The 115,343-nt window shown below is 51.6% G+C and carries 107 protein-coding genes, 1 other RNA gene, 1 pseudogene and 1 other annotated feature (2 of these 110 cut by a window edge); of the genes and pseudogenes, 20 read left to right on the top strand and 89 right to left on the bottom strand.

Annotated elements, in window-relative coordinates:
* Positions 1 to 109 carry the start of an ammonium transporter gene (locus tag HH215_RS00820; RefSeq protein WP_174887660.1) on the bottom strand. 1,199 nt of this gene lie to the left of the window's left edge, so only the first 109 of its 1,308 coding nucleotides appear in the window; the start codon lies at positions 107 to 109; its stop codon lies beyond the left edge, outside the window.
* A gap of 438 nt (positions 110 to 547) precedes the next feature.
* Here HH215_RS00820 and HH215_RS00815 point away from each other — a divergent pair, with 438 nt between their 5' ends.
* On the top strand, positions 548 to 1,003 hold the full coding sequence (locus tag HH215_RS00815) for a MerR family transcriptional regulator (protein WP_169278168.1): 456 nt from the start codon (positions 548 to 550) through the stop codon (positions 1,001 to 1,003).
* A 40-nt stretch (positions 1,004 to 1,043) separates the two neighbouring features.
* Positions 1,044 to 1,730: a zinc metallopeptidase gene (locus HH215_RS00810; RefSeq protein ID WP_169278167.1), complete on the top strand. Its 687-nt coding sequence runs from the start codon at positions 1,044 to 1,046 to the stop codon at positions 1,728 to 1,730.
* 148 nt (positions 1,731 to 1,878) lie between these two features.
* On the opposite strand, the gene HH215_RS00805 is transcribed toward HH215_RS00810, so the two are convergent.
* The 3 genes from HH215_RS00805 to gltC form a co-directional block, all read right to left on the bottom strand.
* The gene (locus HH215_RS00805; RefSeq protein WP_169278166.1) at positions 1,879 to 2,442 is read right to left on the bottom strand and encodes a winged helix-turn-helix transcriptional regulator; all 564 of its coding nucleotides are present in this window, start codon (positions 2,440 to 2,442) and stop codon (positions 1,879 to 1,881) included.
* 3 nt (positions 2,443 to 2,445) lie between these two features.
* Positions 2,446 to 2,802, bottom strand: coding sequence for a VOC family protein (locus HH215_RS00800; protein ID WP_169278165.1), 357 nt, complete (start codon positions 2,800 to 2,802; stop codon positions 2,446 to 2,448).
* Positions 2,803 to 2,968: 166 nt separating this feature from the next.
* Positions 2,969 to 3,871, bottom strand: coding sequence for a glutamate biosynthesis transcriptional regulator GltC (gltC, locus tag HH215_RS00795; protein ID WP_169278164.1), 903 nt, complete (start codon positions 3,869 to 3,871; stop codon positions 2,969 to 2,971).
* A 110-nt stretch (positions 3,872 to 3,981) separates the two neighbouring features.
* Here gltC and tpx point away from each other — a divergent pair, with 110 nt between their 5' ends.
* Positions 3,982 to 4,494 carry a thiol peroxidase gene (gene tpx, locus HH215_RS00790; protein ID WP_169278163.1) on the top strand — a complete coding sequence of 171 codons (513 nt, stop codon included), beginning with the start codon at positions 3,982 to 3,984 and terminating at the stop codon, positions 4,492 to 4,494.
* A gap of 67 nt (positions 4,495 to 4,561) precedes the next feature.
* Here the strand turns inward: tpx and HH215_RS00785 are convergent, their stop codons facing one another.
* The 4 genes from HH215_RS00785 to cshA form a co-directional block, all read right to left on the bottom strand.
* Positions 4,562 to 4,942 carry a DUF1499 domain-containing protein gene (locus HH215_RS00785; protein ID WP_169278162.1) on the bottom strand — a complete coding sequence of 127 codons (381 nt, stop codon included), beginning with the start codon at positions 4,940 to 4,942 and terminating at the stop codon, positions 4,562 to 4,564.
* An 81-nt stretch (positions 4,943 to 5,023) separates the two neighbouring features.
* Positions 5,024 to 5,206: non-coding RNA, 6S RNA (gene ssrS / locus HH215_RS00780), on the bottom strand.
* A 37-nt stretch (positions 5,207 to 5,243) separates the two neighbouring features.
* On the bottom strand, positions 5,244 to 5,996 hold the full coding sequence (locus tag HH215_RS00775; protein WP_169278161.1) for a YesL family protein: 753 nt from the start codon (positions 5,994 to 5,996) through the stop codon (positions 5,244 to 5,246).
* Positions 5,997 to 6,037: 41 nt separating this feature from the next.
* Positions 6,038 to 7,678 (bottom strand): degradosome RNA helicase CshA, encoded by a 1,641-nt coding sequence (gene cshA / locus HH215_RS00770; RefSeq protein ID WP_169278160.1) that lies wholly within the window; start codon positions 7,676 to 7,678, stop codon positions 6,038 to 6,040.
* 197 nt (positions 7,679 to 7,875) lie between these two features.
* On the opposite strand from cshA, the gene HH215_RS00765 reads away from it, so the two are divergent.
* Positions 7,876 to 8,703 carry a YitT family protein gene (locus HH215_RS00765; RefSeq protein WP_169278159.1) on the top strand — a complete coding sequence of 276 codons (828 nt, stop codon included), beginning with the start codon at positions 7,876 to 7,878 and terminating at the stop codon, positions 8,701 to 8,703.
* Between the two features lie 112 nt (positions 8,704 to 8,815).
* Positions 8,816 to 9,988: a putative glycoside hydrolase gene (locus HH215_RS00760; protein ID WP_169278158.1), complete on the top strand. Its 1,173-nt coding sequence runs from the start codon at positions 8,816 to 8,818 to the stop codon at positions 9,986 to 9,988.
* A 150-nt stretch (positions 9,989 to 10,138) separates the two neighbouring features.
* Here the strand turns inward: HH215_RS00760 and HH215_RS00755 are convergent, their stop codons facing one another.
* The 12 genes from HH215_RS00755 to HH215_RS00700 all read right to left on the bottom strand — a co-directional run bounded on the left by HH215_RS00755 (position 10,139) and on the right by HH215_RS00700 (position 21,920).
* Positions 10,139 to 11,089 carry an ABC transporter permease gene (locus HH215_RS00755; protein ID WP_169278157.1) on the bottom strand — a complete coding sequence of 317 codons (951 nt, stop codon included), beginning with the start codon at positions 11,087 to 11,089 and terminating at the stop codon, positions 10,139 to 10,141.
* Between the two features lie 3 nt (positions 11,090 to 11,092).
* Positions 11,093 to 12,169 (bottom strand): ABC transporter permease, encoded by a 1,077-nt coding sequence (locus tag HH215_RS00750; protein WP_169278156.1) that lies wholly within the window; start codon positions 12,167 to 12,169, stop codon positions 11,093 to 11,095.
* Entirely contained in the window at positions 12,166 to 13,695 is a 1,530-nt protein-coding gene (locus tag HH215_RS00745) for an ABC transporter ATP-binding protein (protein WP_169278155.1), read from the bottom strand. Before HH215_RS00745 ends, HH215_RS00750 begins: the two co-directional genes overlap by 4 nt.
* A gap of 353 nt (positions 13,696 to 14,048) precedes the next feature.
* Positions 14,049 to 15,170 carry a BMP family lipoprotein gene (locus HH215_RS00740; RefSeq protein ID WP_169278154.1) on the bottom strand — a complete coding sequence of 374 codons (1,122 nt, stop codon included), beginning with the start codon at positions 15,168 to 15,170 and terminating at the stop codon, positions 14,049 to 14,051.
* 62 nt (positions 15,171 to 15,232) lie between these two features.
* Complete coding sequence (locus HH215_RS00735) at positions 15,233 to 16,054, bottom strand: purine-nucleoside phosphorylase (protein WP_169278153.1); 822 nt, start codon at positions 16,052 to 16,054, stop codon at positions 15,233 to 15,235.
* Positions 16,055 to 16,113: 59 nt separating this feature from the next.
* A complete protein-coding gene (locus tag HH215_RS00730) occupies positions 16,114 to 17,415 on the bottom strand; it encodes a pyrimidine-nucleoside phosphorylase (protein WP_169278152.1) in 1,302 nt (433 codons plus the stop codon).
* Positions 17,416 to 17,449: 34 nt separating this feature from the next.
* Positions 17,450 to 18,121 (bottom strand): deoxyribose-phosphate aldolase, encoded by a 672-nt coding sequence (gene deoC / locus HH215_RS00725; RefSeq protein WP_169278151.1) that lies wholly within the window; start codon positions 18,119 to 18,121, stop codon positions 17,450 to 17,452.
* Between the two features lie 4 nt (positions 18,122 to 18,125).
* Positions 18,126 to 19,082 carry a DNA-binding transcriptional repressor DeoR gene (gene deoR / locus HH215_RS00720; protein ID WP_169278150.1) on the bottom strand — a complete coding sequence of 319 codons (957 nt, stop codon included), beginning with the start codon at positions 19,080 to 19,082 and terminating at the stop codon, positions 18,126 to 18,128.
* 172 nt (positions 19,083 to 19,254) lie between these two features.
* Complete coding sequence (locus tag HH215_RS00715) at positions 19,255 to 19,455, bottom strand: DUF3906 family protein (RefSeq protein ID WP_169278149.1); 201 nt, start codon at positions 19,453 to 19,455, stop codon at positions 19,255 to 19,257.
* Between the two features lie 18 nt (positions 19,456 to 19,473).
* On the bottom strand, positions 19,474 to 20,442 hold the full coding sequence (pfkA, locus tag HH215_RS00710) for a 6-phosphofructokinase (RefSeq protein ID WP_169278148.1): 969 nt from the start codon (positions 20,440 to 20,442) through the stop codon (positions 19,474 to 19,476).
* Positions 20,443 to 20,473: 31 nt separating this feature from the next.
* Positions 20,474 to 21,553 carry a tetraprenyl-beta-curcumene synthase family protein gene (locus HH215_RS00705; protein ID WP_169278147.1) on the bottom strand — a complete coding sequence of 360 codons (1,080 nt, stop codon included), beginning with the start codon at positions 21,551 to 21,553 and terminating at the stop codon, positions 20,474 to 20,476.
* 22 nt (positions 21,554 to 21,575) lie between these two features.
* Complete coding sequence (locus HH215_RS00700) at positions 21,576 to 21,920, bottom strand: hypothetical protein (RefSeq protein ID WP_169278146.1); 345 nt, start codon at positions 21,918 to 21,920, stop codon at positions 21,576 to 21,578.
* Between the two features lie 181 nt (positions 21,921 to 22,101).
* Between HH215_RS00700 and HH215_RS00695 the strand changes: the two genes are divergently transcribed.
* Positions 22,102 to 23,400 (top strand): multi antimicrobial extrusion protein MatE, encoded by a 1,299-nt coding sequence (locus HH215_RS00695; RefSeq protein ID WP_169278145.1) that lies wholly within the window; start codon positions 22,102 to 22,104, stop codon positions 23,398 to 23,400.
* Positions 23,401 to 23,433: 33 nt separating this feature from the next.
* Complete coding sequence (locus HH215_RS00690) at positions 23,434 to 24,597, top strand: MFS transporter (protein WP_169278144.1); 1,164 nt, start codon at positions 23,434 to 23,436, stop codon at positions 24,595 to 24,597.
* Positions 24,598 to 24,816: 219 nt separating this feature from the next.
* Here HH215_RS00690 and HH215_RS00685 read toward each other — a convergent pair whose 3' ends face one another.
* The 5 genes from HH215_RS00685 to HH215_RS00665 all read right to left on the bottom strand — a co-directional run bounded on the left by HH215_RS00685 (position 24,817) and on the right by HH215_RS00665 (position 30,885).
* Positions 24,817 to 26,115 (bottom strand): hemolysin family protein, encoded by a 1,299-nt coding sequence (locus HH215_RS00685; protein WP_375140480.1) that lies wholly within the window; start codon positions 26,113 to 26,115, stop codon positions 24,817 to 24,819.
* 303 nt (positions 26,116 to 26,418) lie between these two features.
* Positions 26,419 to 27,972, bottom strand: a complete 1,554-nt coding sequence (locus HH215_RS00680; protein ID WP_254450649.1) for a sensor domain-containing diguanylate cyclase — start codon at positions 27,970 to 27,972, stop codon at positions 26,419 to 26,421.
* Positions 27,973 to 28,055: 83 nt separating this feature from the next.
* Positions 28,056 to 29,375 carry a replication-associated recombination protein A gene (locus HH215_RS00675; protein WP_169278141.1) on the bottom strand — a complete coding sequence of 440 codons (1,320 nt, stop codon included), beginning with the start codon at positions 29,373 to 29,375 and terminating at the stop codon, positions 28,056 to 28,058.
* A gap of 80 nt (positions 29,376 to 29,455) precedes the next feature.
* Positions 29,456 to 30,607: a CotH kinase family protein gene (locus HH215_RS00670; protein WP_254450323.1), complete on the bottom strand. Its 1,152-nt coding sequence runs from the start codon at positions 30,605 to 30,607 to the stop codon at positions 29,456 to 29,458.
* Positions 30,608 to 30,669: 62 nt separating this feature from the next.
* Positions 30,670 to 30,885: a hypothetical protein gene (locus tag HH215_RS00665; protein ID WP_169278140.1), complete on the bottom strand. Its 216-nt coding sequence runs from the start codon at positions 30,883 to 30,885 to the stop codon at positions 30,670 to 30,672.
* 385 nt (positions 30,886 to 31,270) lie between these two features.
* Here HH215_RS00665 and HH215_RS00660 point away from each other — a divergent pair, with 385 nt between their 5' ends.
* Together HH215_RS00660 and HH215_RS00655 are read left to right on the top strand one after the other, a co-directional pair.
* Complete coding sequence (locus tag HH215_RS00660; protein ID WP_169278139.1) at positions 31,271 to 32,047, top strand: hypothetical protein; 777 nt, start codon at positions 31,271 to 31,273, stop codon at positions 32,045 to 32,047.
* A complete protein-coding gene (locus HH215_RS00655) occupies positions 32,044 to 32,700 on the top strand; it encodes a YwrJ family protein (RefSeq protein WP_169278138.1) in 657 nt (218 codons plus the stop codon). Before HH215_RS00660 ends, HH215_RS00655 begins: the two co-directional genes overlap by 4 nt.
* 80 nt (positions 32,701 to 32,780) lie before the next feature.
* Here the strand turns inward: HH215_RS00655 and HH215_RS00650 are convergent, their stop codons facing one another.
* From HH215_RS00650 to HH215_RS00615, 8 genes are all read right to left on the bottom strand, one after another.
* On the bottom strand, positions 32,781 to 33,539 hold the full coding sequence (locus HH215_RS00650) for a tRNA threonylcarbamoyladenosine dehydratase (protein WP_169278137.1): 759 nt from the start codon (positions 33,537 to 33,539) through the stop codon (positions 32,781 to 32,783).
* A 28-nt stretch (positions 33,540 to 33,567) separates the two neighbouring features.
* Complete coding sequence (aspS, locus tag HH215_RS00645) at positions 33,568 to 35,406, bottom strand: aspartate--tRNA ligase (RefSeq protein WP_169278136.1); 1,839 nt, start codon at positions 35,404 to 35,406, stop codon at positions 33,568 to 33,570.
* Positions 35,403 to 36,686: a histidine--tRNA ligase gene (gene hisS / locus HH215_RS00640; RefSeq protein WP_169278135.1), complete on the bottom strand. Its 1,284-nt coding sequence runs from the start codon at positions 36,684 to 36,686 to the stop codon at positions 35,403 to 35,405. The genes aspS and hisS overlap by 4 nt, the downstream gene beginning before the upstream one ends.
* A 397-nt stretch (positions 36,687 to 37,083) precedes the next feature.
* Positions 37,084 to 37,758, bottom strand: a complete 675-nt coding sequence (locus tag HH215_RS00635) for a transglutaminase domain-containing protein (RefSeq protein ID WP_169278134.1) — start codon at positions 37,756 to 37,758, stop codon at positions 37,084 to 37,086.
* 251 nt (positions 37,759 to 38,009) lie between these two features.
* On the bottom strand, positions 38,010 to 38,195 hold the full coding sequence (locus HH215_RS00630) for a hypothetical protein (protein WP_169278133.1): 186 nt from the start codon (positions 38,193 to 38,195) through the stop codon (positions 38,010 to 38,012).
* 79 nt (positions 38,196 to 38,274) lie between these two features.
* Positions 38,275 to 38,721 (bottom strand): D-aminoacyl-tRNA deacylase, encoded by a 447-nt coding sequence (dtd, locus tag HH215_RS00625; RefSeq protein WP_169278132.1) that lies wholly within the window; start codon positions 38,719 to 38,721, stop codon positions 38,275 to 38,277.
* Between the two features lie 30 nt (positions 38,722 to 38,751).
* Positions 38,752 to 40,947, bottom strand: coding sequence for a RelA/SpoT family protein (locus HH215_RS00620; RefSeq protein WP_169278131.1), 2,196 nt, complete (start codon positions 40,945 to 40,947; stop codon positions 38,752 to 38,754).
* 413 nt (positions 40,948 to 41,360) lie between these two features.
* Positions 41,361 to 41,873, bottom strand: coding sequence for an adenine phosphoribosyltransferase (locus HH215_RS00615; protein ID WP_169278130.1), 513 nt, complete (start codon positions 41,871 to 41,873; stop codon positions 41,361 to 41,363).
* Between the two features lie 668 nt (positions 41,874 to 42,541).
* On the opposite strand from HH215_RS00615, the gene HH215_RS35985 reads away from it, so the two are divergent.
* Entirely contained in the window at positions 42,542 to 42,838 is a 297-nt protein-coding gene (locus HH215_RS35985) for a transposase (protein ID WP_169281813.1), read from the top strand.
* A gap of 8 nt (positions 42,839 to 42,846) precedes the next feature.
* Positions 42,847 to 43,713 (top strand): annotated as a pseudogene (locus HH215_RS00610) (IS3 family transposase); the annotation flags it as partial.
* A 546-nt stretch (positions 43,714 to 44,259) separates the two neighbouring features.
* On the opposite strand, the gene recJ reads toward HH215_RS00610, so the two are convergent.
* From recJ to HH215_RS00590, 5 genes are all read right to left on the bottom strand, one after another.
* A complete protein-coding gene (gene recJ / locus HH215_RS00605; protein ID WP_169278129.1) occupies positions 44,260 to 46,740 on the bottom strand; it encodes a single-stranded-DNA-specific exonuclease RecJ in 2,481 nt (826 codons plus the stop codon).
* A gap of 143 nt (positions 46,741 to 46,883) precedes the next feature.
* Positions 46,884 to 47,816 (bottom strand): cation diffusion facilitator family transporter, encoded by a 933-nt coding sequence (locus HH215_RS00600; RefSeq protein ID WP_254450648.1) that lies wholly within the window; start codon positions 47,814 to 47,816, stop codon positions 46,884 to 46,886.
* Positions 47,817 to 47,894: 78 nt separating this feature from the next.
* Entirely contained in the window at positions 47,895 to 48,803 is a 909-nt protein-coding gene (secF, locus tag HH215_RS36230) for a protein translocase subunit SecF (RefSeq protein WP_254450322.1), read from the bottom strand.
* Positions 48,793 to 50,067: a protein translocase subunit SecD gene (secD, locus tag HH215_RS36225; RefSeq protein ID WP_254450321.1), complete on the bottom strand. Its 1,275-nt coding sequence runs from the start codon at positions 50,065 to 50,067 to the stop codon at positions 48,793 to 48,795. The genes secF and secD overlap by 11 nt, the downstream gene beginning before the upstream one ends.
* Positions 50,068 to 50,189: 122 nt before the next feature.
* Positions 50,190 to 50,501, bottom strand: a complete 312-nt coding sequence (locus tag HH215_RS00590; protein WP_310735533.1) for a post-transcriptional regulator — start codon at positions 50,499 to 50,501, stop codon at positions 50,190 to 50,192.
* A gap of 151 nt (positions 50,502 to 50,652) precedes the next feature.
* Between HH215_RS00590 and spoVB the strand changes: the two genes are divergently transcribed.
* Complete coding sequence (spoVB, locus tag HH215_RS00585) at positions 50,653 to 52,251, top strand: stage V sporulation protein B (RefSeq protein WP_310735532.1); 1,599 nt, start codon at positions 50,653 to 50,655, stop codon at positions 52,249 to 52,251.
* 3 nt (positions 52,252 to 52,254) lie between these two features.
* Here the strand turns inward: spoVB and HH215_RS00580 are convergent, their stop codons facing one another.
* Entirely contained in the window at positions 52,255 to 52,977 is a 723-nt protein-coding gene (locus HH215_RS00580) for a YetF domain-containing protein (RefSeq protein ID WP_169278127.1), read from the bottom strand.
* 223 nt (positions 52,978 to 53,200) lie between these two features.
* Between HH215_RS00580 and HH215_RS00575 the strand changes: the two genes are divergently transcribed.
* Positions 53,201 to 53,599 (top strand): TIGR04086 family membrane protein, encoded by a 399-nt coding sequence (locus tag HH215_RS00575; RefSeq protein WP_169278126.1) that lies wholly within the window; start codon positions 53,201 to 53,203, stop codon positions 53,597 to 53,599.
* 96 nt (positions 53,600 to 53,695) lie between these two features.
* Positions 53,696 to 54,553: a phosphatase PAP2 family protein gene (locus HH215_RS00570; protein WP_169278125.1), complete on the top strand. Its 858-nt coding sequence runs from the start codon at positions 53,696 to 53,698 to the stop codon at positions 54,551 to 54,553.
* Between the two features lie 59 nt (positions 54,554 to 54,612).
* Here the strand turns inward: HH215_RS00570 and yajC are convergent, their stop codons facing one another.
* Together yajC and tgt are read right to left on the bottom strand one after the other, a co-directional pair.
* On the bottom strand, positions 54,613 to 54,930 hold the full coding sequence (gene yajC, locus HH215_RS00565; protein WP_169278124.1) for a preprotein translocase subunit YajC: 318 nt from the start codon (positions 54,928 to 54,930) through the stop codon (positions 54,613 to 54,615).
* A 17-nt stretch (positions 54,931 to 54,947) separates the two neighbouring features.
* Entirely contained in the window at positions 54,948 to 56,081 is a 1,134-nt protein-coding gene (gene tgt, locus HH215_RS00560) for a tRNA guanosine(34) transglycosylase Tgt (protein WP_169278123.1), read from the bottom strand.
* A gap of 76 nt (positions 56,082 to 56,157) precedes the next feature.
* On the opposite strand from tgt, the gene HH215_RS00555 reads away from it, so the two are divergent.
* Entirely contained in the window at positions 56,158 to 56,604 is a 447-nt protein-coding gene (locus HH215_RS00555; protein ID WP_169278122.1) for a hypothetical protein, read from the top strand.
* Here the strand turns inward: HH215_RS00555 and queA are convergent.
* From queA to HH215_RS00500, 11 genes are all read right to left on the bottom strand, one after another.
* The gene (gene queA / locus HH215_RS00550) at positions 56,538 to 57,644 is read right to left on the bottom strand and encodes a tRNA preQ1(34) S-adenosylmethionine ribosyltransferase-isomerase QueA (RefSeq protein ID WP_169278121.1); all 1,107 of its coding nucleotides are present in this window, start codon (positions 57,642 to 57,644) and stop codon (positions 56,538 to 56,540) included. The genes HH215_RS00555 and queA overlap by 67 nt on opposite strands.
* Before the next feature lie 3 nt (positions 57,645 to 57,647).
* Entirely contained in the window at positions 57,648 to 59,768 is a 2,121-nt protein-coding gene (locus HH215_RS00545; protein ID WP_169278120.1) for a SpoIID/LytB domain-containing protein, read from the bottom strand.
* 19 nt (positions 59,769 to 59,787) lie between these two features.
* Positions 59,788 to 60,801, bottom strand: a complete 1,014-nt coding sequence (gene ruvB, locus HH215_RS00540; RefSeq protein WP_375140479.1) for a Holliday junction branch migration DNA helicase RuvB — start codon at positions 60,799 to 60,801, stop codon at positions 59,788 to 59,790.
* A 24-nt stretch (positions 60,802 to 60,825) separates the two neighbouring features.
* Positions 60,826 to 61,446 carry a Holliday junction branch migration protein RuvA gene (gene ruvA / locus HH215_RS00535; protein WP_169278119.1) on the bottom strand — a complete coding sequence of 207 codons (621 nt, stop codon included), beginning with the start codon at positions 61,444 to 61,446 and terminating at the stop codon, positions 60,826 to 60,828.
* Positions 61,446 to 61,946 carry a crossover junction endodeoxyribonuclease RuvC gene (ruvC, locus tag HH215_RS00530; RefSeq protein WP_169278118.1) on the bottom strand — a complete coding sequence of 167 codons (501 nt, stop codon included), beginning with the start codon at positions 61,944 to 61,946 and terminating at the stop codon, positions 61,446 to 61,448. Before ruvC ends, ruvA begins: the two co-directional genes overlap by 1 nt.
* A 258-nt stretch (positions 61,947 to 62,204) precedes the next feature.
* The gene (locus tag HH215_RS00525) at positions 62,205 to 62,897 is read right to left on the bottom strand and encodes a BofC C-terminal domain-containing protein (protein ID WP_169278117.1); all 693 of its coding nucleotides are present in this window, start codon (positions 62,895 to 62,897) and stop codon (positions 62,205 to 62,207) included.
* Positions 62,898 to 62,961: 64 nt separating this feature from the next.
* Positions 62,962 to 64,707 (bottom strand): LysM peptidoglycan-binding domain-containing protein, encoded by a 1,746-nt coding sequence (locus HH215_RS36780; RefSeq protein WP_310735531.1) that lies wholly within the window; start codon positions 64,705 to 64,707, stop codon positions 62,962 to 62,964.
* A 144-nt stretch (positions 64,708 to 64,851) separates the two neighbouring features.
* A complete protein-coding gene (pheA, locus tag HH215_RS00515) occupies positions 64,852 to 65,730 on the bottom strand; it encodes a prephenate dehydratase (RefSeq protein WP_169278116.1) in 879 nt (292 codons plus the stop codon).
* Positions 65,727 to 66,740, bottom strand: a complete 1,014-nt coding sequence (thrB, locus tag HH215_RS00510) for a homoserine kinase (RefSeq protein WP_254450320.1) — start codon at positions 66,738 to 66,740, stop codon at positions 65,727 to 65,729. Before thrB ends, pheA begins: the two co-directional genes overlap by 4 nt.
* 43 nt (positions 66,741 to 66,783) lie before the next feature.
* Entirely contained in the window at positions 66,784 to 68,070 is a 1,287-nt protein-coding gene (locus HH215_RS00505) for a homoserine dehydrogenase (RefSeq protein ID WP_169284157.1), read from the bottom strand.
* A 49-nt stretch (positions 68,071 to 68,119) separates the two neighbouring features.
* Complete coding sequence (locus HH215_RS00500) at positions 68,120 to 68,557, bottom strand: ACT domain-containing protein (RefSeq protein WP_169278115.1); 438 nt, start codon at positions 68,555 to 68,557, stop codon at positions 68,120 to 68,122.
* A 147-nt stretch (positions 68,558 to 68,704) separates the two neighbouring features.
* Between HH215_RS00500 and HH215_RS00495 the strand changes: the two genes are divergently transcribed.
* Positions 68,705 to 69,727 (top strand): HD-GYP domain-containing protein, encoded by a 1,023-nt coding sequence (locus HH215_RS00495; RefSeq protein ID WP_169278114.1) that lies wholly within the window; start codon positions 68,705 to 68,707, stop codon positions 69,725 to 69,727.
* 89 nt (positions 69,728 to 69,816) lie between these two features.
* Here HH215_RS00495 and obgE read toward each other — a convergent pair whose 3' ends face one another.
* The 23 genes from obgE to hemL form a co-directional block, all read right to left on the bottom strand.
* Positions 69,817 to 71,154 (bottom strand): GTPase ObgE, encoded by a 1,338-nt coding sequence (gene obgE / locus HH215_RS00490; protein WP_169278113.1) that lies wholly within the window; start codon positions 71,152 to 71,154, stop codon positions 69,817 to 69,819.
* Between the two features lie 15 nt (positions 71,155 to 71,169).
* The gene (locus HH215_RS00485) at positions 71,170 to 71,928 is read right to left on the bottom strand and encodes a Spo0B domain-containing protein (RefSeq protein WP_169278112.1); all 759 of its coding nucleotides are present in this window, start codon (positions 71,926 to 71,928) and stop codon (positions 71,170 to 71,172) included.
* A 166-nt stretch (positions 71,929 to 72,094) separates the two neighbouring features.
* A complete protein-coding gene (rpmA, locus tag HH215_RS00480; protein WP_169278111.1) occupies positions 72,095 to 72,406 on the bottom strand; it encodes a 50S ribosomal protein L27 in 312 nt (103 codons plus the stop codon).
* Between the two features lie 4 nt (positions 72,407 to 72,410).
* Positions 72,411 to 72,755, bottom strand: a complete 345-nt coding sequence (locus tag HH215_RS00475; protein WP_169278110.1) for a ribosomal-processing cysteine protease Prp — start codon at positions 72,753 to 72,755, stop codon at positions 72,411 to 72,413.
* A 10-nt stretch (positions 72,756 to 72,765) separates the two neighbouring features.
* Entirely contained in the window at positions 72,766 to 73,077 is a 312-nt protein-coding gene (gene rplU / locus HH215_RS00470; protein ID WP_169278109.1) for a 50S ribosomal protein L21, read from the bottom strand.
* A 12-nt stretch (positions 73,078 to 73,089) separates the two neighbouring features.
* Positions 73,090 to 73,191 (bottom strand) — a sequence feature (ribosomal protein L21 leader region).
* 87 nt (positions 73,192 to 73,278) lie between these two features.
* A complete protein-coding gene (locus tag HH215_RS00465; protein WP_169278108.1) occupies positions 73,279 to 74,514 on the bottom strand; it encodes an Rne/Rng family ribonuclease in 1,236 nt (411 codons plus the stop codon).
* Between the two features lie 31 nt (positions 74,515 to 74,545).
* On the bottom strand, positions 74,546 to 75,412 hold the full coding sequence (locus HH215_RS00460) for a M50 family metallopeptidase (RefSeq protein WP_174887593.1): 867 nt from the start codon (positions 75,410 to 75,412) through the stop codon (positions 74,546 to 74,548).
* On the bottom strand, positions 75,413 to 76,477 hold the full coding sequence (locus HH215_RS00455; protein WP_169278107.1) for a M23 family metallopeptidase: 1,065 nt from the start codon (positions 76,475 to 76,477) through the stop codon (positions 75,413 to 75,415).
* Positions 76,478 to 76,701: 224 nt separating this feature from the next.
* On the bottom strand, positions 76,702 to 77,853 hold the full coding sequence (locus HH215_RS00450) for an FtsW/RodA/SpoVE family cell cycle protein (protein WP_169278106.1): 1,152 nt from the start codon (positions 77,851 to 77,853) through the stop codon (positions 76,702 to 76,704).
* Positions 77,854 to 77,859: 6 nt separating this feature from the next.
* Complete coding sequence (gene minD, locus HH215_RS00445; protein ID WP_169278105.1) at positions 77,860 to 78,654, bottom strand: septum site-determining protein MinD; 795 nt, start codon at positions 78,652 to 78,654, stop codon at positions 77,860 to 77,862.
* A 4-nt stretch (positions 78,655 to 78,658) separates the two neighbouring features.
* Complete coding sequence (locus HH215_RS00440; RefSeq protein WP_169278104.1) at positions 78,659 to 79,321, bottom strand: septum site-determining protein MinC; 663 nt, start codon at positions 79,319 to 79,321, stop codon at positions 78,659 to 78,661.
* Positions 79,322 to 79,397: 76 nt separating this feature from the next.
* Positions 79,398 to 79,922, bottom strand: a complete 525-nt coding sequence (mreD, locus tag HH215_RS00435) for a rod shape-determining protein MreD (RefSeq protein WP_254450647.1) — start codon at positions 79,920 to 79,922, stop codon at positions 79,398 to 79,400.
* Positions 79,923 to 79,924: 2 nt separating this feature from the next.
* The gene (gene mreC, locus HH215_RS00430; protein ID WP_169278102.1) at positions 79,925 to 80,794 is read right to left on the bottom strand and encodes a rod shape-determining protein MreC; all 870 of its coding nucleotides are present in this window, start codon (positions 80,792 to 80,794) and stop codon (positions 79,925 to 79,927) included.
* Between the two features lie 55 nt (positions 80,795 to 80,849).
* The gene (locus tag HH215_RS00425; protein ID WP_169278101.1) at positions 80,850 to 81,881 is read right to left on the bottom strand and encodes a rod shape-determining protein; all 1,032 of its coding nucleotides are present in this window, start codon (positions 81,879 to 81,881) and stop codon (positions 80,850 to 80,852) included.
* A gap of 85 nt (positions 81,882 to 81,966) precedes the next feature.
* Complete coding sequence (gene radC / locus HH215_RS00420; RefSeq protein WP_169278100.1) at positions 81,967 to 82,656, bottom strand: RadC family protein; 690 nt, start codon at positions 82,654 to 82,656, stop codon at positions 81,967 to 81,969.
* Positions 82,657 to 82,715: 59 nt separating this feature from the next.
* Positions 82,716 to 83,327: a Maf family protein gene (locus HH215_RS00415; RefSeq protein WP_169278099.1), complete on the bottom strand. Its 612-nt coding sequence runs from the start codon at positions 83,325 to 83,327 to the stop codon at positions 82,716 to 82,718.
* 20 nt (positions 83,328 to 83,347) lie between these two features.
* Entirely contained in the window at positions 83,348 to 83,590 is a 243-nt protein-coding gene (locus tag HH215_RS00410; protein WP_169278098.1) for a DUF4321 domain-containing protein, read from the bottom strand.
* Positions 83,591 to 83,740: 150 nt separating this feature from the next.
* The gene (locus HH215_RS00405; RefSeq protein ID WP_169278097.1) at positions 83,741 to 85,042 is read right to left on the bottom strand and encodes an SPOR domain-containing protein; all 1,302 of its coding nucleotides are present in this window, start codon (positions 85,040 to 85,042) and stop codon (positions 83,741 to 83,743) included.
* Positions 85,043 to 85,188: 146 nt separating this feature from the next.
* A complete protein-coding gene (gene murC, locus HH215_RS00400) occupies positions 85,189 to 86,571 on the bottom strand; it encodes a UDP-N-acetylmuramate--L-alanine ligase (RefSeq protein WP_256376748.1) in 1,383 nt (460 codons plus the stop codon).
* Between the two features lie 7 nt (positions 86,572 to 86,578).
* Complete coding sequence (locus tag HH215_RS00395) at positions 86,579 to 87,976, bottom strand: bifunctional folylpolyglutamate synthase/dihydrofolate synthase (RefSeq protein ID WP_169278096.1); 1,398 nt, start codon at positions 87,974 to 87,976, stop codon at positions 86,579 to 86,581.
* Between the two features lie 9 nt (positions 87,977 to 87,985).
* A complete protein-coding gene (locus tag HH215_RS00390) occupies positions 87,986 to 90,652 on the bottom strand; it encodes a valine--tRNA ligase (RefSeq protein ID WP_169278095.1) in 2,667 nt (888 codons plus the stop codon).
* A 530-nt stretch (positions 90,653 to 91,182) separates the two neighbouring features.
* Entirely contained in the window at positions 91,183 to 92,415 is a 1,233-nt protein-coding gene (locus HH215_RS00385; protein ID WP_169278094.1) for a LysM peptidoglycan-binding domain-containing protein, read from the bottom strand.
* 935 nt (positions 92,416 to 93,350) lie between these two features.
* Positions 93,351 to 94,652 carry a glutamate-1-semialdehyde 2,1-aminomutase gene (hemL, locus tag HH215_RS00380; RefSeq protein ID WP_169278093.1) on the bottom strand — a complete coding sequence of 434 codons (1,302 nt, stop codon included), beginning with the start codon at positions 94,650 to 94,652 and terminating at the stop codon, positions 93,351 to 93,353.
* Positions 94,653 to 94,748: 96 nt separating this feature from the next.
* On the opposite strand from hemL, the gene HH215_RS00375 reads away from it, so the two are divergent.
* On the top strand, positions 94,749 to 95,411 hold the full coding sequence (locus HH215_RS00375; RefSeq protein ID WP_169278092.1) for a Crp/Fnr family transcriptional regulator: 663 nt from the start codon (positions 94,749 to 94,751) through the stop codon (positions 95,409 to 95,411).
* A 29-nt stretch (positions 95,412 to 95,440) separates the two neighbouring features.
* On the opposite strand, the gene hemB is transcribed toward HH215_RS00375, so the two are convergent.
* The 6 genes from hemB to hemA are packed head-to-tail and all read right to left on the bottom strand — an operon-like array spanning position 95,441 to position 101,885.
* The gene (gene hemB, locus HH215_RS00370) at positions 95,441 to 96,430 is read right to left on the bottom strand and encodes a porphobilinogen synthase (protein WP_169278091.1); all 990 of its coding nucleotides are present in this window, start codon (positions 96,428 to 96,430) and stop codon (positions 95,441 to 95,443) included.
* 3 nt (positions 96,431 to 96,433) lie between these two features.
* Complete coding sequence (gene cobA / locus HH215_RS00365; RefSeq protein ID WP_169278090.1) at positions 96,434 to 97,984, bottom strand: uroporphyrinogen-III C-methyltransferase; 1,551 nt, start codon at positions 97,982 to 97,984, stop codon at positions 96,434 to 96,436.
* 4 nt (positions 97,985 to 97,988) lie between these two features.
* Positions 97,989 to 98,927: a hydroxymethylbilane synthase gene (hemC, locus tag HH215_RS00360; protein WP_169278089.1), complete on the bottom strand. Its 939-nt coding sequence runs from the start codon at positions 98,925 to 98,927 to the stop codon at positions 97,989 to 97,991.
* Positions 98,928 to 98,935: 8 nt separating this feature from the next.
* Complete coding sequence (locus tag HH215_RS00355) at positions 98,936 to 99,595, bottom strand: precorrin-2 dehydrogenase/sirohydrochlorin ferrochelatase family protein (RefSeq protein ID WP_169278088.1); 660 nt, start codon at positions 99,593 to 99,595, stop codon at positions 98,936 to 98,938.
* Between the two features lie 36 nt (positions 99,596 to 99,631).
* Positions 99,632 to 100,453: a cytochrome c biogenesis protein CcsA gene (gene ccsA / locus HH215_RS00350; protein WP_169278087.1), complete on the bottom strand. Its 822-nt coding sequence runs from the start codon at positions 100,451 to 100,453 to the stop codon at positions 99,632 to 99,634.
* Positions 100,454 to 100,475: 22 nt separating this feature from the next.
* Positions 100,476 to 101,885 carry a glutamyl-tRNA reductase gene (gene hemA, locus HH215_RS00345; protein ID WP_169278086.1) on the bottom strand — a complete coding sequence of 470 codons (1,410 nt, stop codon included), beginning with the start codon at positions 101,883 to 101,885 and terminating at the stop codon, positions 100,476 to 100,478.
* Between the two features lie 346 nt (positions 101,886 to 102,231).
* On the opposite strand from hemA, the gene HH215_RS00340 reads away from it, so the two are divergent.
* The 3 genes from HH215_RS00340 to HH215_RS00330 all read left to right on the top strand — a co-directional run bounded on the left by HH215_RS00340 (position 102,232) and on the right by HH215_RS00330 (position 104,627).
* On the top strand, positions 102,232 to 103,029 hold the full coding sequence (locus HH215_RS00340) for a Gmad2 immunoglobulin-like domain-containing protein (protein WP_169278085.1): 798 nt from the start codon (positions 102,232 to 102,234) through the stop codon (positions 103,027 to 103,029).
* Between the two features lie 139 nt (positions 103,030 to 103,168).
* Positions 103,169 to 103,687: a sigma-70 family RNA polymerase sigma factor gene (locus HH215_RS00335; protein ID WP_169278084.1), complete on the top strand. Its 519-nt coding sequence runs from the start codon at positions 103,169 to 103,171 to the stop codon at positions 103,685 to 103,687.
* Positions 103,680 to 104,627 carry a DUF4179 domain-containing protein gene (locus HH215_RS00330; protein WP_169278083.1) on the top strand — a complete coding sequence of 316 codons (948 nt, stop codon included), beginning with the start codon at positions 103,680 to 103,682 and terminating at the stop codon, positions 104,625 to 104,627. Before HH215_RS00335 ends, HH215_RS00330 begins: the two co-directional genes overlap by 8 nt.
* A gap of 62 nt (positions 104,628 to 104,689) precedes the next feature.
* On the opposite strand, the gene speD is transcribed toward HH215_RS00330, so the two are convergent.
* The 8 genes from speD to ispG form a co-directional block, all read right to left on the bottom strand.
* The gene (speD, locus tag HH215_RS00325; protein ID WP_169278082.1) at positions 104,690 to 105,091 is read right to left on the bottom strand and encodes an adenosylmethionine decarboxylase; all 402 of its coding nucleotides are present in this window, start codon (positions 105,089 to 105,091) and stop codon (positions 104,690 to 104,692) included.
* Between the two features lie 413 nt (positions 105,092 to 105,504).
* Positions 105,505 to 106,095 carry a non-ribosomal peptide synthetase module gene (locus HH215_RS00320; protein ID WP_169278081.1) on the bottom strand — a complete coding sequence of 197 codons (591 nt, stop codon included), beginning with the start codon at positions 106,093 to 106,095 and terminating at the stop codon, positions 105,505 to 105,507.
* A 153-nt stretch (positions 106,096 to 106,248) separates the two neighbouring features.
* The gene (gene yihA, locus HH215_RS00315) at positions 106,249 to 106,893 is read right to left on the bottom strand and encodes a ribosome biogenesis GTP-binding protein YihA/YsxC (RefSeq protein WP_169278080.1); all 645 of its coding nucleotides are present in this window, start codon (positions 106,891 to 106,893) and stop codon (positions 106,249 to 106,251) included.
* A 42-nt stretch (positions 106,894 to 106,935) separates the two neighbouring features.
* A complete protein-coding gene (gene lon, locus HH215_RS00310) occupies positions 106,936 to 109,380 on the bottom strand; it encodes an endopeptidase La (RefSeq protein ID WP_169278079.1) in 2,445 nt (814 codons plus the stop codon).
* A 118-nt stretch (positions 109,381 to 109,498) separates the two neighbouring features.
* Positions 109,499 to 111,262: an ATP-dependent protease LonB gene (gene lonB / locus HH215_RS00305; protein ID WP_169278078.1), complete on the bottom strand. Its 1,764-nt coding sequence runs from the start codon at positions 111,260 to 111,262 to the stop codon at positions 109,499 to 109,501.
* A gap of 236 nt (positions 111,263 to 111,498) precedes the next feature.
* Complete coding sequence (locus HH215_RS00300; RefSeq protein WP_254450318.1) at positions 111,499 to 114,834, bottom strand: DEAD/DEAH box helicase; 3,336 nt, start codon at positions 114,832 to 114,834, stop codon at positions 111,499 to 111,501.
* A 24-nt stretch (positions 114,835 to 114,858) separates the two neighbouring features.
* Complete coding sequence (locus tag HH215_RS00295; protein WP_174887658.1) at positions 114,859 to 115,341, bottom strand: PCYCGC motif-containing (lipo)protein; 483 nt, start codon at positions 115,339 to 115,341, stop codon at positions 114,859 to 114,861.
* A gap of 1 nt (position 115,342) precedes the next feature.
* A protein-coding gene (ispG, locus tag HH215_RS00290; protein WP_169278076.1) for a flavodoxin-dependent (E)-4-hydroxy-3-methylbut-2-enyl-diphosphate synthase crosses the window boundary here: on the bottom strand, position 115,343 shows a 1-nt sliver of it. The gene runs 1,100 nt beyond the window's last position; only 1 of the gene's 1,101 nt is visible here; the start codon falls outside the window, past its right edge; only part of the stop codon is in view: it crosses the right edge, with 1 base visible at position 115,343.

The following is a 115,343-nucleotide window of genomic DNA, read 5'->3' as shown; positions in this document are numbered from 1 at the left end:
GAATAAATCCGCCTTGCATGAGAAGTACGAGTACTGCGGCAACCATTACCCACATAGCATTTAAACCCATGTTAAGCTGTGCTGCGGACGGATCCTCCGCGAACGCCATTGTCGGAAACAGCACGAGAAGTGCACCCAACGAAATCAAACTCTTTTTTACCACACCGACCACTCCCTACGTGTAATGTTTCATGACATCTTAAGAAAGGCTTAGTGTCATTATAGGTTGATCTCGACGATTTGACAATATGATTTTCATAAATAAATTCAATAAATACGCCAAAAATCTAACATTAACTTCGAAAACGGTGCGTAATGTTAGGATTTAGACCACAAAAACCCAATTTATAGTGAATTTATCGCTCTTAGCGTCCAACCTCTCACTCTAATAGCTCACACAACGCTCTTATATGTCATTTAATATTCCACCAATGGAATATTCCCGCCATACGCAAGGCTCGAGAGTGTAAGCATCACGTTTGACTGTATGGTTCTCCATTCTGTATGATAGTAATGTAAAGCCACAAACAGGAAAGAAGGTGAATCGATGCGCAGCGGATCGATCAATGCCCCACGCCTGTACCGGATTGGAGAGTTATCCAATTTGGCCGGTATTAGCCCTCGTACAATCGATTATTACACAGGCTTAGGTCTCTTAGCCCCAGCCAAAAGATCAACAGGAAATTATCGGCTTTACGACGATGATACGCTAACGAGAATTCGCCGTATCGAGCAACTGAAAGCGCAGAAATATTCATTAGAAGAAATACGCGAGCAGTTTACTTCGTTGAATCGTGCCGTTACGGACGAAGCCGTGACCCGTAAGCTGTCGGACCTTCAAGAACATCTTGCAATGCTGGAAAGGGAAGTCAAGGAATTAGAACCCGTCCTGGAGCAATTAAAACCGCAGCAAGCGAAAAGAGTCTTCCGAGCGATCACACCGCAAACCGCGGCATGCGTAGAAGCCCTTCTTCTTCTTTTGGGGAAAAGTAACTTTATGTAACGCGGTTTAAGACACTTCACCTTAGACGGAGGAATTCATCATGCTGTTTTTTCACCCGATGGACTTTCTGATCATCATTGCCTTTGTCGTGTCGCTATGGGCCCAATTTCGAGTCAAAAGCACGTTTAATCGTTGGTCCGAGGTTCGCAACGAGCGCGGTTTAACCGGATATGATGCAGCAAGACGATTGCTCGACCGAAACGGCTTGCAGGAGGTGCCGATCGAACCTGTACAAGGTAAGCTCACTGATCACTACGATCCGGTTCACCGAATCGTGCGACTATCCGAGCCCGTATTTTACGAAAGTTCGATTTCCGCCATCTCCGTCGCATGCCATGAGGTGGGACATGCTATCCAACATCACAATTCGTACCCGATGCTGGTCATTCGCCATCGCATGTTCCCGGCCGTTCGCCTCGCTTCCGGAATCGCGCCTTTCCTGTTAATAGCGGGTTTTCTGATGCAATCGCTCAATTTGATCGGTTTCGGGATCATTTTCTTCACAGCCGCCGTAGCCTTCCAGCTTGTTACTTTGCCCGTGGAATTTAACGCAAGCTCCCGAGCTCGCGACTTGATGGTTGCCGAAGGGTTCATAACAAGAGACGAAGAGCGCGGAGTCGCGAAAGTGTTGAATGCAGCCGCCCTCACATACGTTGCGGCAGCATTGATCTCCCTTCTAGAGCTGATTAAGTACATTATGATATTCACGAACAGCAACAGAGAGTAACGTAACCGGGATTTACGATAGAACGAAGGAAGAATAAACAAAAAAAGTGTTGGTACAGAGGTTTTAAAACTGTACTAACACTTTTTTTGTTTTGGTTTATCGCAGCCGCAATGCCGCTCAAGCAATCTAACGCCGACGATGCGCCGACTTAGATCAACGAAGACAAATCAACCGATAATCGATGGACGGGATTCCGCGCATGACTGGAAAGCTGGTATAGAAACGAAGGTCGGGGCTGCTCGGACACCATCTTCCTAATGAGGCCCTCGGCGTTCAACTCGTCGAGACGCATAGACAGCATGCGAGGCGTTACCTGATCGAGTACTCGGCGGATTTCTTGGAAATGCTCATGCTCGAAACCAAGCGTCAGCAGCACCGGAATGTTCCATGCTTTAGCCGACAAGGAGCCGTGCGCGATATTCGTTTCGGCGAGTTGAATGGCCTTGGCCATTTCTCTCCAATGCTTGCCTTCTTCGGTAAGCTTATATTCAGGCAACAAAGGATGGCGACGTTCATAGGGCGAAAGATGTTGAATGACTCCAAGCTGAACTAACTGTTTTAAGTTATCGCTCAGCCTCGCAGGCGCAATGTCGAGCTGACGCTGAAGGGGCGTAAACCTTCCCCCGTTAGATTCCAATTCAAGCAGTATCGGAATCGTCCAACGACCCGAAAGCTTCTGCGCGGCTTGAATAACAAGAGCTTCTTTATTCATTATCTAAGTCAAATCCTCAGCTAACATTAAGCTGTGCCCATCAGGATCGGTAAACGTTGCTAGCTTTGTCATATTCGGGATCGTTTCGATATCGCCAATAAATGTAACGCCTTTACGCGCTAAGACTTCAACCGCCTGCTCGATGTTATGTACTTCGAACACGGTTGAAGAAGTGGAAGGAATGACTTCCACACCCTCAGAGAAACCAATAATACAATCGTCAGTGTTCGTACGAATCATGGCCATTCCACTTTCCGCATCATGAAACTGTAGTTGAAAATCAAGCTGCTTCGTATAAAATTCCAATGAGCGTTCGATGCTGGTAACATTATACCAAATCGTGATTCCCGGTTTATACATTATTCAACCTCCTTTTAATATCGTTATTATACTAGGTATAAAAACGATATTAAAGGTTGTTTTTACTTTTATTTCCGGAACCGCGGCAATGACTGCTCGATATTACCGAGCAGTCTTGCGATTTCGCCTCAACGACGCGGAGATACTTGATTGTACACATACCGGGTCATTGCTCTTGGTATTGGTTTTTGAAAAATTCAAGCAGGAAACTATGGAACATCTGCACGACTAGCGGCATCTTTTCTCCTGTTCTGCGAATTATCCCGATCGTACGGGTAACGTGGGGCTCGCTTATTTTAACGACGGCCGGCATCATCGAGCTCGTTTCGTACATCGCCATCTTCGGCAATAAGCTAACGCCCATTCCGGCGGCCACAAGACCGCGAATCGTCCCCGCCTCTTCCCCTTCGAATCCGATTTTCGGCGTAAAGCCGGCTTCCCTGCAGGCATCCCAGACGATAGGCCGCAAAGAATAACCCGAACTGAACAATACGAACGTGTCTTCTTTTAATTCGCTTAGCATGATCGAATCTTTTAAAGCTAATTTATGGGTTTCGGGCAGGATAGCGAACAATTCTTCCGTCAATACCACTTCCCCGGTCACCTGATCGCTTTTCTCCGGGTAAGGAGAAATAAAGGCGATATCTACTTCCGCATCGACGATATCCCGAATTAAGGAAGGGTACATCCCTTGGCGGAACCGAAATTTCACGTTCGGATGAAGCTTGCGAAACTCGGCAACGACCTGCGGGACGACATGAATGCCCAAACTGTGAGGAAACCCGAGCCTGATCTCGCCGACCTCCGGATCCAGAAATTCGTGAATCTCCATGACCGCTCGATCCAAATCCCCCAACACCGCCTCCGCGCGCCGAAGAAACAGCTGACCTACCGGGGTCAATTGAACATTGCGTCCGCGCTGCATAAACAGCCGTATGCCGAGTTCTTCCTCGAGCCTGTGTATTTGCCTGCTGACCGCGGATTGAGCCACGTGCAGCTCCTCAGCGGCTTTCGTAACGTGCTGAAGCCTCGCTACCCGCACGAAATATTCCAATTGCCTGAGTTCCAATAGAGTATCCCCTTCCACGCCCGCCCGCTTGTTCCAATGATTGGACAATGGTATTCGATAACGATTATAATAATTACGGCAAACCTTATCAATGAAGGAGGAATATATTCATGTCCCAAGAACGTGCAGCTACGCTTAAAGGCAATCCGATTACGCTTATCGGGCCCGTATTAAAAGCCGGAGATTCCGCACCTGATTTCACTCTCAACAAAAACCTGCTCGAAACGTCTTCCCTGGAAGATTATGCAGGCAAAGTCAAGCTCATCAGCGTCGTTCCTTCTATTGATACCGGCGTCTGCGACGCGCAAACTCGCCGCTTCAACGAAGAAGCTTCCAAACTGGGCGATAACGTAGTCATCATCACCGTCAGCGCAGATCTTCCGTTCGCGCAAGCGCGTTGGTGCGCGGCTGCAGGAGTCGATCGCGTATTCCTCTTATCCGATTACAAAGAAAACAGCTTCGGTAAATCCTACGGCGTTCTTATCAAAGAACTTCACTTGGATATGAGATCGATCTTCGTCTTGGATAGCAACAATCAAATCACTTACGTTGAAGTACTGGGCGAAATGACCGAGCATCCGAATTACGAAGCAGCAATCGATGCGGTTAAAAGCCTGATCTAAACGAATACAACAAAAGCGAGGTTAGGCCAAGCGCCTACCTCGCTTTTCTATTATGCTTGCGCATGATCTAAGTTTTATAAGAGGACAGTTTACGATCCAGAACACTATAAATTTCTTGGATGATTCGATAATTCGCACCCAAATCGCCAAGCGAGCCTCGGGATGCCGAGTAGATGTCTACCGCCGTGTTGCCGGGGCTTGTACCGACCACTTGGATCGTAATATCCATCGTGCGGCCGGACATTGTTTTCTTCTCCATCACGATCTCGCCGACCGTCTGAACCTCATGGAGAACTTTATACCCCTTCATCTTCTTCAGTATGGAACTGACCTCGTCCCAAGCACGATCCTTCGAAAGCCGATAATAATGAGACTTGAGCTTAGGATCTTTGGCTTTATCGCTCGTATGTTCATGGCTGCGGATTAATCCAATCAGCAATCGCTTCAATGCTCTCTCTCCCTCCGGGTACCCTTGGCGCTACATTCTATCTTACCACGCCTGACCCGGGGATTAAAGTCCAAGTATAAGAAAAAACCCGCCTTTGCCGTCCGACGTGCATGTTTCTGAACCTGCTTTGGCAGGTGGGTGCCCGCAGCGCAGCTTTTGACTTCCCTTTTCGGGGGCATGTCAGCCACTAGGCAATCTAGAGCTCCCTGGAAACAAACATTGGTTCAAAACAATTAAGCGTCGTAACGAACAAGGCAGGATTAATCTCATTATAAGCAGGTAGGCAAGAAAAGTAAAATGGTTAGCCTTGGGATTTCTTCTCTTCTTCCTCGTCGTCCTCCGAGGACTTTTCGGTCTCGGCCTCTTCCTTCAGCAACATCATCTTCTGTATAACCATATTGAAGTTATAGAAGGTATATACGGCGATAATGCTTCCGAAGAAGAACGGGATCAGAAACGTAAATCGCGTACTTATGAATAAAACCGCAACCGCTCCAATTGCCATGATTAAGGATCGAATCGGACGACCGATCGTTAGAATCAGGGCATTCTTGAGCAATTGAATCGTTTTCATATGAAAATGCGATAAAAGGGAGAAGAAATGCAACAACGAAATCAGCAACAATAGCATAAGCGCGATAAATAAATACGCGAGCAATTGAAATCCAGCCATTTGCTTCAGATAGACTTGGAAATCAATGATCAATATCGCGAACAGCAACGCATAGAAAACGCCGCCGATCATAGCTTGTACGTAATTTTGCTTGTAGTTGCGGAAGAAGGTCTTAAATAACGGGACGTCGGTATCTCCCAGAACCCATTTCCGGGCGACCGAGAACATCGCGGAGGTCGCCGGAAACAAGGTAAACGGAGCCACAATTGCAAGCGGAATAATGATCGCTTGCAATTGCGCAACGTCTTTCGCCGTAAGGAAAGTAATCATCATAAACCAAAACGGAAACGCTGTGAGAAGCCACAATACGTTCGTAACTGACAACCTCATGATCCATTCGGACAGCTTATAAAAGCCGCCCATCATGCCCCGCATTTCCATGGGGATTCCTCCCTGATGACGTTCGTCAGTAAGCTACTGGCTTAGATTTTAACGAAATCTTCGTTCTGAGAGCGACTTCCGCGATATTCTTCCCGACGTTCCGGGCGCGGTCCGCGATTGGCATCGCGGTAGCTGCTATCATCACGAGTACTGCTGGAACGATTGCCGCCACTGTAAGGCTTACGTTGCCCGCCACTATAGCTGGATCCGCCTCTGGAATCGCCGCTGCGACCTTGCCCTTGACGCCACGCGCCGCCTTGACCGCCGCTGCTGCTTCCGCTTCCGCCGTAACGACGTCCGCTGCTGCTGCCATAGCTGCCGCTTCCGCCGCGGTTACCTTCGAATTTACGCTTCTTGGAACGAATCGGATCCTCGGGCGTTAGTTCGATGTTTACGTCCTTCTTGTCGCCGGTCAGCAATTTCATTGCCGCCGCTAACAGTTGAACGGAATCATATTGCTCGAGAAGCTGCATCGCCACCCATTTGAACGGGTTGACTTCTTCTTCCGAACGAACGGTATCCATGATACGTTCCGCCATTAGCTTTTGTTTGCCTTCCATCGCTTCCGACAGAGTTGGCAATACTTTCTTGGAAATCCGATGACGCGTCACTTTCTCGATGAAATGCAAGTGATCCGTTTCGCGTGCGGTTACGAAAGACCAGGAAGTTCCTTCTTTACCCGCGCGGCCGGTACGGCCGATCCGGTGAACGTAGCTTTCCGGATCTTGCGGCAAGTCGAAGTTAATAACGTGAGTAACTCCGGATACATCCAATCCGCGCGCCGCAACGTCGGTTGCGACAAGGATATCGATGCTGCCGTCGCGGAACTTGCGCATTACGGTATCGCGTTGGTTCTGCGACAAGTCGCCGTGCAAGCCATCGCATGCATATCCGCGTTTCATTAACGCTTCCGAAAGTTCGGCAACACGGCGTTTCGTACGACCGAAGATGATAGCCAATTCCGGCGGTTCCATGTCGAGCAAGCGGCAAAGTCCGTCAAACTTCATGCGTTCTTGAATTTCAACGTAATATTGCTGAATCAACGGCGCGCTAAGCAGCTTCGATTCGACTTTGACATGCTCAGGATTGCGCAAAAATTGCTGGGCAAGCTTCTGGATGTTCGCCGGCATTGTCGCCGAGAACAACAACGTTTGACGCTCTTCCGGAACGAGCTTCAGGATGGATTGGATATCCTCCATGAATCCCATGTCCAGCATTTCGTCCGCTTCATCCAATACGACCGAACGAACATCGTCCAAGCGAATGGTTTTGCGGTTGATGTGGTCTAACAAACGACCGGGTGTTCCGATAATGATTTGCGGCTTCCGTCTCAATGACCGGATCTGACGTGAGATGTCTTGACCGCCATATATAGCCAAGGAACGAAGTCCCTTGAAACGTCCAAGCTTCTCGATTTCTTCCGATACCTGAATCGCGAGCTCCCGAGTCGGGGCCATGATCAGGGCAACAATGCGATCTTCACTCGCTGCAATCTTAGTGATGAGCGGAATACCGAATGCTGCTGTCTTACCTGTACCTGTCTGGGCCTGCCCGATCATATCTCTGCCTGCTATGGCAACGGGAATGGCTTTCGCTTGGATTGGGGTCGCCTCTTCAAATCCCATCTCCGATATGGCTTGAAGAACATCAGGCTCCAAACCAAACTCTGCAAATGTGCTCAAACTTTTTCAATCTCCTTCTGTGTTGGGCCTTCAACTTACGGCTTCCAAAAAAATGATCAGTTCATTATAGCACAAACCTGCTTGTAAACTCCAGTCTCAGGAAAAGGATACCATTTATTTGAATGATCGGCTTTTCCCGGGGGAACCTAAGGTCGCTAAGATCCGTTCGTTCCGTTTGATTACAAAGGAGTGCTAACATGAAAAGGATTGCCATAATCGGCCCCGTATTTTTGATGATAATCAGTGCCGCCGCAGTCGGCTGTGGCTTTCAACTGCTGCTTATTCCGGAAAAGCTGCTAAGCAGCGGGGTTTCCGGCGTCGCCATGGTCATTGGTTACTTGAGCGGTTGGAATATCGGCTGGTTGTATTTTGCCCTGAATGTCCCGATTTTGCTCTGGGGATATCGAATTTTAGGGAAACGATTTATCGTGCTGAGCATGGTAACCGTTGTATCCACGGCATTCTTCTTGCAGGTAATACCCGAGATTAAATTGACGGACGATCGTCTCCTTGCCTCCGTATTCGGCGGCGTGCTCGTCGGGTTGGGCACAACCGTCTCTTTAAGATATGGAGGCTCTTCGGGCGGCTTTGACATCATCGCATCCATTATATCACGTTACAGGGACTTACCCATCGGTATCCTTACGGTTCTTCTAAATACTTTTGTCGTCGCTGCCCTTGGCTTTCTCAAGGATGATTGGAACGCCGCTCTCTATTCTATGCTGTCGATCTACTTAACGGGAAAAATAATTGACGCCGTCCACACTCCCCACCATAAAGTGACCGCGTTTATCGTTACCAATCACACCCAGGAGCTGGCTTCCAGGCTTCTAAAGATCCCCCGTGGGGTTACGATCATCAAGACGCGGGGCGCATTCACGAGCGAGGAGCGCGATATGCTAATGACGGTCACGACCCGTTACGAGCTCGCCCACCTTCGCAAAATGATTAAGGAAGTGGATGCCAAAGCTTTCGTGAACGTTGTTCAAACGATCGACGTGATCGGAGATTTCCGCAGAAAGTAAAGAAAATTTATTTTTCCGACCGTTTTCCGCAAAATACTACAAAATACCTGTGTCGACTCCCCCCCAACTCGTTTATAATCTTGTTACAGAGCTTATGGGGAGAGGGAATATAATGAATATTTTTTTAACTTTTTTTATGTTTTTGAACTCGGTATTCGGCGCCCCGCAAGCCGGTGACAATCCGAACGGAAATCTATGGAACACGATTAAGACCGGCATCCACGCGAATCCGCCGTCGTCTCCGGAAAAGGGAAGCGGCAACGCGCCCCAATCTATGGGCGGAGATCCCCAACCCGATGCCCCCGTCGTCAAAGGAGTTTACGTAACTGCTTACAGCGCAGGCGGAGAAAGAATGGCATCACTCCTTAACCTGCTGGACAAAACCGAGCTGAATTCGATGGTCATCGACATTAAAGACGATCTCGGAAATATTACTTACAAGACGGACAATCCTAACTTGCAGAAGCTTGGTAATCCTCAGCCCTACATTAAGGATATGAACAAGCTCATGACGACTTTGAAAGATCACGAGATTTACCCTATCGCCAGAGTCGTCGTTTTCAAGGACAGCGTACTCGCCAAGAAACATCCGGAATATTCGTTCGTTCAGAAAGACGGCACCGTATGGCATAACAAAAATAACGATAAATTCGTTAATCCTTATCGCAAAGAAGTATGGGAATATAACGTTGAAGTCGCCAAAGAAGCCGCCAAGCTCGGTTTCAAAGAAATTCAGTTCGATTACGTCAGGTTCCCTGAAGGTTTCGAGAAAAAAGCGGACGGTCTCAAGTTTACGAAGAACGAATTAAGCCGGGTGGATATCGTAACGGGATTTGTCGAATATGCGAAAAAAGAGCTGGAACCGCTAGGCGTCAGAGTATCCGTAGATATTTTCGGTTACGCCGCTTCCGTTCCGGCCGCCGAGGGCATCGGCCAAGATTTCGTCGGCATTTCGAATGCCGTGCACGTCATTAGCCCGATGATCTACCCTAGCCATTACAGCACGGGTTGGTTCAAACAGAAGGATCCGGACAAAGCTCCGTATGCAACGATCAAAGGCGCGATGGACGATACGCATAAGAAACTTGATCCGCTTGGCGATAAGAAACCAATCATTCGGCCATGGATTCAGGATTTCACCGCCAGTTGGTTAGGCAAAGGTCATTACACGAAGTACGGGGCGGCGGAAGTCAACGCTCAGATCAAAGCGTTAAACGACAGCGGCGTAGATGAATACTTGCTCTGGAATGCAGGAAACAAATATTCCGAAGACGCTAAATTTTAAGCACTTATTCCATTTTATGACTTAGCTAAGCAGGCATCCGGCCTGCTTAGTTTTTTTTATGCGAAGAAGCCTTAAAGCGCCGCTTCGCAAGCGGATCTTTAAGGCTTCTTCGTTAATATGGCGTGGTGTGTAAGTTGTCCATGCGCGCCGTTATCTTTTACCCGAATCGTATGGCTCTCCGACCGCTTTAGGCGCTCTTGAAGATTTAGAAAACACGATCAAGGCAATGAGCGTAACGACGTACGGGAATACTTTCAGGATGATCGGCGGAAAGACGGCTAGCGACGGAATCACTTGAGACACGTTGGCGACCGTGCTTGCGATTCCGAAGAACAGAGTCGCGGCCAGTACGCCTATCGGCTTCCATTGTCCGAAGATCAACGAGGCTAGAGCCAAGAACCCTAATCCCGCTACGCTACCCGTAAATTCTCCGGCATAGGTCACGATGATAATCGCCCCGCCTAGACCCGCGAACGCTCCAGAAATCATGACGCCGATATAACGCATCCGCTTCACGTTGACTCCGGCGGCTTCCGCCGCATGAGGGTGCTCTCCGCAAGCTCTAAGCCGCAAACCGAACGGCGTCTTATAGAGGACGAAAGAACTCAATCCGACGATAATCAAGACCAGCCACGTTGTCCAATAAGTTTTCGTAAAAATCAAAGGCCCGATGATTGGAATATCGGTCAACCACGGAATATTAAAGGGCACGAAATTGCTGATGCGGATGTTCCCGCTTCCCGTCATGTTGCGCGCAAGGAATATCGTGATCGCTCCGGCGATCATATTAATCGCCGTACCGCTAATGACTTGATCCGCGCTCAAGTTAATACTGGCGAATGCATGCAAGAGGGAGAATATCGCCCCGGCGAGCAATGCCGCGAGTAAACCGATCCAGATCACGTACGGATTATTCGGGTAAAGGGCCTGCAGTTTGAAAATCGTGAAAGCTCCCGCGAAAGCTCCCATGATCATAAGGCCTTCTAACCCGATATTTACGACTCCGCTTCTCTCGCTGAACAATCCGCCAAGCGCTGTAATAAGCAATGGAATGGTGAAAACAATGGCGTACGGAGCAATTTGCGCGATCGTTGTCCACATACGTTACTTCACCTTCCCTTCATGCTCTGACGCCGATTTGGCGTTAGCCTTGCGACGGATAAGCCATCTGATCAATCTTTCGATCAAGATGCTCGTCGCCGCGAAGTAAATAATAATAGCGATAATCGAATCCGCTATTTCCGGAGGTATCTCGGTCATCGCGTTCATAAATCCTCGACCGGAATACAGTAAACCGAAGAACAGCGCCGATAACAATACGCCGACCGGCGAATTCGCCCCGAGCAGAGCGACGGCGATACCGTCGAAACCTTGCGTCGGCAAAATCCCGATCTGGATGTTCGAAGCATTCCCCGCGTATAGCGCAACCCCGCCAATACCGGCAATACCGCCCGATATGGCCATGGACAAAATAATGCTTCGGTTAACGGCGATACCCGAGTATTCCGCCGCATGACGATTATGCCCTACGGCCTTCAATTCATAACCGAACGTCGTCTTGTTAATGATGAACGAGACGATAATAACGGCTATTACGGCTACGAATAACCCCAGATTAATATAAGAACCATCGAACATCTCGGTAAGGAAGTTTACCTTCAGCGAAGCCGCTTCCGGCAAAGGCTTCGATTCCGTTTCCAGAAACTCCCCCTTCAGATAGGCAGGAACCGCATAATAGATCGTCCAATACGCAATCCAGTTCATCATGATCGAAGAAACGACTTCATGGACGTTGAATTTCGCTTTCAATAAACCGGGAACGACCGCCCATAGAGCTCCGCCCGCGAATCCGGCGATTAACATGAGGATTAGCAGAATGGCCTTAGGAAGATCTAAGGATAGTCCGACGGCGGATGCACAGAACCCTCCGAAGAGCAATTGTCCGGCGACGCCGATATTAAACAATCCCGTACGAAACGCGAAGGCTACCGAAAGTCCGCTGAAAATCAAAGGGGTCGCCGTAGCGAGCGTATTCCCGATTCTTTCCGGATTTTTCAGTCCGCCTTCGAACAAGTAGGAATAACCGGCAATCGGATCATGACCCGTTACCGCCATTAGGACGGCCCCGGCCAGCAATCCGAATACGACCGCGAGCAAAGAGACGACTATTCTGTTGCTCATGCGCCTTCCTCCCTTTTAACGCCCGCCATCATCAACCCGATCTCGTTCTCGGTCGTTTCCGAAGCTTGTACCACGCCAATCAATTCCCCTTGGTTCACGACCGCAATGCGATCGGAAATATTCATGATTTCTTGAAGCTCTAGCGAGACGAGCAATACCGCTTTGCCGTTGTCCCGATGATTGATCAATCGCTTGTGAATATACTCGATCGAACCGACGTCAAGTCCCCTGGTCGGTTGCACCGCGATTAACAGAATCGGATCTCTCTCGATTTCCCGTCCGATGATCGCCTTCTGCTGATTGCCCCCCGACAATGATCTGGCGACGGAGGAAGCGCCTTCACCCGAACGGACATCGTAGCTCTCGATGATCTGATCCGCATACTGTTTGATCTTAGAATGGTGCAATATGCCTTTGCGCGAATAAGGTTCGCGATAATACACCTCGAGCACTATGTTCTCTGCCAAAGTATAGTCTAAGACTAGCCCGCGTTTCTGACGGTCCTCCGGAATGTGTCCGATCCCGCTCTCGATCCGATCGCGTATCGAATACCCGGTTATATCTTGTCCGTTCAACAGGATATTACCGGATTCCGCTTTGCGCAAGCCGGTAATCGCTTCGATCAAGTCCGATTGCCCGTTGCCTTCTACTCCAGCGATACCGACGATCTCTCCCGCCCGCACCTCTATGGAGAAATCTTTAAGACCGAGTACCTTCTTAGCGTTCTTAACGGAAAGCGATTCCACTTTCAACACGACCTCGCGAGGAACGCTTGCGATCTTGTCCACCTTAAAGGAAACTCTCCGGCCAACCATCATTTCCGCCATATCCGCTTCGCTCGTCGGAGCGACGTCAACGGTTCCAATCGTTTTACCGCGCCGGATAACTGTGCATCGATCGGCGAACGCCTTAATCTCCTTCAGCTTGTGCGTGATGATAATGATCGATTTGCCTTCGGCGATCAGATTTTTCATAATTCGCCCGAGTTCATCGATTTCCTGCGGCGTTAAGACCGCCGTAGGCTCGTCTAAGATCAGCACATCGGCATTCCGATATAAGGTCTTCAGAATTTCCACGCGTTGCTGCATGCCGACGGAGATATCCTCGATCTTAGCGTTAGGATCCACGTTTAAGCCGTATCGTTTGGACAGCTCTTCGATTTTTTTACTCGCTTTTTGGATATCGATCCCGAATCCAAACCATTTCCGCGGCTCGATGCCCATAATGATATTTTCGGTGACCGTAAAATCCTCGACCAGTTTGAAATGCTGATGCACCATCCCGATTCCGAGTTCATTCGCCACATTCGGATTAGCAATGCGGACTTCCTTGCCGTTTACTTTGATCACGCCTTGATCGGCTTGGTACATTCCGAACAGAATGCTCATCAGCGTCGATTTACCCGCACCGTTCTCGCCAAGCAAAGCATGGACTTCTCCCCGCTTCAATTGCAACGTAATATTATCGTTTGCGACGATGCCGGTAAATTCTTTCCTAATATTCAGCATTTCCACTGCGTATTCCATCAGTGCTTCCTCCCCTGGACAGGACGAAATGATTATTAATAGAGGTAGTTCAAAAAGTCATCTTTTGATCACGAAGCGAAGCAAGAAGCGGGTTCGACATCGAATCTTGAATTCAGCCGGGCCTTCCGGTGCTCACGTAGGTTTCGCCTACGCTCTGCTCCTCAGTCGCTAGCTTCATCCAACCTTCTCGGTGCTGAAAACCTGACTTTTTGAACACTCACTTATAGAAGTTTGTGAACTCTTGAACTCTTTCTTAGAGAGTTCAACACGCCCGATAAGCCGTTCGGCTTATCAGGTCTGTTGAACAAAAAAAGACGGAGTTCCCGTCTTTTTTGTATTCAGTTCGTTCGTTCTTACTTGATCAAGTCGCCTTTTTCGCCAGCGACTTTGACTTCACCGGATTTCAATTTTTCGTAGATTTCGGCGACTTTGGATACCGTCTCCGCGGAAAGGTTCGGATTTTCTTTCGGGATACCGATTCCGTCGTTTTTCGCATCGAATATCAGCGTTTGGCCGCCAGGGAATGTACCTTCTGCCTCTGCTTTGATCATATCGAACGCAACCGTGTCAATATACTTCATAGCGGAAGTAAGAACGACCGATTTACCGTCTTTTTCGCCATCTTTATATTGGTCTACGTCGACGCCTACGATCCATACATCGGAACGGTTTTTCGCTTCGTTGATCGCTCCTACGCCTACGCCGCCAGCCGCCGCGAAAATAACTTTAACTCCGCGATCGTACATTTGCGCAGCCAGTTGGCCGCCTGCCGCTACATTGTCGAAGCTTCCTTGGTAAATGACGTTTTCAGCTTTGAGCGATAATTTTGTGCCTAGGTTGGCATTAGCGTAAGCCAGACCTTGCTGGAATCCCCAGTTAAACTTCTGAACCGCGGGAATTTCCATACCGCCGATAAAGCCCGCTTCGCCTTCTTTGAGTTCAAGGGCAGTAGCGACACCGGCTAGAAATCCGGATTCATGCTCTGCGAAAAAGACGGAAACCGTGTTCGGTTTAACTACGTAGTTGAAGTCGCCGTTTTGCGGTCCGCCATCAATGATAACGAATTTAGCGTCCGGATATTTATCTTGGGCTTTGAAGATCGCCGTTTCGAACTTGAAGCCTGGCGCTAAGATCATTTTGAAGCCCGCGTCGTACAGGTTTCCGATTTCTTTGGAATAATCGGCTTCTGTCGTACCAGCCGGTTTCAAGTATTTCTCTTTAACTCCTAATTCCGCAACGGCTCTAAGAACGCCTTCCCAAGTCCCTTGATTAAAGGACTTATCATCGATCGTACCCGAATCGGTAACCATACCGACCTTTAAGTCTACAGCCGCCGGGCTTGACGCCGGAGCCGAGCTGCCGCTTTCTTGCGCCGGAGAACTGGCCGAATTGCCACCGTTATTTTTACTACCGCAAGCTGCGAGCACCGAGAATACGAGCGTAAGAATGGCTAGCATAATTATTCTTTTCTTCATTCTGAAAAGCCTCCCCTAATTCTAATGTTTGATGTAAAGATCAATGACCAACCCCGTCTAGCTTACAACCGCGCAACGATCTCCCTCACTAACGAGATGAACATCGGTTTCGTGCGATTGGCGACTTCAATGACTTGCTCATGGCTGAGCGGCTCCAAATGCTCGCCGATGGCCATGTCCGTCACGCAGGAAATCCCTATCACCTTCATAGCCATATGACTAGCCACGATGACCTCGGGAACCGTCGACATGCCTACCGCGTCTCCGCCAAGCTTGCGAAGCATCGTCAGTTCCGCCGGCGTCATATAAGTCGGACCCGTAATCCCGGCATATACTCCTTGCTGAACGTGGATGCCTAACGACTTAGCCGTCTCGCGGACAAGCTCGAGCAATTCCGGCGTGTACGCTCTGCTCATATCCGGGAATCTTGGGCCCAATGCAGGTTCGTTCTCCCCGATTAGCGGATTAGCTCCCGTCATGTTCAGATGATCCTGGATCAGCATGAGATCGCCGGGTTTGAAGTCGGGATTCATGCCTCCGCACGCGTTGGTCACGATAAGCTGGTCAACCCCCAACGCCTTCATGACACGCACGGGAAACGTAACCTCTTGCATGGAATAACCTTCGTAATAATGGAACCGCCCCTGCATGGCAATAACCGTCTTGTTATGGAGTCGGCCTGTTACAAGCTGACCCGCGTGACCCTCAACCGTCGAAACGGGAAAATGAGGAATCGCCTCGTAAGGAATGCGGACAGCGTCTTGAATGTCGTCTGCGAGCTCACCCAAACCGGAGCCAAGGATAAGGCCGATTTGCGGTTGAACGGTAATTTGCGTCTGTATATACGATTTCGCTTCTTCCATTCTGTGAAGCAACTGGCCCATTCTCAATTCACCCCCTTATCAAATATACCCCATACTCTATGCTCGTCCAAGTTCGTAAACTATTTCACTTCTCCGACTAACAAAGGAGGAGGGGTTAACGATTGTTCTTGAATCCGAATCGATTCGTAAATCTTAGCCGCGACTTCCGCCACCGACTCGGAATTGGAATGAATCGTCGCGATCGACTCCCCGGTATGAACGGCGTCCCCGATCTTCTTATGCAACACGATTCCAACTGCCAGATCGATGGTTGATTCCTTGGTCGCCCGTCCCGCGCCGAGCAGCATGGCCGCAAGCCCCATGTTCTCTGCCGCGATCTTCGAGACGAAGCCCGCTTCCTTCGCCGGAACCTCCGAACGATACTTAGCCGTCGGCAACCGTTCAGGGTGGTCAACGACCGAAGCATCCCCTCCCTGCGCGGTCAAGAACGTCTTGAATTTCTCGAGGGCATGACCGTTCGCGATCGATTGCTCGAGCAGTCTCCGAGCTTCTTCCTGATTAGAGGCTACACCCGATAATACGGCCATATGGCTTCCAAGCGTTAAGCAAAGCTCGGTTAAATCCTCAGGGCCGACGCCTTTCAGCGTATCTATCGCTTCTCTCACCTCTAATGCATTCCCGATCGCGTTTCCAAGCGGCTGACTCATATCCGATAGCACTGCGATCGTGCGGCGACCGACGCGATTGCCGATATCCACCATGCATGCCGCTAATTCTTCGGCTTCGGACATTTCCTTCATGAAAGCGCCGTCTCCCGTTTTCACGTCGAGAACGATCGCATCCGCTCCGGAAGCGATTTTCTTGGACATAATCGAGCTTGCAATCAAGGGGATCGAATTTACCGTTCCGGTAACATCCCGAAGTCCGTAAAGCTTCTTGTCTGCCGGAGTCAGATTATCGCTCTGGCCGATAACGGCTAGACCGTTCTGATTAACCAAATCCAAGAACGTTTGATTATCGATCTCGACGTGGAAACCCGGAACGGATTCCAACTTATCGATCGTCCCTCCGGTATGGCCTAAGCCTCTTCCGGACATCTTGGCGACGGGAACGCCGATAGAAGCAACAAGAGGCGCCAGCACGAGCGTCGTCGTATCTCCTACTCCGCCAGTGCTGTGCTTGTCTACTTTAATGCCGGAAATCGCCGACAAATCGATCGTCTCTCCGGAATGAACCATCGCCATAGTCAAGTTCGCTCTCTCCGTAGGCGTCATACCCTTGAAGAAAATCGCCATCGCCATGGCGGACATTTGGTAGTCGGGAATCGATCCGTCCGTATACCCGCTAATCAAGCTGTTGATTTCGTTTTCCGTTAGCTCTCCGCCATCGCGTTTTTTCGTTATTAAGTCGACGGTTCTCATCTGTTTTTTACCCCCTGCTTATCGCCTTCGGCGATTAGTACCCTTGTCCGACTCCGCCCGTTACGATCGCGATCGAGGAGCTTGCGCCAAGTCTTGTCGCGCCTGCCGCAATCAACTTCTTTGCGATATCCAAATCCCTCACGCCGCCTGACGCTTTAATTCCCATATCCGGCCCGACGACATGGCGAATCAACGCGATATCCTCAACGGTTGCCCCGCCGGTTCCGAAGCCCGTGGACGTCTTGACGAAATCCGCTCCCGCTTCCTTGCAGAGGAGGGAAGCTTGACGTTTCTCCTCGTCCGATAGATAACAGGTTTCGATAATCACTTTAACCTTAGCTTTCCCTTTACAAACATGAACGACCTCTTGAATATCTCTTTGGACCGCATCCGCTTGCCCGGACTTCAAGGCACCTATATTCAGCACCATATCGATTTCCGTAGCGCCGGCTTTGATCGCGTCTTCCGCTTCCGCGGTTTTGATCTCTGTTCTGGTTGCCCCGAGAGGAAACCCGATTACGGTCGTCACTCCCACGCTGCTCCCCGCCAGTTCACGGGCGGCAACGGGTACCCAGTAAGGATTCACGCATACCGTTGCGAAACCGTATTGCTTCGCTTCCGCGCATACGCGGATAATTTCCGCCTCCGTGCTTACCGCGACTAACAATGTATGATCGATCATTCCTGCGATTTGTTCAGGTGTCATAATGTCATTTCTCCTGTGGCTCGTTTTTTTTGAGTAAAGCCTTAGCGGTAATTTGATCCGTCACCAGGGTGTTTGCATATCGGCCTCGCAGAGCTCCGAAGATCGCGTTGACTTTGGAAGGGCCTCCGGCTACGAGAATCGAATGCTCCTTGGATCGTAGATCTGCCAACTCGATTCCGACCGTCCGCTCATCTAGACTTTGCAAACAGATTTCGCCATTGCAATCGAAATACCTCGAACAAATATCGCCGACGGCTTTCGTCTTGATGTCTTCAAGCTCGTCATCGCGCAAATAATTCGAGTTGATCAGCACGGAATCCGGAGTCGGCGAGCCCGCCGTGAAGACCGCGATGTTCGCGTTTTTCCCCATATCCATTACTCTTCGAATATGTCGATCGGTCAACATGGACTGCTTTACGAGAATATGATCTACGATTGCCGGCAAATACATGAAATAAGGCGTTACGTTAAAGGCCTTGCCGAACAAATGAACGATTTCCGACGGGGAAATATGCACATCGGCATCGCTAACGCCGCCGTTCAATTGAACGACGAAAGAATTGCTTAAGGACTTCTCCTTCAGTTGCAAGGCTACCTGATACATCGTCGAGCCCCATGACGCTCCGATCGTGTCCCCGTCTTTGGCCAGTTCGGTAACATAGGATGCCGCGGCTTGCCCGATGTACTTCTTTACTACGATCTCGTCGTAAGTCGGCGTAAAGGCAACGACCACGTTCTTTAACCGGAATCGCTCTTTAAGCAAACTTCGCAGAACTTCGACGTCTTCCGTCGGATCCTTGATCTCGATCGTAACGATGCCTTCGGTCTTCGCTTGCTGTAGCAGCCTGGATACCGTGGGTCTGGAGACGCCGAGCGCATCCGCGATTTCATTCTGGCTGTAATCCAACTGGTAATACAGCTTCGCCGCTTCGATTATTTTTTTGATTTTGTCGTTATCCAACAAAAGTCACACCATTCGACATGCAGTTTTTTTGAAATTTTGTTCACTTAAAATGAAATTATGTTCTCTACTCGTTATTATAATGGATAATAGCTTTCCGCGCTAGGACAAATTACATACAAAAGCTGACGCCATCTATTCGACGTCAGCTTCTCTCACACTTTCGATTCGCTTATGATTCAATAACGTAAGCCGTACCTTTATTCGCTCTCTTTTTCTCGATTAGAGCGATCTCGAGAATAACCGGAGGAACGACAAAATATTTCGACAAATGCATTTCGGCTTCGTTCATGACCTGTTCGTCGTTGTCTCCCATGACGACCAGTACGACGTTCTTATTCTCTAATTGTACTTCTAATTTATATAGAAACATGAATTCACCGCGTTCTGATTATTGGGATAACCGCAAGGCAAGGTTGTATAGATCCAGATTAAACGATTTCTTAGTGGACACGACCTTCTCGATATCGGTGGCCACGAACTCTCCCTTGATGATCCCGATCCCTTTGCCCGAGTCGCCCTCCAGCAGACGTTGAACCGCGAAGTCCGCGAGCTGGCTCGCGAGAATCCGGTCATTGTGAGTCGGAGATCCCCCGCGCTGGATGTGACCGAGTACGGTTACGCGCGGTTCGATGCCGCTATACTCCGTTATATTCCTAGCTACTTCATCGCCGGAACAAACCCCTTCGGCAACTACGACGATTCCGTGACGTTTGCCTTTCTGGAAGTTATCCTTCATCCGCAAAGAAATATCTTTAATATCGAAAGGTACTTCCGGCACGAGAATCGCTTCCGCTCCGCTGGCTAAGCCTGCGTACAAGGCGATATCGCCGCAATGGCGTCCCATAACCTCGACGACCGAAGATCTTTCGTGAGAAGTCATCGTATCGCGCAGTTTATTGATCGCGTCAACGACGATGCTGACCGCCGTATCGAATCCGATCGTGAAATCGGTGAAAGGAATATCGTTATCGATCGTCCCCGGCAGTCCCATCGTCTTGATTCCCAATCTACTTAATTTGTTAGCCCCATGATAAGAACCGTCTCCCCCGATAACGACAAGGCCGTCGATGCCTTGCTCGCGAAGAACGTCGGCACCGCGCTGCTGGCCTTCCGGAGTCATGAACTCCTTGCAGCGGGCGGTTTGGAGAATCGTGCCTCCGCGTTGGATAATATCGCCCACGCTTCGCAAATCCATCGGTCTAAGATCCTGGTTCAATAAACCTTGGTAACCCCGTTGCACGCCATATACTTCCAAGCCGCGGAATAACGCGCTTCTTACGACAGCCCGAACCGCCGCGTTCATTCCCTGGGAATCTCCGCCGCTTGTTAATACGGCAATCTTTTTTACAGCACTCATTACGCAATTCCTCCCAAATGTCTCTATCGTATTACATGGCTTTCCTTATCCAATGGCTATTCAGCCAGAAAAACAACCTAGACCAAGGGCTTCCCTTCATAAGAAGCTTGGCGGTATCGCGAACGTCCCGTTGATCCTTGACTTTAGGATCGGACAAATACAACGCGACCAGACCTTCTACGATCATCCGGTGGAAATAGCCGAACGGAAGCTCGTCCGCGGACTTTCTGGCCGCGTTTACGATTTGCTTCATTCGTTCGTTTAGCATCCGCTGGTCATCGTAATAGCAGCAGAAATTCAAATCTCCGCCCACCCTGTCTTCCGCCTGATCGATCAAATAATCGAGCATAATATGCAATCCGCAAATGGACGGAAAATAGTGGTTTCTGATCGAAGCGGCTTGTTCCGCTTCGAGCTTGGGATCGCTTGCGGCGAGGAACAGCATGAACATTCCAAGCGTCGATCCGGTCGCCGCCGCGAATTCATTCCACATCAGTTGCGGATAGCGGGAAGCGTGCTCGTCCCACCAACTTAACAACGCAGGCTCGCGGTCCGCATGGGCAATATGCTTGTATACCTGCAAATCTCCGTACAGCTTTACCAGCTCTACGACATGCTCCCGCACCAGATGATAGGAAGGCAACGCCGCGATAGACGTTCTGCATTGCTCGACCAGCGCGGCCAAATAACCGCTATCGTCCTGTTCTTCTCGCAAGGCATAATAATTAGACACCGGAGACCCCGGCGATACCGCGTCGATCATGCTTTGATGCAGTAGGCGAAAGTCGTTCGGATCTAAGGAGGTGCTTCGGTCGCATAAATTATCCAAGTAATCGCTGATGGTTTGCAGAGCGACGATCAGCGGAATCAACACGTGTCTTTGCTCGAGATTGGCGGCCGCATAGACTCCGCCTCCCTCGCAATGAAACTGCTTGGCGTTCATGCTGTCCAACGCTTGCTTGCGAAGCTCCAGATCCGCGATCCCATCCGCTCTTGCTCGCCATCGGCCCAATTCGGCGCGAACTTCCGGCAGCACGTATTTATACACTCTTTTCATCAACGAAATCGGCCCGCTTGGGGCACGACCCGCCAATAGGGGCTGGGTTTTCATATCAAGGGTCCTCCGCTTTGCTCTATCCGATATGCATTTTCGATTCGTCGTCTAATTCCTGCTGGGTACGGAACCATATGTTCAGGTCGTTGATTCGGCTGGCTAGATCGGCGATTTCTCCGTTGATCGTACAGGATCGCACAAAGTCGTCTTCCTCGAACAGTTGCTGCTGCTTGATTCTAATCTTGGCTTCGAATCGCATGATATGATCCGGTATGCCTCCGCGAATCATTTCCCATCTGGACAAGATCGCGGACTGTTGCTCATGGTCCAGATCGTCCCAATCCTTATCCAAACAAGGAACGGAAATCCCGTGCCGTTCGCTAAATTCGAATTGTCTATCGAGCCATAGCTCGGATATCCGCATGGTTACCACCCGTTTTCCTCAAGAGCCTAGCAAAATCATCATCACTTTAATTTATCATTTCAGACCGACGAAATCCAGCTTTATCGTCTGAATTCCTTTCCCGAAAACAATCGATTATCTGATATAATACAAGCTATCTAGTGGAACGGACAACGCCATATCATCTAGAAGGAGCTTACTTATGTCGCAAGATAACGGGCCGGTCTCGCTGAGACGGCTTTTCCTGTTTTTCATCCCTATGGGCATTTCAGTCCTCCTAATCAACTTAAGCCACGTCATCATTAACGGAACGTTAGCCAGATCCAGCAATCCCGAGATTATATTGGCCGGTTACGCGCTCGCAATGAGTTTACTGGGCGTAACGGAGAAACCTGCCGTGCTGTTCCGCCAAACTTGTTCCGCCTTAGTCAGGGATCGCACCTCGTTCCGTGCAGTCAGGAGCGTTAGTTTCTACGTATTCGGATCTTCGGTCCTCTTCGGAGGCCTCGTATCTTATACGCCTGTAGGCCACTGGATATTCGGCGCCGCGTACGGCGCGGACGCCATCGTTGAACGAGAAGCGATTCATGCTTTCGCCGCCCTAATGTTCTTATCCGTCTTTTCCGGTATTCGTTGCTTGTATCAAGGGGTTATCATTTACAAAATGAGAACCCGCTGGCTGACGATCGCGATGATCTTTCGCTTAGCCGGCATGTTTTTGTTATCCCAGTATTTCCTTCACATAGGCGTCACTAGCGCTTTGCAAGGTACGATCATTTTCGTGTTCGGGATGATGATCGAAGCCTCGATCAGTTGGTGGGAATCGAGCAGACTGCTCAAAGATATGCCTTTGAAGGATGAAAATTGCGAGATTACGAAGCCTAAACAAGTTATGTCTTTCTATAACCCGTTGCTATACTCCTCGCTCATCGTCGTCTGGCTGCTCCCCATCCTGAACGCGCTCCTCGGATCGACCGAGAGGGGTACGCTTGCGGTGGCCTCGTTCGCCGTAGCCGGCAGTTTAATGAACTTGGTCTTAGGTTTCTTTACCTATTTCCACCAAATCGCCTTGCTGTTCGTCAGATCGAATCCGGCTATCGTCCGTAAATTCACGTTGATGCTGGGATTCATTCCTCCGTTGCTGATGCTTCTATTGGCATTCACGCCGATCGGTTCTTGGATGTTCTCCAACGTCCTTGGCGTCAAAGACGAATTGCTAACGGCCTGCATTCACGCTTTGCGAGGATTTTTCCCGTTCGTGCTTATATTTCCATGGCTGGACACTCTAAACGGTATCGTCATGGCCCACGGGGAAACGAAGCTGATGTTCGGCTCCCAGCTCGCCAATGCGATCGTAACGGCAATTCTCATCGTCCTGCTCGTCGTCCTCTTACCGGGTTGGAACGGGGTTCTAGGTTCCCTAGCGCAGTCTGGCGGTTTGATCGCGGAACTAACCTTCCTCGCATGGCTATTCAGGCGCAGTCACCGAACGGCTAAGTAACCGCACAGCATCCAGAAGAGGAGACGTTAAACCATGGTTCAATCTCATTCGTCAAGAAATCAACTATTCGTGTTACGGACGCTCCAATTCGCCAATTATGCGACGATGGTATTGCTCGTAACTTATTTTCCGCTCTATTTTGAAAGTCAGGGCTTTACGAAACTGCAAATCGGAGCGATATATTCCGTCGGCCCGTTCTTATCCATCATATCCAACCTAGCGGTAGGCGTTATAAGCGACCGCACCAAAAACCTCCGACGCATCCTCAGCCTCCTTTATTGCGTACAGATTTTGGCATTGGCGCTGCTTCTGCCGCAGAAGGAATTCGGGATCATGGCCGGGATCATGGCGTTATTTTATTTGTTCCAGACGCCCATCAACTCAATGCTGGATAGCGTTTCCCTGCTTGCAGCGGATCAGATGAAGCGCAGCTTTCCGGCCATCCGCATGTTCGGGTCCCTTGGTTATGCCGTTTGCGCCGTTGCTTTCGGGTACTTGTTGAAAATATACGGATCTGACTTAACGATCGCGCTCGCCATCGTCACTATTCTGGTTACGCTCGTATTTTCTTTTTTCATCGGCGATTATCAAGCAACGTTAAAAAAATTCGAATTCAGCGGTTTATGGGGACTTCTCCGCAAACGGCAAACCGTCGTTTTCTTCTTATTGATTATGTTCGTATCGGTTGCCCATCGGATGAACGAAGGATTTCTATCCATTGCCATGAGAGAAATCGGCGCCGACGATTCCGTCATCGGTTATGCTTCGCTCACTTCGGCCGTCAGCGAAATTCCGATGTTCTTCCTGCTTGCGAAGTTCGGACACCGCTTCCGCGAAATACCGTTGTTAGCCGTCGCAAGTACGTTCTTCGTCATTCGACTAAGCTTGCTGAGCTACGCGAGCGAACCTTGGATGATGGTCGCCCTGCAAACGATGCATTCCGTTACGTTCGCCATTTTCTACATTACCGCCTTACGATCCTTGCAAGCCCTTATCCCCGACGAGTACCGTTCATCTGGCCAAGCCGTGTTCGCCGTCGTTTGGTCCGGTCTAGCCGGACTGTTAGCAGGTACGTTAGGAGGCTGGCTGTATGATGCCTTCGGACTAGAGTACGTGTTCCGCACCGGCGCATTGTTCGCGTTCGTTGGCGCTTGCGGATTCTTGTACGTCCACCTTCGAAGAGACCTCTCTAGTTGAGGGACGGAACTGCACGCCGTTATTATGACGAAAATGAGCGTTTGTAAATTCTAACGGAGCCGCGCGCCATTATTTATGCTAAAGTAGGGCGTTTTATAGCAAAATAGCGTCTGTTGCTTCCGTTACAATCCATAACCCTGATCTATTTCCTGATCGATATGTATCAACAAACAAGGCTGCCCTCTCGGACAGCCTTGTTTGTTGTGACGCAATATTCGATTAGCCCGTTTCCGCGCGCGGCTCCCAATTGGCGTCATCCGCGCGAGTTACCGCTATTCTGGAGATTCGCAGATAATCCGTTTCTTCGATCGTGAAGCGGAAGCCTTCCTCGGATATGACGAACTGATTTTTCTTAGGCGGATTCTCGATTTGCGAGTAAATCCAGCCTCCGATCGTATCGTAATCTTCCGTAGAAATATCTAATCCGAAAAAGCTGTTCACTTCCTCGATCAGCATCATACCGTTAATAGAATAAGTGCTATCGTCCCTTTGTTCGACATCGGGTCTTTCCTCGTCGAACTCGTCTTGTATTTCTCCGACGATTTCTTCCATGATATCCTCTAACGTAACTAAACCCGAAGTACCGCCGTACTCGTCGATCAGAATCGCGATTTGCGATTTTCTTTTCTGCATGAGCTTAAGCAACGTACTAATCGGCATGCTTTCCGGTACCGTCGTCATCGGTCTCATTAAATCCCGAATGTCCAGGATCGAATTGTCCGGAACTTTCAACAAATCTTTAATATGCACGAAGCCGATAATGTTGTCTTTATCCTTCTCGCATACCGGATACCTCGTATGCATCTCGCGAAGCGCGATCGTCTTATTCTCCTCGAACGAGAGATTGCCGTACAAGCAGCTCATCTCTGTCCGCGGAATCATAATTTCACGTGCATTGGTTTCCGCGAAATCGAAAATATTATCCATAAGCGTCAATTCGGTTTTGTCGATCAGCCCGCTCTTGTGGCTCTCTTTTACCAGAATCCTGATTTCTTCTTCGGTATGGGCCGAAGAGGACACTTCCGAGTTGTCTATTCCGAAAGGCTTAAGCAGCATTCCCGCAAGTCCGTTGAGCACCCATATAAAGGGACTCATCACTTTACGGAAATAAATTAGCGGAGTAGCGGTCCACAGCGTAACCATCTCGGCTTTGCGAATGGCAACCGACTTCGGCGCAAGCTGTCCCAGAACAACGTGAAGCATCGTAATCAATGAAAAGCCGATAATGAACGATATCGGGTGAACGAGATTCTCGTTCAAGCTCATCGTGTCGAATAGCGGCGCGAGCATCCTGGCGATCGCAGGCTCGCCGATCCATCCAAGACCAAGGGAAGTGAGAGTAATACCGAGCTGACAGGCCGAAAGATACGCGTCGAGATGATCCATTAGGTGAGAAGCAACCTTCGCTTTCTTATGCCCTTCTTGTACTAACGAATCGATTCTAGAACCGCGTGCTTTGACCATGGCGAATTCCGCCGCTACGAAAAAGCCGTTCAGAAACACCAATGCAAAAATCAAAACCAAGTCCACGCTTAATGGAAAGGGGTCACCGTCCAAATCATCCCTATCCTCCGCCAGTCGGAGAGGACAGGTACACCTCCTTTATATTTTGAAAAATAGCTTACTCGCTCAAAACAAAATCCAACGGGTATAGAAGCTTTATTCTAGCTTAGACGGTTTATAGCCCTCCGTCAAACGACGATTGACCTCGTAATTCGCCGTAGTACCCATCTCTATTCGCATGAGCCTGCCACCTATGCCGATTTTTCGAACGATAAGGCGTTATATCCCCGATTCCAACGAAATAAGTTCAATTTCGGGTTATTTAATTGAAATCATAGCTTCGGAAATCGAATTTCTTCCTTGGTACTTCGCTTGATATAGAGCTTGATCCGTCGCGCGCAACCATTGCTCCGGCGACTGATCCGTCGAGTTGGGCCACGTAGCGACGCCGACGCTGATCGTTACGATCGCTTCGGCGGAAATTCCTTCGTTCGGGAGCCGATAATCGTTTACGGCGCGCCGGACTTGTTCGGCCGCGATCTTCGCGCTGTCGCGATTATGATTAGGCAACAAAATCGCGAACTCTTCTCCGCCGTAACGATACGCGCTACCGCCTAATTTGCCGGCTTCCTCATCGGCTATGCGCGCGATGGTCTGCAAGCAAGCATCTCCTGCTTGGTGGCCGTAGAAATCATTAAACGCTTTAAAATTATCGACATCGAATAAGACCAACGAGACTTCTACGTGCGTATTTAGAGCTTCGTCCCAAGCTTTCCGCAAGTCTTGATCGAAGGACCGTCTATTCGGAATGCTCGTCAAACCGTCAAGCGTTGACAAACGATACAGTAGCTCATTCGCTTCTTTCATCGTCCGTTCGGCTTCCTTGCGGCTACCGATTTCCCTAGCTATGATAAGCACCGCGGGTCGCCCTTCATAACGATATCCGATTGCCGTTACTTCAACGTCCACCAAGCTTCCGTCGAGTCTGACGAACTGCTCGTCCAATGCTTCGACGTCTTTGTCATTCATTGCTCTGTTAGCGCGATCCGTGACGATATCCGCATAAGGCTTGTGAACGAATTGCATCATCGGCAAACCAATCAATTGATTCGAATCGCCGACTCCCATCAGCTTTGCGCATGCCGGATTCGCGAATACGACGACGCCGTCTTGATGAACGGCAATCGCATCCGGCGAATTATTAACTAACCGCCGATACTGGCGTTCGCTCTCGAACGTGCTTCTTAGCGCGTTCTTAGTCGTCCGGAACATGAGCCAAGTTGCCGCGATCGCAATCAGCGTGACGATTGCGCCGACGATGATCATTACCATGGAGAAAGCCGCACGTTTATTTTGGTCGCTCCATCCGCTCTTCATTGTCGCCGTCAAAAGAGTTTCCAACCGGCGAAAGCTTTCCAGCAAGCGTTCCCTATCCTGTTCACCGTCGTCTAACGCCAAGATGGCGTCCCCATATTGCTCGTTCCCTATCATTGCCATAACACGGATGAAAGAAGTTTCAACGTTGGCCAAGCTCTCGAATGTGCTGGCGATTTCGGTTTCAAACTTGCCGCCCTTGATTTCGTCATCTAACCATAGTTCCTTGACCTGTCCCGCTTCGGACTTCCCTTGCTCGAATTGATCCAAGTATGCCGGGTCTTTAGTCAATAGGTAACCTCGAATTCCCGTTTCCTGATTACCGATCGCTATTAACATTCTGTTTATCGTATGATCGATCGGATACGTATCCCGGGTTAGGCGATTCGTCGTATCGTTGATTTCCTTAAAAGACATGAAGTTATAAAGGCTAACGATCAGAAACAAGCCCATCGTACAGATGTACAGGCTAGCGAGACGCCAATTGTTGCGACGCATCACGCTCTCGCCTCCATTAGTTCAAATAACGTAAATCCATATAAAGATATATTACCATACCAACGATAGGAATCGACCAAAAGTTACCTCGTTTTTCGATTCGCTCTACGTTTCTGTTGATTTTGACGAATTTTATCTTCCATCCCTTGCTGCGTTGCCTCGTAGAAAACTTTGGAAGACAGCTTGTCCGGCAAATAATTCTGATCCACGTAGTGACCCGGATAATCGTGCGGATACTGATATCCGACATGTCCAAGTTTCTTGGCGCCGCTATAATGAGCATCCCTCAAGTGAAGCGGTACTTCAGCGGACTTCGTTGCGTCGAAAGATTCCATGATCCGTCCGATCGTAATCGCGATCGCGTTGGATTTGGGGCTTTCCACGGCAAACAGTATCGCTTGCGCGACGATATATTTGGATTCCGGCCAACCTATTCTATGATAAGCTTCCATCGCGCTTACGGCTTGTACCATAGCTTGCGGATTAGCTAGACCGATATCTTCGGAGCACGCGACGGTCAAGCGCCGGAGGAACACCATCGGATCCATTCCCAGCTTCTCTACCGCGTAGAGAAACCAATATAGCGCCGCGTCGCTTGAGCCCCTGACGCTCTTATGGAAAGCCGAAAGCACATCGTATTGCGTAGACTCGTCCGCTTGTACCGTTGAATGGCGAATAGACTCCTCCGCAACATCCACCGTCACGCGCACGGTGCCATCCAATTCCGAAGGCGTCGTAACCGCCGCGAGCTCCAATGCGGTTAAGGCGCGACGAATATCCCCGTTGGCCATGGAGGCGATATGCTCGAGCGCTTCTTCTTCCGCAACCAGCTTCATGAAGCCGAGCCCTTTAACCGAATCGGCTAACGCTCTGCGCATCGCCTGCATCGAATGCTCTTTGGTTAATGGCTCCAAGCGGAACAAAGTCGACCGCGACAATAAAGCGCCGTTCACGGAATGAAACGGGTTTTCCGTAGTCGCGCCGATAAACGTAATGATTCCCCGTTCTACCGCCGGGAGAAGGGCATCTTGCCTAGCGCTGTTAAATCTATGAACCTCGTCCAGAAACAAAATTGTTTTACGGCCGTACATGCTCTTATTGCGCTCCGCTTGTTCGATAACTTCCCTTACGTCCTTCACCGATGCATCGACCGCGTTTAACCGCACGAAATCGCCCTTCGTTTGTTTGGAAATGATATGCGCTAAAGTCGTTTTGCCGCAACCCGGAGGCCCGAACAAGAGGATGGACGAAACGACGTCCCCCTCAATCGCCCTTCGAAGCAACTTCCCTTCTCCGACAATATGATCCTGACCGATATATTCTTCCAGCGTCTCCGGCCGCAAGCGATCTGCAAGCAATCTGGCTTGCGGCTCCGATTCCTCGCGAAAACTAAACAAATCCATTCCTCAAACCCGCCTTTCTTCTCCTCCCATCATATCAGAATCCGTTTCCGACAGGAAGGCGACAAGAACAAATGTTCCTGTTACAGTTGCTGTAGCTCGGCTCTGACGATTGCCCGTCTTTCCCGGATATAATTGCGGATTACGCCGGATTCGCCTTGATAATCCCCATAGGACCATCTGCGGGAAGGATCGTTCCGGATATAAGGCGATAACTGTCCGATCATCTCTTCCACTATCGGCATTAATCTGCTCTCCGCGAAGGGACCGTTCAATGCATTTTCCAAAATGAGTTTATATTTCTTCCTGAAGCTCGGATAAGCTAGCATCTTACGCGTAAGCGCATTGTAACCGGCAACCGACACCAAATCGCTCTCCACGATCCGACCATAGCAATTCCGTCCCCAAGTCCCCTCATAGTCCCATGGAATCAGTCTAAGCTTCCCTGTAAGCTTACTTCGGTAGATTGCGTAATTTTGCTCGAATCCGTCGTAATTTCCGGTTAATACCGCTCCGGCTAACCAACTTAAATAGTTATTAACGTCTAAACGGGAACGAATGAAAGCCTCCCCTTGCGCTCCTTTAAGCGTATTAATCCCTTTAATGAACGATTTTAGTTTCGTCCTCTCTGCAGTTGCTCCGAATCGGTATTCATAACCCGCAAGAAGCGATGATTTCCTTCGATTCGTTGCCGAAGACAATAGGCTAAAATCCGCCCGATCGTTGATTGCATAGAACAGGGAAGAAGCGCCGATCCTCCTTCTGTTGAAAAATAACCTCTCGACCCCTTCGATTTCTAGATAAACGCCTAACGATTCGCCGTTAACGACCAATTCGACATGCTTGGTTTTAGGGGCGGGCACGCCGATCATAGGAAAGAAAGCGAACGAAAGCGCATTGCGAATCATCGAAGGGTCATCATATTCAGCATTGTAGTGGAAGGCTTGATTTTTACTTACGACTTCGTACGAGCGTTTAGGATAGCTTCGCGTATGTCCTCCCCGATAGCGTACCGAAACCGGCACCGTTCTGCCGTTCGTTCTCATTTTTGCCCGCACGTATTTGTCGTTCCATAGGTTTTTCTCTAACTCTCGGCTTGCAGATTCACTAATAAGGAGCGTTCTGACCGGTAGCGGCATGCCGACTCCGCCTTTCTCTTCAAGCGTCGATTCATCAGAATCAGCGTATGTCGCCCCGGCATTAGCGGAACGGCATTCGTCTATGAACCAAGCCAAAAAAGAAAAGGTTTCCCTCGGCAGTCCAGTCTGCGAAAGAAAAACCTCAACATCGTGTAGCTTTATATGGCTTTCATGAGCTTATCTCTAATCGCAATTTCCGCCCGTTCGTCCGACGGTATGTCCCCCTGTTCGTCCTCCGGTACGTCCTCCAGTACGTCCTCCAGTACGACCTTCGGTTCTACCATCCAAGCAACCGCCCGTACGTCCGCCCGTACGTCCAACGGTACGTCCGCCGCTAGCGTGTCCTCCCCAGTTCCCCCAGGTCCGATGTTCATGTTGTTGATCCGTACCTTCATGACCTTTATTCGGATTTTTCCGTTTGGGATTTCTTGCAGCGCATTTTTTCTTACGGTTGTCTTTCTTCCACCAACATTTGCATTTCCGATATAAGCGCTTTGGACGAGTACGGCATGTACCATGCAATTCAATGCTCAATGAAGATCACCTCCTGATGAAGATTATTCAGTCTATGAGAAGTTGCCCGTTGCCGATAGAGACAAGCGCAGAATCGAGGCTAAAAGAGGCGTATCTACTCGATCTTTAGCGGATTTTTCGCTCTTCTCGGACAACCAACCGTATCTGTTCCCGCAAAGGACACATAGATATATATTGAGCGATTCTATCAACATTTATTTCTCTACTATGGAAGGAGAAAGTCACATGCTATTCAGTTTTAATCCACGGCAACCCGTTCAAACGGCACCGCGACCATTGGATAATAAAACGCGCCAACCTCATCTCGTCTTGCAAGCCGGACATCTAAACGGAAAGGAAGTGCGCGTCAATCGTGGAGGTTCCGATAGCATCGAGGGTATTCTGTTAGCGATTGCCGGGGATTATTTGGTCATTCTATCCGACAGCAAGATTTGCTATGTCAATGGGGCTCACGTCAGAAACATCGCGGGAAGTTCCACCGATGGAGGAAAAAGCGTCGGCGGTCGCTCCGGAGGACGCAGCGCCGGTCTCCATAAAAGCTTCATCCACGCTCCCGACTTCCAAGCTCTGCTCTCCCGTTTGCGCCATAAACACATTCAAATCAACAGCGGTAGCCCGGAAAAGCTAGACGGTTTCCTTGCCGAAGTCGCCAAGGACAACGTCTTGCTTATTGTTGAAAGCGAGTTGGTGAGAATTCCGATTTTCTATATTAAAACCGTTCGTTCTTCGGCGAAAAGGAAGAATAACCATACAAACAACAATAAATCCAGCGGCATTAAAACGGATTGGAACAAATCCGGAGGTAACAGATCGGGTGGCAGTAAAACGGTGGGTAACAAATCCGTTGGGAACAGAATCGGCGGCAATAGACCCTGGGGCAGTAGAACCTTGGGGAGCCTATTCGGTGGCAGTCAAGGCCGTAATAACGGACGACCTTCGTTAATTAATCCAAGTCCAGAGTCGACCGCAGCCGCCAAAGAGGTGCTTCCTCTGAGCCCATGAAAACTTATTTGAACCAATCCGTGTCTCTAACCGTCTCGGGCAATCGGTTTCCTGTCAAAGGCACGCTCATCGATCTGGGCGACGATATTCTAGTGCTGCATAACGGCACCCAATTCCTGTACGTCCCGCTTGTCCATATCGAGCAACTGACGCGCGCCCACGCTCTCGAAGCTAATTTCGGCGTGCCGTCCGAGCCGCCGCTTGATCCCGCAACGGATTTGTCCTATCGCAAAGTTTTACTTAACGCCAAGGGAATGTTCTCGGAGTTGTATATCTCGGGCAATCAAACCGTACACGGTTACGTCACGAGCATCATGAATGATTTCTTCGTTTTCTACTCGCCGATGTTCAGGTCGCTCTACGTATCGATGCAGCATTTGAAACTACTCGTCCCCTATGATCCGCATATGACGCCCTATGCCCTGGACCAGGAAAAGTTTCCGATCCACCCGACGACGGCATCGCTTGCGCGCACCTTTGACCAGCAGTTAAGGAAATACGAGAACGAATTCGTTATTCTAGACTTGGGAAAACATCCCGAGAAAATCGGCTTGCTCAAGTCCGTTCGCAACAACCTGCTTGAATTGGTCACGGCGGATGGCTCCAGCACGTTTATACATCTCAATCATGTCAAAACCATTCATAAGCCTTGATCCGATTAAGCGCCCGCTATGCGGAAAAGAAAAAGGCTATTCCAGAAATCGGAACAGCCTTTTTGCCATATAACCAAACTTCACGCGTAAGGTTTATCCACCTTAGCCAGAAGCTCCTTAAACACTACGCTGACCATGATCAACCCGGCCACCGGGGGAACAAAAGCATTACTGGACGGCGGTTGCTGCGCTTTGCGAATTTCCGGCGCCGTCTCGGGAACGATCCGCTGCGTCACGTCTTCCCTCGGCTTAATCGGAAGTTCCGTCGAGAATACGACTTGAACGCCCTTCTTAATGCCTTCGTTGCGCAGCTTCTTGCGGATGACCCGCGCGATCGGATCGACCGTCGTTTTCGAAATATCCGCGACTTGAAACCGCGTAGGGTCGGTTTTATTGGCCGCTCCCATGCTGGAGATGATCGGAATTTTCCGTTCCAGGCACTGTTTAATGAGATGAATCTTGTACGAAATCGTATCCGACGCGTCGATGACGTAATCCAGCGGATACTTGAACAACTCCTCGTACGTCTCCTCCGTATAGAACATCCGCAACGAGACGACGTCGCATTCCGGATTAATAAGCTTAATGCGATCCCTCATCAAATCCGCTTTCGGCTGGCCGACCGTAGTCGTGAGCGCATGGATTTGACGATTGACGTTCGTAATATCTACCACGTCTTTGTCGATCAGCACGATACGGCCGATTCCGGAGCGCGCTAACGCTTCCGCGGCAATCCCGCCGACTCCGCCGATACCTAACACCGCGACCGTACTGCCCTTAAGCAGTTCCAGCCCTTCCGGACCGATCGCCAATTCCGTTCTGGAGAACTGATGCAACATCGGTTCGATCTCCCCTTCTGGATTAACCTTAGCCTTGAACTGCGGGCTCGCTTGCTTCCGCGGAACCTTCCGCGGCGGCAGCACCCTTCGTTTGAGCGGCTATCGCTTTCGCCGACAGACGAACGTGCAGATCGTCCAATTGGCGTTCGGTAACCGGAGACGGAGCGTCGCACAGCAAATCCGTCGCGCTTGCGGTTTTCGGGAACGCGATCGTTTCGCGCAGATTCGTGCGACCTGCCAGCAGCATGATCAAACGATCCAAGCCGAAAGCGATGCCTCCGTGCGGAGGTGTTCCATATTCGAACGCATCGAGGAAGAAGCCGAATTTCTCTTGGGCTTCCTCAGGGGAGAACCCGAGCGCTTGGAACATCTTCTCTTGTACGTCGCGACGGTAAATCCGCATGGAACCGCCGCCGACTTCATAACCGTTAAGCACGATATCGTAGGCTTGCGCGCGAATCGCTCCCGGATCGCTATCGAACAACGGCAAATCCTCGTCGCTCGGACGGGTGAACGGATGGTGCTCCGCCACGAACCGCTTGCCTTCTTCATCCCAACCGAGCAGCGGGAAGTCGATGACCCATAGGAATTTGTAGGCTTTGTTGTCGATTAGACCCAGGTCGCGTCCGACTTTCTGGCGAAGGTTGCCCATCACGTCCGCGGCCGTCTTCAGCTTGTCGGCGGAGAACGTTAATAGATCTCCTTCTTCAACATTCAAGCGTTCCGTCAGAGCCGCGATTTCCTCAGGCTTGAAAAATTTCACGATCGGTCCGCGCCATTCTCCGTCCTTCACGGTAATCCAGGCAATGCCTTTACCGCCGTAGCGAGCCGCGAACGGTTGAAGATCGTCGAGTTCCTTGCGACTCCAGCTAGCGCAACCTTTCGCGTTGAGTGCTTTCACGACGCCGCCGGAAGCCGCTACGGATGCGAACACTTTCACTTCGCTGCCCTTTACGATATCGGTTACGTCTTCGATTTCCAAGCCGAAACGAAGATCCGGTTTGTCCGAACCGTACTTGTGAATCGCGTCATGGTAGGTCAAGCGTTGGAACGGAGTCGGGATTTCCACGCCAACCGTCTCGCGAAACAGACGTGCCATCAACTGTTCCATCATGCCGAGCAATTGATCTTGGGACAAGAAGGATGTCTCAATGTCGATTTGCGTAAACTCCGGTTGACGGTCCGCGCGAAGGTCCTCATCGCGGAAACAACGCGCCACTTGATAATAACGCTCGATTCCGCCGACCATCAGCAATTGCTTGAACAATTGCGGCGATTGCGGAAGCGCGAAAAATTCTCCCGGATGAACGCGGCTCGGTACCAAGTAATCGCGCGCGCCTTCAGGCGTGCTCTTCGTCAAAATCGGAGTTTCCACGTCGATAAAACCATTGTCGTCCAAGAAGTCGCGGAAGATTTTGGTCGCTTTAGAACGAAGCAGCAACGTCTTCTGCATTTCGGGACGGCGCAAATCCAGGTAACGGTACTTCAAGCGAAGAGACTCGTCGACTTCTACGCCGTCTTCAATCGGGAACGGAGGCGTCTTCGCGGCGTTGATGATTTCGACTTCCTGTACTTGAACTTCGATTTCGCCCGTAGCCAGGTTCGGATTAAAGGTTTCAGGGTCGCGTTCGACGATTTTACCTTTAACGGCCAATACGTATTCATTACGCGCGCGGCTGCCTAGATCCAATGCTTGACCGGAAAATTCAGGGTTGAAGACGATCTGAACGATTCCCGAACGGTCGCGGAGGTCGATAAAAAGAATACCTCCGAAGTCGCGCCAGCCTTGCACCCAGCCGTTCAGTACGACGGTTTGGCCGACATTTTCCTTTGATAACTTACCGCAATCGATATTTTTGAGCATCATGAGTTTTCGTTCCCCTTTTCGTCTGTAGAAATGATCGTTTTAATCGCTTGCGCCAGCTCGCTTAATTTCACGGCCCGTTGCTCGCCGCCCGTCACGGGTCTTAACGAAATTTCCCCGCGATCAAGCTCGTCGTCGCCGAGCACTGCCGCGATCCGGGCTCCGCTTCGCTCGGCCGCTTTGAATTGCGCCTTCGTCTTGCGGCCGAGATAATCGCGTTCGACCGCAATTCCCGCCGTACGCAGTTGTTGGAGCAATGCGGGCAAGGCTTTCTCCGCGCGTTCGCCTAAAGCAACAATATAGACGTCCGCTCCATTGCCAAGATCGGGTTTGATTCCTTGGCTTTCCAATAGGAGCAGCGTTCTCTCCAGGCCGAGCCCTAATCCGACGCCCGGCTTATCGTCTCCTCCGACCTCGGCCACGAGCCCGTTATATCTCCCGCCGCCGCCGATCGTATCGATGGCGCCGATGCCTTGGGCTTTGTACTCGAATGCCGTGTGCGTGTAGTAGTCGAGTCCGCGTACCAGACGCGAGTTTAGGTTGTACGGAATCCCCATCTCGTCCAAGCATTCGCGTACCCGAGCGAAATGCGCCTCGCACTCTTCGTCAAGGCTGTCCAGAATCGAAGGAGCGTCCGCGAATTTGTCCTGATCGACTTTGCAGTCGAGCACGCGCAGCGGATTGCGTTCCATTCGCGACTGGCAATCTTTGCATAGATCCGCTTTAATAGGCGTCAGGAAGGCCAGAAGCTTCTCCCGAAAATCGGCTCTGACCGCCGGCGTTCCGACGGAGTTCAAATCCACCGTGACGCCATTGAGGCCTAATTCCCGATAGAAGGTGTATCCCAACGCGATAACTTCGGCATCCAAAGCCGGATCGGACGAACCGATCGCCTCGACTCCGAATTGGTGAAATTGGCGATACCTTCCCGCCTGCGCGCGTTCATACCGGAACATCGGACCGATATAATACAGCTTGGAGACGTCTGGCTCGCCGAACAGCTTATTCTCCACGTAAGACCTAACGACGCCTGCGGTTCCTTCCGGACGAAGCGTCATACTGCGATTGCCTCTATCCTCGAACGTGTACATTTCCTTCTCCACGATATCCGTCGTTTCCCCTACGCCGCGCTTGAACAGCTCGGTCGCTTCGAATACCGGCGTACGGATTTCTCCGAAACGATAACGCCGGCAGATGTCGCGGGCCGTGTTCTCCACGTACTGCCACAACTCGGAATTGCCAGGCAAAATATCCTGCGTACCGGGCGGTTTTTGAAAACCCATTCCATTCACTCCCTTTTCAGACCATTAAAAAAGCCCCCGTCCCCAGACGATCTCAATAGCTAAGATCGTCAGGGACGAGAGCGTGTTCTGTTATGCTCCCGCGGTGCCACCCGTCATTCAAGCGTCGTCGCGTTTCCTCGAGGAGGAATCTACGGTTCCGCTTGCTCTTCATCCGGTTAACGCCCGGTTACGCCGCAATGCTACTCGAACGTCGGCACGCGTTGCGCCGAATCTTTCGCATCGGGTTCTCGAGGATGTCTTTCGTCCGATCATCGCCGGAAAGCTTGCAGCCAAGTGGCTTTCCTCTCTGGGGGCGTGGAGCCGGAGTACTGTTTCCTGTCATCGAATCAAGGCAAATTTCAATTGTTACTAATTGTAGTATGTTGCCGAGTACATGTCAAGGCGTTGATTTCCGCGTTAATTGCCGTGTTGCAACCTTTGCTCTCTCCGCCGCCGCTGCCGCTTCTTCTTCCTCAAACTCGAACGGACTTTTATCCGGATTTCGCTCTCTGTCCATCCGGTTCATATAGTCGTATTTTTGCGAAATCGCCCGTTCATCCCCGCCGGAATAACTCAAGAAATCATTTGCGTCTTGATACGTAAAGTTAAAAGTGGAACTGTATAGCGATGATGATCCCTTTTCCGCTTTTTTCGTCGCTTCGATCTGGTACCATTCGCCGTCGACTTGAACGGAAACCCATTTATGAGGTTCTCCGCTCAAACTTCCGATCGGAGTTTCGCTCTTCAACCCGACAAGCGTGAACAACAGTTGATACGCATCGGACCAACCTTCGCATACGGCCAAAGCGTCCACGAGGGCTCCGTAAACGTTATAAGCTTCCGGATTTGCCGGAGGATCTTCCGGAACTACCGGACGTCCGGTATGCAGCGCGTAGGAGCTGTAATCATAGGCCCCGTAAGTCGCAAGATAATCGTAAATGGCTAATTCCTTATCGAATTCGCCCATTTCCGGACGAATAATACTCTTAAGGATGCTTTGGGCTTTCGCGAGCACTTTTTTTTCGTCCCCGTCCAGCAAGCTCTTCACCGTATCCGGATACTTATCGGCCACCCAAAGAACGAGTGAACATCCCCGACAAGAAAATAACCTGCCAAGATCGGCAGGTTCAATGTTTTTTATATTGAAAAAGGGGGTCGTCTATAGATTAGTCTATTTTCTTTAAGCGGGGATGAAAAAAAGATTACAGTTACGTTACAAAAAAGTAAGCGCTATCTACCGGCCGGCCGGAATAGTGAAAAAATAGATTCCCTCCTGCCGCCAATGCTCGTTAGGCAGGAAGGGATCTATTTATTTTTCCGGGACTAGCCTCTTCCGCCCGGCGGATGGCGCCTACCGTGCGCGGCACCAGCGGGGGAATTTCCCGATCCGAGTTCGTTTCCGAATTCTTCGCGAATCTGGCTCGACATCGTCATCGCTTCCCGGCGTTCCGGGACGAGGCCTTCCCGCATCATCCATTCCAAATTCGCTTCTTTGCGCGATTGTCTCATGTCTGCTTCCTCTCCTATTCAAGAAGGGTTTGACATGTATTATTTCCTCATCGCGCCTATTTCAATCTAATTAAAGTTTTCAGCTATTACGACTATCCAGAATTAACGTAACCGGACCGTCGTTAACGAGCGAAACGTCCATCATCGCTCCGAACGTCCCGGTTTCGACTTGAAGACCTTTAGCGCGAAGCCGTTCGTTGAACTGTTCGTACGACGCTTGCGCGATCTCCGGTTTGGCGGCTGCCATGAAATTCGGGCGTTTCCCTTTCCGGCAATCCCCGTAGAGCGTGAATTGGGACACCGATAGAATCGCTCCCTTAACGTCCTCTATAGACAAGTTCATTTTACCGGCATCGTCTTCGAATATCCGCAACCCTGCCAGCTTGTCCGCCATCCAAACCAAATCCTGTTCCGTATCCTCTTGACCGATGCCGACAAGCAGCATCAATCCTGCTCCGATTTTGCCGACAACCTCATTTTCGACCGTAACTTTCGCTTCCGATACCCTTTGCAAAACGACTTTCATTCCTGCTACCTCCGATCTTGCCGTCTACTTCTATTGCATCATCCGTTGCACGGAAAAGATGTCTTTGACTCGTTTGATTTTATCTACGACCGACTGAAGATGATCCTTGTTCCGAATCAGAATCGTCATGTGCATAATCGCCATTTTGTTCTTATCCGACCGGCCGGAAACGGCGGAAATATTCGTCTTGCTCTCCGAAACGGCTTGCAATACCTCGTTCAACAAACCTCTCCGGTCATGGCCGAGGATCTCGATCTCGACGCTGTAATTCGACTCCACCGCGTTTTCCCAATCGACTTCGATCACGCGCGCAGCCTCTTCTTCCCCGTCTTCTCCCGTCGGGATATTCGGACAATCCGTGCGATGGACCGACACTCCGCGCCCGCGCGTAATGTAGCCGATGATATCGTCCCCGGGTACCGGGTTGCAACAACGGGCGAACCGGACGAGCAAATTGTCTACCCCTTTAACGCTAACCCCATGGGTTGGACGCCGCTTCTCGGTAACCGACGCGGGAGCCTTCATTTCCTTGATTTCCGTCGTCAGTTGGATTTGCTGCGCTTCTTCCGCTTCCTTGCGCAGCTTCTCGGTCAGCTTCGTGCAGATTTGGGCTGCCGTAATTCCGCCGAATCCGATTGCCGACATCATATCTTCCACGTCGTTAAAAGTAAATTTCTTAGCCGCTTCCTGCAGCTTATCTTCTGACATCCACTCATAAGGCTCAAGACCGAGTCTCTTCAACTCTCGCTCTAGCAATTCGCGCCCTTTGTCAACGCTCTCTTCCCGCTGTTCCTTCTTGAACCATTGGCGAATCTTGCTACGAGCATGCGATGACTGCGCGATCTTAAGCCAATCCTGGCTCGGTCCGTAGGAATGCTTAGAGGTGAGAATCTCGACGATATCCCCCGTCTTAAGCTTATGGTCAAGCGGAACGATCCGCCCGTTCACCTTCGCGCCTATGGTGCGATTGCCGACCTCGGTGTGAACGCGGTAAGCAAAATCCAGAGGAACGGAACCGGCAGGCAGCTCGAAAACTTCGCCTTTTGGCGTAAATACGAAAACAAGATCGGTAAAGAAGTCCATTTTTAAAGATTCCATGAACTCCGCCGCATCTCGCGTTTCTTGCTGCAGTTCGATAATCTCGCGGAACCAATTCATCTTGTCGCCGAAGCTACCCGGCGCTACGCCGGCCGAATTACCGTCCTTGTACGCCCAGTGGGCCGCGATTCCGATCTCGCTCGTTCGGTGCATATCCCAAGTCCGAATTTGCACTTCCGTCGGCTCGCCCGTCGATCCGACGATCGTCGTATGAAGCGATTGATACATGTTCGCTTTAGGCATCGCGATATAATCTTTAAAACGGCCCGGCATCGGCTTCCATAAAGTATGGATGATCCCGAGCGTCGCGTAACAATCCTTCACGTTATCGACCAATATTCGTATGGCGAGCAGATCGTAAATTTCGTTAAATTGCTTATTGCGCGTAGACATTTTCTTATACACGCTGTAAATATGTTTAGGGCGGCCGGAAATATCGCCTTGAATGCCCATCTCGTCCAGCTTCTCACGGATTCGATCGATTAGCTCCGTAATATGCTGCTCGCGTTCCGTCCGTTTCATTTTCATCAAGTGGGCGATGCGATAGTATTGCTGCGGGTTAAGAAACCGAAGCGCGATATCCTCCATCTCCCACTTGATCGCGCTAATCCCCAACCGGTGGGCGATCGGGCAGAAAATTTCCAACGTTTCGTGCGCGATGCGGCGCTGACTTTCTTCCGATTGGAATTTAAGAGTGCGCATATTATGCAAACGGTCGGCGAGTTTAATAAGAATTACTCGAATATCGTTGGCCATCGCTACGAACATTTTGCGATAGTTCTCGTTCTGCTGCTCTTCCTTAGACTGAAATTGAATTCGTTCCAGTTTGGTCAACCCGTCGACGAGTCCCGCTAAAGTTTCTCCGAATCGCGTGCGCAAGTCGTCCAACGTCACGTTCGTATCTTCGACCACGTCATGAAGCAGGGCTGCCATAACCGTAATGACATCCATCTGCATGCCCATGCAAATCTCGGCAACCGCCACGGGGTGCAGAATATAAGGTTCGCCGGATTTACGGACTTGTCCGCGATGCGCTTCCTCGGCGAATTCGTAAGCATCTCGGATTTTCTGTAAATCCTGCTCTTTCATATACGTGTTTGCTTTCTCGAGAAGCAGCTCCATGCCCATGCTAGATTCCTTTCCACCGGCGCCGGACGCCGGGAGTTTCCCCTGAAGTTATTGCTACCATTATGCCTCTTAGCGACGTAAAACGTCAACCATAGTGCCGGAGTCCCAAAACTCGGAGAAAGATTTGCAACAACAACCGTCGCGAATCGGTTCTTTGGCCCGATGATCCAAAATATGATAAAGCCCGTTAAAACGCAACTGTTCGGACCATTCGTCGTTTGAAAGAAAGGGAGAATTAGTCGGATTTTCCGCGTATCCACTAAGTACGAACTAATCGAGGGATCGTTAGACGGATTTTCCGCGTAACTCCTCAGTTACCGTTTTAACTACGATCAGAAATCCAGTCTTAAAAAAGACACTCCCGCAGTCGTCAGACTACGAGAATGTCCCAGATCGGTCATATGCAGCTTTAATTAGTAAGTCATGAGGGAAACGACATCGATGCCTTGCAACTTGTCGCGGCCGCTGAGATAGCCAAGTTCGATCAAGAAAGCCGCGCCGACGATATCTCCGCCCAACTGAGTAATTAAGTCAATAGAGGTAGCAATCGTGCCGCCGGTAGCGAGCAAATCGTCCGCTATCAGTATTTTCTGGCCCGGTTGGATCGAGTCGCTATGAATGGCTAGACGGTCTTTGCCGTATTCCAAATCATAGGCGGCTTCTACCGTACTTCCCGGCAGCTTGCCGCTCTTGCGAATCGGAACGAATCCTACGCCGAGCGCGATCGCCAGCGGAGCCCCAATGACGAAACCGCGAGCTTCAGGCCCCGCGATCAGATCGATTTCTTTCTCTTTCACGAGCTCTTTCAACGAATCGATGGCGGCGCGATAAGCCGGACCGTCTTTCAGCAGCGTCGTAATATCTTTGAACCGAATGCCCGGTTGCGGAAAATCGGGAATAACCCGGATGTAATCTTTAAAATTCACGAGGACCATGCTCCTTTGGTTGAATGGAACGACTGCTTCATTACTTTATTACGAACAGCATTATACACTTTATCGAGGTACTTTGGCTAGAGCTCGAAGGTACGAGCGCGTAGGTACGAGGGCGGAGCACAAAGTAACCCAAAGCAACCTGCGCTTGCGAATTTGCCCCTTTACTTACGATTTAAGGCGGCGTAGCCGCTCTATTCCCTCCAAAGGAGCCTCTTTTCTCGATTTAAGGCGGCGTAGCCGCTCTATTCCCTCCAAAGGTGCCGCTTTTCTCGATTTAAGGCGGCGTAGCCGCGCTATTCCCTCCAAAAGTGCCTCTTTTCTCGATTTAAGGCGGCGTAGCCGCTCTATTCCTCCAAATGTTCCTCTTTTCTCGATTTAAGGCGGCGTAGCCGCTCTATTCCCTCCAAAGGTGCCACTTTTCTCGATTTAAAGCGGCGTAGCCGCTCTAAATCCACTCTGCAACCCGCTGCCAGCGGTCTAATTGGTCCGGTTTCGAGAAAATGTGTGCTGCAAGGCTACGAGCGGTCTAATTAGTCTGTTTTCAAGAAAATGTGTGCTGCAACCCGCTGCGAGCAGACTAATTGCAGCTAGAATAGAAAGTGGACACCTCATAAGAACTAACAGATAATAAAAAACAATAAGAAGATGAGGTGTCCGGTATGGGTGAGAAGAGACAGCATTACAGTGAAGAGTTTAAAGAACAGACTGTTAAATACATTCAGGAACAGACAAAGACATTGCCCCAGATCGGAGAAGATTTAAACATCCCAAGTGGTACGTTAAAACAGTGGATGACCAAGTACCGCAAGTTTGAGAATGAACCGCTTGTAGATCGTGCGACCCTTCACCAGAAAGATAAGCAACTGATGGAGCAAGAACGCACGATTGAGGATCTCAAGGAAGAAATCGCTATCCTAAAAAAGGCCATGCACATCTTCAGCAAAGAAAGGAACTAAGGTTCCAGTTCATCGAAGATCATCGCTCCGAGTTTCGAATGGAGAAGATGTGCACAGTTCTATGTGTATCACGGAGCGGTTACTATAAATGGCTCTTGGAGAAGACCGTCCAGAACAGTTATCAGAAGCGTCGCAGAGCGCTATTGGCGCGAATCACCTGGCTTTTCCTAGACGCTCACAACAGGTATGGTAGCCCTAAAATCACAAAACTTCTACGAAAAGAAGGTTGGACAGTTTCTGAACGTTTAGTAGGGAAAATCATGCATGAGAATGGTTTACGTTCTTGTGTATCTAAGAAATTCCGAGTGACCACCACTGACTCGAATCACGATCAACCTATAGCACCAAACGTGCTGAATCAGAATTTTAAGACGACTGCACCTAACAAGATTTGGGTAACCGATATTACCTATATACCGTGCCGTGAAGGCCGTTTGTACCTCGCCAGCGTTCTGGATTTATATACCCGTAAGATTGTGGGCTGGAAGCTCGCAGACCGAATGACAACCGATTTAGTGCTTGCAGCGCTTGATCAGGCATACAGTACGCACAAACCTCCCAAAGGGCTTATACACCACTCTGATCGGGGTTCGCAGTATGCATCAGATGAATACCGTGAAAGGTTAAAGCAATATGGCATGGAAGCAAGCATGAGCCGCAAAGGTAACTGCTACGACAACGCCTGTATCGAATCGTTCCACAGCGTGCTGAAGAAGGAGTTTATTTACTGTACGAAATTTCAAACGAAGGCGCAGGCGCAACAAGAGATGTTTGTATATATTGAGCTCTTCTACAACCGTAAGAGAATACATGGTTCGCTAGGTTACTTATCACCTTCGCAATTCGAAGCCCAGTACTATACCAGTATTAAATAAACGCTCTTATAGCGTGTCCACTTTCTTGACAGAGGTCCAAATTGGTCCGGTTTCGAGAAAATGAGTGCTGCAAACCGCTTCGAGCGGTCTAATTGGTCCGGGTTCGAGAAAATGTGTGCTGCAACCCGCTGCCAGCGGTCTAATTGGTCCGGTTTCGAGAGAATGTGTGCTGCAAGCCGCAACGAGCAGTCTAATTAGTCTGTTTTCAAGAAAATGTGTGCTGCAAGCCGCTTCGAGCAGTCTAATTGGTCCGGTTTCGAGAAAATGTGTGCTGCAAGCCGCTACAAGCGGTCTAATTAGTCTGTTTTCGAGAAAATGTGTGCTTCAAGCCGTTGCCAGCGGTCTAATTGGTCCGGTTTCGAGAAAATGTGTGCTGCAACCCGCTTCGAGCGGTCTAATTGGCCCGTTTCGAGAGAACATGTGCTGCAACCCGCTTCGAGCGGTCTAATTAGTCTGTTTTCAAGAAAATGTGTGCTGCAAGCCGCTTCGAGCGCTAATTGGTCCGTCTTAAAGCGGCATAGCCGCGCTCGATTTCCTCCCGGTGCCTTATACCGCGCCAGACGAAGTCGTATGGCACGCCGTGAACCACTTCCGAAGCTCCTCCGTGGTCAGTTCAACTAATCTCGTGCCCACGGCTAGTTCGGTTGCTTTCCGGTAACGCGGAGAATCTTCCAATTCCCGGCGAGGCGGATTCGGCACGATCTTCCTCGACGAACCGTCCGCCGCGATGAAACCAAGCTCGATGAATACCTCGTGTATCATCCGAATCGTAGATAGCGTATGCCCGGTTTTCAATGCCGTATCCTGAAGAAATCCGTCCGGACTATCCAACCAGGAGCCTTTGTTGCGGCACAGGGAGTAGACTTCGCCGAACTGCTTGCGGTCGGGAATCTGAGCTGCTCTGCTGGCCCGCTCCATACGCGGATCGGCGTACACCGTCACGCTTTCAAGCCCTTGCTCGGGTGAAAGCCAGCGCTTCAGCGTTCGGATCTCCATCTCGCTTGCAGGTAACCCCAATAAAAGTAAATGACGCCATTGCTCATTGCTCTGGAAGTTCTGCCCGTCTTCATCCCCGAAGGATGCAGCGAGGACGGAGTTGGTTGCGGAGACGGAAGCCGCGGTTTCAGCAACGGCCCCTAAATCGATGCCACCCTCATGATAGAGACAGATAGCAATACCGGAATGGCCGAACCGGGTAACGGCTTCTTTGTATAATATCGCCGTGGCACATCCGATTGCCATGCGAGAAGGATCGCTTAAGATGGCATTCTCCACTTCCGTCCAGAAATCCCGTTCCTTTCGTCTATCCTTCAACAATAATTGCCGTGACCGAAAATCTTGCAGCATCGCTTGCACTTTCCGGTTTCCGTTCCATTCATTCACCGATAACTCGCCAAGAAAGTCTATTTGGACTCCGGGCAGAAGACGACTCCGTTGGTTCCCCATCCCGAACGCGACCATTTCAAGCGATTGTCCGGACTGCTCGACGGTTAAACGCAAATGCTTATCTTCTTTGCCCATCGTGCGGCTTTCCCGGATCGTGACGTCCTTGATCATAACGCGCGGCGTCGGATTCCCGTTGCCGAACGGCTCCAAGTCGGCCAACTGATCCACCGATTTAAGCGATACTTCGGACAGAGGGATTACGAGATCGACCCGTCTCTTCGGCTGCCAATCTTCCGCGCTGAGCCGTTCCCCGGCCAAGACATGCAGCCTTTCCGCCAATTCGCTAACGTTATCGCGGGAAAGGGTCATCCCGGCGGCAGCTTGATGACCGCCGTAATGCTCCATTAAATCCGCGCAATCCGTGAGAGCCTCGTAGAGATCGAAACCTTCTATTGATCGCGCGGAGCCTTTGCACAGACCAGTCTCCGCATCCGTTGCCAGTATGATGGCTGGGCGGTAATAGCGTTCCACAAGCTTGGAAGCGACTAAACCCGCAATCCCCGCATTCCAGCCTTCCTTAGCTAGAACGATTACGTTTCTTCGCTTGCCTTCGTCCGCGGCGCACTGACGTTGCCACATCTCGTCCGCTTCGATCACCGTTTGCTCGACCAGCGCTTGACGTTCCAAGTTTAACCGGTCGAGATCCTCCGCGAACCGCTCCGCTTCCTCGTCATGGACTGCCGCGAGCAGCTTAACCGCGGTGTCCGCATGCTCTAGCCGTCCCCCCGCATTCAGTCGCGGGGCAAGGGAAAATCCGATCCTTCCGCTGGTCAGATCCTCTGCCTTTAATCCCGCGACCTTACAGAGCGCACGGATGCCCGCAATCGGATTACGCCGCATCTGTGCTAAACCGAGACGCGCGATAATGCGATTTTCGCCGGAAAGAGGCATCAGATCCGCGATCGTGCCAATAGCCGCTAAATCCGCGTATTCGATTACGGGGCGCCCTAACATCGCGTGGGCGAGTTTGAATACGACACCGGCTCCGCATAATCCTTTGAATGGATAAGGACAATCCTTCTGCTTCGGATTAACAAGAGCGATCGCCTCCGGCAAAATCTCGGGAGGTTCGTGATGATCGGTGACGATCACGTCGATGCCGCGTTGCATAGCGTAGGCAATTTGTTCCACCGCGCTAATTCCGTTATCTACCGTTATCAGCAACCGAACTCCGGCTTCAACGGCTAAGTCTATCGCGTTTATATTAAGTCCATAGCCCTCGCGGCTTCTGTGAGGAATATATGTATCGAAGTTAGCGCCCAACTCGTTTAACAAACGTATCATGAGAGCGGTCGAAGTTACGCCATCCGCATCGTAGTCGCCGTAAACGCGAATTCGCTCCCCTTCTCTCACAGCCAGCGAGATCCGCTCAACGGCCGTGCTCATTCCTTTCATCGCGAATGGATCAAGCAACTGGTCGATAGCCGGATGAAGAAATGCGGAAGTCGCCTCCGATGGAGTCCACCCCCTACTGGCCAATACGCCGGCAACAAGCCGGCTCACTTTGAATTCGGCGGCAAGCCCAGAGACGGTCCCCTCGTCATAGGACGGAATGTCCCATCTGTATTTGGAATGTATCACATTCGTTGCCTCCTTTCTTCATTTCATCATTTCTTTATTGATCCTTGTTGAATTATATACTCCTTAATCGCGAACAAATCCGCCGGCAGAGTGACGGCGGATCGAATTCGTAAAACGATTTGATAGCCCTAATTAACTAAAGATTATTGCAGCATCGACGAGAGCTCATCGTCTGAATGATTGGATTTGTAAGGAAACCCGGGATCGAACGGCTGTACCTTCACGTTCACCTCCGTAATGTGGAGGAACCTCTTCGTCAGTTGGCGGCGCACGCGTTGCGCTACGTCCTGCCCTTCGAATACGCTGATTCTCGGGTTTACGCGGATCAAAACATCCAATACGATATAATGGCCTTGCTCCCGAGCCTTCACTTCGTCGACGGCAATGACTCCGTCCACTCTCTGGACAGCCTCCAATAACGTTTGGGCATCCGCATCGTCGATCGCATGGCGATCGGTCGCGCGCGCTCCGGACGCCAAGCGGTAGCCCATCCGCACTACGAACACGGCGATGACAAGGCCGGCGGCCGGATCTAGAACGTATAGGACCGGCATGTCGTAGAGGTCTCCTACGACCGCTCCCGTCGTACCGACTAAAGCGGTTAAGGAAGCGAATATATCTGAGCGGTTATCTCCCATCCGGTCCATGCGTATTCCGCATCGGTTATCGCGACTTCTTTTGTACCGAATGAGTCCTTCGCGAACTCCGATACCCGCTACGATTACGAATACCGCGCCAACGCCAGGAGCCTCGTCGACTCCGTTAGCGATCGAACGAACCGAGGAAATCCCGATCTCGATTCCCGCAACGAGCAGCAACGCCGACAATACGATCGCTACCGCAGATTCCGGCTGCTGACGGGACGGGCTCGCCGCATTCGGATCTAAGCGCGCTTTGCGAATGCCAAGATAAGACGTGACCGTACCGGCGCAGTCGGCCGCAGATTGGCAAGCGTCCGCCAGCAGAGCTTTACTTCCCGTCAACCACCCGACCGTGCCTTTCATAATAAACAAGCCGAGCAGCCCCCACATGGATACCAGTGAGCCTTGTTCCGCGGAAACGGAACGTTGTTCCATAGCCACTAGAGCCACTCCTTTCCTGATGCTTGAAACGGTTGGTCCAAGACAACAACAATGCTGATCTGCGGACTCGTATTAATTCGTGCTTTGCGGTTTAACGGCGACTTTCTTGATCGGCTGCTTTTTCTTCAAGTACAACCAGAACTGGCTCGCGATAAAGATCGAAGAATAAGCGCCGCTAACCAATCCGAAGATCATGGCTAACGAGAATAGCTTAATGGATTCGCTACCGAAGATAAATAGGCAAACCGAAGCAATCAGAACCGTAATAACCGTATTAATGGATCGGGCAAGCGTCTGCCAAATGCTGTTGTTTACGAGCAAATCAAGATCCGCATGGGTCTTAATTTTGGCGAAGCGCAGATTCTCGCGAATCCGGTCGAAAATTACGACAGTATCGTTGATTGCATAACCGATAATCGTAAGTACCGCCAAGATGAACGGTAAGTTCACTTCGAATCGGAAAATGGAGAACATCGAGATGACGAAGAACGCGCAGTAGATCAGCGATGTTACCGCAGCGATGGCGAAGCGCCATTCGAACCGCATGCTCACGTAGATAACGATCCCTAGGCAAGCGACGGCCATTCCGATCAAAGCGCTCTTCTGCTGTTCCTTCGCGATGTCGACGTCTACGATGTTGACCTCGAAGGATGCGTCCGCATCGATGTTCGATAAGAACGCGGCTTTGAAATCTTTCTCCTGCTGTTCGTTAAGTGCCTGCTTAAAGCGGATCGAATCCCGATTTTCGGCAGTCGTAAGCGTATAATCGCCTAATTTCTGATCGTCAAGGAACGTTCTTAGCTTTGCTTCCTCAACGGATTTCGTAGTCGAAATATCAACGGAAGTACCGGAACTGAAATCAATGCCGTAGTTCAATCCGAAAATACTGACGGCGAAAATACCTAGAAGGGTAATGATCGCTGAGACAATGAGAAACTTACGACTGGATTTGACGAAGTCAAAAGTACGTTTAGAGCGCATTGATCTCACCTTCCTTCACGCTGTAATTACCCGGTTTGTTAAACCGTCCGCTCTTGACGAGTATGCTCAACAGGTAACGCGGAAGGAATACGTTCGTCAGAATATTAATGATGATACTCGCGATCAGAACGACGGCGAAGCTCTTGACGATACCGTGACCCATGAAATAAAGCACCCCGGCCGCGATAAGCGTCGTGATATGAGCGTCGATGATCGTACGGAAGCTGTTCTTAGCCCCTGCGCGAAGCGAGGATGAAATCGTCTTGCCGCTGCGGAGCTCGTCCTTGATCCGTTCCGCCGTAATAATGTTCGAATCCACCGCGATCCCGATTCCAAGCACGAATGCCGCAATGCCCGGGAGCGTTAACGTGGCGCCCATCAGATAGAATACGCCGAGCAATACCCAAACGAACACGATCAAGCAAATGCTGGCCACTATGCCAGGCAATCGATAGAAATAGAGCATGAATAGCAGGATCAGCACGGAAGCGAGACCGCCCGCGAATAACGTATCATGCAACGATTGCTTCCCTAAAGTCGCCCCGACGCTTTGCGTATATTTCTCGGTCAATTTCAACGGTAGTGCACCCAAGTTGATGATATCCGCCAATTGTTGCGCTTCTTCACGCGAATTTTGGCCGGTAATGACTGCCGAACCGTCCGTAAGTGCTTGCTGTACGACTGGTGCGGACTGAAGCTCGTCATCGAGGAATATCGCTAAGTTTTGACCGATCAGCTTGGTGGAAACGTCCGCAAGCTTCTTCTTGTCGTTAACGACGATTCGCACCATCAGGGAGTTTAAGTCGCCCATCTCCACTTTAGCCGCGCCTTCTTTGAAATCGGAACCGTAAAGCTCAACGTTACAATAGGAACCGTCGGCGCAACCGACCGAACTGCGGAATTGAAGCTCCGCCGGACGTTTCATCAAATCGCGGATTTTTTGCACCGCTTCGTCCCGTTCCTTGTCCGTAGTCCCCGTCGAAATAGCGATTTTCAACCGGATCCGGTTTTTGCCCTCGGTCGTGACTTCGGGCTCCGCGACGCCTGTCTTATTCGCGCGATCCTCGAGGCTTTTCGCGGTTTGATTCAGAGCTTCTTTCGTTACGACGCCGCCTTCCGTTAACGGATGCGCTTCGTACAAAATCTCTACTCCGCCTTTCAAGTCTAGCCCAAGCTTCGTTTCGTTCAGTAGTCCGGGCGTAAAATAACCCATGATCCCGAAGCTAACGAGTACAACGAGCACGAAAGCTACTATTCGTTTCATCTCTATTGCGGTCCCCTTTCGATTCTCAATGTTCCTATTATACCTACGTGATCAAAAGGAAGTCAAAAAAAAGAAAGCCTTCCCCGAATGGGGATGACTTCCTTTCAATCATGCACGAAAACTCATTTGCGAATTTCGCCTCTGTACATGCTTAAAGTAATGAAATTCATAAACTGCGTCACTTTAAGGGACAAAATGTCGTTAACGACTTCATGCAGCTGCGGCGTGCCTTTTTTATGATATTTATCGCTGACGCACTCCCATACGTCGGCTCCCGTCACTTGATCGTATCCGATTAAATGGAACTCCTCCGCTTTGCTGCGGCACAACTGCTCGATCGTCTCGTTAATCTCGCTATCGTTCAACTCGGGCTCGGGCTCGGACTCGCTAACGCGAATCTCGTCGTTCGGCGACTCTTCTTTGTGCTCTTCCACCTATGAATTCCTCCCGACTGGTGAATGTGCGTCGTTCCCTATCATGCTCTTTAATCATTCGATGCACAAGCCTAAATTCCTGCCAAAGGCATGAAGATGGACAACCACCGCATACATATGGACTAACCTACCTCAGGGAAGAGGGATTTCATTGAGCTTGCGCAAACAATCGTTTATCCAGGGAGCCATGATCCTGCTCGCCGCCGGTTTATTGAACCGAATACTCGGGTTCGTCCCTCGAATCGCCCTGCCGCGCATGATCGGCGCGGAAGGCGTCGGTCTTATACAACTCGTCTACCCTTTTACGATCGTATTGCTTACTTTGATCGCGGGAGGTATTCCGCTTGCCGTGGCGAAGCTCGTCGCGGAAGCCGATTCCAGAGGCGATCACGAATACGTCCGCCGGATTTTGCGCGTTGCGGTGACGCTGGCATTGACGATAAGCCTAGTTTCCGCTGCGGTATGTTTCGTCTTATCCGACTTCATCTCCACTAAGATCATGACGGATTCCCGGGTTCATACCGCCTTCCTCATGATGATACCCGTTCTGCCTCTAGTTGCGGTATCTTCGGTCTGGCGCGGTTATTTTCAAGGAAAACAAAATATGATTCCAACCGCGTTGTCCCAAACTTCGGAAACGGTGTTCCGTATCGTACTCACCTTGTTGTTCGCTTGGTTGTTCTTGCCATACGGATTGGAGATGGCCGCCGCGGGCGGCGTTCTCGGGATGGTGGCCGGCGAATGCGCGGGGCTTATCGTCTTGTGGGTTCAGTTTAACCGGGATCGTAAAAAACCCGAAGAAGCGCAACCGGATCAATCGTTAACGCCGGATTCCGCGACGCTTGCTATCGGTAGAGGAAAAAAGCCTTTGAGGCAATTATTGCATACCGCTATCCCCGTGACCGGCAGCAAAATGATCGGGTCGTTGTCCTATCTGTTCGAATCCATCCTGACCGTACGAAGCTTAACGATTGCTGGGGTAGCGGCGGCGGGGGCTACCGCTCAGTATGGCGCCCTTCAAGGAATGGTCATTCCTTTGCTGTTGCTCCCCGGAGCGCTTACCTATTCCCTTGCCGTTTCCCTAGTTCCTTCATTATCCGAAGCGGCTTCGCGCGGCGATTGGGCTACGATCCATATCCGTCTGCATCAATCGATGCGTCTAGCCATCGTAACCGGAGCGCCATTCGTCGTCCTCCTCGGCTTAATGGCTGGACCCATCTGTACTTTGTTATACGGCGACGACTCTATGGCAGACATGCTAAGATGGATGGCTCCTCTTGCGATCTTCCTCTATATGCAAGCACCGTTACAAGCCGCGCTTCAAGCGCTGAACCGTCCTGGAACCGCTTTGTTCAACACGTTCGCCGGAGCTGCCATCAAGCTGATATTAATCGCGCAACTGGCTACGAATCCGGATTACGGCATTATCGGAGCCGTAATCGCGATCGGCGTCAACATGGTGCTCGTCACCTTGTTGCACTGGATCAGCGTCGCCAGATTGACCGGCTTCCGAATGTATCCGCTCGACTTTCTGAAAGTTACCGTAGCGATGGTCGTCATGAGCGCGGTTGCTTTATGGATATGGAATTTCAATCTTCTGAAGCAAAGCAGCTTTAATTTGGGACTCGCAAGCCTAGCCGCTGTCGTCGTTTATTTACTGCTGCTCATCCTGATGAAGTTAATCGACCGACACGATGTCGCGCGCGTACCGATTATCGGTCGCATTTTCTTCCCGAGAGGTCAGCCGTAACGACTATTTCTTATCGACGTAAAGCTTACCCTTATGATCGATGCTGCAAAAGAATACGTTTTTGAAATTATCCACTTCGTAATTTTGCAGCTCGCTCTTCAGCCAAAACCGAGTTTTTCCGACCTTCTCCAAATTATCGTCCTGAACCTGACCGTCGAGAATGAGCGGCAACGGAAGGTTCTCGTATCTGATCTTAGGTCTGATCTCCGTTTTGCCGTACGAATCATTATTTGAAGATTCATCCGATCTACCGGTTTCTTCTCCGGATGCTTGTCCGGCTTCTTTCTTGATTACGGACAGCTTCCCTGTGGATTCCAGGACGGCTAACTCGACATCGGCGATTTCGGTAACTTGGTTTTCCCTTAATTGAAGCATCAAATCATCCAGATTATACCTCTGCTTGTGCATTTCTTTCCGGTTTAAGTGACCGTCCCGAATAATAACGCTCGGCTTCCCGTCGAATAAAGTTCTCAAAGTTCTGCTCTTCAAGGAGAAGAACGCGATGCCGATTTGGATGAGGACCAGAAGCAGTATCGGCGCTATCGCGAGAAACATCGATTTTTCCGTCGACTCGATAACGATAACGGCGATCTCGGCGATCATGATCGAGATCACCAAATCAAATACCGAAAGCTTGCCGATTTCGCGCTTCCCCATCAAACGCATGATCAGGAATATAAAAAAATACATGAAAGTCGTTCTTAACAAAATCCCGGTCAGTTCCATAATCTCCCCTCCGATTATCAAGGCATAGTGATTTACTGCCGGTAGAAAAGGCTTGGACTTCTATTGTCACCGGGCATCTAAACGCTCATTCTCTTCGTCGGTGCGGAAAATTTGGTAATCGGTTAATCGATTTAAGACAATCGAGATTTCGAACCAGCCTGTACTACGATGCAAACCGCCGCCATAAGCTGATACAAACGAGTAATAGAAGGAGTGATTTTCCTTGAGTTCATTTTCCCGCTTGTTAGGACTTCGTAATGCATCGCCTGTTGCTTCCGGTTTATATTGGTCGGGGATATGGCTAGCCATAGGGGCTTTGGTTCTATCTATCCTGCTCATGGGCTCTTCCCTTAGCGAGTCGAACATGTTGCCGTGGGTTTTCGGAGTACACGGATGCTCCGCGTTAGCCGGAGGTTTCGTATCGGCCAAGCGTTCCGGAAGAAAGGGTTGGTACTTCGGAATGGCGAACGGATTAATGTATTCTATCCTGTTGCTCATTATCAGCTTCCTTGCGACCGATTCGAGTTGGACGATGGCCGTGCCTATCCTGATCCTGATTACTTGTTTGGCCGGCGCTTTCGGAGGCATGCTCGGGGTTAATGCAAGTTCCAATTCGCGATAAGGAGGACGTGAGGACGAGGGGTGGAGATTAGCTTGCCGATAATGTGATATAATAAGTCGGTGTTAGCATCTTCGAGAGTCGTATGGGAGGCGCGTCATGATTTTGTTTCGCAGTATGTCGACCGTGGCAATAGGCTCCGTATTCGCGGTCAGCATCCTCATCGCTTTCGGTACGGGAAAACAGCCCTTCGCGGCCGCATGGAGTTTTCTCAAGACATTGGTCGTTTCCCGTAAATACTTACTGTTTTTTATCGCGGTCATAGCGATCATGATCCTAAATAAAAACGAGCTCCAATTGGAGAACTGGCTAAAGGTTCCTTACGATCTTACCCCGGTCCTAAGCGGATGGGAAGGAAGTTGGCAGGCTTGGCTTCAGACTAACCTTCAATCCGAAGCCTTAACCGCCATTTGCGCCGTCTTCTATCTCGTCATGTTTCAGTCCGTCATGATCGCATCCGTCGGAATTTACACTCACCATAAGAACATGAAGCTATATTACGCTTTCTGCATCGCGATCTTGATCAATTATTTCTTTGCGGTGCCTTTCTATTTATTCGTTCCCGTCAATGAAGTCTGGTTCGTGCATCCGCAGGTTCGCTTTCTATTGCCCGACGTATTCCCTGCATTCGAACAGGAATATCGCTCCTTGTCCGGGCTGAACAATTGTTTCCCGAGCCTGCACACGTCGATCTCGGTCACTCTTGCGTTATTAGCAAGTAAATCCGGCATACGAAGATGGGCGATATTTGCTTGGATCAACGCGATCGTTATCATTTTCTCGATTTTCTACTTGGGCATCCATTGGTTTACCGATATGGCCGCAGGAGTCGTTCTCGCGTTGTTCTCGGTGTTCGTGGGACTTAAAGTCGGAGCATGGGCGGAAAACAATTCGCTCGTCAGCCTAACCTTACGCACTAAAGCCAAGCTTAAAGCTTCCCGCCCCGTCGGTTCATAATAAAAAGCCTTTCCGCCTTGGAGTTTATCCGGGACGGAAAGGCTTTTTTGTCGTATTCGTTATTCTCCAGCTTCGCTCTTCTCGTTAGAACGAGCCGTTACGTTATTGATGGAAGAACGGTCGAACGTTAACTTCGTTACGTCATTCACTTTAAGAACGACGGTATCGTCGGAAATCTCGGCGATCGTTCCGTGAAGTCCGCCCACGGTCGTAACTTTATCGCCCTTCTTCAAGGCGTTAAGCATGGAGCCGCGTTGCTTTTGTTTCTTTTGCTGCGGACGAATCAGCAGAAAATAAAAAATAGCAAACATCAGTATGAAAGGCGCAAGGGTGTAAAGAAGGTTGCCACCTCCGCCAGCTGATTCCGCTAACCACATATGTGTTCCCTCCTTTCTTAGAAACCGCTATCGTTGTGAGCCATTCCGTATTTCTCGAAAAATTGATCCCGGAAAGTACCCAGTCTGTCTTCCCGAATTGCCTCCCGAACCTGAGCCATTAAATGAACCAAAAAATGCAAATTATGTATGGTCGTCAGGCGAAGTCCGAACATCTCGTCCGCTTTAATCAGGTGTCGGATATAGGCGCGGGAATAATTCTGGCATGCATAACACGAACATTCCGGATCCAAAGGACCGAAGTCGCTGCTGTACTTGGCGTTGCGAACGACCATTCTGCCTTGGCTTGTCATTAGCGTTCCATTGCGAGCAATGCGCGTAGGCAGAACGCAATCGAACATGTCCACTCCGCGAATGCTTCCGTCAAGAAGCGCATCCGGAGAACCGACTCCCATTAAATAGCGGGGTTTGTTGCTAGGCAGCAAGTGGATAGTCTCCTCCAACATTTCGTACATGAGCGGCTTAGGCTCTCCAACGCTCAGTCCACCCATAGCATACCCCGGAAAATCAAGGGAAGTCAAATCCGAAGCGCTCATCTTTCTTAAATCTTTATGCATGCCGCCTTGGACGATGCCGAATAGCGCCTGATCGCCCGGACGCCCATGCGCCTTAAGGCATCTTTCGGCCCAGCGGCTTGTTCTCTCCGTCGATTGTTTAACGTATTCGTATTCCGCAGGATAAGGAGGACATTCATCGAAAGCCATGATAATGTCTGCCCCTAGGGCATTCTGCACGTGCGTCGCGCTTTCCGGCGTCAAGGATAGCTTATCACCGTTAATGTGCGAGCGGAATTCGACGCCCTCTTCGGTAATTTTACGCATTTCGCTTAACGAGAAGACTTGGAAACCGCCGCTGTCCGTCAGAATCGGACGATCCCAATTCATGAACTTATGCAGTCCTCCCGCTTCCTTCACGAGCTCATGCCCCGGACGAAGAAACAGATGGTACGTGTTGCTTAGAATAATTTGCGCTCCCAGAGATTTAAGCTCTTCCGGGCTCATTCCCTTAACGGATGCCTGCGTACCTACCGGCATGAACGTAGGCGTCTCGATTATGCCGTGCGGCGTATGCAATCTGCCCAGTCTTGCTCCGGTTTGGGCGCACGTTTTGATCAATTCGTATTTAACTGCCATTCTGTTGGTCCTTCCTTCGGACAGGATTGGGATATGTGTCTTTTTCCTCGTTAATAATTTACTTCAAGGATTAGCGGTGCTGAGCACCGTTAATCCCAGCTTTGGGCCCTCTTTCCACGGAATAGCGGTGCTGAGCACCGTTATTTCCGACTCTGGCTCCTATTTCAGCGGAATAGCGGTGCTGAGCACCGTTATTTCCAGCTCTGGCTCCTATTTCAGCGGATTAGCGGTGCTGAGCACCGTTATTTCCGGCTCTGGCTCCTATTTCAGCGGATTAGCGGTGCTGAGCACCGTTATTTCCGGCTCTGGCTCCTATTTCAGCGGATTAGCGGTGCTGAGCACCGTTAATCCCAGCTTTGGGCCCTCTTTCCACGGAATAGCGGTGCTGAGCACCGTTATTTCCGACTCTGGCTCCTATTTCAGCGGAATAGCGGTGCTGAGCACCGTTATTTCCGCTTACTTAATGAACATGGCGTCTCCGAAGCTAAAGAAACGATATTTATGCTCCACGGCTTCGCGGTAAGCGTTCAGAACGTTATCGCGCCCTGCAAGGGCGCTTACCAGCATGACTAGAGTCGATTTCGGAAGATGAAAGTTCGTTATCAACGCATCGACCATCGTATACTCGTAACCCGGATAAATAAAAATATCCGTCCAACCGTTGCATGCCTCTATTCGCGAACCTTTGAAGCGTTGGCCGACCGTTTCCAGCGTCCGCGCGGACGTCGTCCCTACGGCAACGATTCTTCCGCCGCTTTCCTTGGCTTCGTTAAGAAGCCTCGCGCTCTCTGCGCTAACGGAATACCATTCCGCATGCATCTCGTGCTCCTCGATCGTATCGACCGATACGGGGCGGAAAGTTCCTAGCCCTACATGCAGAGTGATCGGACAAAGCTTAACGCCTTTCTCTTTCAATCGCTCTAGGAACGATTCCGTAAAATGCAGTCCCGCCGTAGGAGCCGCCGCCGAACCTTCGTTGCGGGAGTATACCGTTTGATATCGCTCTCTATCGGACAATCTTTCTTTAATATACGGCGGCAGGGGCATCTGCCCCAGACGTTCCAACAACTCGTTGAATATCCCTTCGTATTCGAAACGAATCGTGCGGGCGCCCATCTCGCCTTCGGCTTCGACGACGGCGGTCAGTAACGGCGGAACGTTCGCTTGGCCATTCTCGCTATTTCCGCCATCCCCGCTCCCCCCGCTTTCTCCATGATCCGAAACCGAAACGCCGAAGCTCATTCTGGCGCCTTTGTGAATCTTTTTCCCCGGCCTTACAAGCGCCTCCCAAGTATCGCCCTCGAGCCTCTTGAGCAACAATAGCTCGACTTTCGCGCCCGTATCCGATTTAACTCCGAACAGACGTGCCGGGAGTACCCTTGTGTCGTTCAACACGAGCGTATCTCCCGGGTTCAAATGCTCCTCTAAATCGGTAAAAGAGCGATGCTCGATCCGCCCGTTACTTCGGTCGAGGACCAGAAGACGGGATGACGTCCGCTCTAGCAACGGAGTCTGGGCAATAAGCGCCTCCGGTAATTCGAAATCGTAATCGCTAACGTTCATTGTTTAGGCATCCTTTTCGATCGTCACATTCTTGTAGTAGTATTGCAGGATATATTGGTAGTCATACCCTTGTTCGGCTAGACCTCTTGCTCCCCATTGGGACATGCCTAAGCCGTGTCCGAACCCTTTGCCCGAGAAAATAAACTTCGGAGTTGTCGTTCCGGCTCTTAGTTTCCCATTGCCGTCCATGACATAAAGATTCTGATCCTGGATCGCGCGTACCTGGCCGTCGCTATCAACCGCTTGCAGTCCACCGCTCTGAGCCGGGATCTCTCGAGTCGTGCCGTCGCCGTTCAAGACGGTGTAACGGCCGGTTTCTTCCACCGAGAACAGCGTGCTCTTTAATCCGTTCAAGGCGCCGCGCAAATTATCCCCGACCCCGACGTTCACCGCGATCCCGTTCGCTTTGACTTCCGTCACCCTTCCCGAAGGGCCTGTCTTAGACACTTCCAATGTAAGCAAAGGTCCCGCGATCGGAGTTTTGGCTCGTTTGTTCAAAGCCGTCAGCAATTGCTCGGAAGTCATGGGAGCTTCTATCCAACTGTAATCCGTATACTCCGGAACTTTGCCCAGTTCCACGACGAGCGCTCCTGCTCCAAGACGGGCGATCGGCTCGACCGTCGAGACGATTTGCGGCCTCGATCGGACTGCCGTCCCCTCCCCCGTTACCTTCAAGTAATTCGAACCGCTGATATGATCTTGCCCGCTGTCTACGACCAGATCGGAACGAATGTAACCGACATCTCCCAATGGCAGCGCGACGTAATACCAGTCAAGCTTGCCGTTCTGCGGCCCTTCGTCCGGACTCGCGACTCCCGCTGACAGGTAGGAGTTGTCTCCTCCCCAAATCTCGATCTTGTTATCAGCCGTAATTCCGCCGGAATTCGCCGAGAATACCGCGTTAATGATTTTGCCGCCGGATGTCAGCACTTCTCCTGCCGTCTGGGTTACTCCGGCCGTCGAGTTCGGGTTTTCCGAGCTGATTCCGTTGTACGCTTGACTGAGCGTCGTATCTACGACGTTCGCGATTTGGTAGCCCACCCCTGCAAATAAAGCATAGGAACGAGCGGCAACGGCCTGCGCCTTCTGCGCTTCCAAAGGCCAGCTCGCGCTGACTTCGCCTCCCACGACGGAATAGAGATATTGTTCGAAGTCGACATCGTTAACGACGGCAAGGGATTGATTATATACGCTTACTTCCATGCTGCCGCGATAGATTCGTTTGCTGCGTTCGACAAGTTGGATTCCGCCCTCGCCCGCAGGATCTGCTCTCAGCACGGCGCCCGCGCTTACGGGAATAACGTACATCGGAACCGCTATATTCTTGCTGCCGTTGTATGTCATATCGTTGCGTATCGACGCGTAAGGCTCATTCGATTCGGGAACGCGAACGTTCAACGCGCCAGCCGCCGCTGCGGCCTGTTGCAACGAAGCTAGCGTTGAACCGTCCTTCTCCTGTCCTATCCGCAAGATATAGCTTAAAACGCCATTCTGCGGCTTCAACGCAACGAAAGCATCCAAGCCGGCTCCGCCAAGTTGATCCGCCGCCGACTTAGCTTCCGCTTCGCTGGAATAGGGACCGGCTTCAACTCCCCATGGCCCCGCAACTCGGGCGCTTTGCAATGATTTCACTCCGGAAGCCACGCCTGCATTCGTCCATTTCGTCAAGGCGGATGCAGCTCCAGCCGCGCTGGAATAAGCTCCTTCCGTCACTTGGTAGACGATTTGGCCGGCTTTGGATAACTGGGTAACGAACGCCGCGTTAGAAGAGACTTGTACCTTCTTCAGCACGGCAAGCGCGGAGTTGAAGTCTGCCGTCTCTACGATTAGCGCCCGATAACCGTCCATTCCGAAACGAACGCCTTGCCCTGCGGGAATCGTCGTCACCGGCAGATTAACCTGCGGATCTCGCCAATAAATATTCAAACCTCCCGCCGATTGCAAGGTAGCAACCGGAGTGATGGACTTAAACGTGCTTCCGTTCATGAAGAAGGCGACTCTAATAGTATCCGGGACGGTTACCGCCGCATGGGCGACATAACCGCTCGAGCTGGAAACGACCGACGCTAGCAGAAGGGACATAAGAAATAAACGAGCAAAAGGGCGCTTAACGTTCAGGGTCATCGAGTTCTCCTCCGTCCTGTCATCCATTCTGGGTGGGTACAGGCAAACCTAAGTGCTTACAAGCCGCCGCCGTCACGATTCGTCCTCGCGGCGTTCTCTGCAGAAACCCGATTTGCATCAAATAAGGTTCGTATACGTCTTCGATCGTCTGGCTCTCTTCTCCAATGGAAGCCGCGATCGTATCCAACCCGACCGGCCTTCCTCCATAATTCTGAATCATGGAACGCAACATCTTATGATCGATGCTATCCAGCCCCATCGGATCGACTTGGATCCTCTCCAACGCATCATGTGCGACCGCATCCGTAATGATGCCGTCTCCCCTCACTTGCGCATGATCCCGAACTCGCTTCAACAACCGGTTGGCGATCCGCGGCGTTCCTCTCGCGCGTCTGGCAATCTCGCGGGAAGCTTCCCCGACCATGCCGACCCCGAATATTTCGGCCGTACGGGTCACGATGTACGACAGTTCGTCCTCTGTGTAGTATTCCAGTCGGCTGACTACGCCGAATCGATCCCTTAAAGGCGCAGAGAGCAATCCCGCCCGCGTAGTCGCCCCGATTAACGTAAATTTCGGCAAATCCAAGCGAACGGAACGGGCGCTAGGCCCCTTTCCGATAATGAAATCCAGCGCGAAATCCTCCATCGCGGGATACATGACTTCTTCTACCGTCCGGTGCAAACGATGAATCTCGTCGATGAACAGAACGTCGTTCTCCTGAAGATTCGTCAGGATGGCGGCGAGATCGCCGGGGCGTTCGATCGCCGGCCCGCTCGTCGTGCGGATGTTAACGCCAAGTTCGTTGGCGATAATGTTCGATAGCGTCGTCTTCCCAAGTCCCGGAGGACCGTACAGTAGCACATGGTCTAACGGCTCGCGTCGCATCTTCGCGGCCTCTATGTAAATCTTCAGATTGTCCTTCACTTGCGCTTGGCCGATGTATTCCGCCAAATAGCGAGGGCGCAAGCTGTATTCCACCGCTTGGTCTTCCATCATCAAGTGCGCGGTGACGATACGCTCGTCTTCCATCATTCGGCCTCCTTTCCCGCTTGCGGATTATCCTTGGAACAATTGCTGCAATGCTTTCTTAATCAGAATATCCGCGGACTCCTCGCCCGTTACCTTCTCCTTCAACGACAACCAAGCCTTGTCCAGCTCGACATCGCGATACCCGAGACCCGCCAACGCCTCGCGAGCTTCCGCCCAAGCAGCGCTGCTGCTATCTGTCGCAACGGGAGCCTCGATCTCTATCATCGAGGCTAGCGCCCAACGGCTGTCTATCGTTCCTAGCTTGTCTTTCAAATCCAAGATCATACGTTGAGCCGTTTTCCTACCGATTCCCGGCAGTTTAGTCAGAAACGCAATATTTTCTTGTTGGATCGCCGCCACGACCGCTTCAGGCCGCCCTCCCGCTAACACGCCGAGAGCTACCTTGGGACCGATTCCCGACACTTCTAGCAATCTACGAAATAAGGCTTGTTCGTCGCGCGTCGTGAACCCGAATAGATGGATCGCATCTTCGCGAACATGATGATAGATAAACAATTGCACGGGCTCTTCCGTACGCGCTAAGCCGTAAGGGTTCGGCGTAAAGACGCGATACCCGACATCGCGAACGTCGAGCACCACGTACTCGCTCTCCAAGTGAGCTACTTTCCCTCGCAAATAATCGATCATTAACGCGTCACTCCGTTCATTCGGTCGTTAAGGACGATGGAGTGGGCATGGCAGATCGAAACTGCAAGCGCATCGGCAACATCGTCCGGCTTCGGTATCGCGGATAGTTTAAGCAACATCTTAACCATTTCCTGAACTTGTCTTTTCTCCGCGGCTCCGTATCCGACGACCGCTTGCTTCACTTGCATCGGCGTATACTCCGCGATCGGCAGTCCCCTTTGCGCCGCCGCTAACATGAATACGCCGCGAGCTTGTCCAACGCTGAACGCGTTCGTCACGTTCTTATTGAAGAACAGCTTCTCAACCGCGACCGTATCCGGTTTATATTGATCTAGCAGGCTGCAGGAAGACTCGTAGATTTGCTTCAGCCTGATCTCCTGCGGCGTTCCCGCGGCCGTCTCGATACATCCGTATTGCACGGGCGTTAATTTATGCCCCGTCTTGTCGATAAACCCGAATCCCATAATGGCTATCCCAGGGTCGATTCCCAGTACTCTCATGAGTACGATCCCCCCGCTCAGTCGCTTTCGCTGCATAATTCATTTAATTATATCAAATGTTCCCCCCTATGAGAACAGAAGGAGAACGCAAATCCGTAATCCTCCATCGTTTCGCGGGCCTTCTTCACCTTTCCGTCAAGGCTTCACGCGTTTTCCACCGTTGCAAAATAGTCCGAAGGGCTCACGATCCGCAGCAGGAAAACGCCGCACAAAAAGAGCATCCTCATGAAGGACGCTCGCTGCACGGTCATTATTCAGTTACTGAGGAGTCGCCTGCGATTGCGGATCGGCGAACTCGTTAAATGTCGACAACACGCTGTTGTATTCGTCCTTGTCAGCGACGCGGATTCCTTCCGCCAGTTCTTTGACGCGTTCCTCGGACAGTCGCGACTCCAGCATATCTACGTCAAGTTGGAAGAAGGTACGGATGACCTTCTCCTGCCAAGGAGGACCGTCGAACAAAGACAGGTTTCCGTCCTTATCCACGCCCATGAAGGCGGTTTTGCGGCAATTCGGCGATAAGTCGTCGACCGCTTCCTCCATCAGGACTTTTCCTTGGGAATCGAAGCTGGCGCTCCACTCGCGATGAGATTTCAGAAGCTCCGCAGCCTCGGCCGAGGAGAGTCTTCCTAATTGGCGCGTTTCTTCGCCGCACAAATAGGTGCGATGAAGGACAAGCTGGACTTGTCCTTGCCAGTCCCTCAGAGCGCGAAGCGTCAGCTCGCGCGACGTCGCGTTCGGATCCAAGGAGAGGTTGTCCACCCAGGCTGACGCCGATTCCATCGGCAGGAATACCTCCGACGGATTCAGCGCGATCATTCGATAAGCCAACCAAGAACCAGCAAGCGTTGCAAGGAGGAAGAACGCTACTCCTGCCCCAAGCGACCAGACATGGCGGCGTTTCCTCTTTAACGATTTCTTTAGCTCTTTCAGAATGCGGAAGCGAGACACCGGAATCCCCTTCTCTGCTTTTTTCTTTATTGTTGCCTGGGAATTCCGGTGATATGCGCTTTATTTACCATTTAATCCAAGGTAGGCTTTCTTTGCGTTTAGGCCTGTTTACTCTCGCTGCCGCTGGTTTTGCTTTCGGACGGGCCTGGCGCTTCTTGGCAGGGGCTGCTTTTACGGTCAGCAGGCCGTCTCCGCCGATATCCGCCCGTTTCTCGTCCTCTTCCTCATCATCTCTGCACGAATCAAGAGGAGACATGGCAGGCATCGCGGGAAAACCCGGCATCGTCGGGATTGGAGGTATACCGCCGTAATACTGAGGCCCGTAATAAGGATTCATCGAACCGCCGCCAACGGGAATATCTCCCATCGGCGAAACATAATAAGGGTTTACATTCGCACCCGGGAACGCGTTGGCTGGACTGACTTGCGATCCTGCATACGAATTGGCCTGACTGACTTGCATTCCCGGGAACGAGTTGGCTGGACTGACTTGCGATCCTGGGAACGCGTTGGCCTGGCTGACTTGCATTCCCGGGAACGCGTTTGCCGGGCTGACCATTTGTGACCCGTATCCGTATGGACCGGTAGCGAAAGGCGATACCATCCCGTTTGGAGTTACTCCGTAAGGAACTCTTCCGTCTGCATATCCCGTTCCCGGATAAGACTCGGAATAGGCGGCTGCGTTCGCGCCCGAAGATGACGGCCAACTGGAAGGTCCACCGCAAGTTTTGCAGCCTGACGCCGGTTTTCCGCCGCCGGCCATGAACTGACCTTGCATACCCGGTACCGAAGATGGACCCTCGGGAGGACTGTAAGAATAATCCTGGTACCCGTACAGTCCTCCGATGTGGCCCTCCAAAGGCGCAATCCCAGGCTGATTCCCAAATCCGAAACCGTACCCGGCATGCATAGCTTCTTGCTGAACCATCGGCTGAGGCATTCCGTACTCATATCCGCCGCCATGTCCGTAGCTCGCTTGCGCGTGTTCCATCATCCCTACAGGTTGCTGTACTCCATATCCGTAGCCTGGATACGAGTTCTCCATGCCGACGGACTGCTGCATGCCATATCCGTAGCCTGGATACGCGTTTTCCATACTGACAGACTGCTGCATGCCATATTCATTGCCATAACCGTGTGGCATAGCTTGAGAATACGTCATAGGTTGTTGGACTGTCGCTTGTACCGCAGGAACCGGATACTGTTTAAACAATTCAACATGCTCATGGATCGCGATCCCGTAGATCGGTTTAGACTCGGCGATCGGCTTAACCGGTTCCGGAGCAGGCGTCGGAACGGGAGCCGGCAAAGGCGTCGGTTGGGGAGCGGGTTGTTCGGCGATCGGCGTTACGACGACCGGAGGAGGCGCGGGGACCGGTTGAACGGCCGTGCTTGCTTTACCGCCGGATGCCGGCATTACGCCCGTATTCGCTTTGCCTTGTACGGAAGCGCCGTGCATCGTTGCCGTTGTCGATTCGTTTCCGCTCTCCGGTTTCGGGATGTTAACCACTTCGCCCGTCAGCAAAGCATTCGGATTCTTGAGTTGCGGATTGGCCTTGATCATATCGGTCAGCTGTATGCCCCATGCTTTAGAAAGCTTCCATAAGGTATCTCCTTGCTGCACGATATGATGATGAATAACTTCAAGTGCCGTCTTCGGTTGCGAAGGAATCTTCACCTTCATACCTACTTCAATCGCATCGGGGTTGCTGATTTCCGGATTTGCCTTAACGATGTTCTCGAGCGAAACATCGTATTTTTTGGCGATCGAATAGAGCGAATCCCCTTGCTTAACCATATGGATCTTCACGCCATTCCCTCCTGATGATGGACTTAGCTCACGACCGGGCGAATGCCCTCGCGCAATCTTTACATCCTATGCAGGGAATGGGCGTTTGACATCCTAAATCAGAAAAATCCGACAGCCTCGAGGCACGTCGGATTACTGACTCTCTTATTTCCCTTCGAAAGGCAAGCTGGGGTACGACCCCAAGAGGCGAACCTGGCAACCGATCGCTTCGATTTCCGCGATGGCCGCGGGCAGAAGCACGGTGTCCAACGCATACTCGATATCGATGTAAAAATAGTAGTTACCGAGCTTTTTCTTCGTTGGCCTTGATTCGATCTTGGATAAATTGATGCGCCTCCATGCAAAAGCGGATAACACTTGATGCAGCGCTCCCGGATAATCTTCCGGAAGCGTGATGAGAATGCTTGTCTTCCGCAGCGGAGCATCGGGCTTCTCGTACGGCATATTCCCGATAAGCAGAAACCTCGTGAAGTTGTTGTCGTGATCCGTTACCCCGGACTTGAGAACGTCAAGTTCCATTTCCGAAGCGGCTATCTTCGTGCCGAGCGCCGCCCAGCCTTTGCCGGGATTGTTCTTAACCATTCGCACGCCTTCGCTGGTACTGCTTAACGTTTCAAGCTCCGCATGCGGCAATGTTGCACGGATAAATTGCAGGCATTGCGCCATGGCGACGGGATGACTCATTACTTTCGTAATTTTGCCCGGATCCCATTCGCCGTTATCGCCCGCTAGCTCGGTTGCCGAACCGATTAAATTCTGAATGGAAGGGTACACCCACTCCGCACGAATCGGCAAGTCCACTTCATGGACGAGCCAATCCATATGCAAGCTAACGGAACCGTCTATCGTATTCTCGATCGGAATGACGCTCCAGTCCGTAACGCCTTTGGCCGTCGATTGGAATACGTCGGAAATCATCTTGCAATATACGAATTCAACGTCTTCGTTCCGAAACAAATAGCGTACCGCTTCATCCGATACCGTGCCCATTGGCAATAGCGCAACAGAGTTGAGTTTACTCATACGCTCACCTCCGCCGTTCCAAATAGTTGATGAGGCTCCAGTTGATAATCGGGGTCGTTCCCGTCTACGATCTGAACCGACGGGCCGTGCAGACAGGGGACCAACCATCTCGTCGTTAGCTTAACCCCTTCTTGCGCCATTACTTCATGTACGAACGCGATCAATTTCCCGTTCCCGGATTCCTCGCTCCTGGTTAGCAGCAGTAAGGTCGGCCCAGCGCCGGATAACACCGCTCCAAGAGCGCCATGCTCCGTTGCTTCCCGAAGAATTCGCTCCATGCCGGGAATAAGCGCGGCACGGTAGGGCTGATGCAACCGATCCCTCATCGCGTGGCCGAGCAAATCCAATCTTCCCGTCGCTAAAGCCGCCGTAAGCAACGAAGAATGCGTTACGTTAAACACCGCGTCCTTCATCGTAATCTGTTCGGGAAGGACGTTGCGCGCCTTCTTGGTCGACAATTCGAATTCGGGGATCGCTACGAGAACGTCCATCCCGGCCGGCGGTTCAAGCCGGACATACTCCGCTCTAGATCCGTCCCAAGCGGCAACGATAATTCCCCCGAATAACGAGGCGCCTACATTATCGGGATGTTTCTCGAGCGCGGTCGCCATCTGAAACAATTCATCGTCCGTGAGCGCATTGCCGATCAATGTATTCGCGGCCACAAGAGCTCCTACGATGGCTGAAGCGCTGCTGCCGAGTCCCCTCGTCAGCGGAATGTCGCTGCGAATGCCGATATCCAGCTCCGGAAGCACGACTCCCGCTTTCTCGAACACGGCTTGCGCTACCGTATAGATCAAATTCGTCTTATCAAGCGAAACGCCTTCCAGATTATCTCCGACGAGCGTGATCCGGGTCTCCGAAGCCGGAGCCATGCTCACCCATGCGAACAGCGATAAAGCGATTCCGAGCGAGTCGAATCCCGGACCCAGATTAGCCGAACTCGCCGGTACCTTGACGATGACCCGTCCGCTCGTTACTTTAGCCTCTTTTGCATCCATATTACGCATAACTAGACTCCTTTAATACTGTAGTAGCCGCGATCAGTCCGCATTAACCTTCTACGCGATACACGCTCTTGATCTTCCGAACCGCAGACAAACTCTCGAATGCATTCAGTACGCCGTTCATCGCGGCTTTGCTCGCTTCGTGCGTAATAATAATAATCTCCGTGCTAGATTGATTAGGTCTGGATGGCTGCATGACGGATTCGATACTGACGTCGCAGTTGGAAAATACTTGCGCGATTTGAGCCAATACGCCCGCGCGATCCTCGACGTGCAACAACAAGAAAAACTTCGAAGCGATCTGCTCATCCGTTTTTAACTTCACTACGTTATAGGCGAGTTGCGCTTGGTGCCCGTTCACGCCTAGCTTCATGTTCTTGATTACGGCTACCAAGTCCGCGACGATGGATGTCGCCGTCGGCATTTCTCCGGCTCCCGCGCCGTAGAACATCGTTTCTCCGACCGCTTCGCCATGTACGTACACCGCGTTAAACACGCCGTTGACCGATGCGATCGGATGCGATTGCTTAATCATCGTCGGTTGTACGCTAACGCTAATGAAATCGTCTTGCCGCTCCGCGATGCCGAGCAATTTCACTTCATATCCTAAACGTTTCGCGTATTGAATGTCTTCTTGGGTCACTCCGCTAATGCCCTTTGCGGTGACGTCGTCCAAAGAAACGTTTGCCCGGAAGCCGAGCGACGACAAGATCGTCATTTTACGAGCGGCGTCCAGTCCTTCCACGTCGGAAGTAGGATCCGATTCCGCATAGCCGAGCTCCTGCGCTTCCTTCAGTACGTCCGCATAGGCCGCGCCTTCCTGGCTCATCTTCGTCAAAATATAGTTCGTCGTCCCGTTAACGATTCCCATGATTTTCGTAATCCGATCGGAAGAGAAACCTTCGATCAGGGTACGGATAATCGGAATTCCTCCCGCTACGCTTGCTTCGTACAAAACGTCGCAGCCTTTGTCGCGCGCTTTCGCCAATATTTCCGGGCCGTGCAGCGCCATCAAATCTTTGTTCGCCGTAACGACGTGTTTCCCCCGTTCCAGCGCTTCCAAAATATATTCCTTCGTTTGGGCAACGCCGCCCATCACTTCAACGATCACGTCAATATCCGGATTGCGTACGATTTCCCACGGATCTTCCGTGAGCTTGGCCGCATCGACTTGGATGTTGCGCCCTTTCGTACGATCCTTCACCAGGATTTGGGCGATCGAGATGGGCGAGCCAACCTGATTGGACAAGTCTCCCTGATGACCCTCCACGATCCTGACGACCCCCGTGCCAACCGTTCCTAAACCTAATAAACCTACTTTTACAGGCTTCATCATTGTTCCTCCGCTCCTGCTGTCCCCTAATCTTAGACCTTTATATCCATTAGCTGCGCCCGACTACGGTAGCCCGTTTGACGCCGTCTAACGATCGTAATTGCTCCAGAAGCTCCGGCAAAGCGCCGTTAATGATCGTCGTATCCAAGGAAACGACGACGTTCGCCATTCCTTGAAGGGGAATGGACTGCGAGATCGTCAGCACGTTGCCGTCGCTTGCCGCCAGCATTCCGAGCACCTTCGAGAGCACGCCCGAACGATGCTCCAAATCCATCGACAAGGTCGCGATAGATTCCCGCGACGTCTGCTCGATCGAATAGACGCCATCTTTGTATTTGTAATAGGCGCTGCGACTTAAACCAACCTTCTCGGCGGCTTCGTGAATCGTAGCCGCTTCGCCTCGCCGCAACAGTTCTTTCGCTTGCTCCGTCTTGAGAATGCCGTCCGGCAGCAAATCCTCGCGGACGACATAGTACCGTTCCGCCATTCTGCGTCCTCCCAGAAAAGACGAATGTTTGTGTATAGTGGACATTATATCGAATCAAGAGACAAGCGGCAATAGGCAAATCAAGCTTATAAGAAATTTGTAAGTTCCGACTGCTATATAGAAATGGCATAGATCGGAGGACTTGAGATGAGCGACCAACCGAAAGCCATTTTCCTACCGTCCGGCCGGATACTGTCCCGGGATTTATTTAATACGCATGGCGTCATGATTCTTCCCGCGGCGCATCGTTTAAACGAAGACGACCTTAACAAGCTTAAAGATCATGGCATCGACTTGGAAGAAACCGATATCGAACCTCTAAGCGTCGAATCCAAAGCTCTGTTGGCGCTTGAAGAATCAGTAACGACCGTTCAAAACATTTTCCAAGACATTCGCCAGACGGGTCAGATCCCGGTCCTCGATATCCGCAACGAAATTATGCCCGCCATCGTTCAATCCTCGGAACAAGTTCAAGTGTTTCCTTTGCTCATTTCCATGCAGGCCAAGGACGATTACACCTATCGCCACAATATTGCGGTCGGAGCCATCGCTTCTATGCTAGGCCGCTGGGTAGGATTGCCCGAGAACGAACTTGCGATCCTCACGATCGGAGCGATTCTGCACGACGTAGGTAAAATGCGAATTCCCGAGCTCATTCTTAACAAAAAAGATAAGCTGTCGGACGAAGAATTCGATATCATGAAGAAACATACCGTATTCGGCTACGAGATGATCAAGAGCTGCGTCGGTCTTTCCCATCGTTCCGCCCTGATAGCCTTGCAGCATCATGAGAGGGAAGACGGAACCGGGTATCCGCTGGGCCTTCGCGGCAATCGAATCGATTATTTAAGCAAGATCGTCGCCATATCGGACGTATTCCATGCTTTGACGAGCAATCGCGTCTATCGGAACGCCTCCCCGTTCTACGAGATTTTAAGGCAGATGTATACGGGATCTCTCGGAAATTTCGATCGGCATATTCTGCAGATTTTTACGAAACGGCTGATGAATGCTTTAGTCGGGTGCGAGGTGGAGTTAACCGATGGACGAACGGGCAAAGTGGTCCTTATTAATCCCGTCGATCCCACGCGACCGCTTATACAAACGAACGATGATTTCATCGACCTCAGCAAAGAAATTCACTTGCATATGGAACAGATCATCGGTTAGGGCTCTACTCGTCTAAGCTCTGCAATTAACTGCCGGTCGCAACAAAAAAACCAGCCCCCGACAGGAGACCGGCTTGAACGCCTTTAGCGCTATTCGTCTTCGTACAAGTATTCGTCGGATCCGCCTTCGAAAAATTCGAATTCGAATTTGCCGATCCGGATGGTGTTGCCGTCCTTGGCCCCGCGCTTGCGAAGCGCTTCATCGATTCCGTTGCCGCGCAGGATACGGCCGAACCGCATGATCGCTTCGTAGGAGTTGAACTGGGTACGCCTCATCAATCTTTCGATCGCTTCGCTCTCGATGACGAATACTTCGTTATCCCGCGTAATCTTGAAGCCCATATCGCCCTGCGATTCGTAGCGATAGACGACGCCCTCCTCCGCCTTGGCCAATTGCTCGCTCTCTTCGATCTCGGAAGGCTCCGGCAGCGACTCCAACAAATCCGCTACCCTGTACAGCATTTCCTTGACGCCTTGTTTCGTAAGCGAGGAAATCGGCATAACGACGATATCCGGGTTGATCTCGCCGACTTTGTCGCGGAATTCGGCGATGTTCTCTTCCGACTCGGGCATATCCATCTTATTAGCCGCGACGATCTGCGGACGATCGGCCAACTTGACATTGTATAGCCTCAGCTCGTCATTGATTTTAACCCAATCTTCGAACGGATCTCGGCCTTCCATTCCGGACATGTCCACGACGTGAACGATAATCCTCGTCCGCTCCACGTGACGCAAGAACTCATGGCCGAGGCCTACTCCGGTATGCGCGCCTTCGATCAAACCAGGCAGATCGGCCATGACGAAGCTCCGCTCGTCTCCCAGATCGACGACGCCAAGGTTCGGCGTTATCGTCGTAAAGTGGTATGCGCCGATCTTCGGCTGCGCCGCGGATACGACGGAAAGCAAAGTCGACTTGCCGACGCTCGGGAACCCGACCAAACCAACGTCCGCCATGACTTTAAGCTCAAGGGTTACCCAACGAGCTTGCCCTTCTTCGCCGTTCTCGGCAATGGCCGGAGCCGTATTGACCGAGCTCTTGAACCGGATGTTCCCTCTACCGCCGCGACCGCCTTTGGCGATGATGACCTGTTGGTCATGACGCGTCAAATCCGCGATTTTCTCGCCCGTATCGTCGTCTACGACGATCGTTCCCGGCGGTACCCGAACGACCATATGGTCCGCGTTAGCCCCATGTTGGGACTTATTGCGGCCCTTCTCGCCTCTATCCGCCTTGAAATGTTTCTGGTAGCGGAAATCCATTAACGTACGCAAACCTTCATCGACGCGGAAAATAACGTTGCCGCCGTTGCCGCCGTCTCCGCCTGCAGGACCGCCCTCGGGTACGTACAGTTCCCTGCGGAACGAGACGAGCCCGTCGCCGCCGTCGCCGCCTTTTACATAAATCTTCGCTTTGTCTACAAACATGTTGAATTCACTCCGTTATGCCGGCAGAGGCAAATGAATAACCATTGTCCGCGCTTGCTCACTTTGCTCCGCTGGCTCTTTTCCCTGATCTATTTGTCCTTTTCCTTGCAAACACTTCTCCAACTCGTCGACTACGCTATCGGAAGCGGCGAGTTCTCCGTAATAATCCATCACGATCTTAAGATCTCCCTCGGTTTGGGACAAGGTGAGCTTAAGAACATTCTCCCCGCCGGTCGGCAAGGTCGCACGGAACCGAATGACGTTCACCAGGCCGATAATCGTCCTCGACAGCTCTTCCGCCTCGCAAGGCAGCCGGTCCAAGTGGAGCCCGTCCTGAATGTCCACGTCCAAGCGCATCGTGTCGCACACCGTGCGAAAAGATAAAAGGAAGGCGGCCAGCTCCGGTATGCCGATCTGCGACAACCGACTGTCCTGCTCCATCCGTCCTCTTATTCTATCCACGACCTCCACTGCTTTATCTAACTTGTTAAGCCTTAAATAACCGTACACGATTTGCAATTCGTTCATCCAGTCATGCCGATGGTGGCTTAACGTTCGAATCGCCGATAAGTGCCCGTGCATTAGCAGTCGATCGCATTGCTCCCGGTGTTTACGTCTTTGCAGCACGCCGATTACAGCGAAGGCCGCCGATGTCCAAAGGACGAATACGATTAACGGCCACCATGAACGATGCCAGATAAAGACCGCAGCGGCAGGCAAAGTCAGCGATAACAAAGCCGCAAGTCCCCACAGTGTCATTTTCCTAAACATCATCTGACTTCCCCGTTTCGTTATTCCTTTCTTTCCCAAAGCTTGGAATCCGTCCACCTACGCTTTAGTATAACATGGCGCGTTCAGCTTCACCACGAGTGGCCTTTATCGGCGCCGTTCATACAAAAACCCCGACCAACTTGCATTGGCCGGGGTTCTGGATGCCATATTAAACTTCTAGAGCGGCAGCTACTGGAGCTTGCGCTACAGGGTACACGCTAACTTTCTTGCGATCGCGTCCCCAACGTTCGAACTTCACAACGCCTTGCACTAAAGCGAAGAGCGTATCGTCTTTGCCGATGCCTACGTTGTTGCCCGGATGAATCTTAGTACCGCGTTGGCGATACAAGATGCTGCCGGCAGTTACGACTTGACCGTCCGCTCTCTTCGCGCCTAGACGCTTGGATTGGCTGTCTCGTCCGTTCCTCGTCGATCCGACCCCTTTTTTCGAGGCGAATAACTGAAGATTTAACTTCAACATGGTGTCAACCTCCTTTTTCCGCAAAGGTTACTTTTATTTTCACGTGCTTGCCGTATGATTCCTCGATGGATTCAAGAGCGACGACCATCCCTTCCAGCAAAAGCTGAACCTGGTCGTTACGCCGGGGATCCGCGCTAAGCGGCGCTTCCGCTTGGAGCCAGCCGGATTCGGAAACGGCGCGAGGCTCAAGCCCCGTTAATTTCTCGATCGCGTTAACCGCTCCAATCGTTACAGCCGATACGCCGGCACAGACGATGTCTTTGCCGGGATCGTCGTAAAAAGCATGCCCCGATACGGTAAATCGTATAATAGCCTTCTCAACGTTGCGCACGATCGTTATCGTGATCATCTCGGCGACCTTAAGCCTTAATGTTCTCGATCGTCACTTTCGTGTACGGTTGACGATGGCCTTGCTTGCGTTTGTAGTTTTTCTTAGGCTTGTACTTGAAGACGATGATTTTCTCGCCTTTCACGTGTTGCTCGACTTTGCCCGTTACGGACGCGCCTGCTACGATCGGGGATCCTGTAGTCAATCCGTCTTTGTTGGATACTGCCAACACGCGGTCAAACGTGATGCTGTCGCCTACGTTAGCAGAAAGCTTTTCAATGAAAAGCACATCGCCCGCTTGAACTTTATACTGTTTACCGCCAGTTTCAATAATCGCGTACATCTGGTGCACCTCCTCATGTCTAAGACTCGCCTCATAGGGTGTCGGATGCCGCGACCACGAATGGTTAGGACAGCGCCGAACTTGTCGACCCGGGGAGTGCGGTTGTAGCCTGCAAAATCTTCAGATTGCACGCACTATGGGATTATATCATACCTGATTGAATAAATACAATATAAATCATTTCAATTTCAAATGCAGTCCTTACCGGATATAAATTTTACCTTTCCCCTTGCAAGAAGCGCACGTCTCGTAGAAGTAGTTCATCGCGTTCTCTCTCGCTTTTTTGCGGGTCATCTCCATTAATCCGAGGCGAGTCCATCCGACAACCTGACATTTCGTGCGATCGCGCTTGATTCGCATTTCCAATTGCTGCACGATCTGATGGCGATGATCTTCGATCTCCATGTCGATAAAATCAATAATGATAATCCCGCCTACGTCGCGCAACCGAAGTAACCGGGCGACCTCGTCCGCGGCTTCCTTGTTGGTCAGGAATACCGTCTCTTCCAGGTCGATGGACCCGGTGTATTTGCCCGTATTCACGTCAATTACCGTTAAGGCTTCAGTTTGTTCCCAGACGAGGTATCCTCCGCTCGGTAACCAAATTCTCGACTGAAACGCCTTGTCTAATTGCTCCTTAATACCGAACTTATCGAAAAGAGGCTTCGGATCGTCGTAAAGCTGCACTTTCCCTTCCAAGGCCGGCGCCGTCTGGCGCAAGTAAGCTTTCGCTTCGTGCAGGCTCAATTCGTCGTCGATAATTAACTGTTCGGTATCGGGCGTGATGACATCGCGAACCATTCGCTCTACTAGACCCGAATCCCGGTGCAGCTCGGACGGCGCGCTTGCATCTTTGCATCGGTCGACGATGTTCCGCCAAGCGCTGCGCAATAAATTCAAATCCTCTTCCAGCGATTCGCGGTTCTCGCCCTCGGCGTTCGTGCGGAGGATGACGCCTTCCCCCTCGGATCGCATCGCTTCGGCCAAACTTCTCAGCCGGGCGCGCTCGAGCTCCAACTCGATTTTCTTCGAGATGCCTATGTAATCCGCGTTTGGCATATAGACGAGCCATCTTCCCGGGATCGAGAAGTGAGTCGTCACCCGAGCTCCCTTGCCTCCGAGCGGTTCTTTCATGATCTGCACGAGCAGTTCGTCTCCGGGCTTCAGCAGTTCCGTAATCGCCGGCTTCTCTTTCGGTTGCCTCTCCAGATGGGGATGCAGCACATCGTCCACGTACAAAAAAGCGTTTTTCGCCAATCCGATATCGACAAAGGCAGCTTGCATGCCGGGAAGGACGTTCACGACGCGTCCCTTGTATAGGTTGCCGATCAGCGATGTTCCTTCCGTCCGCTCCACGCTGAACTCCGTCAGTTTTCCGTCTTCCAGTAATGCAGATTGGGTAACATTTTGCGCGCAATGGATAAACAGCTGCTTCATGCAAACCTCCCAGGGTGCCATTTTCTCCATTTTACATGAAAATCTTCAAATCCGCATTCCCGGATGTCAATCGACCGAGAAAACCGTCGATAATCGCCTTCTCGGGAACGACGTTCGCGATTTTCCCGCGTTTCATCACATAGACCAAATGATACTGCTCCTTCATGAACAACTTAATGATCGAGGATAGAGGGCGATTCTCGGCAATGACGATAGGTCTGGATAGCTTACCCCGATCGATCTGTTTTTCCGACCTTTCGCTTCTGTGCACTAAGAATCTGAGAAACACGAAAGGAATGTTCCTTAGATACACCCAGTTCGACGCGCATAGAAAGACGCCTACCGTTAAGAGGTTCAAATGCAGCAATCCGCCGCTGCGAAGCGGATATAAGGATGCAATCACGATAAGGCCGCTGAACGCCAAGCTGATCTTCGCGCTCCACATCAACGTTCGGTGAAACGGAAGCTGCAGACTAATCCACGCTTGAAGCATACGTCCTCCGTCCAACGGAAGAACGGGCAACAAATTAAAAAGGCCGATCAGCACGTTGGCACGCACGAAATCGTCCGACCACTCCTTGCCGATCCAGCCGATCTGGCCTAGAAAATAACCGATCGCCGCTAAGATGACATTCTGGGCAGGTCCCGCGATCGCAACCCATATTTCCTCCCTGACCGGCAGCGTGCCGGCATCCTCCACTTCCACGACTCCTCCGAAAGGGAGCAGCTTGACCTCCCGTACCGTCCATCCGAAGCGAAGCGCGGCGAATAGATGACCTAACTCGTGCCACAAGACGATAACGAATAAAGTCGCGAGCTGCGCGAATTGTCCCGTCGCGATCGAGGCAATCATGACGAGTACGAATAACGGATGAAGCCGGAAGTGGATCCCCGCCATTTAATCAAAGGATACCACTTCCGCCGGATTCAGCGCTTTCCCTCGCTGTTGGACGGCGAAATAAAGAATACCCTCGGTCTGGCTGTCTTCGGATCGTTTCAGCTGCCCCAATCGCTGCCCCGTGACCACCCAATCGTTCGGCTTGACGGACGATTCCTCAAGGCTGCCGTACACCGAAAGAACCTGATTCTGATGTTGAACGCTTATCGTAACTCCGCTATTGGGATCATTTTTTACCTGAACAACGCGACCGGTATAGATCGACGAGACTTCGCTGCCGCCAGGCGCGGAGACCTTAACGCCCGTCCCGTTCTGAGCGTAAGTCTGAACGATTCTTCCTTGAACGGGAAGGGCCGTTTCGGACGGATTTAATAAGGCGGACACTTCTTTCGTATCCGGTTCATCGCGGTTAAACGGCAAGAACGAGGGCGAACCCCCGAACGTGCTGCCGTACCAAGCTTCTATTGCTTCGAAGTCCATATCCCGCGTCACCGACGAGACCATCCATGCCCGTCCTTCCACGCTTCCCGGCATTTCAAGTTTAAACCATCCCCATATCCCGGCGAACGCAAGCGCGGCGACTACGAATCGAAAAGAGACTCCTCTGACGAACAACCGGATGTCCGAGCCATCGGGCGGAGGATTCGTTCTTGCGGCTGACGTCGGAGGAATTCCCTTCAGCCCCTGCCAGCCAGAGGCTTGTCCCGATTTCAACTGCTTCTCGCGCTCTCTCCACCATAACTCGGGATCCGGCTCGTTTGACGGGGCGACCGAGCTAAAGTATGCCGATCTATCGTCCATACGAACGTTATCGGCAGGCTTCCGGGGCAAATTCGCTTCATATCTCGGCAAGTCGGATTTCGAATATGGCGTTGCGTAATCGAATCGCATCGACTCTTCCGCCGCACGATCCGGTCGCGAGGATTCCTCGTTCGCTTTCCCTTTTGATTTCATTGGTTCCTCAACGGTTGGCTCCGTATGGCCTCGATCCTCCATTGCATGCCGTCCCATCAACTGCTCGATCCGCTCGCGCCTACGCTCGCGAACATTGTTCCGTGTTTGCATCGCAAGCCCTCCTTGTCCGCTTTCTCCTACTACCATATGGCGGACAAGCGCCGAATAGACCTTGGTCTTCAGCTGGTTCGAGCTGCATACTCAGCTAAGACAAATAAAAAAGAAGAACAGGTACCAAGCCCTGTTCTTCTGGATTTCATTCTCGGAGAGGAAGCGGCTGTAAGGAGATACCTTCGTCCCTTCCCCCCTATTTCGTTTGCTATCTTTTCGCCCGATCAGCTATCCATCTGATATTTCTCCTGATGGGCGCGAATGCTGAAAATCAATCCGATCGACATCATATTCAGCAGCAAGGAAGTGCCTCCATAGCTAATGAACGGCAACGTTATTCCGGTTATCGGCATAACCCCGATCATCATCCCGATGTTCTGGAAGATCTGGAATACCATCATCGTCGCGATCCCGATGATGATGAAGGAGCCTCGCAAGTCATAACATTGGTAAGCGATCAGGATCATCCTGTAAATAAAGAGGAAGTACAGCAGCAACAAGATCGCCGCACCTTGGAAACCGAACTCTTCGCCGATGACGACGAAGATGGAATCGGAGTACGTGTACGGAATGAACTTGCGGTTCTTCGATTCTCCCTGTAAATAGCCATCCCCGGCAAGCCCGCCCGAGCCGATCGCGATCTTCGCGTATTCCGATTGTCGTTTGGCGTCTGCGGAAGCTTCGTCCGGATGGATGTAAGTATTGATACGTTCGTACCAGTGGGTGAGCTTCTTCGATTCCAAGTAATCGTGAATTTCGGTATTGTACGTATTAAACAAAGTCACGAACAACAACAAACCGCCGACGACTACCGCTAAACCGATCATGACATAAGAATATCGAACGTTGCCGATCCAGAGCATGCCGAGCACGATAAAAATATAAATCATCGCGTTCCCGAGATCCGGTTGGAGCATCACGAGCATAAACGGCACGAACGATACGGCAGCCACAACCATGACGTCGCTGCGCATTCGGAGCGGATCGCCTTGGCGTCTTCCCATTAGCGCGGCGATCGCGATAATCAGGAAAAGCTTCATGACTTCCGCAGGCTGAAAAGAAAACTGCCCGAATTCAAACCAACTCCGCGCTCCGTTCTTCTCTTCGACCAGGACGAAGATCAACAAAAGCATGATAATGCCGATTCCATACCACACATACCATATTTTCAAAATGAGACGGTAATCGATCAGCGTTGCGATAATTATGACAGCAAACCCCAGCCCATAGAAGAAGAGGGTCTTTATATCATAGTTCGCATAGGCGGGATTATTGTTCGTGTACGTCGCGCTTTTCACCAATAAGCTGCTGATTCCCATGAACATCACGAGAATCGCCAGCATCATCCAGTCCATTTTCTTCAATCGGTTAAGCAAGTCCGATCATCCCATTCCCAAAAACTTCTTTACTTTGCGGAACATCCCCGCCTTGTCGTCTAGCTGAGACAAGGGTACGGTCTCTCCTAAAATGCGGCGTGCGATATTCCGATAAGCGATCGCGGCACGGGAATTCACGTTCATGACCGTCGGTTCTCCGGAATTCGCCGCCTTGATCACATATTCGTCGTCCGGCACGATTCCGATCAGATCGATGGCAAGCACCTGGCAAATATCTTCGATCTCAAGCATATCTCCGCTTTTCATCATATTCGGACGAATACGGTTAATAATTAACTTTGGCGATGGAAAATGGCTCTTCTCCAGCAATCCGATAACGCGATCCGCGTCGCGAACGGCGGCATTCTCCGGCGTCGTCACGACGATAGCTTGCGAAGCGCCCGCGATCGCGTTGCGAAAGCCTTGCTCGATTCCGGCCGGGCAATCGATAATGATGTAATCGAAATCCGGCTTCAAGCTTTCAATGATCTGTCGTACCTGTTCCGGCGATATATCGTTCTTATCCTTCGTCTGCGCCGCGGGAAGCATGTACAGCTCATCGAAGCGTTTATCTTTAATGAGCGCCTGATTAACCCGGCAGCGTCCTTCCGCCACGTCAATGAGATCGTAGATAATCCGGTTCTCGAGTCCCATGACGACGTCGAGATTACGCAATCCGATATCGGTATCTACCATGCATACCTTTTTCCCCATCATCGCCAATGCCGTTCCTAGATTGGCCGACGTCGTCGTTTTGCCTACGCCGCCTTTGCCCGAGGTGACAACGATCGCTTCTCCCATGACTCTACACTCCTTTGAACTGCATGACTTCCTTGCGTTGACGGCTTAGACTCGTCATTTTGTCTATAGCCATCGTGCCTTCGCGCAGAAACGCGTATTCCATCCAAGGCTCCGCGGATGTCCATTCATCCGGCGGGCGGCTAATGACCTCGGCAATCCGAAGCTGCGTCGGCTTCATCAGAGAAGCCGCGATGATCGCCTCTTCGTCGCCGTCTTTACCCGCATGAACGGTTCCCCTAAGCGCTCCAAGCACGTATACGTCGCCGCTGCACCTGATCGTTCCTCCCGGATTGACGTCCCCGAGAAGCAATACATGACCATCGAATTCAACCGTCTGCCCGGACCTGATAATTCCGGTCATCGTATGTAAAGTCGGAGCCACTCGCAGGTTCGGATCTACCTCCGGAGGGTCGCTTTCTATGGACTGAATCAACAAGTTTCCTTGCCTGCGAAGGATGGATCGGATGCGTTCCTTATCTTCTTCTTCCAATTGCCTAGCGCCGAGCTTAATGAAGATATGGACGATGGGTCCGGTAAATTGCTGAACGTGCTTATCTAGCTTCGAATTCAGTTCGTCCAATAGAATAGCGAAGTCGCATTTATCGTCCAATAAAAATACGAGGCCTTCCTTCGTCCCTTTTATCGTAATCGTTGATTTGCCGGTCACGGTGTCCGCCCCTCCCTACGGTAAATAAAATTCTGCTTCGGGAAGCGGAATTCCTGCCTGTTCGGTTAAACGATGCTTATTCCAAGCTCTCTTCTCCGGAGGAAATCGAAGGCTTGACCAGGTAACGACGAACCGGAATATACATCAGGAGTGCGATCAACAGTTGAAGCAGAGCGGTTGGCGCCACTTGCCAGAAAAAAACGAAGGCATAATCGAGATCCGTAATCCGAAACAACTTGTAAACGAAATATACGATCGAATCTAGCAATACGCCGCTTACGACTACGATCCATAGGAAAAATCCGATCGTGAAGCTTTTGCGCTCGGCAGCAAGTCCGGCCAAATAGCCGATCAATCCCATACCGAAGCCATAAGGACCTATCAAGTGGCCGTAAGACAACAAATCCTGCAGCAGCCCGAAACCGAGCCCGAACAAAAAGGCGGTATGGCGCCCGCCGAATCCGGCAACGAACAAGGTCATAATAAACAACAGATGGGGGAGCAATCTTTCGCTCCAACCGGGAGGAACAAGCCACGGAACGACGGAATTCTCAATGATCAGAAGTACGATCGCGCACAAGATCACCCAGTTGATTCTCATCTTCACGGTTCTTCCACCTCGGGAACGACCACTACGAACACTTCTCTAAGATGATCGAAGTTGGTGGCAGGTTTAATAATGGCCGTATAGGTCAAACCAAAATCGCCAACCTGGCTGCTTTCGACCGTTCCGATAATGATCCCTTTAGGAAACAAACTGCCCACTCCGGACGTAATTACCTTGTCGCCATCCGCGGGCTTATCGTTTTCATCGATCTTGGTCATTTGAAGATTTTTCGTTTCATCGTCGTATTCTAAAATTCCGAATGAATCCGGCTTGCCAAGGAATGTTGCGGATACCGGAGTGCCTCTGGAGGAATTGGGATCCAAATTCGTGATTAAAGTGACCGTAGAGGTGAAATTCTTAACCTTGCTGACCATGCCGACGAGCCCTTCGACCGTCCTGACGGCCATTTCGGGTTTAATGCCGTCCTTGCTGCCAAGGTTAATCGTAATGGTTTTCTCGTAAGGATTGGAATTGGTTCCAACCACTTGCGCGATTAGGTAACGATAGTTGTCCATGTTTTTCTGTTGCTCGGTAAAATTCAAGTCTTCTTTAAGCCGCTTGTTCTCCGCCTCTAGCAAATTAAATTTTATTTGATCCTGCGTGTATTGAGCAACCGTTTGGCGAAATTGCTCATTTTCCTTATACACATCGGAAAGCCGGCCGAGGTCGCGGAAGAAATCCGCGACCGCGCCGACCGGCTGGTACAATGTTCCTTGCGTAATCCCAAAGGCATCATTGAGGAATTTCTCCGGCCAGGTCAAGCGATTCCGGCCTAACGTAAATCCCATGAGGGCGATGAATACGATGAGCCCGATCATAAGGATAAACAAACGCTTATTGCGCAATAATCGAAAGATCCCGCTCACCTGCTCTCCTTCAGAGAAGGCTGGATGTACCTAACTTCTCCATATCGTTATTAACTTAGCGGCCGGACCGGGATGACCCGCCTTTGGACTTGAAGAGATGAATATTCTCAAGCGCCCTGCCGGTTCCGATCGCTACGCAATCTAAAGGGTTCTCCGCAACGAGTACAGGCATGCCCGTTTCGCGCGCAAGCATCTTGTCCAGGTTGCGAAGCAACGCCCCGCCGCCCGTCAATACGATTCCCCGGTCCATAATATCCGCCGACAGTTCCGGAGGACACTTCTCAAGCGTAACTTTGACAGCATCGATAATCGAATTGACCGTATCGGATAACGCTTCCGTGATCTCATCGGAAGTAATGGCCAGCGTCTTAGGCAAACCGCTGACGAGGTCCCGCCCGCGGATTTCGATGGATTCGACTTTATCGAGCGGCATCGCCGAACCGATCTCCATCTTCAGTTGTTCGGACGTTCTCTCGCCGATCATGAGATTGTACAGGCGTTTAATGTAGGCGATAATCGCATCATCCATTTCATCGCCCGCGACGCGAATCGATTTGCTGGTTACGATTCCTCCGAGCGAGATGACCGCGACTTCCGTTGTTCCGCCTCCGATGTCGACAACCATGCTTCCCATTGGTTCCCATACCGGCAAATCCGCGCCGATCGCCGCTGCGAACGGTTCTTCGATAATATAGGCCTCGCGCGCTCCCGCTTGCTTGGTCGCATCCTCTACCGCGCGTCGTTCAACGGGCGTAATTCCGGACGGTACGCAGACCATGACGTTAGGATGGCGCGGAAACAACGTCCGCGGTTTCTGCGCGCGGCGAATAAAATACTTAATCATCGTAGCCGTCGTCTCGAAATCGGCGATAACTCCGTCTTTCATCGGGCGAATCGCTACGATGTTCCCCGGCGTCCGGCCGATCATTTTTTTGGCGTCCGAACCGACCGCCACGATTTTTTTTGTATCAGTACGCAGAGCGACCACTGACGGTTCTCTGACGACGATTCCCCTGCCTTTGATATAAACCAACGTATTTGCGGTTCCAAGATCGATACCTAGATCCCGCGTAAATCCTCCAACCATTCCGCTACCTCCTGCTTTGACCGCGACTGCTCTTGTTGACGCTCCAAACTGCGTATCAGTCGTCGGGACAATCCTCTTTATTATATTACAAGCAACCCATCTCCTTCAAACTTATAAAGCGATTGTCACCGATTACCAAATGATCGAGAAGTTCGATTCCCATCAATTGTCCGGCTTCTCCCAACCGCTTCGTTAGCTGAAGGTCCTCTGCGCTCGGCGTTGGATCGCCGCTCGGGTGATTATGAGCGCACAGAATCGAGGCGCTGCTGCGCCTAATGGCCGCTTTGAACACTTCTCTCGGATGGACGATGGAAGCGTTCAAGCTGCCGATAGACAACGTCTGACGGCCAATAACTTGATTCTTGGTATTGAGAAACAAACAGACGAAATGCTCCTCCTTGTGATGTCTGAGCTCTTCCATCAGAAGATCCGCCGCATCTTGCGGACAAGTAATCTTGACCGTTTCCGGCAATCTGGAGCGGGCAACGCGCCGTCCGAACTCAAGAGAGGCTTGAAGCTGAAGCGCCTTCGCGGGACCGATCCCGTGAATTTGCGTCAGCTCGTCCCACTTCGTCTCCGCCAGCTTGCGTAATCCGCCGCATTCATTTAATATGCGTTGAGCTAAGTGAATCGCGGACTCATTGGAAGTACCCGTACGGAGAAGAATCGCGAGTAATTCCGCATGGCTGAGCGCCTCTGCTCCGAACTGCTGCATGCGTTCCCGCGGTCGTTCCTCTGACGGAATCTCGCGCAAACGGAAGGATCGTTGTTCCACGGCGATAACCTGCTTTCGAATGCCGCGTCGGCCGCGGAAGTGGCTTCATACTTCAAGGTTCAAGGCAAGGTGATCCCGAATGGCTCCAACATGACGGCTAGCAGAGAAACGGGCAAACCGACGACATTGAAATAATCGCCTTCGATAGAATCGATCAGCAACGAACCGATCTCTTGGATGCCATAAGAGCCGGCCTTGTCCAACGGCTCGCCTGTTGCGACGTACCTTGAGATTTGTTCGCCGGTCAAGCTTCTCATCTTGACTCTCGTCACGCGGTGCGCGGTAGCCGTCTTCCCGTCGAAAATTCGAATGCAAGACACTCCGGTATATACTTCGTGCACCTGACCGGAAAGCTGCTCAAGCATCTCCCTTGCATCTTGCTCGTCTCTAGGTTTTCCCATCGCCTTGCCATTCAAAACAACAATCGTATCGCTGCCTACAATAATAGACGATTCATCTACCGATTCGGTTAATTGTTCTTTTACGGCATTCGCCTTGCGTAAGGAAAGTCCCTCTACGATCTGCTCTGGAGACCAGTCCTCCGGCGTATCTTCGTCGACCCGGCTTGGCACTACCCGTACGGGCAACCCCAGCAATGCTATTAATTCTTGCCTGCGCGGCGAAGCGGAAGCAAGGATAAGATTGAAGCGATCTGTCGATCCGGAAAGCATACGTAAATCTTCCTTTCGCATTACATTTTGCGATATAGCCATATCGCGACGATTGCTCCTATCACGCTTAAGAGGCTAAAGTTAACGTTTAAATTCAAGCTGTACTGGATCACCGACAAATCCGCCGCCGGAGACCAGTTGACTTTAATCGCACGAGTCAAAAAGGTGAGCCCCGGAACCTCCTTTAGCCATACGGCTACCAATGCTCCGGCAAGCAATCCCAAGAAAATGAACAGCAATAAAATCCATCCGTTTTTCTTCATATTTCCCCGTCTCCCACCATTTTTTGACACCCGTCTTTTCATTATACGTTTCCCGGACAAGCGACACAATGCATAAAACAAAGACAGCCCCAAGGTTGCAGGCTGTCCCGTTCTAAAGTCCCGTTATCCGGGATTGATCCGTTTATTCCTCTATTCCGGCTGCAAAACGGAACGCATATGCCGATCCGCCAACAGTGCTTTCATCGCTGCCGATTGGACGCTCCATAATTGATACCGAGAAGGTTTACGATTATATTCCGCCATCGACAGAATAGCGGAGTTCAGCGCCTCTACGATCGTTTTTCCATCTTCGGTTGCTTTATTATCCAACTTATCGGCAGAGGATATCGTGTTCAAATAGCGCTGATGAACTTCCTGAAGATCGGATAATTCGACGGAAGTCAGTTTGCCGGGCTGCTTGTCTTGCAATCCGATTCCCGACAGCTGCGCCAGCTTCCGGGTCAAGTCCGCGCTCGCGTTCATGAAAGCGACACCCTCCTGAGAAAGCACCGCGGAAGAGACCTCCAGCGCTTCCCCGCCTACAGCTTTAATATAAATCTCGGTTTCCGGCATCTGCGCCGCTAGCAACTCCGCTTCGTCTCGCGACCTTGCCGCGCCCACATAAACGCGATACCCGTCGTCGATCTCCGTTGCGAAAGCAAGCCCTTTGTCCTGTAACTGCGTAACCGCGATTTCCATGCTTTCTTTGCTTTGAAACACGCCATATTGAAGCATGTAATAGACGTCCGCGTCTAATCGTGCTGTACTTGCCGGCATAGAAGGCTCAGTCTCGCCGCTAGTAACCGCGGCGGATTCGGCGGGGGCTTGAACGGATGCCGCAGGCATCCCGGTGCCCCCTTTCTCCGCGTTCGGCAGAGCTGAGGTAGCCTGGGAAGGCTGCTGCGACGCCGTTCCGGATTTCCCCGGAAACAACGGTTCTCCCGTGAACAAACTTAATACCATATATCCGAACAGAGCCCCCGTAGCCACCGCCGCGACAACGGAGGCAATCACCCTGCCCCAGGAGGGCGTCTCTTCACGGACGAGCGCAGAACGGTTATACCACCCCGTTGCCCGCTGATCCTCCTCGTCATCCGACAACTCCCTGCTCCAGAGCTCGTCTGCTAACTCGTTATTCGGGATCACCTTGCGAGTAAGCTCGGGAATTCGGGCTTTCCGCTCGTTCATAACCGGTATCGCCGGGTGGGTCAAGTGAACGGTGGGAGAATGAACCTCGTTTTGGGTTTCCGATTTGCGAATGATTTCTTCCAACGCATGTATATCGTCTTGATACGGGCTATTCCATGTCGTAAAAATTTCCTCGACGGCTTGGTCATCCTTGTCCGCTTCAACGTTCTCAATAACCTCAATCGGCTGCAAAGCGCGCCGGGTCGGCTCTTTCGGCTTGGCAGGCGGTTCGAAACGGATGGTCATCCTTGCTTTTGATTGCATGCTGCGTCTCCCCTTGTCCCTCAATCTAGTAATTAGAATATGAGAGACGCGAGAGAATTATGATCGCAAAAAGTAACAGCCTCCGGTTTCCCGAAGGCTGTCTCCATTAGCTGAGCGGACAATCCCCGCCCTGTTAGCGCGAATGTCTATTCGCGTTCACGTAAAATCGTCGCCAATTCCACGGCCGTCTTCCAGATGTCGCCCGCGCCCATCGTGAGTACCAGATCTCCCGGAACTACGCTTTCCGCCAATCGGTCGCGAACTTCTTCTTTGGTCGGAACGTAAGCGACGTTGGCGTTGCTGTTCTGAGAAATCAGCTCGACTAGCTTGTGCGAGTTGACTCCTTCGATTCTCTGCTCCCCTGCCGGCGAGTAGATATCGGTGATAATGACCTCGTCCGCATCCGCGAAAGCTCTGCTAAAGGCATCAAGCAAGAAAAACGTCCGCGTGTAACGTTGAGGCTGGAACACGGCGATGATCCGCTTACCCGTTGCTTTAGCAGCTTGAATCGTGGCTTCGATTTCGGTCGGGTGATGGGCATAGTCGTCGATGACCAGCATGTCCTTCACTTCTCCGAGCACTTGAAAACGGCGTTTGGCGCCGCGAAATTCCCGAATCGCCGCCGCGATCGATTCGAACGGAGCTCCCGCTTCCAGACAAACGATCAGCGTAGCAAGCGCGTTGTATACGTTATGCTTACCCGGGACCGATAAGGTTACCGAACCGAGCACTTCGTCTCCGCGATTAACCGTGAACGTAGCGCATCGATCCCCGAGTTGAATATCCGTGGCCTTGTATTCCGCTTCCGCGGATTGCACTCCGTACGTAATAACCCGCTGGGCTGTAACCAGCGGAAGCAATTCCCGGATGTTCTCGTCGTCGGCGCAGACGACTGCGCAGCCATCCGGTTTCGTATTGCGCAGGAACGAAACATAAGCTTCTTTCAGCTTATTGAAATCGCCGTCGTAATTTTCCAAATGATCCGCTTCGATGTTCAACACGACGCTGACCGCGGATTCGTACTGCAGGAACGAACCATCGCTCTCGTCCGCTTCGGCCACTACGAATTTGCTTTTGCCCGCTTTCGCGTTCGTGCCGACGTTCACGATTTCCCCGCCGATAATATACGTGGGATCCAATCCGCAGTTTTCCATAACCAATGCGATCATGGAAGAAGTCGTCGTTTTGCCATGCGCGCCCGCAACGGCGATTCCCGTGCGGGAGTTAAGAAGACGCGCCAACATTTGCGCGCGATGAAGAATCGGAATGTTTAATTGTTCCGCTTCCTGACGTTCGACGTTATCCCTCGATAACGCCGTCGAATAAACAACCAGATCGGCTCCCCGAACATGCTCCGGTTCGTGACCTATATAAATTTGTGCTCCTTTGGCAGCCAGCTTGTCAGTCAACTCCTGGCGTACCACATCGGAACCGGACACTTGATAACCCATCTCCAGCATGACCCGGGCGATGGCGCTCATCCCATATCCTCCGATACCGATAAAATGCACGTGCTCAGCGGTCCGCAACAACGCTTCACCAGCCTTTTTCAGATTTCGTTCCATGGAGCAGCCACGAACGGACGTCGGCAATCAAATACAGAGTGCCCGTAATCACGTTTAACGCGTTCTCGTCTTGGGATGAAGACGCGGAAGCTTCCTTCAGAAGCTCCAACGCTCGTTTCCAATTCGGCTCCACAATGATATTCCGCGGCCTTCCGAGCTCCGTGCGCAGACGATTCGCGACGTCGGCCAGGTCGGCAGCGTTCATTTTTTTATGAAAATCGGGTTCCGTGATCACAAGCGTATCCACCATTGGTAGTATATGCCGCAAGGATTGCTCATGATTCTTATTCGGCATCATCGCCATCATCACATTTAATCGGTCAAACTCGTAAATATCCCGAAGAGCTTGGCTCAGCGCTTCCATTCCTTCGGGATTATGCGCGCCGTCGAGCAGAATACGCGGATTGCGGGACACCATCTCCAGCCTGCCCGGCCAAACCGTGTTCTCCAGTCCGGCAGCTAAGTTCTCGTCGTCCACGATAACCGCGTAATACTGTCTAAGCACTTCCAAGGTCATCACCGCCGTGGCGGCGTTCTGGATCTGATGCGCTCCGTTCATCTTCACCGTTAAAGATTGTAAAGCACGGAACGGTCCTTGAAAAGAAAACTTTTGCTCATTTTCCGCAACGGCTAACGTCTCGTAAGAAAATTCGTCTCCCCGCAAATATAAAGTCGCTTTGCGAGCCCGGGCGGTTTCCCTGACGATGTCGATCGCTTCCGCTTGCGAAACGGCGGAAACGACGGGAACGCCGGATTTAATAATTCCGGCTTTTTCCCGAGTAATATCGGATATCGTCGGTCCGAGCACGTCCATATGATCATGGCCCACGTTCGTAATGACGCTGACGATCGGCGTTACGATATTCGTCACGTCCAACCGCCCGCCGAGTCCCGTCTCCCATACGACGAAATCGGGAAAGGTTACCGTTCCGTAATAGAGCAAAGCCAAAGCCGTCGTAACCTCGAACATCGTCGGAGAGCCCCATTCGCTTAGAGCCATTTCCTCCGCGAGAGGTTTCATGAGATTGACGAGCCGTATCAAATCTTCGTCTGCTATATCTTGCCCATTATATTGAAGGCGATTGGAATAAGAAGTGAGATAGGGCGAAGTGAATGTCCCTACGTCATATCCGCTCTGCCTGAGTACGCTCGTTAAGTAGGCGCAAACCGAGCCTTTACCGTTCGTTCCGGCGACATGAATAAACTTCAGTCTACGCTGCGGGTTATTCAAGCTCTCCATTAGCCGGGAAATCCGTTCAAGACCCGGACGAATTCCGAAGGAAGTGAGGCCCGTAATCCAAGCCATCGCTTCCTCCGCAGTCCGATACGCCGCCGGTAGGGAGGAGTCGTCGTTAACCATGCTGCTCATCTCCCTTCTTCATCCTTGCAGCTCCGCGATTCTTACGAGTACTTTATCCCGTTTATCCTTGTAATCTTGGCCTTTGGCTCGTTCTTGCTCGACAACGTGAGCCGGCGCTTTGGCGATGTAACCTTCATTGGAAAGCTTCTTCTCCACGCGATCCACTTCCGCGTTGAGATTGTCGACCTCTTTGTTCAACCGAGCGATCTCTTGAGCGATATCGATAAGGCCCGCTAGCGGGAAAAAGAGCTCCGCGCCCGTAATGATAGCGGTCATCGCTTTGTCCGGAGGGGTTAATGCCCTATCCAGCGTATAAGAAGAAGTGTTGCAGAAGCGTTGCACGTAAATCTCGTTCCGGAGGAAAATCCCTTCTTCCGCTTCTCCCGTCGGTTTAAGCAGCAGCTCGATTTTCTTGCCCGGCGATACGTTTACTTCCGCACGCACGTTGCGTACCGCCCGAATCGCTTCCATCAACAGCTCCATTTCCTTAAGCGAGTTCGCCGCTTCGAAGTCGGCGCGATACTCCGGCCATGCGGACAGCATGATCGTCTCTCCCGGCTCGTGAGGCAGATGCTGCCAGATTTCTTCGGAAAGGTACGGCATAAACGGGTGCAGCAAGCGTAACGTACGATCAAGCACGTAAGCCAATACGGATTGCGTGCTTTGTTTGGCGGCCGGATTGTCCCCGTAAAGCGTAAGCTTCGAGAACTCGATATACCAGTCGCATAAGTCGTCCCAGATAAAGTTATAGAGCAATCGTCCGGTTTCTCCGAACTCGTAGTTTTCCATTAACCGCGTGATGTCGCGGGCGGTTTCGTTGAACCGATGCAAAATCCAACGGTCCGCGGTCGAGAGCTCGCCGCCGAGATCGATTCGGTCGAACGTGAAGCCTTCCAGGTTCATTAGGGCAAACCGGGACGCGTTCCAAATCTTGTTGGCGAAGTTCCGCGCTTGCTCGACTTTCTCGAACCGGAAACGCAAATCCTGTCCCGGCGTGCTACCCGTGGAAATCATGAATCTCATCGCGTCCGCGCCGTACTTCTCGATAACTTCGAGCGGGTCGACCCCGTTGCCTAACGACTTGGACATTTTGCGGCCTTCCGCATCGCGGACAAGACCATGAATCAGAACGTCCTTGAAAGGGATCCGATCCGTGAATTCGAGCGCGGTAAAGATCATCCGGGCGACCCAGAAATAAATAATATCGTAACCCGTTACGAGAACCCCGGTCGGATAGTAATTTTTGAAATCTTCGCTATCTTCCGGCCAACCCAAAGTGGAGAACGGCCATAGCGCCGAACTGAACCAAGTATCCAGGACATCGTTGTCTTGCTTCCAAGGAGAATCCGGTTGATCCGCTCCTTCGGGTGCTTCGGCGCCTACATGGATCTCGCCCGTGATTTCATGGTGCCAAGCCGGAATCCGATGGCCCCACCATAGCTGACGGGAAATACACCAGTCGCGGACGTTCTCGATCCAGTGCAAATAGATTTTCTCGAAGCGATCCGGCACGAAGTTAACGCCTTGCCCCGATTTCTGCGTTTCGATCGCCTTCTCGGCAAGGGGTTTCATGTTCACGAACCATTGCGTGGACAAATACGGCTCGACGACCGCGCCTGAACGTTCGCTATGACCGACTTGATGAACGTGGTCTTCGATTTGAATGCAGATTCCTTGCTCCTGCATATCCTTAACGATCGCTTTGCGGCAATCCGCGCGATCCATCCCTTGGTATGGACCGGCGTTCTCGTTCATTCGCCCGCCTTCGTCCATAACCGTGATTTGCGGGAGAACGTGCCTCGCGCCGACTTCGAAATCGTTAGGGTCATGAGCAGGCGTAATCTTAACCGCGCCGCTTCCGAACTCCTTCTCGACATACTCGTCTCCGATGATCGGAATTTCGCGATTGACGATCGGAAGCATAATCATTCGGCCGATCAGATGTTTATAACGCTCATCCTCCGGATGAACGGCAACCGCGGTATCGCCTAGCATCGTCTCGGGCCTCGTCGTCGCGACCGTAATATGTCCGCTTCCGTCTGCCAGAGGGTAACGTAAATGATATAGGTGCCCGTTCACTTCTTTATATTCGACTTCAATATCCGAGAGAGCGGTACGTGCCGCGGGATCCCAGTTAATGATTCTTTTGCCGCGGTAGATGAGGCCTTTGTCGTACAACCTCACGAATACTTCGCGTACGGCTTTGGACAGTCCTTCATCCAACGTGAAACGTTCGCGCGAATAGTCGAGGCTAAGCCCCATTTTCGACCACTGTTCGCGAATCGTACCCGCATAATGCTCTTTCCAATCCCATACTTTCTCCAGAAAAGCTTCGCGCCCGAGATCGTAGCGGCTCTTGCCCTCTTCGCGCAGCTTCTGCTCCACCTTCGTTTGGGTTGCGATGCCGGCATGATCGGTGCCCGGCAACCACAATGCGTCGTATCCTTGCATCCTCTTAAATCGGATGAGAATATCCTGCAAAGTAAAATCAAGCGCATGGCCGATATGAAGCATTCCGGTCACGTTCGGCGGCGGGATAACGATGGTATATTTGGGAGCGTCGGGACGAAGTCCCGCTTGAAAATACCCGTTGCTCAACCAATGCTCATACCATTTGCGTTCCGCGCTGGTCGGATCATAAGTCGTCGGCATTTCGACGTTAAGGCGTTCTTGGGATTCGGACATGACAGACACAACCTCCATAAGGCATCATTTCGACTACTTTAACCGAGGGAGTTCCCTCGTAAAGTTGCTTAAAAAAACACAAAAACCTCCCGTCGCAAAGGACGAAAGGTAAACTTCCGTGGTACCACCTTCGTTCCGCTGGGCATCTCTCGCCGCAACGGCACTCGTTGCAAAATAACGGTTGCTACCGTCCGGCTCTATAGGAAAGTCCCGAATTGGACGTCCGTTCAAGCAGGAAACTCCAGGGCGACTGGTAGCGGTTAGTTGTCCTGCGGAACCTCGCAGCGCTAATTAACAGCGGTTCCGCTCTCTGAAGGGTTTAACCCGTACTCTTCCCTATCCGTGTCTTTCTTACCTATTCTACCCGCCGTCCGAAGGAGAGTCAATACGGACGAAATCCGATGCCGTTTGTTATACTGAAGCTCGTCCCGGTCCTTATGCCAAACAATGCGTTTTCGTTGAAAATACGGAAAAGCCGAACCCCGTCGAAACGATACGAGGTTCAGCTTAAACATCGATTATGGACGATCCTATGGAATATACAACACTTGCCCTTCCGATAAGTAAGGTTCGTTTAGGCGATTGTACAACTGAAGTTCCCTCGGCTGCACATTGTATCTGTTGGCGATCAGGTCGAGCGTTTCTTCGCGCTGGACGATGCACATTTTCACCTTGCGGAAGGATTGCGCCTGCGCGCCATTATTCAAGAACAACCGCGTCCATTCCAACTCGTCGCCCGAACTCTGAGCGGACTGGCTAGCCTGCTGCGCTTTTTCCTCGGCTTGGGCTGCCTCTAGAATACGAAGCTCCGCTTCCCGTTTCGCGCCCTTATCGCCCAATTGGGACAGAAGTCCGACCCCGAATTGGGATTGGGATTGGGATTGGGATTGCGCTTGCACGGCATCCAAAGCCTTTCCTCCCAATGCTACTTTCACATCAGGCTTATCTTCCGGTTCGATGATCGGTTCGGAAGCGAATCCAAAGCTGGATTCCTGAAGAAGCACGTCTTCGACCAACCGTTCCTTTGTCACGTCTCCCCAAGAGGATTCCTCGATCGGCTTGTTCTCCGACTGAAATTCCGGATTGAAATCAATCGATTCTTCTTTCCGCGACTCTTCTAAATTCTGAAACATGGACAACCAATTATTTTCCTTCTGAGCAGACGTCTCTAGAGCGATTGCATCCGTCTCGGACTGAAGCCCCCAAGCATCCTCCCGATCCTGTTCGATCAGCTCCGTCTCTGACTCGGATGCGTAATCGTCGGCCGACAGGTCCTCCGAGCTCACTACTTCATACAGGTCACGGTCTTGTCGGTAACTCGCTTGTTGCTCCTCGGTTTCCTGCTCGGCTTGATGAACGACCGTGAAACTGTCGTCCCGCCAAATCGGGCTTTGAGCCGATTGAACTTGTAATCCTCTCAGCGCCAGCACGCCCGTTACGTTTAGCGATCGCGTCGTAAGCAAGTCTACATCGAAATTATCGATTTCCACCGCAAGCTCCTCGACGCTCTGGATACGGTTCAGAGGCAACGAGATCTCCACCGGTATCCAGTGCTCCAATTGGGATACGCCCGCGGAATCCTGGGACCGATAAATTCCCGACAATAACAAATGACCTCTCAACAACACTTGATCGTCCTGGGGCAGCGCCTGCATATGGGGCACTAATTCGATTTCTTCCAACTCTTCGATCGCGGCTACATCGTCAGGCAGATGCACACGTTCGTAAATATCGAATCGTAGCCCGTTCAACTGGTCCGTCACGACGAAGTCCTCCTTTCGGCATAAGGGCTCGATTTGTTTCGATCGGGCCCTTTACAATTCACTAATTATCTATATGCCGTCGATAGGCAGGCATGACTGAAAATGCAAACAACCCCCGGCTTTTTGCGCGGGGGTTAGCGGGGGAGGGCAGGCTGGCGCTCTTCCCGCTATTGAGCGGGGGAGGAACTGGTTGGGACGCTTTAGCCCGGCTGGGTCGGTTTAAATCGGCGAATTTTTAGCCGAATAGGCTACTCTAGCACGGCGATGCCCGACGCTGACTTTAGCGCACTGAGAGTACTCTACACCCACCATCCGATGCCCGACGCTGACTGTAACGCACTGAGAGTACTCTACACACACCACCTGATGCTTGACGCTGACTGTAACGCACTGAGAGTACTCTACACACACCACCTGATGCTTGACGCTGACTGTAACGCACTGAGAGTACTCTACACACACCATCCGATGCTCGACGCTGACTGTGACGCACTGAGAGTACTTTACACACACCATCCGATGCTCGACGCTGACTGTAGCGCAGTGAGAGTACTCTACACACACCACCTGAAGCATGACGCTGACTTTTGCACACTGAGAGTACTCTCTCCCCCGTTGCCGGTTGGCCAAACCTTGGTCGTTTCTTGTTTATTGCGGGTCCTGCCGCTTTAAATCAGCCAAATCCGTCTCCTGTGACCTTTTAGAGCGGTCCTGCCGCTTTAAATCGGACACTTCCGCCACAGTAGGCACTCTAGCCCATCCAAATCGCCTCCATTCGGCCCTCCCGACCAACTTCCTGTCTAGATTCTCATAAGCCCTCCCATCTACCTTCACACTGACTGTTCTATCTACTTTCCCATCAGCCTTCCCGCGACCGAACCACGCAAAAGGGACCCCCCGCCAGCTCCAAGCCGGCGGAAAGTCCCTTTTCTCTATTAAAGCTTCTCCAAAGCCGCCCGATGAGCGGCGATCGTTAAATCGATGTCCTCGTCGGAGTGTACGATGGACACGAACCAGCCTTCGAACGGAGACGGCGCTATGTTCACGCCATAATCCAGAAGCCTACGGAAAACGGTGCGGAACCGTTCCGTATTCGCGGTCTTGGCAACGTCGTAATTGATGACGTGCTTGTCCGTGAAGAACGGGCAAACCATCGAGCCGACCCGATTGATGGTCATCGGAATTCCGGTTTCCCGAGCATTGCGTTCAAGCCCCGCCTGCAGGCGCACGGATTGACGTTCCAGCAGTTGATAGGCCTCATCGGTCATCAGCTTCAGCGTCGTATAACCGGCTGCCATGGCTAGCGGATTACCGGACAACGTCCCGGCCTGGTAGATCGGGCCCACTGGAGCCATGTGCTCCATGATTTCCCTGCGGCCGCCGTAAGCGCCGACAGGCAAACCTCCGCCGATGACTTTGCCTAAACACGTCAAATCCGGAGTAATGCCGTATAAACCTTGCGCGCAGTTTTTATGAACGCGGAATCCGGTCATGACTTCGTCGAATATGAGCAAGCTGCCATATTGGCTAGTGACCTCGCGCAAGCCGCTCAAGAACCCCGGCAACGGAGGCACGACGCCCATATTGCCCGCGATCGGCTCTACGATCACCGCGGCGATCTCCTCGCCGTATCGTTCGAAAGCCAGCTTAACCGATGCCAGATCGTTATAAGGCACCGTTAACGTATGCGCCGCGACGCTCTCGGGAACGCCCGGGCTATCCGGCAATCCCAAAGTAGCTACGCCCGAACCCGCTTTAATGAGTAAGCTGTCCGCATGTCCGTGGTAAGAGCCTTCGAATTTCAGAATCTTACTCCGTTTCGTGTAGCCGCGGGCTAATCTTAGCGCGCTCATCGTCGCTTCCGTTCCGGAGTTGACCATGCGCACGATATCTACGGACGGAACCCGCTCGCATACGAGCTCGGCCATCATCGTCTCCAGTTCCGTAGGCGCGCCGAAGCTCGTTCCTTTTTCGGCGGTTTTCTTTATCGCTTCAACGACTTCAGGATGGGCGTGACCGGCGATCAAAGGCCCCCAGGACAGCACGTAATCGATATACGTTTGACCGTCGATATCCGTGATCCGGCTTCCCGCGCCTCTTTCGATAACCAGAGGGGTAAGCCCTACGGATTTAAATGCGCGAACAGGGCTATTAACGCCGCCCGGAATGACATTTTTCGCGCGTTCGAACGCTGCTTTGGAGCGTGTTTCCACGCGTTTTCGATGATTTTCGCTCATCTTCGTCACGTCCTACTATCAGAATTGGAAAAGGCTGTGGTAAACTTAGGAAATATCATATACCTACCGTACCTAAGTAGAGCAGGAGAGATATCGATGATCGAATGGTTAAAGAAGGTATCGCTTTTCGATAACTTGAACGATGAACAGCTCGAGCATGTTCTTAGAATATCCCATAGGCGCACGCTGAAGCCGGGAACGATTCTCTTTCACGAGAAGGAGATGGGATTGACCTTCTACGTCGTCCTGTCGGGCTCCTTAAAGCTATTCACCAAAAGCAATTCGGGAGAGGAAAAAGTACTCTCTCTCGTCAACGCCGGCGAAAGCTTCGGGGAATTATCCTTGCTTGACGGACGTCCTCGTTCCGCTTCCGCGCAAACGTTGGAAACGACGACCCTGCTGGAGCTCAGCTCCGAACAATTCATGGAGTTGATGCAAGCCCATTTCGATATCACCAGAGGCATTCTAGCCGAGCTGTGCCGCAGGTTGCGCACGACGAACGAACACGTGAACGATCTGACCTTCCTCGACGGACGCACCCGGGTGCTCAAGAACCTCATATCGTTGGCCAACAAGAACGGCAAGCGAAGCGGGAATATCATCTCCATCCCCATGTCGCTGAATTACGACGAACTCGCTCAGATGGCTGGAGTGAACAAGGCCGTACTTTCCGAAGTAATTCGCGAATTGGAATCCCGCGGCGTTCTGCAGTTCGGCATCAACGAGTATAAGCTAAATTTATTGAAGCTTCGCGGTTAAAGCCAGCCCTTACAACCTTAAGCCCTTAATTATCTACCTTGCAACCAACGCGCGGCATCCTTGGCATGATAAGTGATGATCAAATCCCCACCCGCGCGTTTCATGCCGGTTAAAGTCTCCAGCACGATCTCCTTCTCGTTAATCCACCCTTGCAAAGCGGCCGCTTTCACCATGGAATACTCCGCGCTGACGTTATATACGACGATCGGCAACGAATAACGATCCCTCAACATTCTAACGACGTCCAAGTAAGCAAGACCCGGTTTCACCATCAAGAAATCCGCGCCTTCTTCCACGTCGGACTGCGCCTCTCTTAGCGCTTCGCGGGCATTGGCGGGATCCATCTGGTACGTCTTGCGATCCCCGAATTGCGGCGAAGAGTGAGCGGCCTCGCGGAACGGCCCGTAATACGCGGAGGAATACTTGACGGAGTAAGACATGATCGGCGTGTTCTCGAATCCCGCTTCGTCCAATCCTTGGCGGATTGCCGTCACGAAACCGTCCATCATGTTGGAAGGAGCGATGATATCCGCCCCTGCCTTCGCTTGAGAAACCGCCGTCTTCGTTAACAGTTCCAGCGAATCGTCGTTGCCGATCTCCGCACCGCATTCCGTCGTATGAACGACTCCGCAATGTCCGTGATCCGTAAACTGGCACAAGCACGTGTCCGCGATAACGACGATTTCGGGATACAACGATTTGATTTTGCGAGTGGCTCTTTGCACGATTCCGTTGTCGTCGTAAGCGGACGTTCCTAGCGGATCTTTATGGTCGGGCACTCCGAACAGAAGCACCGCCTGTATTCCTAAATCTACGATTTCCGCAAGTTCTTGCTCCATCGTATCCAGAGACCAATGGTAAACGCCGGGCATCGAAGTAATTTCTTCTTTAATCCCTTCGCCTTCCGTTACGAAAATCGGAGCGATGAAGTCATTCACCTCGAGATTCGTTTCTCTAACCAAACTGCGCAAGGCCGCGGAATTTCTCAGCCTGCGATTTCTAACGATCGGATATGCCATTTGTTATTCTCCTTTCGCGATGCGCCGTCTTTCCACCAGCGCTTCCACTAATCCGTCTATCGTATAGTTCTCCGGAACGATCGTCACTTGCAATCCCTGATCTTCGGCGGTCTTGGCGGTAACGGGTCCGATACAAGCGATCTCGATATTCCGCAAAGCATCGACAGGATCGCTAACCCCCAATCGTCGCAACGCTTCGATTAAATTAACAACCGTAGAGGAGCTTGTAAAAGTAATCACGTGAATTTCGCCGTTGGTCAACATTTCCGGCAGCCACAAATCGCGCGGAGCGGACAGCACCGTATCGTATACGTCGATCTCGACCGTCCGGACACCGTGCTCTCTCAACTCCCTAGGCAAAATCTCGCGGGCCAGATCCCCTCTCGGAAGCAAGGCGAGTTGCCCTGGCGCTATGAGAGCTTCCAAGCTCTTCAGTAAACTCTCCGCGCGAAAGCTTTCCGGTAACAGGTCGGCTCTTATCCCGCGCAATGCGAGAGCCTCGGCCGTTTTCGGACCGACCGCGGCGAACTTGGCCCGATGAAACCGACGAATATCGACCCCGTAACGATCTAACCAACGGAAAAAATACTCGACTCCGTTAACGCTCGTTAGCATGACCCAATCATATGCCTCGGCTTGTCCTAAAGCTTCTTCGATCGCCTTGGTCGCTTCCTCCGAAGACGGCAGCTTCGTTTCTATGACGGGAAACTCGTAAGTTTCCCCTCCTAAGTCGTCGATCTTCGCGACTAACTCGCTCGCCTGAGAACGGGCTCGCGTGATGAGAATTCTCTGGCCGAACAAAGGTTTGTTCTCGATCCACGACAACGTCTCCCGTTGGCGAACGACATCTCCGACGATAATGACCGCGGGAGGCTTGAGATTCTCCGCTTTGACCCTTTCATCGATATCGGCAAGCGTGCCGACGACGGTTCTTTGCTCCGCGCGAGTTCCCCATTGCACGAGAGCGACGGGGGTATCGGGCGATCTTCCGTGTTTGATCAATTGTTCGCTAATATAAGCGATTTTGGCTACGCCCATCAGAAAGACGAGGGTGCCGGTAGCATTCGTGACCTTATCCCAATAGATCGATAAATCGAGCTTGTCCGGACTTTCATGGCCGGTAATGACGGAAAAGGAAGAAGCCATATCGCGGTGCGTCACCGGAATTCCCGCGTAAGCCGGTACGGCGATCGCCGAAGTAATGCCCGGTATGATTTCATAGATAATGCCGTATTTCTGCAATAAGCCGGCTTCTTCTCCAACACGGCCGAATACGGTCGGATCTCCGCCTTTCAGCCGAATGACGGTTTTGCCTTGGAGCGCGAGATCGACAAGCAATTGATTGATTTCTTCTTGCTTCATCGTATGACGATCGGGCAGCTTCCCTACGTAAATCCGCTCCGCGTCGGGTTTCGCATGGTTAAGCAATTGAGGTCCGGCCAAGCGGTCGAACACGACGACGTCGGACCGCTTCAAAGCTTCCAGTCCGCGCACCGTAATCAGCTTCGGGTCGCCAGGACCCGCCCCGACCAAATAGACTTTTCCTTTTGCCATTCGACTATTCCCTCGCTTCAGCTAGAATATGATCAGCGCCTCTGCGAAGCAGAACTTGCGCAACATCCGAGCCTACTTGGCGCGGGTCCGAACCGACGGCCGATTCCTTAAGTATCGTCGCGCCATCCGGCGAAGCTACCAATCCATTCAATAGAATCGCGGAATCCGGGGAACTCGTCTCCAATTGCGCGTATGCCCCGATCGGCACCTGGCAGCCGCCGTTCAACAAACCGAGCAAACGGCGTTCCGCGGCAACGGTCCGTTCAGTCGCCCGATCGTTCAGAAGGCCGAGCAAGCCGAGTAAATCCTCGTCGTCCCCTCGGCATTCTATCGCAAGAGAACCTTGCCCGACGGCTGGCAAACAAACTTCGGGAGAGAGATATTCCGTTATGCGATCCTTCCATCCCATCCGGTGCAGGCCGGCCGCCGCGAGTAAAATGGCGTCGAAGCCCTCCTCCTCAAGCTTGCGCAGCCGCGTGTCGATATTTCCCCGGATCGATTCGATAACCAAATCCGGCCTATATGCCTGTAACTGCGCGGATCTGCGCAGACTGCTCGTTCCAATCCGAGCTCCAAGCGGCAACTCCGATAAAGATCTGCCATCCCGGCTAATCAAGCAATCCCGCGGATCTTCCCGTTTCGGCGTCGCTCCGATCACCAAGCCATCGGGAAGTTCGAACGGCATGTCCTTCATGCTATGGATAGCCATATCTATTCCGCCGCTCATCAAGGCTTCTTCGATCTCCTTGACGAACAATCCTTTCCCGCCGACCTTCGATAAGGTTACGTCAAGAATCCGGTCTCCCCGGGTGACGATCGGTTTTACCTCGAACGTATACGCTAGATTGTCTCTTTCGCAGAGTTCCTGCAGCAATTGTATCGTTTGGTTCGTTTGCGTCAACGCTAGCGTGCTTTGTCTGGAGCCTACGATGATCTTACGCATGGGTTAATCTATCCCTTCCGGTCATTTACTCGTTGCCGTAGCCGCGCGATCAACTCCGGCTTGTCCATATCTTTCAACCAAGATGCAGATCGGAATTCGTGCAGCGCCTCGTCCGTAACCGCAACTTGCAGCATCGCGCGGCGTTCCGCCGGATCCGACACTTCCGATTTGACGATGGAACGGATCGTTCTCAGTACTTCAACGTTCTCATTGTATTCCGGGCCGTACCTTTCGGCAAGCTCGCTTACGATGCGAGAAGCAAGAGCAGGCCCTGCCCCCGAAGTACTGGCGGTCAGGACCAATCCTCCGCGCCTCAAGACGGCTGGCACGATAAAGTCCCCTTTATCCCCGTCATCCGCAAGGTTGGCGGGGATAGCCCGGCTTCCGGCCGCCTCCGCAAGCCGGCGATTCGCTTCCGGATCGTCCGTAGCGGCGAACACCAATACGGCGTCATCAAGATCGCTATCCTCCGCTTCTTTTTCCAACCATCGCACTTTTCCCGCATCGGCCAAATCTCGCAGCTCCGGGGACAACTTCGGGCTTATCACGTAAACGCTCGCTTGCGCTTCAAGCAAACCGGCCGCTTTGCGCCCCGCGACGGTGCCGCCGCCGACCACGACGCATTTGCGCCCCGCGATCTTATACATCATAGGGTACCAGTCCGACATTCGCGCGAACTCCCTTCGTATTCGGTTATCGCTCGTCTATAACAATTGATGAAACGAAGATAACGAGCTTGCGAAAAATCCCGTAACCAACAAAGCATATCCGAGCATATTCCACACGGCCAACTTGGCGCCATCGTCTAGCGAAGCTACTCGTCTAATCAAATAAACGACATAGAGTATCGCTGCCCCGAAAGACAATAACACCTTCTCGTCCAGAAGCTGCTCCGGGCTTTTGTCGAGAAGAAGCGCTACCGTCCCCGTAGATAAGGATAGGAGGAGCAACGGGATGCCAATCAGGCTTGTCCTATAAGCGAATTGGTCGATCCACTCCAAGCTCGGCATTCTACTCATGACGTGCGACCACTTCTTCGCTTTGAGCTTGCGATGAAGGAACATATACATCAATGCGAGTATCGCCGCGATCGTCAACAGCGCGAATGCCAACGTGATCAAGCTTACGTGGACGATCAAGAGCCGTCTGGCAACTTCCCAAGGCTCCAACTCCATCGATTGCTTCGGACGCTCGATCAGATTAAGAGCTAATACGGCAAATCCTACGACGTTAACCAGCAAGACGAGCAGTTCCGCCCTCATGAGGCGATTAAGGATCAACGATGCCGAGACGAGCAACCATGAAACGATGAATAGGAAATCCCTTAACGTCAAGGTAGGGACGGTAAAACGATCATGCAGCAGTACTAAAATAAAAATTCCTTGAAGAATCCAAACAAAAACAAGCAGCCCTGTTCCTACCTTCTTCGCGCTCCGGTTGCCGGAAGCGGCGTCGGACACGAAAAAAAGCAGACTCAGGGCGTAAATATAAAGAACGGCATCGGTTAACCAATCCTGCGTTACCATGGGGGCAGCGCCTCCCCTTGCGTTATCGAAGCGCACCCGCCAGCTGGGACAGCAATTTCTCCATGTCCAGAGCTGGGCTCGGGGCTGCTTCCAAACCTTTAGGAGACGAGATTTTATCTTTGCGGGCTTTCGCTCCGGCTTTCTCTTCCGCCTTCAGGTGGGCTACCTCGTCTTCCAAAGCAAACAATTGAACGAATAATTTCATCGCCTCGTCGCTGCGTTTCTCCGCGGCCAATTCCTTAATCCGAAGGATCGGATCATGGATGACTTGGCTTACGATGCTTTTGGTCAGTTTGCGGATGACCTTCACTTGACGTTCGTCCAGTTCGGGAAGTTTGCGAAGCAAACTTTCCAACGTGGTTTCCTGAATCGCCGCCGCTTTCTCTTGAAGCGCCCGGATTAAAGGACTAACCCCAAGCGTTGCATACCATTGCTGATAAGCTTCCTGTTCCAGCGCAATCATGTCTTCTATGATTTCCGCTTCCTTGCGACGCTTAGCCATATTCGATTCCACGATCCCTTCGAGATCGTCGATATCGTACAGGTAAACGTTCTGGATATCGCCGCAAGACGGTTCGATGTCGCGAGGAACCGCGATATCGATCAGGAACAACGGTTTTTTCTTCCGCGCGGACATAGCCGCTTCGACTTGTTGGCGCGTAATGACGAACCGTTCGGCGCCGGTACTGCTAATCACGATATCCGCATCCTTCAAGCGTGCGATCGCGTCATCTAACGTCATCGCGGAGCCTTGAAACTTATCGGCAAGCTCCTCGGCCTTCTCCAACGTTCTGTTAACGACGTACACTTCCTTAGCTCCGTTGGCATGAAGATGCTGCGCCGTTAACTCGCTCATTTTGCCGGCGCCGAAGATCATAACCTTCTTGTCGTCGAATCGGCCGAAAATCCGTTTGCCGAGCTCGACGGCAGCATAACTTACCGAAACCGCGCTTTCACCTACCGATGTTTCCGAATGCGCGCGTTTAGCCAACGTAATCGCTTGTTTGAATAGATGGTTAAACAGCGTTCCGGTAGCTTGCTGGTCTTGCGCGAGCAAGAAAGCATCCCGTACCTGTCCCAATATTTGCGTCTCGCCGATGATCATCGAATCAAGTCCGCTAGTGACTCTGAAGAGATGCTCGACTGCGCGGTCGTCTTCGTACATATAGAGATGAGAGTTAAATTCCTTGCGCGGAATATTGAACCACTGTTCCATGAAGGCGCGGATATAATGTCCGCACAGATGAAGCCGGTCCACGACCGCGTACAATTCCGTCCGGTTGCAAGTTGCCACGATTACGCCTTCGAGAATGCCCGTTGTCTGCTTCAACGCTTGCAAGGCAAGCGGCATCTCGCGTTCGGACAACGCAAAACGTTCCCTCATCTCGACGGGGGCCGTACGGTAGTTTAATCCGACAACGATTAGATGCATGAGCATTCACCTGACTTTCTGCGTAGGAGTAAGGGCTAGCCTGTATGTCATCGATTATTATAGCACAATTGGACAGCCACTTTGCCCTTAAATATGAAAACTTTATGAAAACCGCGTTAAGCGCATTTTTTCTATTGTCGGCGATTTGTTCCATTCGTATTCCTGAAGGCCATGAGAATCGTACCGCCTATCCAGCCGTTTATCCGACTAGAAGAAAATGGAATTCAAGTTCGTGCGTCTTTTCGCCTTGCTCATCCATCTAACCTCTGTAAACTTCATGAAGCGCGCCGTAACCATGGTTCAACAAAAAATAAACAAGGCGAAAGCCAAAAAGGAGATTTTTTATATGAACAAAACATTAGCAATCGGGACAATCGCGGCATCGGTCATAGCGGGATCTACGCTTATCGGTTTTCTGACAACGACGATCGCCGACCGCAATACCGTGCAAGCCAAACAAATCGTCATGCAAGAAATTCAGCACCAAGCCAAGCTTCCCAAACCGAACCTTAACGTCGGAATTGCAACGAACAACGATTCATTCCGCAACGTTGCCGCATATAAGCAATCCCTGATCTTCGACCTTCAAGGGGAAGCAAGAGTGTTCGAAGGAACTTATAACTACGCCATTAAACAAGGCCGGAAAATCATCGCGTCGGGCTTCGGAACCGCTTCGATGGGGGGGCCTGAATGGGGCGAAGTAAACCAGAAAATTGCCGTTCCGGTAAAAAAGCTGTCGGGACATGATCCCCTCACTATCGAACTGTATGAAATCGATCAGGAAAGCGGCAAGCAGGTACGTAAAGTCAACATCCCGCTTACTTTGGGGACAAGCAGCGCCAAATCCGAAAACGAGTCTTTCCGCAACATGAAGATTGCTCCGGCGTCGCTTAAGTATTCAATAAAGGGCGAGGCGCGGATGTTCGAGGGTACGTACAATTACGTCGTAAAGCAAGGAGAAAAAGAAATTACCACGGGCTTCGGCACGGCCTCGATCGGCGCACCCGACTGGGGGAAAGTTAATCAAACCATAACCATTCCGACGGCCAAGCTGAACGGAGATCAGCCCCTTACGTTAGAGTTGTTCTCTTTAGATCAAGAGAGCGGCGAAGCTGTCGACAAACTAACGTTCGATCTTGCATAGGAGACTTGGGCGGCGTTGTGCAACGCCGCTTTCTTCTTCGTAGGCGTTACCTGAAATACCTGAAATACCTGAATGATCGAAGCTGTGCAGGAGAGCCTAAAACGAGGTGTATCTACTTAAAAGGAGGTCGCGCGGGATTGTGAATGAAACCGAATTGGTGAAAAAAGCGATTGCCGGCGATGACGATAGCTTCTCCAAGCTTATGGCGACCCAGCGAGATCGACTGTACCGTATCGCTTACACCTATGTGCGGAACCGGGACGACGCGCTGGAAATCGTGCAGGAAACGGTGTATCGCGCTTTGATATCCGTTCATAAAGTCCGGGAGCCGCAATATTTCAACACATGGCTAACGAAGATCGCCGTCAATTACGCGCTTGATTTTATTCGCAAAGCGAAAAAAACGGTATATATCGACAGCGATATCGAAGCTGAGTACGTTCCCGAGCAAACGGAACAACATATCGATTTACATCAAGCAATGGATAGTCTCGACGAGAAATCGAAAACGGTTATCATTCTGAGATACTTCGAAGATTTGCCCTTAAAAGAAATATCGGATATTCTCGATTGGCCGCTTAGCACGGTGAAATCCACCGTTTATCGGGCTTTAGCCAAGCTGAACGTCGATCTGAGGGAAGGTGAAGACGATGAATAAGCAATTAGATCCGTTAAAAAAAGCATATGATGAAATCGTCATTCCGGAACAGCTTGCTGCCGTAACCGAAGCGGCTATCGAGCGGGCTCGCAATGAACGCAAGCGTCAAAGACAGAAGCGAACGAACCGGTGGGTAACACGCTTTACCGCTACTGCGGCAGGTTTGTTCATTTTGTTCGCCGTCAGCGTGAATACGATGCCCGCTCTCGCAAGCAGCTTGGAAGACGTTCCCGGGCTAGGCAAATTGGTGCGTATACTGCAGTTTAACCAAGGCAGCGCCGGTGGCGGCGTCATTACGGACAGCACCGACATCAACGTCATTTCGCTGCAAAAGAAAGACGACCTCGAGCATATCGCGATCCATTTCCAACAAAATAATCAAAACCAGCAACACGTCAATTCTTTCAGCGTCCGTTACAGCGAATATCCGAATACGATGACTTTTGCCATTGGGGGAGTTAGACGCTTTACGGCCGAGCAGGATTTGGCCGCCCTATTGAAAAGCGATCTGATCGAAGACGCTTATCTCGTCGTTTCGCTCGACGATTCGCTCGTTCGTTTTAATATTACATTAAAGAAAAACGTCGTGTACGAGGTCAAAGAATTCAAAGAGCCCGCGCAAGTCGTTCTAACGCTCAAGCCGGACACATCCGAAACAAGCCCGCCGCCCGTATATTCCGTTCGAACCGCTTCTTCGCCTTTCGGAGAATCGCAAGGAATTTACGAAGAAACGCTGCTGGGTATAGAAGGAGTTCGCACGTTGAAGGATAGGCAAGGCACCTTCTTCGTGGAGGCCGGTTACTATGGTACCGAGGCCGAGGCCCGGACGTTCCTTGACGAATTGAAAACCATATACGGTTTCACCGATAACTTGTATATCGAAAAGCGGGAAGCGCTGCAAGTTCCCGAAGCCATTAACATCGACGAGACTGTCCGGTAGGCGCTCGCTCCCGGAAATAAAAAAAGCCATGAGTTAATCCCTCATGGCTTCATTGCCGATCCTTATTTAACGAATTCGACCTGCTTCATCATCGGTTCTTCCACTTGCAACTCACCGAGTCCGCGGATCAATTTCTTCGCGTATGTTTTTTCCGGTTTCAGAACGTCGACAAGATAATCGATTGCCGCTTGAGGATCCACCGTTTCGCCACAAGTATAACAGTCTATCGCGGCAAAACCTTTCTCAGGGTACGTGTGAATGGAGATGTGACTCTCCGATAGCAAGACCAATACCGTTGCTCCTTGCGGTTCGAATTGTTTCGCTTGAACCGAGAGCACGGTCGCGCCGCATGCTTCGGCCGCTTCCACCATGTGCGATTGGAGAAGTTCCGCACTGTTCAGTAAATCAATGTTTCCTCCCCATGTATCAACCGCAACGTGCCGTCCGAAAGTCGAATATTCCATCTTTCGGTTCCCCCTTCCTAGGAATAAAATGTGTAACTGATTTCATCCGCTAGGACCTACGTCATTCACTTGGAGGGAATTTGCTCTCACCGCATTCCTTGAGTGAATCCTGGTTCCTATTGTATTGAGTTGTCAACGAATCTAAAAATAACATCTATCCGGGGTAAATGCAATAGTTTTTTTCGTAGGTTAAAAAATCCAAATTTTCCGCGCCCCGTCTAGGTTTTCTCCGTTCTTACGTTATAGCGGGAGAGTGCGGCTTTCACGTCCTAAATTATGCGAACGCACAGCGATAAGTGCCTCATCCTCCAATTAAAAATAGCTTCGTCGTCCACGGGACGTCGGTACGCGTCCAAAAGAAAAGAGCCATCGAGATGGCTCTTTCTCCTGCATTTGCATGATCCGTAATCGCTTTAGGCTTCCAGCGAAAATAACATGCGGCTATGGTATTTCAATCTTTGGTCGATTTCGTCGATAAGTTCTTTTTCCTTCGTCTGGTTGCGGATGTCCAGTAACTCGTTTACCGAACCGCGCAAACGGTTGATTTCTTCCTCGACCGAATATAAATTAAACTGGGATTCCAATCGGCCTAACGTATCCCTATGCTCGAATACCGTTCTAAGAAGTTCTCCGTTGCTCTCCACGATTCTTGCGACTTGACCTTGGATATAATGGTAAATCATCGTAAAACCTTCGTAAATCCGATTAACGACCGCGTCGCCTTTGAAAGATGAAACGAGCTTACGCAGCGCGTTGGTCAGTTTCGGTTGAACGACTCGGCACGTCAGTACGCAACGGTACTGCCCGTTCGCTCGTTCGAATGTCATGCGGATGGATTCTCCGCCGGCATCCTCTTCCAGTACAACCTCTTGATTACCGTTATCCATTACGAATACTTGCAGTCGAAGCTGTTGAATCTCGCACATCGAGATCAATCTTGGCATTTCGGCTTCCGTCAGTGTCAGGCTGGCATTGACATACTCCGTGGCTACCCGTCGAGCCATAAAATCTCCTCAATTCCCATTGTCTAGCGATTGTGTTACTCGATAACTAAATTATATTATACGCGAATTCTCACGCCGTTTCCTCTCGCCTGAACGTGATTTTCCGGGAAAAAACGCGCAAAAATCGATTCCTCCCGCGATCCTGCCAACTTTTTACCCGTTATCCTCTGTTTCCTGCACGATGTTAGGGGGTTCAGAGGGGGGATTAAGCGGTATTCCTGCCGATTCCATGATCATGCTCCATAATTCGTCTCTTCCTTGACCCGTTTCCGAGGAAAACAAAACCAAGGGTACGTGACCGGGCATTCCCAAGCTTTGGCGGATGATCTTCATGTGTTTCGGCCACTGGGAACGCGACACTTTGTCCGCTTTGGTGGCGACGACAGTCATCGGAATCTCATAATGCGATAACCATTCATACATCCGTTGATCTTCCGCCGAAGGGGGATGCCGCAGGTCGACGAGTTGAAGCACCAGCTTCAGCGGCTCGCGTCCTCTTAAATACCGTTCGATCATTTTACCCCAGGCTTCGCGCTCGGACTTGGATACCCTTGCATATCCGTAACCGGGAAAATCAACGAAGAATAATTCCCCGTTGATTTTGTAGTAATTGAGCGTTTGCGTCTTGCCCGGCTGTTGGCTCGTTCTGGCTAAGTTACGGCGCAACAGCATCTTATTGATCAGGGATGACTTCCCTACGTTGGAGCGGCCGGCCAAAGCCACTTCCGGCAGTCCGTCCTCCGGATATTGGGCCGGACCGACCGCGCTAATGACAAATTCGGTTTGCTTGATTTTCATATGACGAAAGTTCTCCTATCGATGTGCCTTCTGTACTTCTTGTCAGTGCGTGCCCAGAGGAGGAGTATCCTCCCGCTCTTCGTTTACCGCGGGTTGAATCGTGGGAGCCCCCGCTTTCAACCCTTCATCCTCTTGTCCCTCCGCCGTCGATAGCGGAGCGAATGGGTCGGTTAAGGCATGCAGCAGTACCTCGTCCATATGGGCAACCGGCACGAAGGTTACTTTCTCCCGTACGCTTTCCGGTATGTCGCGCAAATCCCGCTCGTTGTCTTTAGGCATGAGCACCTTCGTAATTCCGGCGCGATGAGCCGCAAGCGACTTCTCTTTCAATCCGCCGATCGGAAGCACCCGACCGCGCAGCGTGATCTCTCCGGTCATGGCGACTTCGCGCGATACTTTGCGGTTCGTCAAGGCCGAGATAAGCGCCGTGGCGAGAGTGATGCCCGCCGAAGGACCGTCTTTGGGAATCGCTCCTTCGGGAATATGAACGTGAATGTCGTTCTTCTCGTGGAATTGCGGATCGATGCCCAGCTCTTTCACCCGGCTGCGCGTATAACTGAACGCGGCTTGGGCCGATTCCTTCATCACGTCGCCCAGTTGGCCCGTTAACGTCAGCTTTCCGCTTCCCGGCATGACCGTGACTTCGATCACGAGAGTATCTCCGCCGACTTCCGTCCAAGCGAGTCCGGTTACGGCGCCGATCTGGTCTTCTTGCTCCGCCATTCCGTAGCGGAACCGCGGCGGTCCGAGCAGTTCCTTAAGCTTCTCTTCATCGACGACGAACGGAGCGGCTTCGGCGTTCGCGACGATCGCCTTCGCCGCTTTCCGGCAGATCGAAGCCAATTGCTGCTCCATGTTCCGCACGCCGGACTCCCTCGTGTAATGACGGATAAGCGCCATTAGGGCGTCGGTATTCAGCTCGAGCTGATCTTCCTCCAGCCCGTGATTGCGCTTCTGCTTCGGCAGAAGATGGCGCTCGGCGATTTGCAGCTTCTCAAGCTCCGTATAACCGGGAACTTGCAACAGTTCCATCCGGTCGAGCAACGGTCTCGGGATATTATGAACGACGTTAGCCGTCGTCACGAACATAACGTTGGAAAGATCGAAAGGCATCTCGACGTAATGGTCGCTGAACGTCGTATTCTGCTCGGGATCGAGAACCTCGAGCAACGCCGAGGACGGATCTCCGCGGAAATCCATCGCCATCTTGTCGATCTCGTCCAACAGGAACACGGGATTCGCCGAACCGGCATTGCGCATTCCCTGGAGAATACGGCCCGGCATCGCGCCGACGTAAGTCCGGCGATGACCGCGAATTTCCGCTTCGTCCCTGACGCCGCCAAGAGAGACTCGAACGAATTCTCGTCCGAGCGACTTAGCGATCGATTTAGCCAACGAAGTTTTTCCGACGCCGGGAGGGCCGACTAGACAAAGAATCGGTCCTTTCAGCTTCTTGACGAGCTTCTGCACGGCCAAATACTCCAACACGCGCTCTTTCGGCTTCTCTAATCCGTAATGCTCGTCGTTCAAGATTTTCTCCGCGTTCAAGATGTCCAGATCGTCTTCCGTCATCTTCGTCCAAGGCAACGCCAACAACCATTCGACGTAGTTGCGGATAACCGCGCCTTCGGCGGAAGATGCCGGCATCTTCTCCAGACGGTCGATTTCCTTCTCGACCTTGGCCGCGATTTTCTCCGGAAGCTCGGCTTCGGTCATCTGCGCTCTGAGTTCTTCCACCTCGCCTGCGCGGCCTTCCTTCTCACCGAGCTCCTTCTGGATCGCCTTCATCTGCTCGCGAAGATAATATTCCTTCTGCGTCTTCTCCATTTGCTTCTTGACACGCTGGCTGATCTTGCGTTCCAGTTCCAGCACTTCCCGCTCGTTGTTCAGGAAGTCGAGCAGCTTCTCGAGACGGGGACGAACCTCGACGGTTTCGAGAATATCCTGCTTATCTTTTATTTTGAGCGACAGATGACTCGTGATCACGTCGGCCAATCTCCCCGGCTGATCGATATCGGACACGGCGGCAAGCGTCTCCGGAGTCACCTTCTTGGATAGGTTGATATAATGCTCGAACTGGCTTAGAACGGCGCGCATAAGCGCATCTAACTCGGAATCGTTCGTTTGGCCCTCATGAAGCTCGTGGGCCAGCACCTCGTAGAATTCGTCGTTAGGTAAATATTGTTCGATCTCCGCCCGGTTGACGCCTTCCACCAGAACCCGGATCGTTCCGTTGGGAAGCTTCAACATTTGGCGCACTTTGGCGATGGTTCCGACTTGATAGATATCTTCCTGCGTCGGTTCCTCGATATTGATCTCCGATTGCGAGCATAGCAAGATCATATGGTCGTCGATCATGCATTGCTCCAAAGCTTTAACGGATTTCTCCCGGCCTACATCCAAATGAAGCACCATGCTGGGATACACGAGTAGCCCTCTTAAGGGTAGCAGGGGAATGGAACGACTCTTTTGTTTGCTCGAACCCATAATTGACGCACCTCGCAGTATTGGAACGATTTCAAACACTTCAGTCATTGTATCAAATGTATTCGCTCGCCGCAAAAAAAGAGCCTCCGGAATCGGCGGCTCTCGAAATTGTCGTGCATTACCCTTCGATCCGGCGAGGTGTTCCGTCAAGCGCCGGAGGCTTGGTCTGAGCGGTCCCCGCATGCAATACCGAACCTGCGGGCGCGGCTGCGAATGCGTCCGCCGCAACGGGCAACTCGCTCTGTTGCCACTTCGTTTCCACCCAAGCCAACTGATCCCCGAACACGTGGCGGAAAACGTCCTCCATCCGGTCGACCGGGATGACCCGCACGCCTTCAAGGCCTTCGAAGATCGCCTGCCAGTTTTCCTTAGGGATAATAACCGTATCGGCCCCGGATTGAAACGCGGCTTCGACTTTGGCGACGACACCTCCTACCGGCTTAACCGCACCGTGAATGCTAACCTCGCCCGTCATGGCGATCTTGTTGTCGATAGGTTGCTTCGTCATAGCGGACGCGATCGCAACCGCCATCGCAACGCCTGCGGAAGGACCGTCTACCGGCGTTCCTCCCGGGAAGTTAATGTGCAGATCGAAGTTCTCCGGCTGGAAGCCATTGCGCCTGAGCACGGTCAGCACGTTATCTAGCGAGCCTTTGGCCATGCTCTTGCGACGTAACGTTCTTTGTCCGCCGCCCAATTCTTCTTCCTCCACGACGCCCGTAATGTTCCATTGACCTTTGCCTGGCAAAGCGGGAATCGCCGTCACTTCGATCTCGAGCAACGCCCCCATGCTCGGCCCGTAAACCGCCAATCCGTTCACGAAACCGACTTGCGGTTTGGTCGGTATTTTCCGGTCCGGACGCGGAGGAAGCTGGCTGCTATTGACTACCCATTCGACGTCGGCCGCTGATAATTCATCCCGATTTTCCGAAAGCGCCAATCCTGCCGCCAATTGAATAATATTGACTGCCTCGCGTCCGTTCGTCGCATAACGCTTGACGACGTCCAGCGCGTCCTGACGGGGCGAAAAGCCGATCTTGTGGATGGCGTTCTCGGCGATTTGCGCGATCTCTTCGGGCAGCAGCGGACGAAAATACACTTCCATGCACCGGCTTCGCAACGCCGGAGGAAGCTCGCCAGGCGACCTTGTCGTCGCGCCGACGAGCCGGAAGTCCGCTGGCAGCCCATTCTGGAAAATATCGTGAATGTACATCGGAATATTCGTATCTTCCGCATGATAATACGCGCTTTCCAAATACACCTTACGGTCCTCGAGCACTTTCAGCAACTTGTTCAACTGAATCGGATGCAGTTCTCCGATCTCGTCGATAAATAAAATTCCTCCGTGCGCTTTCGTTACGGCTCCCGGCTTAGGTTGCGGAATCCCGGCGACTCCCATCGCCCCCGCGCCTTGATAGATCGGATCGTGAACGGAGCCGATTAACGGATCGGCGATGCCTCGTTCATCGAATCTGGCCGTCGTCGCGTCGATTTCCGTAAACTTGGCGTCCAGACGAAACGGAGAAAGCTTATTTTTTTTCGCTTCCTCCAAGATCACCCGCGCGGCGGCGGTTTTGCCGACTCCCGGCGGCCCGTATACGAGTACATGCTGGGGATTGCTGCTGCAAAGAGCCGCCTTAAGCGCCCGCAGTCCTTCTTTCTGCCCGACGATGTCCGTGATCGTAGCGGGTCTTGTTTTCTCCGACAACGGTTTGGTCAAGGAGATCGAACGGAGCTTGCGGAGCTTATCCAGCTCCTTGCGGGATTCCCGGTCGACCGCGCTGCGATTGTTCTTCTGATTACGCAGCAAATTCCAAAAATAAATGCCTATGACTACCGCAAAAAATACTTGCACTAGCATAAGAACCATACTCAAAGTCATCTGGATCATCCTCCCCGATCGCGCCCTCGGGTAGGCGCAGCTAAAAACCAAGCATAAACGGCCTCAACCGTCCTTAGGGATGGTGGGGGAACGTTTATGTCGGAGACATTTCAGAAAAGTAGTCTGGATTTTACGCTATCTGAAATGTAAAAAAACCGGCACCCGGGCTATACATGGTAGTATTGCCCGAATACCGGCAGATATAGTCATCGGGGGAACGTCTCGATGCCAATTTATTAGATTTCCAACAACTCGCGAATATCCTCTTCCGACAACGTCGATAACGCCGTTTCTCCGGGTTGGATGACCTCGTCGATCAGATCCTTCTTCCGCTGCTGAAGCTCCAGCATTTTCTCCTCGATCGTCCCTTGAGCGACGAGCTTGATGACTTGAACGACCTTCTTCTGTCCGATGCGATGCGCGCGGTCCGCCGCCTGCTGTTCCACCGCGGGATTCCACCATAGGTCGAATAAGACGACGGTGTCCGCTCCGGTTAAATTAAGTCCCGTCCCGCCGGCTTTCAACGAAATCAGGAAAATATCCCGTTCGCCGCCATTGAATTCGTCGCACATTTCCAACCGCCGCGCCGACGGCGTAGAACCGTCCAAATAAAAATACGGCGTGTCCCGCTCGTCCAACTGCTGCCGAATAATATCGAGCATCGACGTAAACTGGGAGAAAATGAGCATTCTCTTGCTGCTGCCTTGACATTCCTCGATAATTTCGAGCAACTGGTCCAGTTTGCCCGACGATCCCTCGTAGCCTTCCAGGAAAAGAGCCGGATGGCAGCATAGCTGCCTTAACCGAGTTAATCCCGCTAAGATCTTCATGCGGTTTCTTTGAAAGCCGCCCTCGGTTTGCAAATCCTTCACGATATCGGATTGCAGCTTCTCCAAGTAAGCTAGGTAAAGTTGCTTTTGTTCGGTCGACAGCTCGGAAGGCTGCACGCTTTCGATCTTGTCGGGCAGTTCCTTCAACACTTCTCCTTTAAGCCTGCGAAGAATGAACGGCTTCACGATACGCGCCACTTTATCGCGGGGTAAATCCGTGAACGATTTTTTGCCGCTGAACAACCCAGGGAATACGGCGTCGAAGATCGACCAGAGTTCGTCGAGCGAGTTCTCGATCGGCGTTCCGGTGAGAGCAAAGCGCTGCCCGGCTTGCAAACGTCTGACCGCATGGGAAGTAAGCGAGGCATGGTTCTTGATCGCTTGCGCTTCGTCAAGGAACACGGTGCGGAAGCTCATCTTCTCGTACCACTCGATATCCCTTCGCAGAAGCGGATAAGATGTGATCCATACGTCGACGTCCTTCAGTTCGGACATCATCTCGCTGCGTTCCTGACGGTCTCCCGCGGCGACGACCGTTCGTAGCTGCGGGGCGAACTTCTTGCATTCGCGTTCCCAATTGTAGATCAGCGATGCCGGCGACACGATGAGAACCGGAGAAGATACCGAGTCCGCTTCGGCTTTACCGCCTGCTTCCCCATTTTCATCCGCTTTCCCGTTTTCCTCGACTTGCGCGATATCCGATACGATGTACGCAATGCTTTGAATCGTTTTACCCAATCCCATGTCATCCGCAAGAATTCCGCCTAGCCGATAATGGGATAACGTCTTTAACCATTGGTACCCGTATTTCTGGTAATCGCGCAGCACGGAATCAAGCTCCGAAGGAACTTCGAAGTCGAGGTTGTCCGGATTCCTCAAGTTATCCCACAACTTGCGCAACGTCTTCCCAAGCTGAATTCCGGGAGAATTTTTGCCGAATTGATCCATGAGCTGGAATCCGCGCACGGCGGGCATCCGAATACGATTTCCGCTCATGTCCGGCTTCCTGAGATCGAGTTCCTCGAATAAGCGGTTAATTTCCCGGAAGCTTTCCTGCTCGAGCGAAAGAAATTGACCGCCGGGGAGCCGATAGTATTTTTTCTTCTCCACGATATTGCGCAGCAGATTCTGAATTTCTTGCTCGTCCATGCCTTCCATGTCGAAAGAAACTTCCAGCCAGTTGGTTCCGATATCGACGTCGATGCGGGCTTTAGGCTGGTATTCCACCGTGCGCATGACCGTTCTTACCGAATCCGTCGCGTAAATATCCACGTCATCGCCGAGTTGAGGCAATATATCGTACAGAAAATCGTAAATGTCGTCTTCGTGGTCCAAGTAGACGTCGCGCCCGTTAAACTTGAACGATGCGCGCTCGATTAGCGCCATAATGCGGTTTTCCCGATCGATGTCCCTCATCAGAATAACGTCGTCCCTGGCATTCTTCATCGCTTTCTGCGGTAAAGGGGAGATAACGATGTCGTCGTATACGTATTCAAGCCTCGCTAGCAGCCTGCTTTCTTCAAAATCCAAATGCAGTCTGGCGCTGAGCGGCGGATTGATGATCCGATCGGCGATTTGCGGAGAGATGTCCACGTTCACGAACTGTTTCAACCCTCGAACGACTCTGTCGATGAACGCTTCGATTTGGTCCTGAGCGATCAATAGCCGGGTGTTTTTCTCGTAATGGAACATTTTTTTCAAATCCGAAATCCGCTTTAGTTGCTCGGGATCGGACTTGAACAGCAATCCGTTAACGATTGCGACGCCGTAATTGTCCATGAACGTGGAGTTTTTAAGTCCTTCGATCTCAAGCTGGTACCCTTCGCCTCCGGCTTTATTCAATTGCACCGAAATCGGCAACGTGCCATCCATCAGTTCCATCGGATGCGTACCGACGGTTTTGTCTTCGAAGCTGATATTCACATGCTCCAAGAGCGGCAGCATTTTCTCCCATATCGCCGGAGGAATGACCAATATCCTCTCTTCCCTGTGAGAGTATGAGGAGAAAGAGTGGAACAAATCCTTGTAGATTTCCTCGACGTTCATCGCTTCGACCAGCAACTGAACGAACCGGGCATCGAATTCCTTGAACTTGTGCTCTGAAGGATCGTACGAAAAATGCTTCGCGAACGACATGGAGGTTCCCGCATCCACGTGCTTCAAGAAATCTTTGATTCTCTGCACGATATAGAGCCTCGATAGCCCGACTTTCATCGATACGGCGAACATAGGCTTGTTCGAGAAGCTCTTCACGAGCTTGCAGGAGTACTCTACTTCAAGCTGCTGCATATCGAATCCGTCTTCGTCGATCGCGTTAGGCTCAGTCCCCGACTGTCCGCTTAATACGCGGTCGAACAAGAAGATAACCTGCTTCGTCAGGCGGGTATCCTTCTCGGAGATCTCATCGGTCTCGGCAGGCGACTCTTCGGCGGTCGCATCCGCGAGCTTTAACAGAACGGCCGCGATATGTTTGCAAAAAGAAAGCGGGGAGTAGGCGGCGCATTCGCATGAAGCCCCTACCTCCCCGTCTCCGTCGATTACGATTTCAACCTCGTACCGGTTGCGATTCGATCCTTTTACGATTGCGCGGTACCCGGCTCCTTCGGCTTCCGTCCTGACGGACAGAACCTGACCCGCGCGGAAATACGCTTCTCCGCGCATGTAAGAGGCGGGTCCGCATAGCTCTTGGATCGATTGTTTATTGAGTGCGAATTCCTTCACATCCCCTATGCGAACCATCATTTATCATCCCGCAATTCATTCAGATCAATTGGAAGGCATCGGAGTGTCCGTCGGATTGGCATAACCCGAACCGTACTTGTTATCGATGTACTCGCGAATTTGGAGATTCGTTTTCCCTTGCTGCTTCAACTGGGCGGACACCATGGCGATCTGCACGCAAACCCCGCATCTCGTCCCATGATCGTCCCATTCCACCGAACCGTCTTCCCGCACCTCGTTAATAAAGCAATTCAAATTGCTCTTATGTCCGGCGCTGTCGCCGCAACCGCAATAACAAGGAATCCACTGCAGCGTATCCCCTAGCTGACCGGCGACTTGATAAGCGACTTGCACGGCTTCTTGCTGAGTCTCCAGAAAAGAAGGCAGCTTCTCCGCGGAAGCCGTAACCTCCCTAAGATCCCCGTTAGGAGCATGGCTGAGATGTTCTTCATGATCGGCCTGATCTTTCCCGCATGCGGTAACGACCAGTAATCCTAAACCGATGACGGTTAACGCTAACCTCTTCATTC

The organism is Cohnella herbarum (assembly GCF_012849095.1).
GTDB lineage: Bacteria > Bacillota > Bacilli > Paenibacillales > Paenibacillaceae > Cohnella > Cohnella herbarum.
This window is presented reverse-complemented; position numbering and strand designations above follow the sequence as displayed.

What these genes read in the sequence shown, in the direction of transcription:
- thrB (WP_254450320.1), bottom strand. Translation starts at nt 66,740, where the DNA reads ATGCGTAATATGGATGCAAAAGAGGCTAAAGTAACGAGCGGACGGGTC.
- HH215_RS00545 (WP_169278120.1), bottom strand. Translation starts at nt 59,768, where the DNA reads ATGACCCTGAACGTTAAGCGCCCTTTTGCTCGTTTATTTCTTATGTCC.
- HH215_RS00750 (WP_169278156.1), bottom strand. Translation starts at nt 12,169, where the DNA reads ATGAGCAACAGAATAGTCGTCTCTTTGCTCGCGGTCGTATTCGGATTG.
- HH215_RS00320 (WP_169278081.1), bottom strand. Translation starts at nt 106,095, where the DNA reads ATGGCTCGACGGGTAGCCACGGAGTATGTCAATGCCAGCCTGACACTG.
- lon (WP_169278079.1), bottom strand. Translation starts at nt 109,380, where the DNA reads ATGGGTTCGAGCAAACAAAAGAGTCGTTCCATTCCCCTGCTACCCTTA.
- HH215_RS00755 (WP_169278157.1), bottom strand. Translation starts at nt 11,089, where the DNA reads ATGTGGACAACGATCGCGCAAATTGCTCCGTACGCCATTGTTTTCACC.
- HH215_RS00570 (WP_169278125.1), top strand. Translation starts at nt 53,696, where the DNA reads ATGATTTTGTTTCGCAGTATGTCGACCGTGGCAATAGGCTCCGTATTC.
- hisS (WP_169278135.1), bottom strand. Translation starts at nt 36,686, where the DNA reads ATGGGTTTTCAAAAACCGCCCGGTACGCAGGATATTTTGCCTGGCAAT.
- HH215_RS00775 (WP_169278161.1), bottom strand. Translation starts at nt 5,996, where the DNA reads ATGGAAATGCGGGGCATGATGGGCGGCTTTTATAAGCTGTCCGAATGG.
- HH215_RS00650 (WP_169278137.1), bottom strand. Translation starts at nt 33,539, where the DNA reads ATGTTGCATCAGTTCTCCAGAACGGAATTGGCGATCGGTCCGGAAGGG.
- HH215_RS00675 (WP_169278141.1), bottom strand. Translation starts at nt 29,375, where the DNA reads ATGGATTTGTTTAGTTTTCGCGAGGAATCGGAGCCGCAAGCCAGATTG.
- HH215_RS00815 (WP_169278168.1), top strand. Translation starts at nt 548, where the DNA reads ATGCGCAGCGGATCGATCAATGCCCCACGCCTGTACCGGATTGGAGAG.
- ruvA (WP_169278119.1), bottom strand. Translation starts at nt 61,446, where the DNA reads ATGATCGATTATTTGCGAGGGAAAGTAGCTCACTTGGAGAGCGAGTAC.
- HH215_RS00395 (WP_169278096.1), bottom strand. Translation starts at nt 87,976, where the DNA reads ATGAGCAGCATGGTTAACGACGACTCCTCCCTACCGGCGGCGTATCGG.
- HH215_RS00810 (WP_169278167.1), top strand. Translation starts at nt 1,044, where the DNA reads ATGCTGTTTTTTCACCCGATGGACTTTCTGATCATCATTGCCTTTGTC.
- HH215_RS00760 (WP_169278158.1), top strand. Translation starts at nt 8,816, where the DNA reads ATGAATATTTTTTTAACTTTTTTTATGTTTTTGAACTCGGTATTCGGC.
- HH215_RS00680 (WP_254450649.1), bottom strand. Translation starts at nt 27,972, where the DNA reads ATGCGTCGCAACAATTGGCGTCTCGCTAGCCTGTACATCTGTACGATG.
- pheA (WP_169278116.1), bottom strand. Translation starts at nt 65,730, where the DNA reads ATGAGTAAACTCAACTCTGTTGCGCTATTGCCAATGGGCACGGTATCG.
- rplU (WP_169278109.1), bottom strand. Translation starts at nt 73,077, where the DNA reads ATGTACGCGATTATTGAAACTGGCGGTAAACAGTATAAAGTTCAAGCG.
- hemB (WP_169278091.1), bottom strand. Translation starts at nt 96,430, where the DNA reads ATGGCATATCCGATCGTTAGAAATCGCAGGCTGAGAAATTCCGCGGCC.
- HH215_RS00505 (WP_169284157.1), bottom strand. Translation starts at nt 68,070, where the DNA reads ATGAAGCCTGTAAAAGTAGGTTTATTAGGTTTAGGAACGGTTGGCACG.
- HH215_RS00475 (WP_169278110.1), bottom strand. Translation starts at nt 72,755, where the DNA reads ATGATCACGATAACGATCGTGCGCAACGTTGAGAAGGCTATTATACGA.
- ruvB (WP_375140479.1), bottom strand. Translation starts at nt 60,801, where the DNA reads ATGATGGAAGACGAGCGTATCGTCACCGCGCACTTGATGATGGAAGAC.
- HH215_RS00485 (WP_169278112.1), bottom strand. Translation starts at nt 71,928, where the DNA reads ATGATGTTTAGGAAAATGACACTGTGGGGACTTGCGGCTTTGTTATCG.
- HH215_RS00415 (WP_169278099.1), bottom strand. Translation starts at nt 83,327, where the DNA reads ATGCTTTCCGGATCGACAGATCGCTTCAATCTTATCCTTGCTTCCGCT.
- hemL (WP_169278093.1), bottom strand. Translation starts at nt 94,652, where the DNA reads ATGAGCGAAAATCATCGAAAACGCGTGGAAACACGCTCCAAAGCAGCG.
- HH215_RS00740 (WP_169278154.1), bottom strand. Translation starts at nt 15,170, where the DNA reads ATGAAGAAAAGAATAATTATGCTAGCCATTCTTACGCTCGTATTCTCG.
- HH215_RS00390 (WP_169278095.1), bottom strand. Translation starts at nt 90,652, where the DNA reads ATGTCCGAATCCCAAGAACGCCTTAACGTCGAAATGCCGACGACTTAT.
- queA (WP_169278121.1), bottom strand. Translation starts at nt 57,644, where the DNA reads ATGAACGTTAGCGATTACGATTTCGAATTACCGGAGGCGCTTATTGCC.
- ccsA (WP_169278087.1), bottom strand. Translation starts at nt 100,453, where the DNA reads ATGGTAACGCAGGATTGGTTAACCGATGCCGTTCTTTATATTTACGCC.
- HH215_RS00660 (WP_169278139.1), top strand. Translation starts at nt 31,271, where the DNA reads ATGCTATTCAGTTTTAATCCACGGCAACCCGTTCAAACGGCACCGCGA.
- HH215_RS00460 (WP_174887593.1), bottom strand. Translation starts at nt 75,412, where the DNA reads ATGGCGGGGATCCACTTCCGGCTTCATCCGTTATTCGTACTCGTCATG.
- cobA (WP_169278090.1), bottom strand. Translation starts at nt 97,984, where the DNA reads ATGGCAAAAGGAAAAGTCTATTTGGTCGGGGCGGGTCCTGGCGACCCG.
- HH215_RS00765 (WP_169278159.1), top strand. Translation starts at nt 7,876, where the DNA reads ATGAAAAGGATTGCCATAATCGGCCCCGTATTTTTGATGATAATCAGT.
- HH215_RS00355 (WP_169278088.1), bottom strand. Translation starts at nt 99,595, where the DNA reads ATGTCGGACTGGTACCCTATGATGTATAAGATCGCGGGGCGCAAATGC.
- HH215_RS00580 (WP_169278127.1), bottom strand. Translation starts at nt 52,977, where the DNA reads ATGGAACTGACCGGGATTTTGTTAAGAACGACTTTCATGTATTTTTTT.
- hemC (WP_169278089.1), bottom strand. Translation starts at nt 98,927, where the DNA reads ATGCGTAAGATCATCGTAGGCTCCAGACAAAGCACGCTAGCGTTGACG.
- tgt (WP_169278123.1), bottom strand. Translation starts at nt 56,081, where the DNA reads ATGGCAGTTAAATACGAATTGATCAAAACGTGCGCCCAAACCGGAGCA.
- deoC (WP_169278151.1), bottom strand. Translation starts at nt 18,121, where the DNA reads ATGACACCTGAACAAATCGCAGGAATGATCGATCATACATTGTTAGTC.
- ruvC (WP_169278118.1), bottom strand. Translation starts at nt 61,946, where the DNA reads ATGAGAGTACTGGGAATCGACCCTGGGATAGCCATTATGGGATTCGGG.
- hemA (WP_169278086.1), bottom strand. Translation starts at nt 101,885, where the DNA reads ATGCATCTAATCGTTGTCGGATTAAACTACCGTACGGCCCCCGTCGAG.
- HH215_RS00715 (WP_169278149.1), bottom strand. Translation starts at nt 19,455, where the DNA reads ATGTTTCTATATAAATTAGAAGTACAATTAGAGAATAAGAACGTCGTA.
- speD (WP_169278082.1), bottom strand. Translation starts at nt 105,091, where the DNA reads ATGGAATATTCGACTTTCGGACGGCACGTTGCGGTTGATACATGGGGA.
- HH215_RS00295 (WP_174887658.1), bottom strand. Translation starts at nt 115,341, where the DNA reads ATGAAGAGGTTAGCGTTAACCGTCATCGGTTTAGGATTACTGGTCGTT.
- HH215_RS00665 (WP_169278140.1), bottom strand. Translation starts at nt 30,885, where the DNA reads ATGAACATCGGACCTGGGGGAACTGGGGAGGACACGCTAGCGGCGGAC.
- HH215_RS00500 (WP_169278115.1), bottom strand. Translation starts at nt 68,557, where the DNA reads ATGGCGGAACGGTACTATGTCGTCCGCGAGGATTTGCTGCCGGACGGC.
- mreD (WP_254450647.1), bottom strand. Translation starts at nt 79,922, where the DNA reads ATGAGAATCAACTGGGTGATCTTGTGCGCGATCGTACTTCTGATCATT.
- secD (WP_254450321.1), bottom strand. Translation starts at nt 50,067, where the DNA reads ATGAAACGAATAGTAGCTTTCGTGCTCGTTGTACTCGTTAGCTTCGGG.
- pfkA (WP_169278148.1), bottom strand. Translation starts at nt 20,442, where the DNA reads ATGAGTGCTGTAAAAAAGATTGCCGTATTAACAAGCGGCGGAGATTCC.
- HH215_RS00730 (WP_169278152.1), bottom strand. Translation starts at nt 17,415, where the DNA reads ATGAGAACCGTCGACTTAATAACGAAAAAACGCGATGGCGGAGAGCTA.
- obgE (WP_169278113.1), bottom strand. Translation starts at nt 71,154, where the DNA reads ATGTTTGTAGACAAAGCGAAGATTTATGTAAAAGGCGGCGACGGCGGC.
- HH215_RS00735 (WP_169278153.1), bottom strand. Translation starts at nt 16,054, where the DNA reads ATGGGCCAGTTGCTTCACAGAATGGAAGAAGCGAAATCGTATATACAG.
- secF (WP_254450322.1), bottom strand. Translation starts at nt 48,803, where the DNA reads ATGCGCTCTAAACGTACTTTTGACTTCGTCAAATCCAGTCGTAAGTTT.
- HH215_RS00405 (WP_169278097.1), bottom strand. Translation starts at nt 85,042, where the DNA reads ATGCAATCAAAAGCAAGGATGACCATCCGTTTCGAACCGCCTGCCAAG.
- HH215_RS00600 (WP_254450648.1), bottom strand. Translation starts at nt 47,816, where the DNA reads ATGGAACAACGTTCCGTTTCCGCGGAACAAGGCTCACTGGTATCCATG.
- HH215_RS00620 (WP_169278131.1), bottom strand. Translation starts at nt 40,947, where the DNA reads ATGGGCATGGAGCTGCTTCTCGAGAAAGCAAACACGTATATGAAAGAG.
- dtd (WP_169278132.1), bottom strand. Translation starts at nt 38,721, where the DNA reads ATGAAAGTCGTTTTGCAAAGGGTATCGGAAGCGAAAGTTACGGTCGAA.
- HH215_RS00695 (WP_169278145.1), top strand. Translation starts at nt 22,102, where the DNA reads ATGTCGCAAGATAACGGGCCGGTCTCGCTGAGACGGCTTTTCCTGTTT.
- HH215_RS00300 (WP_254450318.1), bottom strand. Translation starts at nt 114,834, where the DNA reads ATGATGGTTCGCATAGGGGATGTGAAGGAATTCGCACTCAATAAACAA.
- HH215_RS00495 (WP_169278114.1), top strand. Translation starts at nt 68,705, where the DNA reads ATGAGCGACCAACCGAAAGCCATTTTCCTACCGTCCGGCCGGATACTG.
- HH215_RS00455 (WP_169278107.1), bottom strand. Translation starts at nt 76,477, where the DNA reads ATGCAAACACGGAACAATGTTCGCGAGCGTAGGCGCGAGCGGATCGAG.
- tpx (WP_169278163.1), top strand. Translation starts at nt 3,982, where the DNA reads ATGTCCCAAGAACGTGCAGCTACGCTTAAAGGCAATCCGATTACGCTT.
- yajC (WP_169278124.1), bottom strand. Translation starts at nt 54,930, where the DNA reads ATGTGGTTAGCGGAATCAGCTGGCGGAGGTGGCAACCTTCTTTACACC.
- HH215_RS00330 (WP_169278083.1), top strand. Translation starts at nt 103,680, where the DNA reads ATGAATAAGCAATTAGATCCGTTAAAAAAAGCATATGATGAAATCGTC.
- HH215_RS00705 (WP_169278147.1), bottom strand. Translation starts at nt 21,553, where the DNA reads ATGAAAACCCAGCCCCTATTGGCGGGTCGTGCCCCAAGCGGGCCGATT.
- HH215_RS00465 (WP_169278108.1), bottom strand. Translation starts at nt 74,514, where the DNA reads ATGAAGCAGCTGTTTATCCATTGCGCGCAAAATGTTACCCAATCTGCA.
- HH215_RS00410 (WP_169278098.1), bottom strand. Translation starts at nt 83,590, where the DNA reads ATGAAGAAAAACGGATGGATTTTATTGCTGTTCATTTTCTTGGGATTG.
- HH215_RS00425 (WP_169278101.1), bottom strand. Translation starts at nt 81,881, where the DNA reads ATGGTTGGAGGATTTACGCGGGATCTAGGTATCGATCTTGGAACCGCA.
- aspS (WP_169278136.1), bottom strand. Translation starts at nt 35,406, where the DNA reads ATGATGCTCAAAAATATCGATTGCGGTAAGTTATCAAAGGAAAATGTC.
- HH215_RS00655 (WP_169278138.1), top strand. Translation starts at nt 32,044, where the DNA reads ATGAAAACTTATTTGAACCAATCCGTGTCTCTAACCGTCTCGGGCAAT.
- HH215_RS00340 (WP_169278085.1), top strand. Translation starts at nt 102,232, where the DNA reads ATGAACAAAACATTAGCAATCGGGACAATCGCGGCATCGGTCATAGCG.
- lonB (WP_169278078.1), bottom strand. Translation starts at nt 111,262, where the DNA reads ATGACTTTGAGTATGGTTCTTATGCTAGTGCAAGTATTTTTTGCGGTA.
- rpmA (WP_169278111.1), bottom strand. Translation starts at nt 72,406, where the DNA reads ATGTTGAAGTTAAATCTTCAGTTATTCGCCTCGAAAAAAGGGGTCGGA.
- minD (WP_169278105.1), bottom strand. Translation starts at nt 78,654, where the DNA reads ATGGGAGAAGCGATCGTTGTCACCTCGGGCAAAGGCGGCGTAGGCAAA.
- HH215_RS00630 (WP_169278133.1), bottom strand. Translation starts at nt 38,195, where the DNA reads ATGAGACAATCGCGCAAAGAAGCGAATTTGGAATGGATGATGCGGGAA.
- HH215_RS00700 (WP_169278146.1), bottom strand. Translation starts at nt 21,920, where the DNA reads ATGCGGATATCCGAGCTATGGCTCGATAGACAATTCGAATTTAGCGAA.
- HH215_RS00745 (WP_169278155.1), bottom strand. Translation starts at nt 13,695, where the DNA reads ATGGAATACGCAGTGGAAATGCTGAATATTAGGAAAGAATTTACCGGC.
- HH215_RS00375 (WP_169278092.1), top strand. Translation starts at nt 94,749, where the DNA reads ATGATCGAATGGTTAAAGAAGGTATCGCTTTTCGATAACTTGAACGAT.
- HH215_RS35985 (WP_169281813.1), top strand. Translation starts at nt 42,542, where the DNA reads ATGGGTGAGAAGAGACAGCATTACAGTGAAGAGTTTAAAGAACAGACT.
- yihA (WP_169278080.1), bottom strand. Translation starts at nt 106,893, where the DNA reads ATGAAAATCAAGCAAACCGAATTTGTCATTAGCGCGGTCGGTCCGGCC.
- HH215_RS00805 (WP_169278166.1), bottom strand. Translation starts at nt 2,442, where the DNA reads ATGAATAAAGAAGCTCTTGTTATTCAAGCCGCGCAGAAGCTTTCGGGT.
- HH215_RS00800 (WP_169278165.1), bottom strand. Translation starts at nt 2,802, where the DNA reads ATGTATAAACCGGGAATCACGATTTGGTATAATGTTACCAGCATCGAA.
- HH215_RS00690 (WP_169278144.1), top strand. Translation starts at nt 23,434, where the DNA reads ATGGTTCAATCTCATTCGTCAAGAAATCAACTATTCGTGTTACGGACG.